Origin of the sequence: Mycolicibacterium moriokaense, assembly GCF_010726085.1 — a bacterium.
GTDB classification, from domain to species: Bacteria; Actinomycetota; Actinomycetes; order Mycobacteriales; family Mycobacteriaceae; genus Mycobacterium; species Mycobacterium moriokaense.
The window spans coordinates 1,703,091-1,818,433 of the sequence record NZ_AP022560.1 but is presented as its reverse complement, the minus strand read 5'-3'; the positions used below and the strand labels follow the sequence as shown (position 1 = coordinate 1,818,433).

At 65.3% G+C, this 115,343-nt stretch carries 112 protein-coding genes and 2 tRNA genes (1 of these 114 only partly in view); 51 read left to right on the top strand and 63 right to left on the bottom strand.

Annotated features, from left to right (window positions below; translation table 11 throughout):
- The 4 genes in view from G6N43_RS08910 to mca are tightly spaced (at most 10 nt apart) and all read right to left on the bottom strand, a layout consistent with a single transcriptional unit that may run on beyond the window.
- A protein-coding gene (locus G6N43_RS08910) for a nuclear transport factor 2 family protein (protein ID WP_083157454.1) crosses the window boundary here: on the bottom strand, positions 1-48 show its start. The gene continues 324 nt to the left of window position 1, outside the view; only the first 48 of its 372 coding nucleotides appear in the window; the start codon lies at positions 46-48; its stop codon lies off the left edge, out of view.
- A 10-nt stretch (positions 49-58) separates the two neighbouring features.
- Positions 59-2,071 (bottom strand): thioredoxin domain-containing protein, encoded by a 2,013-nt coding sequence (locus tag G6N43_RS08905; RefSeq protein ID WP_083157455.1) that lies wholly within the window; start codon positions 2,069-2,071, stop codon positions 59-61.
- Positions 2,055-2,285, bottom strand: a complete 231-nt coding sequence (locus tag G6N43_RS08900; protein ID WP_083157456.1) for a hypothetical protein — start codon at positions 2,283-2,285, stop codon at positions 2,055-2,057. Before G6N43_RS08900 ends, G6N43_RS08905 begins: the two co-directional genes overlap by 17 nt.
- Positions 2,282-3,154: a mycothiol conjugate amidase Mca gene (gene mca / locus G6N43_RS08895; protein WP_083157467.1), complete on the bottom strand. Its 873-nt coding sequence runs from the start codon at positions 3,152-3,154 to the stop codon at positions 2,282-2,284. Before mca ends, G6N43_RS08900 begins: the two co-directional genes overlap by 4 nt.
- Positions 3,155-3,278: 124 nt before the next feature.
- Between mca and G6N43_RS08890 the strand changes: the two genes are divergently transcribed.
- From G6N43_RS08890 to G6N43_RS08880, 3 genes are all read left to right on the top strand, one after another.
- Positions 3,279-3,698, top strand: a complete 420-nt coding sequence (locus G6N43_RS08890) for a DUF4307 domain-containing protein (RefSeq protein ID WP_083157457.1) — start codon at positions 3,279-3,281, stop codon at positions 3,696-3,698.
- 244 nt (positions 3,699-3,942) lie between these two features.
- Entirely contained in the window at positions 3,943-4,437 is a 495-nt protein-coding gene (gene greA / locus G6N43_RS08885) for a transcription elongation factor GreA (RefSeq protein ID WP_083157458.1), read from the top strand.
- 38 nt (positions 4,438-4,475) lie between these two features.
- On the top strand, positions 4,476-5,138 hold the full coding sequence (locus G6N43_RS08880; protein WP_083157459.1) for a GOLPH3/VPS74 family protein: 663 nt from the start codon (positions 4,476-4,478) through the stop codon (positions 5,136-5,138).
- Here the strand turns inward: G6N43_RS08880 and G6N43_RS08875 are convergent.
- The 6 genes from G6N43_RS08875 to G6N43_RS08850 all read right to left on the bottom strand — a co-directional run bounded on the left by G6N43_RS08875 (position 5,130) and on the right by G6N43_RS08850 (position 11,241).
- Positions 5,130-6,287, bottom strand: coding sequence for a cystathionine gamma-synthase (locus G6N43_RS08875; RefSeq protein ID WP_083157460.1), 1,158 nt, complete (start codon positions 6,285-6,287; stop codon positions 5,130-5,132). The genes G6N43_RS08880 and G6N43_RS08875 overlap by 9 nt on opposite strands.
- Before the next feature lie 49 nt (positions 6,288-6,336).
- The gene (locus G6N43_RS08870; RefSeq protein WP_083157461.1) at positions 6,337-6,870 is read right to left on the bottom strand and encodes an Rv1078 family RDD domain-containing protein; all 534 of its coding nucleotides are present in this window, start codon (positions 6,868-6,870) and stop codon (positions 6,337-6,339) included.
- A 118-nt stretch (positions 6,871-6,988) separates the two neighbouring features.
- Positions 6,989-7,945 (bottom strand): DUF2189 domain-containing protein, encoded by a 957-nt coding sequence (locus G6N43_RS08865; protein ID WP_083157462.1) that lies wholly within the window; start codon positions 7,943-7,945, stop codon positions 6,989-6,991.
- A 270-nt stretch (positions 7,946-8,215) separates the two neighbouring features.
- Complete coding sequence (locus G6N43_RS08860; protein ID WP_083157463.1) at positions 8,216-8,563, bottom strand: CD225/dispanin family protein; 348 nt, start codon at positions 8,561-8,563, stop codon at positions 8,216-8,218.
- Positions 8,564-8,741: 178 nt separating this feature from the next.
- Positions 8,742-10,136 carry a cystathionine beta-synthase gene (locus G6N43_RS08855; protein ID WP_163658051.1) on the bottom strand — a complete coding sequence of 465 codons (1,395 nt, stop codon included), beginning with the start codon at positions 10,134-10,136 and terminating at the stop codon, positions 8,742-8,744.
- A 43-nt stretch (positions 10,137-10,179) separates the two neighbouring features.
- A complete protein-coding gene (locus G6N43_RS08850; protein ID WP_083149184.1) occupies positions 10,180-11,241 on the bottom strand; it encodes an alpha/beta hydrolase in 1,062 nt (353 codons plus the stop codon).
- 194 nt (positions 11,242-11,435) lie between these two features.
- Between G6N43_RS08850 and G6N43_RS08845 the strand changes: the two genes are divergently transcribed.
- Positions 11,436-12,404 carry an SGNH/GDSL hydrolase family protein gene (locus G6N43_RS08845; protein WP_083148884.1) on the top strand — a complete coding sequence of 323 codons (969 nt, stop codon included), beginning with the start codon at positions 11,436-11,438 and terminating at the stop codon, positions 12,402-12,404.
- Positions 12,405-12,436: 32 nt separating this feature from the next.
- A complete protein-coding gene (locus G6N43_RS08840; protein WP_083148885.1) occupies positions 12,437-13,654 on the top strand; it encodes an acetyl-CoA C-acetyltransferase in 1,218 nt (405 codons plus the stop codon).
- Positions 13,655-13,719: 65 nt separating this feature from the next.
- Here G6N43_RS08840 and G6N43_RS08835 read toward each other — a convergent pair whose 3' ends face one another.
- Both G6N43_RS08835 and G6N43_RS08830 read right to left on the bottom strand, forming a co-directional pair.
- A complete protein-coding gene (locus tag G6N43_RS08835) occupies positions 13,720-14,559 on the bottom strand; it encodes an endonuclease domain-containing protein (RefSeq protein ID WP_083148886.1) in 840 nt (279 codons plus the stop codon).
- Between the two features lie 155 nt (positions 14,560-14,714).
- Complete coding sequence (locus G6N43_RS08830; RefSeq protein WP_083149185.1) at positions 14,715-15,560, bottom strand: Bax inhibitor-1/YccA family protein; 846 nt, start codon at positions 15,558-15,560, stop codon at positions 14,715-14,717.
- A gap of 157 nt (positions 15,561-15,717) precedes the next feature.
- On the opposite strand from G6N43_RS08830, the gene G6N43_RS08825 reads away from it, so the two are divergent.
- From G6N43_RS08825 to G6N43_RS08815, 3 genes are read left to right on the top strand one after another with little or no spacing between them, the layout of a single operon-like run.
- Positions 15,718-16,761, top strand: a complete 1,044-nt coding sequence (locus tag G6N43_RS08825; protein WP_083148887.1) for an enoyl-CoA hydratase/isomerase family protein — start codon at positions 15,718-15,720, stop codon at positions 16,759-16,761.
- On the top strand, positions 16,758-17,537 hold the full coding sequence (locus G6N43_RS08820) for an enoyl-CoA hydratase (protein ID WP_083148888.1): 780 nt from the start codon (positions 16,758-16,760) through the stop codon (positions 17,535-17,537). The genes G6N43_RS08825 and G6N43_RS08820 overlap by 4 nt, the downstream gene beginning before the upstream one ends.
- 9 nt (positions 17,538-17,546) lie before the next feature.
- The gene (locus G6N43_RS08815; RefSeq protein WP_083148889.1) at positions 17,547-19,244 is read left to right on the top strand and encodes an alpha/beta hydrolase; all 1,698 of its coding nucleotides are present in this window, start codon (positions 17,547-17,549) and stop codon (positions 19,242-19,244) included.
- Here the strand turns inward: G6N43_RS08815 and G6N43_RS08810 are convergent.
- Both G6N43_RS08810 and G6N43_RS08805 read right to left on the bottom strand, forming a co-directional pair.
- Positions 19,241-19,630, bottom strand: coding sequence for a rhodanese-like domain-containing protein (locus tag G6N43_RS08810; RefSeq protein WP_083148890.1), 390 nt, complete (start codon positions 19,628-19,630; stop codon positions 19,241-19,243). The two genes, G6N43_RS08815 and G6N43_RS08810, sit on opposite strands and share 4 nt — an antisense overlap.
- Positions 19,627-20,145 (bottom strand): cysteine dioxygenase, encoded by a 519-nt coding sequence (locus tag G6N43_RS08805; RefSeq protein ID WP_083148891.1) that lies wholly within the window; start codon positions 20,143-20,145, stop codon positions 19,627-19,629. Before G6N43_RS08805 ends, G6N43_RS08810 begins: the two co-directional genes overlap by 4 nt.
- 265 nt (positions 20,146-20,410) lie before the next feature.
- On the opposite strand from G6N43_RS08805, the gene lpqV reads away from it, so the two are divergent.
- Positions 20,411-20,869, top strand: a complete 459-nt coding sequence (lpqV, locus tag G6N43_RS08800) for a lipoprotein LpqV (RefSeq protein WP_083148892.1) — start codon at positions 20,411-20,413, stop codon at positions 20,867-20,869.
- Between the two features lie 15 nt (positions 20,870-20,884).
- Positions 20,885-21,814, top strand: coding sequence for a patatin-like phospholipase family protein (locus G6N43_RS08795; RefSeq protein WP_083148893.1), 930 nt, complete (start codon positions 20,885-20,887; stop codon positions 21,812-21,814).
- Position 21,815: 1 nt separating this feature from the next.
- Here the strand turns inward: G6N43_RS08795 and G6N43_RS08790 are convergent, their stop codons facing one another.
- A complete protein-coding gene (locus tag G6N43_RS08790) occupies positions 21,816-22,673 on the bottom strand; it encodes a patatin-like phospholipase family protein (RefSeq protein WP_083148894.1) in 858 nt (285 codons plus the stop codon).
- 69 nt (positions 22,674-22,742) lie between these two features.
- Between G6N43_RS08790 and G6N43_RS08785 the strand changes: the two genes are divergently transcribed.
- Genes G6N43_RS08785 through G6N43_RS08775 form a run of 3 tightly spaced genes read left to right on the top strand, consistent with a single transcriptional unit; the run spans position 22,743 to position 25,283 of the window.
- Entirely contained in the window at positions 22,743-23,489 is a 747-nt protein-coding gene (locus G6N43_RS08785; RefSeq protein ID WP_234809961.1) for an HAD family acid phosphatase, read from the top strand.
- A gap of 7 nt (positions 23,490-23,496) precedes the next feature.
- On the top strand, positions 23,497-24,540 hold the full coding sequence (locus G6N43_RS08780) for a zinc-binding dehydrogenase (RefSeq protein WP_083148895.1): 1,044 nt from the start codon (positions 23,497-23,499) through the stop codon (positions 24,538-24,540).
- A complete protein-coding gene (locus G6N43_RS08775; RefSeq protein WP_083148896.1) occupies positions 24,537-25,283 on the top strand; it encodes an SDR family NAD(P)-dependent oxidoreductase in 747 nt (248 codons plus the stop codon). The genes G6N43_RS08780 and G6N43_RS08775 overlap by 4 nt, the downstream gene beginning before the upstream one ends.
- A 146-nt stretch (positions 25,284-25,429) precedes the next feature.
- On the opposite strand, the gene G6N43_RS08770 is transcribed toward G6N43_RS08775, so the two are convergent.
- Complete coding sequence (locus G6N43_RS08770) at positions 25,430-26,479, bottom strand: NAD(P)H-dependent amine dehydrogenase family protein (RefSeq protein ID WP_083148897.1); 1,050 nt, start codon at positions 26,477-26,479, stop codon at positions 25,430-25,432.
- A 78-nt stretch (positions 26,480-26,557) separates the two neighbouring features.
- On the opposite strand from G6N43_RS08770, the gene G6N43_RS08765 reads away from it, so the two are divergent.
- The 5 genes from G6N43_RS08765 to G6N43_RS08745 all read left to right on the top strand — a co-directional run bounded on the left by G6N43_RS08765 (position 26,558) and on the right by G6N43_RS08745 (position 31,675).
- A complete protein-coding gene (locus tag G6N43_RS08765; protein WP_083148898.1) occupies positions 26,558-27,697 on the top strand; it encodes a BTAD domain-containing putative transcriptional regulator in 1,140 nt (379 codons plus the stop codon).
- A gap of 54 nt (positions 27,698-27,751) precedes the next feature.
- A complete protein-coding gene (locus G6N43_RS08760; RefSeq protein ID WP_083148899.1) occupies positions 27,752-29,503 on the top strand; it encodes a serine/threonine-protein kinase in 1,752 nt (583 codons plus the stop codon).
- Between the two features lie 158 nt (positions 29,504-29,661).
- The gene (locus G6N43_RS08755) at positions 29,662-30,003 is read left to right on the top strand and encodes a DUF732 domain-containing protein (RefSeq protein WP_083148900.1); all 342 of its coding nucleotides are present in this window, start codon (positions 29,662-29,664) and stop codon (positions 30,001-30,003) included.
- A 134-nt stretch (positions 30,004-30,137) separates the two neighbouring features.
- On the top strand, positions 30,138-31,340 hold the full coding sequence (locus tag G6N43_RS08750) for a lipid-transfer protein (RefSeq protein WP_083148901.1): 1,203 nt from the start codon (positions 30,138-30,140) through the stop codon (positions 31,338-31,340).
- A gap of 17 nt (positions 31,341-31,357) precedes the next feature.
- Entirely contained in the window at positions 31,358-31,675 is a 318-nt protein-coding gene (locus tag G6N43_RS08745) for a hypothetical protein (RefSeq protein WP_083149187.1), read from the top strand.
- 59 nt (positions 31,676-31,734) lie between these two features.
- Here the strand turns inward: G6N43_RS08745 and G6N43_RS08740 are convergent, their stop codons facing one another.
- The gene (locus G6N43_RS08740; RefSeq protein ID WP_083148902.1) at positions 31,735-32,031 is read right to left on the bottom strand and encodes a hypothetical protein; all 297 of its coding nucleotides are present in this window, start codon (positions 32,029-32,031) and stop codon (positions 31,735-31,737) included.
- 133 nt (positions 32,032-32,164) lie between these two features.
- Complete coding sequence (locus G6N43_RS08735) at positions 32,165-33,532, bottom strand: cation:dicarboxylate symporter family transporter (protein ID WP_083148903.1); 1,368 nt, start codon at positions 33,530-33,532, stop codon at positions 32,165-32,167.
- Between the two features lie 238 nt (positions 33,533-33,770).
- Between G6N43_RS08735 and G6N43_RS08730 the strand changes: the two genes are divergently transcribed.
- From G6N43_RS08730 to G6N43_RS08715, 4 genes are all read left to right on the top strand, one after another.
- Positions 33,771-34,007 (top strand): hypothetical protein, encoded by a 237-nt coding sequence (locus G6N43_RS08730; RefSeq protein ID WP_083148904.1) that lies wholly within the window; start codon positions 33,771-33,773, stop codon positions 34,005-34,007.
- Between the two features lie 63 nt (positions 34,008-34,070).
- Positions 34,071-34,415, top strand: a complete 345-nt coding sequence (locus G6N43_RS08725) for an alpha/beta fold hydrolase (protein ID WP_110810245.1) — start codon at positions 34,071-34,073, stop codon at positions 34,413-34,415.
- Entirely contained in the window at positions 34,412-35,953 is a 1,542-nt protein-coding gene (locus tag G6N43_RS08720; RefSeq protein WP_083148905.1) for a sensor histidine kinase, read from the top strand. The genes G6N43_RS08725 and G6N43_RS08720 overlap by 4 nt, the downstream gene beginning before the upstream one ends.
- Positions 35,950-36,636 (top strand): response regulator, encoded by a 687-nt coding sequence (locus tag G6N43_RS08715; RefSeq protein WP_083148906.1) that lies wholly within the window; start codon positions 35,950-35,952, stop codon positions 36,634-36,636. Before G6N43_RS08720 ends, G6N43_RS08715 begins: the two co-directional genes overlap by 4 nt.
- 107 nt (positions 36,637-36,743) lie before the next feature.
- Here the strand turns inward: G6N43_RS08715 and G6N43_RS08710 are convergent, their stop codons facing one another.
- The 5 genes from G6N43_RS08710 to G6N43_RS08690 all read right to left on the bottom strand — a co-directional run bounded on the left by G6N43_RS08710 (position 36,744) and on the right by G6N43_RS08690 (position 41,181).
- Complete coding sequence (locus G6N43_RS08710) at positions 36,744-37,769, bottom strand: MmpL3/TtfA transport complex stabilizer (protein ID WP_234809962.1); 1,026 nt, start codon at positions 37,767-37,769, stop codon at positions 36,744-36,746.
- Positions 37,770-38,277: 508 nt separating this feature from the next.
- Positions 38,278-38,730, bottom strand: a complete 453-nt coding sequence (locus tag G6N43_RS08705; RefSeq protein ID WP_083148908.1) for an ATP-binding protein — start codon at positions 38,728-38,730, stop codon at positions 38,278-38,280.
- A 32-nt stretch (positions 38,731-38,762) separates the two neighbouring features.
- Positions 38,763-39,110: an STAS domain-containing protein gene (locus G6N43_RS08700; RefSeq protein WP_083148909.1), complete on the bottom strand. Its 348-nt coding sequence runs from the start codon at positions 39,108-39,110 to the stop codon at positions 38,763-38,765.
- Between the two features lie 206 nt (positions 39,111-39,316).
- Positions 39,317-39,823 carry a nucleoside deaminase gene (locus tag G6N43_RS08695; RefSeq protein ID WP_083149188.1) on the bottom strand — a complete coding sequence of 169 codons (507 nt, stop codon included), beginning with the start codon at positions 39,821-39,823 and terminating at the stop codon, positions 39,317-39,319.
- A 32-nt stretch (positions 39,824-39,855) separates the two neighbouring features.
- Positions 39,856-41,181, bottom strand: a complete 1,326-nt coding sequence (locus tag G6N43_RS08690) for a H(+)/Cl(-) exchange transporter ClcA (protein ID WP_083149189.1) — start codon at positions 41,179-41,181, stop codon at positions 39,856-39,858.
- Between the two features lie 185 nt (positions 41,182-41,366).
- Here G6N43_RS08690 and G6N43_RS08685 point away from each other — a divergent pair, with 185 nt between their 5' ends.
- Positions 41,367-42,602 carry a serine hydrolase domain-containing protein gene (locus G6N43_RS08685; RefSeq protein WP_110810246.1) on the top strand — a complete coding sequence of 412 codons (1,236 nt, stop codon included), beginning with the start codon at positions 41,367-41,369 and terminating at the stop codon, positions 42,600-42,602.
- Between the two features lie 105 nt (positions 42,603-42,707).
- On the opposite strand, the gene G6N43_RS08680 is transcribed toward G6N43_RS08685, so the two are convergent.
- The 4 genes from G6N43_RS08680 to G6N43_RS08665 form a co-directional block, all read right to left on the bottom strand.
- On the bottom strand, positions 42,708-43,691 hold the full coding sequence (locus tag G6N43_RS08680; protein WP_165761838.1) for a hypothetical protein: 984 nt from the start codon (positions 43,689-43,691) through the stop codon (positions 42,708-42,710).
- Positions 43,684-44,673: a hypothetical protein gene (locus tag G6N43_RS08675; protein WP_110810263.1), complete on the bottom strand. Its 990-nt coding sequence runs from the start codon at positions 44,671-44,673 to the stop codon at positions 43,684-43,686. The genes G6N43_RS08680 and G6N43_RS08675 overlap by 8 nt, the downstream gene beginning before the upstream one ends.
- Positions 44,674-44,765: 92 nt before the next feature.
- The gene (locus G6N43_RS08670; protein ID WP_163658049.1) at positions 44,766-45,740 is read right to left on the bottom strand and encodes a 2OG-Fe(II) oxygenase; all 975 of its coding nucleotides are present in this window, start codon (positions 45,738-45,740) and stop codon (positions 44,766-44,768) included.
- A gap of 184 nt (positions 45,741-45,924) precedes the next feature.
- Positions 45,925-46,347: a nitroreductase family deazaflavin-dependent oxidoreductase gene (locus G6N43_RS08665; RefSeq protein ID WP_407664896.1), complete on the bottom strand. Its 423-nt coding sequence runs from the start codon at positions 46,345-46,347 to the stop codon at positions 45,925-45,927.
- Positions 46,348-46,471: 124 nt separating this feature from the next.
- Between G6N43_RS08665 and G6N43_RS08660 the strand changes: the two genes are divergently transcribed.
- Positions 46,472-46,798: a hypothetical protein gene (locus G6N43_RS08660; protein WP_083148914.1), complete on the top strand. Its 327-nt coding sequence runs from the start codon at positions 46,472-46,474 to the stop codon at positions 46,796-46,798.
- 28 nt (positions 46,799-46,826) lie between these two features.
- Here G6N43_RS08660 and G6N43_RS08655 read toward each other — a convergent pair whose 3' ends face one another.
- The 3 genes from G6N43_RS08655 to G6N43_RS30860 form a co-directional block, all read right to left on the bottom strand.
- Positions 46,827-47,663, bottom strand: coding sequence for a cutinase family protein (locus G6N43_RS08655; protein WP_407664895.1), 837 nt, complete (start codon positions 47,661-47,663; stop codon positions 46,827-46,829).
- Positions 47,664-48,149: 486 nt separating this feature from the next.
- A complete protein-coding gene (locus G6N43_RS08650) occupies positions 48,150-49,085 on the bottom strand; it encodes an alpha/beta fold hydrolase (RefSeq protein ID WP_083148916.1) in 936 nt (311 codons plus the stop codon).
- 141 nt (positions 49,086-49,226) lie between these two features.
- Entirely contained in the window at positions 49,227-49,352 is a 126-nt protein-coding gene (locus tag G6N43_RS30860) for a hypothetical protein (RefSeq protein ID WP_263991943.1), read from the bottom strand.
- 458 nt (positions 49,353-49,810) lie between these two features.
- Here G6N43_RS30860 and G6N43_RS08640 point away from each other — a divergent pair, with 458 nt between their 5' ends.
- Positions 49,811-50,482 (top strand): LuxR C-terminal-related transcriptional regulator, encoded by a 672-nt coding sequence (locus G6N43_RS08640; RefSeq protein ID WP_083148917.1) that lies wholly within the window; start codon positions 49,811-49,813, stop codon positions 50,480-50,482.
- Between the two features lie 261 nt (positions 50,483-50,743).
- Here the strand turns inward: G6N43_RS08640 and G6N43_RS08635 are convergent, their stop codons facing one another.
- Entirely contained in the window at positions 50,744-51,637 is an 894-nt protein-coding gene (locus tag G6N43_RS08635) for a hypothetical protein (RefSeq protein ID WP_220100600.1), read from the bottom strand.
- Between G6N43_RS08635 and G6N43_RS08630 the strand changes: the two genes are divergently transcribed.
- Both G6N43_RS08630 and G6N43_RS08625 read left to right on the top strand, forming a co-directional pair.
- Entirely contained in the window at positions 51,585-53,051 is a 1,467-nt protein-coding gene (locus G6N43_RS08630; RefSeq protein WP_220100599.1) for a C39 family peptidase, read from the top strand. The genes G6N43_RS08635 and G6N43_RS08630 overlap by 53 nt on opposite strands.
- 157 nt (positions 53,052-53,208) lie before the next feature.
- Positions 53,209-54,483, top strand: a complete 1,275-nt coding sequence (locus G6N43_RS08625) for a hypothetical protein (RefSeq protein WP_083148920.1) — start codon at positions 53,209-53,211, stop codon at positions 54,481-54,483.
- A 24-nt stretch (positions 54,484-54,507) separates the two neighbouring features.
- Here the strand turns inward: G6N43_RS08625 and G6N43_RS08620 are convergent, their stop codons facing one another.
- Complete coding sequence (locus G6N43_RS08620; protein ID WP_234809963.1) at positions 54,508-54,903, bottom strand: cupin domain-containing protein; 396 nt, start codon at positions 54,901-54,903, stop codon at positions 54,508-54,510.
- Positions 54,904-55,369: 466 nt separating this feature from the next.
- Between G6N43_RS08620 and G6N43_RS08615 the strand changes: the two genes are divergently transcribed.
- The 3 genes from G6N43_RS08615 (at position 55,370) to G6N43_RS08605 (ending at position 58,642) form a co-directional block, all read left to right on the top strand.
- A complete protein-coding gene (locus G6N43_RS08615) occupies positions 55,370-56,611 on the top strand; it encodes a hypothetical protein (RefSeq protein WP_234809964.1) in 1,242 nt (413 codons plus the stop codon).
- 971 nt (positions 56,612-57,582) lie between these two features.
- A complete protein-coding gene (locus G6N43_RS08610; protein ID WP_083148922.1) occupies positions 57,583-58,272 on the top strand; it encodes an envelope biogenesis lipoprotein LpqN in 690 nt (229 codons plus the stop codon).
- Between the two features lie 55 nt (positions 58,273-58,327).
- On the top strand, positions 58,328-58,642 hold the full coding sequence (locus G6N43_RS08605) for a hypothetical protein (RefSeq protein WP_133056517.1): 315 nt from the start codon (positions 58,328-58,330) through the stop codon (positions 58,640-58,642).
- A 124-nt stretch (positions 58,643-58,766) separates the two neighbouring features.
- Here G6N43_RS08605 and G6N43_RS08600 read toward each other — a convergent pair.
- Together G6N43_RS08600 and G6N43_RS08595 are read right to left on the bottom strand one after the other, a co-directional pair.
- A tRNA-Leu gene (locus G6N43_RS08600) sits at positions 58,767-58,840 on the bottom strand.
- Positions 58,841-58,860: 20 nt separating this feature from the next.
- The gene (locus G6N43_RS08595; RefSeq protein WP_083148924.1) at positions 58,861-60,069 is read right to left on the bottom strand and encodes a tyrosine-type recombinase/integrase; all 1,209 of its coding nucleotides are present in this window, start codon (positions 60,067-60,069) and stop codon (positions 58,861-58,863) included.
- 165 nt (positions 60,070-60,234) lie between these two features.
- Here G6N43_RS08595 and G6N43_RS31165 point away from each other — a divergent pair, with 165 nt between their 5' ends.
- From G6N43_RS31165 to G6N43_RS30855, 3 genes are all read left to right on the top strand, one after another.
- Entirely contained in the window at positions 60,235-60,399 is a 165-nt protein-coding gene (locus tag G6N43_RS31165; protein ID WP_420086829.1) for a zinc finger domain-containing protein, read from the top strand.
- A 794-nt stretch (positions 60,400-61,193) separates the two neighbouring features.
- The gene (locus G6N43_RS08590; RefSeq protein WP_083148926.1) at positions 61,194-61,913 is read left to right on the top strand and encodes a hypothetical protein; all 720 of its coding nucleotides are present in this window, start codon (positions 61,194-61,196) and stop codon (positions 61,911-61,913) included.
- A gap of 41 nt (positions 61,914-61,954) precedes the next feature.
- Positions 61,955-62,077 carry a hypothetical protein gene (locus G6N43_RS30855; protein ID WP_263991942.1) on the top strand — a complete coding sequence of 41 codons (123 nt, stop codon included), beginning with the start codon at positions 61,955-61,957 and terminating at the stop codon, positions 62,075-62,077.
- A 4-nt stretch (positions 62,078-62,081) separates the two neighbouring features.
- On the opposite strand, the gene G6N43_RS08585 is transcribed toward G6N43_RS30855, so the two are convergent.
- The 10 genes from G6N43_RS08585 to G6N43_RS08540 all read right to left on the bottom strand — a co-directional run bounded on the left by G6N43_RS08585 (position 62,082) and on the right by G6N43_RS08540 (position 76,655).
- A complete protein-coding gene (locus tag G6N43_RS08585; RefSeq protein WP_083148927.1) occupies positions 62,082-62,711 on the bottom strand; it encodes a hypothetical protein in 630 nt (209 codons plus the stop codon).
- Positions 62,712-62,781: 70 nt separating this feature from the next.
- Positions 62,782-64,074: a phage major capsid protein gene (locus tag G6N43_RS08580; RefSeq protein WP_234809965.1), complete on the bottom strand. Its 1,293-nt coding sequence runs from the start codon at positions 64,072-64,074 to the stop codon at positions 62,782-62,784.
- The gene (locus tag G6N43_RS08575) at positions 64,064-64,675 is read right to left on the bottom strand and encodes an HK97 family phage prohead protease (RefSeq protein ID WP_197745403.1); all 612 of its coding nucleotides are present in this window, start codon (positions 64,673-64,675) and stop codon (positions 64,064-64,066) included. The genes G6N43_RS08580 and G6N43_RS08575 overlap by 11 nt, the downstream gene beginning before the upstream one ends.
- Entirely contained in the window at positions 64,665-65,792 is a 1,128-nt protein-coding gene (locus G6N43_RS08570; RefSeq protein WP_083148929.1) for a phage portal protein, read from the bottom strand. Before G6N43_RS08570 ends, G6N43_RS08575 begins: the two co-directional genes overlap by 11 nt.
- A gap of 95 nt (positions 65,793-65,887) precedes the next feature.
- Entirely contained in the window at positions 65,888-67,363 is a 1,476-nt protein-coding gene (locus G6N43_RS08565; protein ID WP_083148930.1) for a terminase TerL endonuclease subunit, read from the bottom strand.
- A gap of 266 nt (positions 67,364-67,629) precedes the next feature.
- Positions 67,630-67,995, bottom strand: coding sequence for an HK97 gp10 family phage protein (locus tag G6N43_RS08560; protein ID WP_133056518.1), 366 nt, complete (start codon positions 67,993-67,995; stop codon positions 67,630-67,632).
- A 241-nt stretch (positions 67,996-68,236) separates the two neighbouring features.
- Positions 68,237-71,668 carry a phage tail tape measure protein gene (locus tag G6N43_RS08555; RefSeq protein ID WP_133056519.1) on the bottom strand — a complete coding sequence of 1,144 codons (3,432 nt, stop codon included), beginning with the start codon at positions 71,666-71,668 and terminating at the stop codon, positions 68,237-68,239.
- 1,648 nt (positions 71,669-73,316) lie between these two features.
- Entirely contained in the window at positions 73,317-74,270 is a 954-nt protein-coding gene (locus tag G6N43_RS08550; protein WP_163658045.1) for an AAA family ATPase, read from the bottom strand.
- A gap of 19 nt (positions 74,271-74,289) precedes the next feature.
- A complete protein-coding gene (locus G6N43_RS08545; protein ID WP_133056520.1) occupies positions 74,290-74,976 on the bottom strand; it encodes a hypothetical protein in 687 nt (228 codons plus the stop codon).
- A gap of 995 nt (positions 74,977-75,971) precedes the next feature.
- Positions 75,972-76,655, bottom strand: a complete 684-nt coding sequence (locus tag G6N43_RS08540; RefSeq protein WP_234809966.1) for a type III PLP-dependent enzyme domain-containing protein — start codon at positions 76,653-76,655, stop codon at positions 75,972-75,974.
- A gap of 175 nt (positions 76,656-76,830) precedes the next feature.
- Between G6N43_RS08540 and G6N43_RS08535 the strand changes: the two genes are divergently transcribed.
- The 8 genes from G6N43_RS08535 (at position 76,831) to G6N43_RS08500 (ending at position 86,726) form a co-directional block, all read left to right on the top strand.
- Positions 76,831-77,487 (top strand): hypothetical protein, encoded by a 657-nt coding sequence (locus G6N43_RS08535; protein WP_083149194.1) that lies wholly within the window; start codon positions 76,831-76,833, stop codon positions 77,485-77,487.
- Between the two features lie 150 nt (positions 77,488-77,637).
- On the top strand, positions 77,638-78,510 hold the full coding sequence (locus G6N43_RS08530) for a DMT family transporter (protein WP_234809968.1): 873 nt from the start codon (positions 77,638-77,640) through the stop codon (positions 78,508-78,510).
- 196 nt (positions 78,511-78,706) lie between these two features.
- Positions 78,707-78,808 (top strand): K(+)-transporting ATPase subunit F, encoded by a 102-nt coding sequence (gene kdpF / locus G6N43_RS30645; RefSeq protein ID WP_234809969.1) that lies wholly within the window; start codon positions 78,707-78,709, stop codon positions 78,806-78,808.
- Between the two features lie 9 nt (positions 78,809-78,817).
- Positions 78,818-80,488 carry a potassium-transporting ATPase subunit KdpA gene (gene kdpA / locus G6N43_RS08520; protein WP_083149196.1) on the top strand — a complete coding sequence of 557 codons (1,671 nt, stop codon included), beginning with the start codon at positions 78,818-78,820 and terminating at the stop codon, positions 80,486-80,488.
- Entirely contained in the window at positions 80,488-82,629 is a 2,142-nt protein-coding gene (gene kdpB, locus G6N43_RS08515; protein ID WP_083148936.1) for a potassium-transporting ATPase subunit KdpB, read from the top strand. Before kdpA ends, kdpB begins: the two co-directional genes overlap by 1 nt.
- Position 82,630: 1 nt before the next feature.
- Complete coding sequence (locus G6N43_RS08510; RefSeq protein WP_083148937.1) at positions 82,631-83,506, top strand: potassium-transporting ATPase subunit C; 876 nt, start codon at positions 82,631-82,633, stop codon at positions 83,504-83,506.
- A gap of 23 nt (positions 83,507-83,529) precedes the next feature.
- On the top strand, positions 83,530-86,040 hold the full coding sequence (locus G6N43_RS08505) for a DUF4118 domain-containing protein (RefSeq protein WP_407664894.1): 2,511 nt from the start codon (positions 83,530-83,532) through the stop codon (positions 86,038-86,040).
- Positions 86,037-86,726: a response regulator gene (locus tag G6N43_RS08500; protein WP_083148939.1), complete on the top strand. Its 690-nt coding sequence runs from the start codon at positions 86,037-86,039 to the stop codon at positions 86,724-86,726. The genes G6N43_RS08505 and G6N43_RS08500 overlap by 4 nt, the downstream gene beginning before the upstream one ends.
- A 58-nt stretch (positions 86,727-86,784) precedes the next feature.
- Here G6N43_RS08500 and G6N43_RS08495 read toward each other — a convergent pair whose 3' ends face one another.
- From G6N43_RS08495 to G6N43_RS08485, 3 genes are all read right to left on the bottom strand, one after another.
- Positions 86,785-87,270, bottom strand: coding sequence for a DUF309 domain-containing protein (locus tag G6N43_RS08495; protein WP_083148940.1), 486 nt, complete (start codon positions 87,268-87,270; stop codon positions 86,785-86,787).
- 6 nt (positions 87,271-87,276) lie between these two features.
- A complete protein-coding gene (locus tag G6N43_RS08490) occupies positions 87,277-87,747 on the bottom strand; it encodes an SRPBCC family protein (RefSeq protein ID WP_083148941.1) in 471 nt (156 codons plus the stop codon).
- 78 nt (positions 87,748-87,825) lie between these two features.
- A complete protein-coding gene (locus G6N43_RS08485) occupies positions 87,826-88,692 on the bottom strand; it encodes an alpha/beta fold hydrolase (RefSeq protein ID WP_083148942.1) in 867 nt (288 codons plus the stop codon).
- A 43-nt stretch (positions 88,693-88,735) separates the two neighbouring features.
- Between G6N43_RS08485 and G6N43_RS08480 the strand changes: the two genes are divergently transcribed.
- Positions 88,736-90,604 carry a propionyl-CoA synthetase gene (locus G6N43_RS08480; RefSeq protein WP_110810251.1) on the top strand — a complete coding sequence of 623 codons (1,869 nt, stop codon included), beginning with the start codon at positions 88,736-88,738 and terminating at the stop codon, positions 90,602-90,604.
- 39 nt (positions 90,605-90,643) lie between these two features.
- On the opposite strand, the gene G6N43_RS08475 is transcribed toward G6N43_RS08480, so the two are convergent.
- The 3 genes from G6N43_RS08475 to gnd are packed head-to-tail and all read right to left on the bottom strand — an operon-like array spanning position 90,644 to position 93,873.
- On the bottom strand, positions 90,644-91,465 hold the full coding sequence (locus G6N43_RS08475) for a PaaX family transcriptional regulator C-terminal domain-containing protein (RefSeq protein WP_083148943.1): 822 nt from the start codon (positions 91,463-91,465) through the stop codon (positions 90,644-90,646).
- Complete coding sequence (gene zwf / locus G6N43_RS08470) at positions 91,466-92,857, bottom strand: glucose-6-phosphate dehydrogenase (RefSeq protein WP_083148944.1); 1,392 nt, start codon at positions 92,855-92,857, stop codon at positions 91,466-91,468.
- Between the two features lie 5 nt (positions 92,858-92,862).
- On the bottom strand, positions 92,863-93,873 hold the full coding sequence (gene gnd, locus G6N43_RS08465; protein ID WP_179967984.1) for a phosphogluconate dehydrogenase (NAD(+)-dependent, decarboxylating): 1,011 nt from the start codon (positions 93,871-93,873) through the stop codon (positions 92,863-92,865).
- Between the two features lie 118 nt (positions 93,874-93,991).
- On the opposite strand from gnd, the gene G6N43_RS08460 reads away from it, so the two are divergent.
- Entirely contained in the window at positions 93,992-95,167 is a 1,176-nt protein-coding gene (locus G6N43_RS08460; RefSeq protein ID WP_083148946.1) for an aromatic ring-hydroxylating oxygenase subunit alpha, read from the top strand.
- Between the two features lie 68 nt (positions 95,168-95,235).
- Here the strand turns inward: G6N43_RS08460 and G6N43_RS08455 are convergent, their stop codons facing one another.
- The 10 genes from G6N43_RS08455 to G6N43_RS08410 form a co-directional block, all read right to left on the bottom strand.
- A complete protein-coding gene (locus tag G6N43_RS08455; protein WP_083148947.1) occupies positions 95,236-95,487 on the bottom strand; it encodes a three-helix bundle dimerization domain-containing protein in 252 nt (83 codons plus the stop codon).
- Positions 95,488-95,573: 86 nt separating this feature from the next.
- Positions 95,574-96,512, bottom strand: coding sequence for a Ppx/GppA phosphatase family protein (locus G6N43_RS08450; protein ID WP_083149198.1), 939 nt, complete (start codon positions 96,510-96,512; stop codon positions 95,574-95,576).
- Positions 96,509-97,003: a DUF501 domain-containing protein gene (locus G6N43_RS08445; RefSeq protein ID WP_083148948.1), complete on the bottom strand. Its 495-nt coding sequence runs from the start codon at positions 97,001-97,003 to the stop codon at positions 96,509-96,511. Before G6N43_RS08445 ends, G6N43_RS08450 begins: the two co-directional genes overlap by 4 nt.
- Positions 96,996-97,706: an FtsB family cell division protein gene (locus G6N43_RS08440; RefSeq protein WP_083148949.1), complete on the bottom strand. Its 711-nt coding sequence runs from the start codon at positions 97,704-97,706 to the stop codon at positions 96,996-96,998. Before G6N43_RS08440 ends, G6N43_RS08445 begins: the two co-directional genes overlap by 8 nt.
- Positions 97,707-97,709: 3 nt before the next feature.
- Positions 97,710-98,999: a phosphopyruvate hydratase gene (gene eno, locus G6N43_RS08435; protein WP_083148950.1), complete on the bottom strand. Its 1,290-nt coding sequence runs from the start codon at positions 98,997-98,999 to the stop codon at positions 97,710-97,712.
- Between the two features lie 65 nt (positions 99,000-99,064).
- Positions 99,065-99,793: a lytic transglycosylase domain-containing protein gene (locus G6N43_RS08430; protein ID WP_083148951.1), complete on the bottom strand. Its 729-nt coding sequence runs from the start codon at positions 99,791-99,793 to the stop codon at positions 99,065-99,067.
- 105 nt (positions 99,794-99,898) lie between these two features.
- Positions 99,899-100,990 (bottom strand): nucleoside triphosphate pyrophosphohydrolase, encoded by a 1,092-nt coding sequence (locus tag G6N43_RS08425; protein ID WP_083148952.1) that lies wholly within the window; start codon positions 100,988-100,990, stop codon positions 99,899-99,901.
- Between the two features lie 160 nt (positions 100,991-101,150).
- Positions 101,151-101,777 (bottom strand): hypothetical protein, encoded by a 627-nt coding sequence (locus tag G6N43_RS08420; protein WP_234809970.1) that lies wholly within the window; start codon positions 101,775-101,777, stop codon positions 101,151-101,153.
- Between the two features lie 201 nt (positions 101,778-101,978).
- On the bottom strand, positions 101,979-105,614 hold the full coding sequence (gene mfd / locus G6N43_RS08415) for a transcription-repair coupling factor (protein ID WP_083148954.1): 3,636 nt from the start codon (positions 105,612-105,614) through the stop codon (positions 101,979-101,981).
- Positions 105,615-105,701: 87 nt separating this feature from the next.
- Entirely contained in the window at positions 105,702-106,307 is a 606-nt protein-coding gene (locus G6N43_RS08410) for a TetR/AcrR family transcriptional regulator (protein ID WP_083148955.1), read from the bottom strand.
- Positions 106,308-106,411: 104 nt separating this feature from the next.
- Between G6N43_RS08410 and G6N43_RS08405 the strand changes: the two genes are divergently transcribed.
- The 5 genes from G6N43_RS08405 to G6N43_RS08385 all read left to right on the top strand — a co-directional run bounded on the left by G6N43_RS08405 (position 106,412) and on the right by G6N43_RS08385 (position 110,207).
- A tRNA-Gln gene (locus G6N43_RS08405) sits at positions 106,412-106,483 on the top strand.
- A gap of 202 nt (positions 106,484-106,685) precedes the next feature.
- Positions 106,686-108,155: a bifunctional UDP-N-acetylglucosamine diphosphorylase/glucosamine-1-phosphate N-acetyltransferase GlmU gene (gene glmU / locus G6N43_RS08400; RefSeq protein ID WP_083148956.1), complete on the top strand. Its 1,470-nt coding sequence runs from the start codon at positions 106,686-106,688 to the stop codon at positions 108,153-108,155.
- Between the two features lie 74 nt (positions 108,156-108,229).
- On the top strand, positions 108,230-109,210 hold the full coding sequence (locus G6N43_RS08395; RefSeq protein WP_083148957.1) for a ribose-phosphate diphosphokinase: 981 nt from the start codon (positions 108,230-108,232) through the stop codon (positions 109,208-109,210).
- Positions 109,210-109,554: an arsenate reductase (glutaredoxin) gene (gene arsC, locus G6N43_RS08390; RefSeq protein WP_234809971.1), complete on the top strand. Its 345-nt coding sequence runs from the start codon at positions 109,210-109,212 to the stop codon at positions 109,552-109,554. Before G6N43_RS08395 ends, arsC begins: the two co-directional genes overlap by 1 nt.
- Positions 109,551-110,207 (top strand): LpqN/LpqT family lipoprotein, encoded by a 657-nt coding sequence (locus tag G6N43_RS08385; RefSeq protein ID WP_083148959.1) that lies wholly within the window; start codon positions 109,551-109,553, stop codon positions 110,205-110,207. The genes arsC and G6N43_RS08385 overlap by 4 nt, the downstream gene beginning before the upstream one ends.
- Before the next feature lie 74 nt (positions 110,208-110,281).
- Here the strand turns inward: G6N43_RS08385 and G6N43_RS08380 are convergent, their stop codons facing one another.
- Positions 110,282-111,127 carry a hypothetical protein gene (locus G6N43_RS08380; protein WP_083148960.1) on the bottom strand — a complete coding sequence of 282 codons (846 nt, stop codon included), beginning with the start codon at positions 111,125-111,127 and terminating at the stop codon, positions 110,282-110,284.
- Between the two features lie 119 nt (positions 111,128-111,246).
- Here G6N43_RS08380 and G6N43_RS08375 point away from each other — a divergent pair, with 119 nt between their 5' ends.
- The 3 genes from G6N43_RS08375 to pth all read left to right on the top strand — a co-directional run bounded on the left by G6N43_RS08375 (position 111,247) and on the right by pth (position 113,519).
- Positions 111,247-112,116, top strand: coding sequence for an oxidoreductase (locus G6N43_RS08375; RefSeq protein ID WP_083148961.1), 870 nt, complete (start codon positions 111,247-111,249; stop codon positions 112,114-112,116).
- A 143-nt stretch (positions 112,117-112,259) separates the two neighbouring features.
- On the top strand, positions 112,260-112,934 hold the full coding sequence (locus G6N43_RS08370) for a 50S ribosomal protein L25/general stress protein Ctc (protein ID WP_083148962.1): 675 nt from the start codon (positions 112,260-112,262) through the stop codon (positions 112,932-112,934).
- Between the two features lie 6 nt (positions 112,935-112,940).
- Positions 112,941-113,519: an aminoacyl-tRNA hydrolase gene (gene pth / locus G6N43_RS08365; RefSeq protein WP_083148963.1), complete on the top strand. Its 579-nt coding sequence runs from the start codon at positions 112,941-112,943 to the stop codon at positions 113,517-113,519.
- On the opposite strand, the gene G6N43_RS08360 is transcribed toward pth, so the two are convergent.
- Both G6N43_RS08360 and G6N43_RS08355 read right to left on the bottom strand, forming a co-directional pair.
- Positions 113,516-114,217, bottom strand: coding sequence for a cutinase family protein (locus tag G6N43_RS08360; RefSeq protein ID WP_110810264.1), 702 nt, complete (start codon positions 114,215-114,217; stop codon positions 113,516-113,518). The genes pth and G6N43_RS08360 overlap by 4 nt on opposite strands.
- Before the next feature lie 62 nt (positions 114,218-114,279).
- A complete protein-coding gene (locus G6N43_RS08355) occupies positions 114,280-115,314 on the bottom strand; it encodes an epoxyqueuosine reductase (protein ID WP_083148965.1) in 1,035 nt (344 codons plus the stop codon).
- Positions 115,315-115,343 lie beyond the last annotated feature (29 nt).

The window sequence follows — 115,343 nt, the reverse complement described above, 5'->3', positions numbered from 1 at the left end:
CTCCAGGTAGCGGTTGACGGTCTTGGCGTTGTCTTCGGGCGTGGCCATGCGCCGAAGGCTACACGGGCACACCCAGCGCGACCGCGAGTTCGGACGCAGTCGTCACCGGCAGGTCACACGTCCGCCCGCGACACACGTAGGCGGCGTCGGCCCCGGCCACCCGGTCACGGTCGGCCAGCAACTCCGACGAGTTCACCGGACCGCCGACGACGATCGCGCCGCCGGGCGCCAGCCGACGCGCGGCGGCCAGCAGTTCGGAGTCGACGGGATCGCAGGCCACGGCGATCTGAATCGGCCCGCGCACAGCGGCTTCGGCGACCGCGAGCCAGTGCCCGCCCGATCGCGGCAGGCGCGCCAGAATCGGCGCCGCGCTCGCCAGCGTGGCCTCTGCCGCCGACGCGTAGACATCGGCGCGGTGTGCCGGAGCCAGATGTGCCGCCAGTTGCAGCGCCTCCGCGATCAGCGACGCCCCCGACGGCGTCGCACCGTCCAGCGGGTCGGCAGGCCGCACCATCAGCGCCTCAGCGTCATCAGCCGTATCGAACCAGCGGCCGGGGTTCCCGGGATCCGTGAAATGCTCGAGCGCGATGTCGAGCAACGACGTCGCAGCACTCAGCCACGACGCCTCACCCGTCAGTTGATACAGCGTCAGCAGGCCCGTGGCCAGCGCGGCATGGTCTTCGAGGATGGCCGCGCTGTCGCCCACCCGGCCGCCCAGGCTGGTCCGCCGCAGCCGGCCGTCAACGCTATGCAGATCGATGAGATTCTGGGCGCACTGCGTTGCGGCATAGAGCAATTCGGGTTCGTCGAGCGTCACCGAGGCTTCCGCGAGCGCGGTGATCGCCAAGCCGTTCCACGCGGTGACCACCTTATCGTCGCGGCCGGGCTGGGGCCGGTTGAACCGGGCCGCCAACAGTGCGGTCCGCACTCGTTCGAAGCGATCCGGATCGTCGGGATCGTTCGGCAGTTGCAGCACCGAGGCGCCGTGCTCGAACGTTCCGCTGTCGGTGACACGGAAAAGCTCTGCGGCCCAACGGGCGTCGTCCACATCGAGAACCTCACGCAGCTGCGCGGGCGTCCACACGTAGGTCAGACCTTCACGACCGTCGGCGTCGGCGTCCAGCGACGAGGTGAACATTCCGTCGGCGCCGAGATCGTCGACCACGAACCGCGCGGTTTCAGCGACCACCCTGCGCGCCAACGGGTTCGACGTGCGACGGGCCCAGTGCGCGTAAGCGCGCAGCAGCAGCGCGTTGTCGTAGAGCATCTTCTCGAAGTGCGGCACCACCCATTGGGCGTCGACGCTGTAGCGCGCGAACCCACCGGCCAGCTGATCGTAGATCCCGCCGCGGGCCATCGCCGTGCACGTCCGTTCGACCGCCTCTACCGGCATCAGATCACCCGTGCGTTCGTGGCTGCGCAACAACGCCTCCAACAGCGCCGACGGCGGGAATTTCGGCGCCCCAACCTGATTGGTGAGGAACCCGCCGTGCACGGGATCCTCGTCCTGCAGCACCGCAGCGACGGCATGGTTGCACAGGGCGGGCTGAATCGGCGGTCCACCAGCTGGCAGACCCGATGCCATCGACCGCAGTTCGCCCGCGATGTGGTCGGACGTCTCCTCGACCTCCGCACGACGGGTGCGCCACGTTTCGGTGACGGCGGCGAGCAGCTGCAGGAAATTGGCCTTCGGGTAGTACGTCCCGCAGAAGAACGGCCGACCGTCCGGGGTCAGAAAGCACGTCATCGGCCAGCCGCCCTGACCCGTCAACGCGACGGTGGCGTTCATGTAGACCGCGTCGATATCGGGCCGTTCCTCGCGATCAACCTTGATGTTCACGAAGCCCTCGTTCATCGCGGCCGCGACCGTCTCGTCCTCGAACGACTCGTGCGCCATCACGTGACACCAATGACAGGCCGCATAGCCGACCGACAACAGAATCGGCACGTCACGTTCGACGGCCTCGGCGAGCGCTGCGCGCGACCACTCCTGCCAGTGCACCGGGTTGTCGGCGTGCTGGCGCAGGTACGGACTGGTGGCCCGCGAGAGGACGTTAACCGCTGGGCTCACTCTTGTTCTCGTCGTCCTGGTCGTCGGGCTCGTCGAAGGATTTCGGCAGCTTGCGCAGATGCCGGTTCATCGACCAGACCAGCAGGAACGTGCCGATCAACAACAACACGATGATCAAAAGGCCGAACGGACTGGCCTTTCCGAATTCCGGGCCTGTCTCACGGGGCCCGTCCTGTGCCAGCAGGTCGACGACGACCAGCGCTAGGTCGGTCACTCGTCAACCTCGATCCCTGCGAACAGATCGGTCTCGGGTAGAAATACCGGTACGCGGGAGCGGGCCAGCTCGAATTCCTCTGTCGGCCAGAGCCGTTGCTGCCACTCGATGGGCGCGCGGAAGAAGTCGCCGTTCGGGTCGATCTGGGTGGCGTGGGCGCGCAGCGCGTCGTCCCGCTGGGCGAAGTACTTCGAGCATTCGATGCGGGTGGTCACCCGCTTCTCGAAGACGTCGTGGTCGGCTTCCCAATGCTTGAGCCACTTCTCGAACGGACCCACCTCACCGTGTTTGGCGAACTCGTCCTGCAGCAGCTGCATGCGCTTACGCAGAAAACCGTGGTTGTAGTACAGCTTCAGCACGTTCCACGGTTCACCTGCATCGGGGAAGAGCCGATAGTCACCCGCCGCTTCGTACGCAGCGACCGACACCTGATGGCATCGGATGTGGTCGGGATGCGGGTAGCCGCCGTTCTCGTCGTAGGTGGTCATCACGTGGGGCCGGAACTTGCGGACGACGCGCACCAGCTCCTCGACGGGCTCCTCGATGGGCACCAGCGCAAAGCAACCGTCGGGCAGTGGGGGTGGCGGGTCGCCCTCGGGGAGGCCGGAGTCGACGAAGCCGAGCCAGTGGTGTTCGACGCCGAGGATCTCGGCGGCCTTCGCCATCTCGTCGCGGCGGATTTCTTGTATCCGGCCGTGCACGTCGGGCAGGTCCATGGCCGGGTTGAGGATGTCGCCCCGCTCGCCTCCGGTGAGGGTGACCACCATGACGCGCACGCCCTCGTCCGCGTAGCGTGCCGTGGTCGCCGCACCCTTGCTGGACTCGTCGTCCGGGTGGGCGTGCACCGCCATCAGCCGCAGTTCACTCAACCTTTTCTGCCTCATCTGTGTCTCGACCATGCCTGAGTCGACATTCTCGAGAGATTTCAACCGTTACGAGTAGCCCTATAGTTCCAGTCCGGTAGATCCATCCGACCGACGGGCATGAAAGTAGATGATCGAGCGTCCCACCGCCCGCTACGGGCGCCGGCGGCTGACGCGGCGCCAGCGCCGCCTGATCGCGGGCGCGCTGACCGCGCTGGTCCTGGTGGCAGGGGTGACGGTCGCCATCGTCGCCTTCGGGCGATTCGGCAGTCCGGTGGAGGGTGAACTGAGCAGCTACCGCCTGGTCGACGACGAGACCGTCGAGGTCACGGTGAGCGTCACCCGGGAGAACCCCGCTGAGCCGGTGGTGTGCATCGTGCGGGCCCGTTCGATCGACGGCGGCGAAACCGGCCGCCGCGAGGTGCTGGTGGCGCCGTCCACCCAGCACACCGTCCAGGTGACGACCCTGGTCAAATCCAGCCGGCCGCCGGTGGTCGGCGACGTGTACGGCTGCGGCACCGATGTGCCGCCCTACCTCGTCGCACCTTGAGGACCCTTAAAACGCGGCGCGAGCTAAATACAACAAACGCCGAACTGCGAATATGGGAAAACCTGGTGTCCTTCCGGTGCTAGACTGGTCAGATACACGGTTCCGCTGGGACCGTGTATTGCTGCATTTAGTGCGCTGGTTAGGCGTTGACGATCGCGGCAATACACGAGGAGCTCCCGGCGCCGAAACATGAGACTACTTACGCAAACAAGCGCGAGAGCAACGACGACAGGAGCGCGACATCATGACCGACACGCAGGTCACGTGGCTGACGGAGGAAGCACACGACCGGCTGAAGGCAGAGCTGGATCAGCTGATCGCCAACCGACCCGTCATCGCCGCCGAGATCAACGATCGCCGCGAAGAGGGCGACCTGCGCGAGAACGGCGGCTACCACGCCGCACGTGAACAGCAGGGTCAGGAAGAAGCACGCATCCGGCAGCTCCAGGAGCTGCTGAACAACGCCAAGGTCGGCGAGGCGCCCAAGCAATCCGGTGTGGCGCTGCCCGGCTCGGTGGTGAAGGTGCAGTACGGCGACGACAAGAACGACACCGAGACCTTCCTGATCGCCACCCGGCAGGAGGGCATCAGCGACGGCAAGCTCGAGGTGTACTCGCCGAAGTCGCCGCTGGGCGAAGCGCTGATCGACGCGAAGGTCGGCGAAGTCCGGACCTACACGATCCCCAACGGCAACACCGTCAAGGTGACTCTCCTCAGCGCTGAGCCCTACCACTCCTGAGGCGGGGTCCTCGCGGCCTTCGCACTACAGTCCGCACTATGGCGAAGATCGCCGAGGACCTCCTTTTGCTGCTGCTCGACAACGCGTCGGCCCAGCCGGCGCTGGAACGCCAGCGGCTCGAGCGGGTGTTGGCGGCCGCCGTGCTGTTGGACCTCGCCCACGCGTGCCGGATCCGGCCCGCGATGGCAGAGGACGCGATCGACCCCGGTCGGCTGATCGCACTTGCGGTGCCCGGCCCGGTGGATCCTGTTGCCCAACCGGCGTTTGCGCTTCTCGAACGGCGGCCGCTGCGCCCGGCGGTCGCCGTCAAGAAGCTGGCCAAACGCACCGAGGACGACGTCACCCACCATCTCGAGCGGATCGGCGAGATCCGGCGTATTCGGTTGCAGTCCAAACGATTCAAGCATCCGTACGCGTGGCCGCTGACGAACCGCAACCGGGTGGGGCAAGCCCGTTCGGCGCTCCTGGCCGCGCTGTTCGACCGGCGGCCGCCGACCCCGTCGACCGCGGCGATCATCACGCTGCTGCACGCCGTCGACGGGTTGGGCGCACTGCTGTCCCTCAACGACCGGGGCTGGCGGTGGGTACACGCCCGGGCGGGTGAAATCGCCAGCGGCAGTTGGGTTGACGAGTACCCGACGGGCCTGCCGGAAGTGAATCTGGCAGTAACCGCGTCGGCGCTGCGGCCGGCGTTAGGCTAGCGCCTGCTCCAGATCGGCGAGCAGGTCGGCCGAGTCCTCGATGCCCACCGACAGGCGGACGAGGTCGTCCGGCACCTCCAACTGGGAACCCGCGGTCGACGCATGCGTCATCGCGCCGGGGTGCTCGATCAGCGATTCCACCCCGCCCAGCGACTCGGCGAGGATGAAGACCTCGGTGCTCGCGCACAACTTGCGGGCCGCGTCGGCACCGCCGCGCATCCGCACCGAGACCATGCCGCCGAATGCGCTCATCTGCTTGGCGGCGACGTCGTGGCCGGGGTGGCTGGGAAGTCCCGGATACAGCACCGTCTCGATCGCCGGGTGGTTGGCGAGGAATTCGGCGACCAGGGCGGCGTTTTCGGAGTGCTGCCGCATCCGCAGGACCAGGGTCTTGAGCCCGCGCATCGTCAGGTACGCGTCGAATGGTCCCGGGACCGCACCTGCACCGTTCTGCAGGAAGGCGAATGCGGTGTCGAGTTCCTCATCGCTGGTCAGCAACGCACCGCCGACGACATCGGAATGGCCCCCGATGTACTTGGTCGTCGAGTGCAGCACGATGTCCGCGCCGAGCGTCAGGGGCTGCTGGAGCGCGGGTGAGGCAAACGTATTGTCCACCAAGACTTTCGGATTGTTCGACGTCTTTGCGATCTCGGCGATCCCCGCGATGTCGGCAATGGAGAGCAGCGGATTCGTCGGTGTCTCCACCCAGATCAACCGGGTCTGCGGCGTGATCGCGGCCCGGACCGCGTCGAGATCGGCCAGTGAGACCGCGGTGTAGTCGATGCCCCACTGGGTGAACACCTTGTCGATGAGCCGGAACGTCCCGCCGTAGGCGTCGTCGGGGATGACGACGTGATCGCCGGGCCGCAGCACGGCACGCAGCGCACAGTCGGTGGCGGCCATGCCCGAGGAGAACGCCCGCCCGTACGCGGCCTCCTCGACGGCGGCCAGCGACGCCTCCAACGCGGCGCGGGTCGGATTGCCGGTGCGGGCGTACTCGTATCCACCGCGCAGCCCGCCGACACCGTCCTGGGCGAAGGTGGAACTGGCATAGATCGGTGCATTGACGGCGCCGGTCGCCGGATCGGGGCGAAAACCTGCGTGAATGGCCTTGGTGGCGAGCCCTCGCCATCGGTGCTGATCAGTCATCACCGATCAGGGTAGCGACGGGTTGATGCCGCGGCCGAACTGCACCGCCCTACAGCGGCACGCAGACGGTCTTGAGGAGCTTGTCGGCGATGGTCTGACGCTTGGCATCCCACAGCGGGAACAGGAATCCGATGTAGCAGATGACGGCGTCCACACCGTGCGCGATCTGCCGGAGGAACGACTTGCCGACTCCGATCGGCTGCTGCGACGGCTCGTCGACCACCTGGAACTTCATCATCTGCTTGCCGATGCTCGAGCCGGTCTTACCTTGCCGCACTACGAAATTCCACAGCGAGAACACCACGGCGATGAGTACGCACACCGAGAAGATGATCCACGCCGTCGTGGACGGACCGTTTTTGCCGGTGGCGCAGACGTCGTAGATGCAGACCGTCTCCACCTTCTGGAACGTGGCCAGGACGATGCCGCCGATCGCTGCGAGAAGGTAGACCGGGATGCTGTCGATCACGTATGCGACCACCCGGGTGAACCACGGTGTGTAGTTGCTCGGATCCGCGCCCGGTCCCGGCGTAGGGCCCTGGGCGAAGTCGCCGGAAGGCGGTGGCACCTGCTGACTCGTCACGTTTGCCCCTACTGTCGATACATCGCGACTGCTCGCAGCTTACGGCGGTGATCGCGACGGCGTGGGAACTTGCTGTGACCCGACCCGCGCACACTGGCGCAGGCCGGGCCATCAGCGACTACTGCGTCTGCGCCACCGGCGCGATGTGACCGTTGGTGAGATACCGGTACGCGTACACCAGGAACAGTGCGGACACCGGGATGGCGACGAGCAGGCCGACGAGGCAGACCAGCGCGCCGACGACCGCGATCACTCCGGCCACCAGCCAGATGAGTAGCACCTGGACGAAGTTGTTCTTGGTGATGTCGATGCTCTGCTTGATCGCATCGATCGGCGACGCGTTGCGGTCGACGATGATCACCGTGGTGAAGATCGTGAAGATGCCGATCACCAGACCGATGATCGCGCAGAACGATCCGATCGCGGATGCGATGCCGATGATCAGGGTCGCGATGATCACGCTGACTGTGTTGCGCGGCTTGAAGAACGAGCCGATGCTCACCGGCTGTCCGTTGGCGATATCCAAAAGACCACTGAGATAAGCGGATTGGATAGCCGCGGCCACCACGATCAGGACGAGGTAGCCGAGGAACAGTACGAGGAAGCTCATGAAGCCGAAGCTCGCCTCGTAGCTGACGCTGTAACCGTATGACTCGTAGGTGGTTTCCGGCGCGAGCGCGAACGCCAGTCCGTAGGTGGCGCCGGCGATGATCCCGACGATCAGGCCGTACACAAGCGCAGGAACGATGAGCGCCGCAGCGTTCTGTGTGAATTTGTTCCACGCCCAGGAGAACGCCTCGCTGACGTTAAAGGACTGCGCGGCAGGGAAACCCGGACCTGCGGGTGGATAGCCGCCGGCGGGCGGGTAGCCCCCTTGCTGGGGCGGCGGATAGCTACCCGGTGGCGGCGGAGGTGGAGGTGGGTAGTTGCCACCCGGCGAGGGCGGTGGCGGCGGATAGCTACCACCCGGCTGCGGCGGTGGGTAGTTGCCGCCGGGCGGAGGTGGAGGCGGAGGCGGAGGCGGCGGGTAGTTACCACCCGGCGGAGGCGGAGGAGGCGGTGGTTGATCACTCATGGTGTGTCATTCCTTTCGATGACTGTGTCTCACGATTGATTCGATGACTGTTCGATGACTTCGGGTTGCATTCACCATCGGTACATCGTGAACGACGAACCAAATCCCTACTGCCACCGCGGAAATGGCGGCAGGCTACCGATGGTGTTGTCAAGTCACCCCCTGCGGTTGTCCGCCTGACTCCATCGTTGAGTAGGCCCCGACGAACGCGGCGGAACCGAGGGCGCATGCGCCACTCGGTTCCGCGTCAGTCGCATTCGTCTGTAAGCGTTAGGAGTAACTCGATGTCGCGCTGAAGCCGACGACCAGATTGAAGATGACGGCGATGACGATGACGATGACGCCCGCGATCGCGCCCCAAATGGCCCACTTCTTCGCATCGTCGGCCGCCTGCTGCGCTTCGGCAGCGCGCCCCTGCGCCCACAGACCGCTGACCTGAGAGGATTTCACGATCGACACGATTCCAAGCGGAAGGCAGCACAACACCGTCACCAGGATGCCCCAGACCAGGTTGTTGTTCGGCGGCCCCGCGGGAACTCCGCCGGGAGGTGGCGGTGGAGTACCGCCGCTCGGCGGTGGCGGAGGCGGGTAATTTCCAGGTGGCGGTTGGTCGGTCATGTGCGCCTTTCCAGTCAACGTCTTAGCTGGCAACGAGCGTGCTTACGATACCTGAGAAGTGGCTTTGTGCAGCGGTTTCTGTGCGGAAGTTGACCACGTGACGAAATACCGAAATGGGCTGGTAACCGTGCATTGACGGGTCGCCCAGCAGATTGTTTGCCAGGCTTCGTAAATCCGTTTACCGACGGTTGTTTCCGTCGGACAGGAATCCGAGTAGGTCGTGGCGGGTGAGGACGCCGACCGGCTTGCCCTCCTCGACGACCATCACGGCATCGCATTCACGCAGTGCCTTGGCGGCGGTGCTGACGAGCTCTCCCGCCCCGATCAACGGCAGCGGCGGACTCATGTGCTGCGACACCGCGTCGGCCAGCTTGGCTCTGCCTTCGAACACGGCGGACAGCAGTTCACGCTCCGAGACGCTGCCTGCGACTTCGCCCGCCATCACCGGCGGCTCGGCGCCCACCACCGGCATCTGGGACACGCCGTACTCCCGCAGGATGCCGATCGCGTCGCGCACCGTTTCCGACGGATGGGTGTGCACCAGGTCGGGCAACGCGCCGGACTTGCCCCGCAGCACCTCGCCGACGGTGTTCTCCTCCACCGAACCGTCGAGCCGGGTCCGCAGGAATCCATACGACGACATCCAGGCGTCGTTGAAAACCTTTGACAGATAACCTCTTCCGCCATCTGGCAGGAGGACGACGACCAATGCGTCGGGACCGGCTTTCTCTGCCACCTTGATGGCGGCGACGACGGCCATACCGCACGATCCGCCGACGAGAAGCGCTTCCTCACGCGCAAGCCGACGCGTCATCTCGAAGGAATCGGCGTCGGAGACCGCGATGATCTCGTCCGGGACGGTGGGGTCATAGGCGGACGGCCAGAAGTCCTCCCCCACACCTTCGACCAGGTACGGGCGCCCGGTGCCGCCGGAGTAGACCGATCCCTCGGGGTCGACGCCCACGATCCGGACCTTTCCGCCGGACACCTCCTTGAGGTAGCGCCCGGCGCCGGTGATCGTGCCGCCGGTGCCGACGCCTGCGACGAAATGCGTGACCTTGCCGTCGGTGTCCGCCCAGATCTCGGGCCCGGTGGTCTCGTAGTGGCTCGCCGGCCCCATCGGGTTGGAGTACTGGTCGGGCTTCCACGCGCCGTCGATCTCCTCGACCAGGCGGTTCGAGACGCTGTAGTAGCTGTCCGGGTGGTCGGGCGGTACGGCCGTTGGGCAGACGACGACGTCGGCGCCGTACGCGCGCAACACGTTCTGCTTGTCCTCGCTGACCTTGTCGGGGCAGACGAAAATGCACTTGTAGCCCCGCTGTTGGGCCACCAAAGCCAGTCCCACCCCGGTGTTTCCCGATGTCGGCTCGACGATGGTGCCGCCGGGTTTGAGTTCGCCGCTGGCCTCGGCGGCGTCGATCATCTTGATGGCGATGCGGTCCTTGGAGCTGCCGCCGGGATTGAGGTACTCGATCTTGGCGGCGACGGTGCCTGCGCCTTCGGGGACGACGGAGTTCAGCTGTACCAGAGGGGTATTGCCGATGAGCTCACTGACGTGCCTGGCGATGCGCATGACTCCATCGTGTCAGGCGCCGGAACGGGGTACCAGGTGAGGGTTACCAGGTGGCTTCGCGGATGTAGTCGCCGATCTGGCGCAGCGACCGCGTCGCCTCGGAAACCAACGGCGCCGCGAGCTGGAAGACGTGCATCTGGCCCGGCCAGACGTGCACCTCGACGGGCACACCTGCGGCGGCGAGCCGACGAGCGGCCTTGCGCGCGTCGCTGACCAGCACTTCGGAGCCCGACACGTGGATCAGCGTGCGTGGCAGGCCAGGTTCGATGTGGTCGAGCGGCTCGTAGACCTCTTCGGGTTTCCCGTCGACCATGTGCCGCCCTGCCGCCTCGCGGACCAGGTCCACGAGCGCATAGAACGCACGCGGCGGGAACATCGCGTCGCTGTGGATGTTCGGATGATTGGCCCGGGTCTCGTTGTCGACCTCGAACAGCGGCGACATCGTCACCAATGCGGCCGGGATCTCGCCTTCCAAGCCTTCGCGCTGAAGCTTTTCGGCGAGCGCCAAGGCCAGGTAGCCGCCTGCGGAGTCGCCGGCCAGCACGATTTGATTGGGTTCGTAGCCCTTCAGCCGCAACCACTTGTAGGCGTCGTAGCAGTCATCGAGCGCCTGACCGACGGAGTGCTTGGGGATCATCCGGTAGTTGACCACCAGCACCGGGCAGTCGGCGTTCCCGGACAGCGCCGTGACGAGGCGACCGTGGGAGTTCACGCCACACGTCAGGAAGGCCCCGCCGTGCATGTAGAGGATCACGCCGCGCTTACCGTCGGCGGGCAGCACTCCGGCGGCCCGAACCAACTGCGCGGTGCATTTTGGCAAAGAAATCGTGGCGCGGACTGTGCCGGGAGCGGGGCGCATGACGCGGGAGACCACGTCGACCAAACCCCAGGGCCAAGGCAGTCGCGGAGCGTAGCTACCGATAGCTAGCGTCGGCCGAATAGTTAGCAGAGCGGCGAGAGAAGTCAGCCGTCCCGCCAGGCTTGGGCCGTCCTCGACCACCTCGACAGGCGCCCCGTCGCTGACCGGAAACTTGCGCGGTTTATGGGCTTTAGCAGGTATTACGCCAAGACTTGACGCCTTGGCCACCTTGCTGGGTGCCGTCATCGCCACCCCTTTCACGCCTTTGTAGAGCCCGGGCTCGCCGTTTGCTTAAGCGGTACCGATACCTTAGCTTGACACGCTCTACCTGTTCCAACAATCAACGATTCGATTTCGATACCGGACTTGATACCGCACTGTGATCCGTTGACACCTGTCGCCACACTGATATCCCAGAAAATCCCTTCTAAACTATTCGCGTGGGCATTCGTGCACCGCGTCGGACGACGAAAATCGCCCTGGCGGCCGCGGCCACGCTCGCATCGTCGGGCTCCGCGTATGTCGGGGCCCGTAATTTGTTGACCGGGCAGGCTGACAAAGCCCGTCGCGTCATTCCGAAGGCCTGGGACATCCCCCCGCGCGCCGACGGCGTCTATCACCCCGGCGGCGGACCCGTGGAGCGGTGGCATCGCGACGTGCCGTTCGACCTGCATTTGATGGTTTTCGGCGACTCGACCGCCACGGGATACGGCTGTCGCAACGCCGACGAGGTGCCGGGCGTACTCCTCGCCCGCGGACTCGCCGAGGTGTCGGGGGAGCGAATCAGACTGAGTACAAAGGCGATCGTGGGCGCGACGTCGAAAGGCCTGTCCGGGCAGATCGACGCCATGTTCGTCGCCGGTCCCCCGCCGGACGCGGCGGTCATCATGATCGGGGCGAACGACATCACCCGTCCCAACGGCATCGGGCCGTCGGCGCGGCGTCTGGGCAGAGCCGTTGAGCGGTTGCGGGCCAGCGGCACCGTCGTCGTCGTGGGTACCTGCCCGGATTTCGGCGTGATCACCGCCATCCCGCAGCCGTTGCGCTGGGTGGCGCGCAGTCGCGGGCTGCGACTTGCGAGGGCGCAAGCGTCGGCCGTGCGCGCCGCGGGCGGGGTTCCCGTTCCGTTCGCCGATCTCCTTGCGCCCGAGTTCCGCAAGGCTCCCCATGAGCTCTTCAGCGACGACATGTTCCATCCGTCGTCCGCTGGTTATGCGTTGGCGGCCAAGCAATTACTGCCCGCGCTGTGTAATGCGTTGGGCGAGTACATCGATGGAGCCCAGCCAGAAGATGCGCTCGAACCGCGCAACGCGGAAGGTAGCTCGTTGCTGACTCGGGTCGGCAACGTCAGCAGGCTGTGGCGCCGTTCGACCGGGGTCCCCGCGCCCGTGGTCGTGCCTGCGAGCTAGGTTGCTCCTAGCCGTCAATTCAAGGAGTTCACATGGCTGAAGCCGTCATCGTCGCCACTGCCCGCTCGCCGATCGGCCGCGCCGTCAAAGGATCGCTCGCCACGATGCGCCCCGACGACCTGGCGGCGCAGATGGTTCGCGCGGTATTGGACAAGGTCCCGGCACTTGATCCCAGGGACATCGACGACCTCATGATGGGTTGCGCGCAGCCTGCAGGCGAGGCCGGATACAACATCGGGCGGGCGGTGGCTGTCGAACTCGGCTACGACTTCCTGCCCGGCACCACGGTCAACCGCTACTGCTCGTCGTCGCTGCAGACCACCCGGATGGCGTTTCACGCGATCAAGGCCGGTGAGGGCGACGTGTTCATCTCCGCGGGCGTCGAGACGGTGTCGCGGTTCGGCATCGGCGCCGCCGACGGTGCGCCGAATTCGAAGAACCCGTTGTTCGACGAGGCCCAGGCGCGAACGGCCAAGCAGGCAGAGGGTGCCGACGAGTGGCACGATCCGCGCGAGGACGGCCTGCTGCCCGATGTGTACATCGCGATGGGACAGACCGCCGAGAACGTCGCCAACTACACCGGGATCAGCCGCGAGGAGCAGGACCACTGGGGCGTGCGGTCGCAGAACCGCGCCGAGGACGCCATCAAGAGTGGCTTCTTCGAGCGGGAGATCGTGCCCGTAAAGCTGCCCGACGGCACGATCGTCACGACCGACGACGGCCCGCGCGCGGGCACCACGTATGAGGCCGTGTCGCAGCTGAAGCCCGTGTTCCGGCCGAACGGCACGATCACCGCGGGGAACGCATGCCCGCTGAACGACGGCGCGGCCGCGGTCCTGATCATGAGCGATACCAAGGCCAAGGAGTTGGGTCTGACGCCGTTGGCGCGCATCGTGTCGACGGGCGTGAGCGGGTTGTCGCCGGAGATCATGGGTCTGGGTCCGATCGAGGCGATCCGCAAGGCATTGGACAAGGCGGGCAAGACGATTTCGGATATCGACCTGGTCGAGATCAACGAGGCTTTCGCGGTGCAGGTGCTGGGGTCCGCGCGGGAACTCGGCATCGACGAGGACAAGCTCAACGTATCGGGTGGTGCGATCGCGCTGGGGCATCCGTTCGGTATGACGGGCGCGCGCATTACGGCGACGCTGTTGAATAACCTTGCGACATATGACAAGACGTTCGGCATCGAGTCGATGTGTGTCGGCGGCGGCCAGGGTATGGCGATGGTGGTGGAGCGCCTCTCCTAGCCTTCTGGCGTTGGCTCTGCGTCCATGGCGCAAAATCTCGGTAAAACAGCGCCCTCAGCGCAGAGTCAACGTGCTGGCCGCTCCCATGCGCGCCGCAGCCGGTCCAGCACCTCGGGTGCTCGGTGTTCTTTCATGACGCGGACCACTTTCCACCCGATGTCGTTGAGAAACTCAGTACGTCGGATGTCGTAGGCGATTCGCTTCGGGTCATCCCAGTGCTGCCCGCCGTCGTACTCGAGCGCGAGCATCAGGTCCTTCCACCCCATGTCGAGGTAGTAATTCCGTCCATCGGGACGGGGCACCGCAATCTGCGTCTGCGGTCGCGGGTATCCAGCGCGAATAACCAACAGCCGCAACCAGGTTTCCTTTGGCGACTCAGCACCATCGTCCATCAGATCGAGCGCCGCCTCGAGCTGACGCAGCCCTCGAGTGTGAGGGTGTTCGGCGGCAAGATCGTTCACATCACACGGCTTGAACCGCGTTGCGGCTGCGAGCGCATCGAGCCGGGCGATCGCGGTATCAACAGGACCGCGCCGGCCGAGATCGAACGCCGTCCGCGCCGCTGTAGTGACACGCAGATCCTCGATGCGTCCGACCTCGTCGGGAAGTAACAGAGCGTCTCGGGTCACCACGCCCTTCGGGGATCGCGCATTCCGCCAAATCAACTCGACAACCGAATCGTCATCGATCCACTTCGCACCGTGTATCGCCGAGGCCGCCAGGCCGGAGACGACAGCTTGGCGTCCCGACCACAAATACGCGGCGGCTATCCGCTGTCGAAACGACGTCTCGATCCGCCTGTCTAGGTACACGTTTGGCATGACTGCGCGGTAGTAGCGGCGCAACTGATACCGAGTCACGGCACCGGACGCCAGTGCACTGGTTCCAAGGAATGGCTCGTCCATACGCCGCAGACTGGATGCTGCTGCCGACGCGTTCACCGTTCACTCTGCGGCCACGGCGCGATTCTGTGGATGAACTAGTGCTTGTGCGCAGAGTCAACGCAAACCGCAAAGCAAAAGGCCCGGCACATTTCGTGCCGGGCCTTTCGCAGGGGCTGCTAGTCGCTGTTGAACATACTGAGCAGCCAGAGGATCTCGGTGTACAGCCACACCAGCGTGACGGTCAGGCCGAGGGCGATGCCCCAGGCGGCCTTCTCCGGCGCACCGGCCCGAATCGCCTGGTCGGCCTGGTCGAAGTCCAGCAGGAAGCTGAACGCCGCGATGCCGATGCAGAGGATCGAGAACAGGTACGCGAACGGGCCACCGTCACGCAGCGGGCCCAAACCGTCCATGAAGAACGACGCCACCAGGTTGCCCAGCGCCAGGACCACCACGCCGAACAGCGCGGCCACCAGGAAGCGGGTGAACTTCGGCGTCACGCGAATGGCGCCGGTCTTATAGACCACCAGCATGCCGAAGAACACGCCGAACGTACCGAGGATGGCCTGGCTGATCAGCGAGCCGGCGCTGACGCCCTGCACCATCCAATTGGCCACGATGTAGGAGAACGCGCCGAGGAACAGGCCCTCGAACACCGCGTAGGCCAACACGATTCCGGGGTTGTCCTGCTTGCGACCGAACGTCGCGACCAACACCATCGCCAGGCCACCGAGCATGCCGACCAACCACAGCGGCATGGCCAGCGCCAGGTTCTGCGCGACGACGAAGTAGGTGCCCGCGGCGACGGCCGCCAGCACGGCCAGCGTGATGCCGGTCTTGGTGACGACGTCATCGATGGTCAGCGGCCGGGCGACGCCTGCCTGCCGCTGCTCGGGGTACTGGGTGATGTAAGGATCGGCCTGTACCGCCTGCGCGCCGTAGCCGGCGGCTCCGGTACCGAATTGCGCATAGCCGCCCTGACCCTTGGGCAGGGAACGAAATACCGGGTTGCTGGACTCCCGCACCGTCGGTTCCTCTCTGATGCTTTGGTTCGACTCGTTGACGAACATTCGCTCAACGACTGGCGACGCTGATGGGTTCCCGAACAGAACCTCCCAGGGTCTTCACAGGAAACCCTACCCGGCGAAGCCCAAAGCGAGTTGACGATCTAGATTGCATTCCGTGGACGAAAACGAGGATGTCCTAGTAAACGCACAGCAAGGCGTCGGCCTGATCACCCTCAATCGGCCCAAGGCCATCAACTCGCTGACGCATCCGATGGTCAACGCAATAGCTCCCGTGCTGACCGACTGGGCGGCCGACGACGACATTCGGGCCGTCCTGGTCGACGGCGCCGGTGAACGCGGACTTTGCGCCGGTGGCGACATCGTCGCGCTGTATCACAGCTGCCGCGGCCCCAACCAGGGCAAAGAGGCGCGGGAATTCTGGTACGACGAATACCGGCTCAACGCCCAGATCGGCCGCTTCACGAAGCCCTACGTGGTCCTGATGGACGGCATCGTGATGGGCGGCGGCGTCGGCATCGGCGTGCACGGCAACGTCCGCATCGTCACCGATACGACGAAGATGGCGATGCCCGAGGTCGGCATCGGCTTCATCCCCGACGTCGGCGGCACGCTCTACCTATCACGGACGCCGGGCCTGCTCGGCCTGCACGCCGCGCTTACGGGCGCACCGTTCGGCGGCGGCGACGCGATCGCGATGGGCTTCGCCGACCACTACGTGCCCCACGACGCGCTCGAGGACTTCAAGCGCATCGTCATCGCCGACGGCGTCGACGCCGCCGTCGCGGCGTATGCCACCGAACCCCCGCCGAGTCAGTTGCTGGCCCAGCGGGACTGGATCGACCAGTGCTACTCCGGCGACACCGTCGCCGACATCCTCGCGGCGCTGCGCGACCACGGCGAGGGCCCGGCCAAGGACGCCGCCGATCTGATCGCCACCCGGTCGCCGATCGCGCTGTCCGTCACGCTGGAGGCGGTCAGACGCGCCGCGAAGCTCGCGACCCTGGAAGACGTTCTGCGCCAGGAGTATCGGACGTCGAGCGGAGCGGCGCGCAGCCACGACTTCGTCGAGGGCATCCGTGCCCAGGTCGTCGACAAGGACCGCAACCCGAAATGGTCGCCGGACTCGCTGGCGGCCGTGACCACTGCCGACGTCGAGGCATACTTCGCGCCGGCCGACCGCGAATTGGAGTTCTCATGACGAGCTACGAAACCATCCTCGTCACGCGCGACGACCGTGTCGGCACCATCACGCTGAACCGGCCGAAGGCGCTCAACGCCCTCAACAGCCAGGTGATGAACGAAGTCGTCGCGGCCGCAGCCGAATTCGACAACGATCCCGGCATCGGCGCGATCATCGTCACCGGCAGCGGTGAGAAGGCGTTCGCGGCGGGTGCGGACATCAAGGAGATGGCCCAGCTCTCGTTCGCCGATGTCTTTTCCTCCGACTTCTTCGCGGCCTGGGGGAAATTCGCCGCCACCCGCACGCCGACCATCGCGGCGGTCAACGGCTACGCGCTCGGCGGCGGCTGTGAACTGGCCATGATGTGCGACATCCTGATCGCCGCCGACACCGCGAAGTTCGGTCAGCCCGAGATCAAACTCGGCGTGCTCCCGGGTATGGGCGGCTCGCAGCGGTTGACGCGCGCCATCGGCAAGGCCAAGGCGATGGACCTGATTCTCACCGGACGCAACATGGACGCCGAGGAGGCCGAGCGCGCCGGCCTGGTCTCTCGCGTCGTGCCCGCCGACGCCCTCCTCGACGAGGCGAACAAGGTCGCCACGACCATCGCCGGGATGTCGCTCTCGGCGGCGCGGATGGCCAAGGAGGCCGTCAACCGGGCGTTCGAAACGACGCTCGCCGAAGGACTGCTCTATGAGCGCAGGCTCTTCCACTCCGCTTTCGCCACCGAGGACCAGACCGAGGGCATGAACGCGTTCACCGAGAAGCGCACACCGAACTTCCGCCACCGTTAATCTGCGTGGGTGACAGACACCGCTGAGGCCGTCGAGGACGCACCGCCGCAGGAGGAAGCGCCACCCAAGCGTCCGTGGTGGGTGCGTCACTACACCTTCACCGGAACGGCACTGGGCCTGGTCTTCATCTGGCTGTCCCTGACGCCGTCGCTGCTGCCGCGCGGGCCGTTGTTCCAGGGCATCGTCAGCGGTGCCGCGGGCGCGATCGGCTACGGCCTCGGCGTGTTCGCGGTATGGCTGTGGCGCTACATGCGATCGAAGGACACCAGTCCGCCGGCACCGCGCCGGGCCTGGCTTGGGCTCTTGGTCGTCGGGGCCGTCGGCATGCTCCTGATGATCTTCTACTTCCACCGCTGGCAGGACGAGGTGCGCGACCTCAACGGCGTAGCGCGCCTGGAGTTCTGGGACTACCCGTGGTGTGCGTTCCTGTCGATCGTGGTGCTGTTTATCTTCGTCGAGATCGGTCAGCTCATCGGCAGACTCGTACGTTTTCTGGTGCGCCAGCTCAATCGCGTTGCACCGCCCCGTATCTCGGCAGTTATCGTCGTTGCCCTGCTCCTCGCCCTGAGCATCGCGCTGCTCAACGGTGTCGTGGTGCGTTTCGGCATGAGCGCTCTGAACAAGACGTTCGCGGCGGCCAACGACGAGACCGATCCGGAGTTCGGACCGCCGACGTCGCCGTTGCGTTCGGGCGGGCCGGGCTCGGCGGTCACGTGGGAATCGTTGGGTCATCAGGGGCGGGTGTTCGTCTCGGCGGGCCCCACGGTCGAGGAGCTCACCGAGTTCAACGGCAAACCCGCCATGGAGCCGATCCGGACCTATGCGGGACTGCACTCCGCCGACGGCATCAAAGCGACCGCCGCACTGGCGGCCCAGGAGTTGCAGCGCAAGGGCGGTCTCGATCGTGAGGTGGTCGCCGTCGCCACCACGACCGGCACCGGCTGGATCAACGAGGCCGAGGCGTCGGCGCTGGAGTACATGTACAACGGCAACACGGCGATCGTGTCCATGCAGTACTCGTTCCTGCCGAGCTGGCTGTCGTTCCTCGTCGACAAGGAGAACGCGCGACAGGCCGGTCAGGCGCTGTTCGAGGCTGTCGACGGGCTGATTCGCGAGATGCCCGAGGCGGAGCGGCCACGACTGGTGGTGTTCGGTGAGAGCCTGGGCTCGTTCGGCGGCGAGGCGCCGTTCCTGGCTCTCAACAACCTCATCGCCCGCACCGACGGCGCGCTGTTCTCCGGCCCGACCTTCAACAACACGATCTGGACCCAACTGACCCGCAACCGCGACGCGGGCTCGCCGGAGTGGCTACCCATCTTCGACAAGGGTGAGAACGTCCGCTTCGCCGCGAGGTCGGAGAACCTCAACCGGCCCGACGATCCGTGGGGCCATCCGCGGGTGGTGTACCTGCAGCATGCGTCCGACCCCATCGCCTGGTGGAACCCGGATCTGCTGTTCGCCGAACCGGATTGGCTCAAGGAACCACGCGGATACGACGTGTCGGGGCGCATGCAGTGGATCCCGATCGTGACGTTCCTTCAGGTGTCCGCGGACATGGCGGTGGCGGTTGACGTGCCCGACGGCCACGGCCACGTCTACGTCAAGGACGTCGCCAACGCCTGGGCGGACATCCTCCAGCCGCCGGGCTGGACGCCGGAGAAGACGGAGAAATTGCGGCCGCTGCTCAGCAACGACGAAAACGCTTAGACCAGAACGCCTTCGGCCTTCAGCGCGTGATAGCCGCCGATGATGTCAGTGGCGCGGTGCAGACCCAGATCGAGCAGAGACGCCGCGGCCAGGCTCGAGGTGTAGCCCTCAGAGCACAGCACGACCCATTCGACGTCGTCGTCCACGGCCTGCGGCAGTCGGGCGTCGCTCGTCGGGTCGCAGCGCCACTCGAGCACGTTGCGTTCGATCACCAGTGCCGCCGAGACCTCACCCTCACGCTCGCGCTGGGCGTGCGGCCGGATGTCGACCAGGATCGCGCCGCGGGCCAACGCAGTGGGCACTTCCTGTGCGGTCAGTCTGCGCAGCCGGGCACGGGCGTCGTCCAGGATGCGGTCGATGCGGCTAGCCTCCGAGACTGACGTCATCCTTCCGGCTCATCGGTGAGTTCAGTACGGTTGCGGCGCAGCGTTTTTCGCGGTGTCACCTCGTAGTAGGACATCGCGGTCAACGGCGGCGAGTAGGCGTGCACGCTCAGAGTCGGGACGATCGGCGCCGAGGTGTCCCGGTCGGGCGCCCACACCACGTCGTGCACCCAGCCGAGCGGAAACGCCGCCTGATCCCCGGCGGTGAGGCGTCGATGCCTGAGCGTCTGGCCGTCCCAACGGGTTTCCTGCAGCGCACCGGACACCACGGTCAATGCGCCGAGGGAGCCACCGTGGTCGTGCAGCTCGGTCGAACGATCCGGGACCCAGCTGATGAGCCAGACGTCGAGCTCGTCTTCGCCGTGCAGCCGGGTGAACCAGCGTTCGGTCGTCGGTAGCCCACCCGCGGGCAGCAGGCGGTCGTAGCGGCCGGAAAGCACGTCATCGGCGTAGCGGTCGGTGGCATGCAGCAGATCGGGCGGGCGCAGTCGGGTCGGCAGCGAGATGGCGGTAACCATGCGAACTCCAGGAGTGACGGACGGACAGGGGCAGGCGCGTCAGGCGCAACAGTCCCTGCGGCAGATGCGCACGTCTCCGGTCGTCACGGCCGCAAGTCTGGCACGAAGACAGGTGGCTGAAGTCCGACGACGCACGAACCCATACCAGCGCGGATGGAAGCCGCTGTTCAGGGAGTGGTTTGTCGGGCCCGCAGCTAGATTCACGGTGAGCCGAAGTGCACGGGTGCGACGATCCGCGTGCGAGGCATTGCCTAGATTGACTGGCATGGGCAGGCACTCTCGACACGCCGTCGACGCGGCGGCGGTCATGATCGTCGCCTTGGCCGTGGGCACCGGGTGCTCGTCCGGAATCGGGAGCGAGCCAGCCACGCCGTCGCCGGCCGAGACGACCACGACGGCATCGAAGACCACGGAAACCCAAGACACCCCCACCGCGGCCCCCGGCGAGGTCGCCGTATCCCCGGACGGTGTCACCACGGCCGTCGGAGCTCCCGCGGACTCCACGGAGGACGAGTACTTCAAGGCGTGCACGGCCGCGCGCGACTGGATGCAACAGCAGGGCGGTGACCTCAAGGCGCAACTCGAGCCGTATCTGAAGAATGTGCAGACCTCCGACGCACCAGGCCCGGGCACGTTTGACATCCCGTGGTCCCAGCTGCCTCCGCAGCGCCAGGCCGCAGTGATCGTGGCAGCTCAGGCTGCTGCCGACGCACTCTGCGGTTAGGCGCAGAATGGCCTTATGGCTGGCAAGCGAGTCGCCCTTGCCCTCGGCAGCGGAGGGGCTCGCGGGTACGCCCACATCGGCGTCATCGACGAACTGCAGGACCGCGGTTACGAGATCGTCGGCATCGCGGGATCGTCGATGGGTGCGCTCGTCGGAGGCCTGCAAGCGGCGGGCAAGCTCGACGATTTCGCCGACTGGGCGAGGTCGCTGACCCAGCGCTCCATACTTCGACTTCTCGATCCGAAGATCACGGCCGCCGGGGCGTTGCGCGCCGAGAAGATCCTCGACGCGGTCCGCGACATCCTCGGCGAAGTGAAGATCGAGGAGCTTCCGATCCCCTATACGGCGGTCAGCACCGACCTGCTCTCGGGGAAGTCGGTGTGGCTGCAGCGCGGGCCCGTCGACCACGCGATCCGGGCGTCGATCGCGATCCCGGGAGTGATCGCACCGCATGTGCTCGACGGCCGGCTCCTGGCCGACGGCGGCATCCTCGACCCGCTGCCCATGGCGCCGATAGCCGCCGCCAACGCCGATCTCACGATCGCGGTGAGCCTGGCCGGCAGCGAGGCGGGTGGCGAGGAGCCCGAGGACTCCGAACCCAGGCCCACCGCGGAATGGCTGGGACGTGTGTGGCGCAGTACGACCGCGCTGTTCGACGCGGCCCAGTCCGATGAGGCCGAGGACAAACTCATCGAACCCCAGAAGGAGGTGCCACGGCTCGGCAGCTTCGAGGTGATGAACCGGACGATCGACATCGCGCAGGCGGCGCTGGCCCGTCACACCTTGGCGGCATATCCCCCCGATGTGTTGATCGAGGTGCCGCGGACCGCGTGCCGCAGCCTCGAGTTCTACCGCGCAAGCGAAGTCATCGACATCGGCCGCGAACTTACGGCGACGGTGCTCGACGGGTTGGAGAAGCCCGAGACCGCCTCTGCCAAAACGTGATTCAGCGACCGATGAAGTCGGCGACCTCTGCCGCCACCCGCCTGCCCTGCTGACGCCCCGCCAAGGCGGACGGCACTCGGCATGCGGGATCGAGCGGGTTCGGACCGAAGGCCGCCAGCGCCTCGTCGTCGGCGAACACCGCATACGTCGCGCCGGCGAACGCCTCGATCTCGGCGGCAGTTCCGTCGCCGAACGGTGACGGCGATGACTTGCCTTGCGGCACAAGGACGACGGCTGCATCGCAGTCGGCAGCCAGGGACATGTTGACGGTGCTGCCGACTCCGCCGTCCATGTAGCGCCGGTCGCCGATCGTAACCGGCGGCCAGGCACCGGGTACGGCACAGCTGGCGGCCACCGCGTCGACGAGGCTGACCCCCGACGATGCGTCGAAGGACACGAGTTCGCCTGTCGCGGTGTCGATCGCGGAGATACGCACGTCGCGCTCCGGCCAATCGTGGCTCGGCAGCCGGTTGGCGATCACATCGCGCCGGACGGACTCGGGGACGGTCTCGGCCGACAGCGCGATCGCACCGATCTTCTGCAGCTTCTGAGTGGTCGTCGCGCCCGGCTGCAGCATGGCGGCGACGAACAACTCGGTGATCTCGTCGACACCGATCCTCGGGCTGAGCTCGGTCGACGTCGCCGCGGTCTGCCGTTCGAACAACTCGTCAAGACCGAGCCCACTGACGAGCTGGGCGGCGACCGTCGACCCCGCCGACGTTCCCACGAGGACCTCGGTGTTCAGCAGCGCTTCCGCCGTCGCTGGTGATTCGTCGGCGATGCCACGCAGAATGCCTGTCTCCCACGCAATACCGGCCAGCCCACCACCGGCGAGCACCAGCGCCCGTTTCGTCGTCACGGCTGCGAGTGTGCCAAACGCCGCGGTACCGGCCGGTTCGCGGGTCCGCGCGGGCGTTAAGGTCGAGCCATGATGCCCGGTAGGGGTTTCGTCACCGCCGTCGTCACCGCCATCGGCGCCGCCGCGGTGATCCTCGCGAGCTGTCCGGCCGTGCTCGCCCAGCCTCCCGCACCACCTGCGCCGATCATCCCGTCGCCCGTCCAGCCGGCCAACGTCGGCGACCTCAAGCGCGAGGCCGTCGCGTACTACGACAGCGGTGCCTACCTGACGAACCTGCAGCAGGCCGCCGCGCCCGCGATCGCGTGGATCAACGAGCAGGCCCCGCGCGTCGCCCGCCCGGCGGTGGTGTTCGACGTCGACGAAACCGCGTTGTCGAACTGGGAAGCCATCAAGGCCAACGACTTCGGCCGTTTCGGCACCGGGCCGTGCGACCAGCTGCCCGAGGGACCCTGCGGCTGGCTGGCATGGGACCTGAGCGGGCGGTCGACGATGATTCCACCGACGATGGACGTCTTCAACACTGCGAAAGAGCGCGGCGCGACGATCTTCTTCATCACCGGCCGCGATGAATCTCAGCGCGCCTCCACCGAACGTAATCTGCTGAACACCGGCTACGCCGGATATGAGCGTCTGATCATGGAACCGACTGGCGCCCACTATGTTTCCGCCGCTGACTTCAAGGCGCCGCAGCGGGCCGCGATCGAGGCGGAAGGTTACACGATCATCGCCAACATCGGGGATCAGCCATCCGACCTCGCCGGTGGTTTCGCCCAACAGACCTACCTGCTTCCGAATCCCTTCTACCGCATCCCCTAGGAGTGACATGGTCGACACAATGCGGGCGCAGCGCTTCTATGCCGACTCGAAGACCATTGCGGTGGAGGATGTTCCGATACCGGAGCCCGGGCCCGGCGAGGTCTTGGTCAAGGTCGCGTTCTGCGGCATCTGCCACTCCGACCTCAGCCTTATCAACGGCACCTTCCCGGCAATGCTGCCCGTGGTGACCCAGGGTCATGAGGCGTCGGGCACGATCGCCAAGCTCGGACCCGACGTCACCGGCTGGAAGGAGGGCGACCGCGTGGTCGTCGCGGCTGGCCGCCCGTGCATGGGATGTGTGAACTGCCGCCGCGGCGACGTGACCAACTGCCTGGCCATCCAGTTGATGGCGTTCGCCTACGACGGCGGATGGGCGGAATACACCGTCGCGCAGGCGTTCGGCCTGACCCGGGTTCCCGACAACGTCCCGTTGGAGCAGGCGGCCATCCTGGCCGATGCGGTGTCGACGCCGTTCGGCGCGGTGGTGCGCACCGGCAAGGTCGGCATCGGGGAATCGGTCGGTGTGTGGGGCGTCGGCGGCGTCGGTACCCACATCGTGCAACTCGCGCGGCTGGTCGGCGCCGTGCCGGTGATCGCCGTCGACATCAAACCCGAAGTGCTCGAACGCGCGCTCGCCCTGGGCGCCGACCACGCGTTCGACGCGCGCGACGATCGACTTGGCGAAAAGATCGCCGACGTGACAGGGGGCCGCAAGCTCGACGTCGCCTTCGACGCGGTCGGCCTGAAGTCGACGTTCGAACAGGCTCTCGACAGCCTGACGGTGGGCGGCCGGCTGGTCGCCGTCGGAATGAGCGCCGAATCTCCGACCGTCGGACCGACCAGCATGTTCGGGCTGACGCAGAAACACGTGCTGGGCCACCTCGGCTACCAGAACGTCGATATCGCCACCTTGGCGACATTGGTTTCGACTGGGCGCCTGGACATCTCGCGTTCGATCAGCGACATCGTCGCACTCGATGACGTCAGCGTCGGCATCGAGCGGCTGGAACGGCAGGAGGGCAACCCGATCCGCATCCTGGTTCAGCCGTGACGGGGGCGCTGGCCGGCCGCGTCGCGCTGCTGACCGGCGCGTCCGGCGGCATCGGTAAGGCGATTGCGCGCCGGCTCGCCGACGAGGGTGCCGATCTGTGCCTGTCCTACGGGCGCAACGCCGACGACGCCGAGGTGGCCGCGGCCTACGCCCGCGAACTGGGCCGCCGGGTGACCGTCGTCGCGGCTGACCTGTCCGATCCCTCGGCGGCCGCTGACCTCGTCGCGCACGCCAACGCGGAGCTGGGCCCCGTCGACCTGCTCGTGGCCAATGCGGGTACGGCCGACGTAAAGGGTTGGCGCAAAATCGATCTGGCGTCCTGGAATGCGACGCTGGCGGTCAACCTGACCTCCCCGTGGTTGTTGGCGCAGCAGGTGCTGCCCGCGATGGTCGAGCGCAAGTACGGGCGCATCCTGTTCATCTCGTCGGTCGCCGCCCTGACCGGCGGTGTGGTCGGCGCCCACTATGCGGCGAGCAAGGCGGGACTGCATGGCCTCATGCACCACCTGGCACCGCGCGTCGCGGCCGACGGCGTCACGGTCAACAGCCTGGCGCCAGCCCTGGTGGGCGAGACGAAGATGTTTCCGGCCGACCTGGAGACCGGCACTCCCCCGGTCCCGATCCCCGTCGGCCGCATCGGTCGTCCCGACGAGGTTGCCGACATGGCAATCGCCATGCTGCGCAGCGGTTATCTGACCAACAAGGTCATCACCCTCGACGGCGGCATCCTGCCGCGCGATTAGCTCAGTGCAAACGGGGGCGACCATGTCCGATTTGCAGTCCTATGACCGAGATTGCACTCATGGCTGTTGATCGGCGAGACGACCCTGTGTTCAATCTCGGCCGTAGGACCCCAATAGGCAACGTCCGGTCCGGCCCTCGATACGAGCTAGCTCAGCGCGGGCGCGGCCTTACCGCTGATCAACGGTAGGTCCAGGTACGTGGCGATCCCGGGCGCTGCGGCGCAGACGGCAGGCACCGAGTTCACGCAATGCGCTGCGGTGCCGACGATGCCGTATTCCGGCCCCTCGCCACCGACGGCGGACTGGAAGCCTTTCACCGTGATCGAGATGTCGGGATTTCCCTGGATCTCCATCTCGTACCGCTGCCCTTCGGGGCCGAATGTCCATGCGGGATCGAGCTTTTCCTCGCCCATCAGCCAGTTCACGGTGACGCGGACGACGACCTTGTCGCCGACGAGCGCCTCCCAGTGGAACTTGCGGCCTGCGACCTGGCCGGGCTCGATCACGCCGATCGGCGATTCGATCGGACCCGTGGCGACCGCGATCTCCTGTGACGAGCGCACTTTCGGATCGGCGTTGAAGCCGACCTTGTCGACGATCATCTTCACGGCCTGGATGAAGCCCCCGTCGAGCAGCTTCTGCATCGGTCCGCTGAGAGCCTTGTCGGGAACCTCGCCGAAACCCATGACATGGCGCACGACGTCGGGCGCTTCATACGTGCGCAGGTCGGAGAACTCCTCGGCACGAACGAATGTCACACCGGTCGAGAACGCCGAGAACAGCAGCGGAAACTTCTCGCTGATGCCGCCGGGCGCCATTCCGGTGCCGTGCAGCGTCGCATTACCCTCGAGCGCCGCATCGCGAAGGGCCGCCGACTGCCGCTCGCTGGGATAAACCCACCCGACCGGGGTCACCACGTTCTTCCCGGAACGCAGCAGGGCGGCGACCTCGTCGGGGTTGGGCAGCAGCGGCGAGTAGATGACCGCGTCGGCGTCCAGCGCGAGGATTTCGTCGACGCTGTTGGTCGCCGTGACGCCGATCGGCTCGCCACCGATGAGCTCGCCGACGTCCTTGCCCGCCTTGTCCGCCGAGTGCACCCAGCAGCCCACGATTTCGAGGTCAGGATGCTCGAACACGCCCTTGATGGCGGCGACTCCGACACCACCCGTCGCCCACTGCACGACCTTCAGAGCCATACCGCCTCCTTAAAAACTAGAACACGTTCTATTCCGGTCTACACCACTTCTCGCCCCGTGGGGGTGACAATTGGCGCGATGGCTTCGATCAAGATCGGATTCGGCGTGCTGGGGCCCCTGCAGATGACGGCCGACGGCGCGCCGATCACGCTGGGCACCCCCAAACTGCGGGCCGTGCTGGCGATGCTGGTGATGAATCGAAACCGGCCGGTGTCGATCGATGCCCTGATCACCGCGGCGTGGGAGGAGGGGCCGCCGCCGGAGGCCAGGGCCAGCCTGCACTCCTACATCTCCAATCTGCGCAAGCTGATCAGCGCAGCGGGCGCGGATCCGAAGACGATGTTGGTCAACGCCCCACCCGGATACCGGCTCAACGTTCCCGACTCCGACTGCGATATCGGCCGATTCGTGGCCGAGAAGGCCGCCGGGGTGCACGCCGCCGCGGCGGGCCGCTTCGAGGAGGCCAGCCGCCACCTGACCAACGCACTGGCCGAGTGGCGCGGCCCCGTCCTCGACGACCTGCGTACCTTCCAGTTCGTCAATGTGTTCGCCACGGCGCTCACGGAAGACAAGGTGGTGGCGCACACCGCCCGTGCCGAAGCCGAAATCGCTTGCGGGCGTGCGTATGCCGTGATCGGCGAGCTCGAGAGCCTGACGGTGGAGTACCCGTACCGCGAGCCGTTGTGGGCGCAGCTGATCACCGCCTACTACGCGGCCGAACGCCAGTCCGAGGCGCTGGACGCCTACCAACGGCTGAAGTCGACGCTGGCCGAAGACCTGGGCATCGACCCGGGGCCGACCGTCCGTGCGCTGCACGAAAAGATCCTGCGGCAGGAGTCGTTGGACCTCAAAGGCGCCGCGAAGACCACGGCGGTACACCAGATCAGCGACATCGACATGCGGACCTCGGTCCAATCGACGGCGGCGCTGGCGACGCTGCGGTCGGCGGCCGGACCCGCCTATCCGTTGACGGCGACGGCCACCAGGATCGGGCGGCTCTCCGATAACGACATCGTGCTCGACGACAGCAATGTCAGCCGTCATCACGCTGTGATCATCGATACCGGAACCAGCTTCGTCATCACCGATCTGCGCTCGGCCAACGGCATTGACGTGCGGGGAGAGCGGATTCGGGGCACCGCGACGCTGGGCGACGGCGACAAGATCCGCATTTGCGATCACGAGTTCACGTTCGAGATCGAGCCGCGCTCGGCGTAGTGCGGCATTAGGGTGTGTTTGCCCGGCAAGACACCCCCTGAGGAGAGGCCCCCGGTGAGCGACGCCGAAAAGGAGTCACGCGTTGGTACGCAGATCGGCCCGTACCGACTGCGTCGGCTGCTGGGCAAGGGCGGCATGGGAGAGGTCTACGAGGCCGAGGACACTGTCAAGGACCGCATCGTCGCGCTGAAGCTGTTGCCCGAGTCGGCGTCCAACGATCCGGTCTTCCGTAAGCGGCTGCAGCGCGAAGCGCATTCGGCCGGACGGCTGCAGGAACCCCATGTCGTCCCGATCCACGACTACGGCGAGATCGACGGGCTGCTCTACGTCGACATGCGCATGATCGAGGGCCAAGACCTTCGCAAGATGCTCAAGGCGTACGGGCCGTTGACGCCCGCGCGGGCCGTGGCGATCGTGCGGCAGATCGCGTCGGCGCTCGACGCGGCGCACGAAAGCGGAGTGATGCACCGCGACGTCAAGCCCGAGAACATCATCATCACCCGCGACGACTTCGCGTACCTGGTCGACTTCGGCATCGCCAACGCCGCCACCGACGAGAAGCTCACCGAACTCGGCACGGCGGTCGGCACATACGCCTATATGGCTCCCGAGCGGTTCACCCGCGATGAGGTCACCTACCGCGCTGACATCTATGCGTTGGCGTGCGTGCTGCACGAATGCCTCACTGGTGGTCAGCCGTATCCCGGTGACAGCGTCAGCGTCATCATCACCGCGCACCTGATGCACCCCATCCCCAAGCCCAGCGTGGAACGGCCGGGAATTCCGGGCAGATTCGACGAGGTGATCGCCCGCGGCATGGCGAAGAAGCCGGAGGATCGCTACGCCAGTGCGGGTGATCTGGCGGCGGCCGCAACCGCTGCGCTGACCCATCAGGAGCAGGATCAGGCGGCGACCATCCTGCAGCGCAGCGAGGCCGCGACCAGGCCCGTGCCGCCGACGCCGTTGCCCACCCCGCCGCCTTACTCGGTGTCTCACACGCCGCCGCCGGGGTCACCGCCGACGCCGGGGTCTTACCCCGTCGCACAGCCACCCCCGCCGCCGTCGGGCCCTCGACCCGCGGCGTTCCACACCGGTCCCCCGCCGAGTGGGCCGATCGGGCCGCCGAGCGGGCCCATGTGGTCGGCCACACCGCCGCCCCCCGGTCCGCCGTCGTCGGGTGGGTCGAAGGTTCCGTGGATTCCGCTGGCGGCCGTCGCCGCGGTGTTCGTGCTGGTCCTCGGTGGCCTCGGGATCTGGTGGATCGTCGGCGGGAACGACTCGTCGACGTCGGGCATGGGTACGTCGGACACCAGCACGACGACAATGACCAGCGAACGGACCACCAGGCGCACGCCACGCACGACGACGCCGACACAGAATCCGGACTCGTTCGAAGCGAAGCTGATGGCGGCGCTGCCGCGCGGCTACGACGCCGGTGTGTGCGAGCCGGCGAGCCCGCCCGCGACGGGCGCCCTTGCGACCGTCGACTGCGGTCCGGCGTCACCCGAGGGCGGCCCCGAGAATGCCCGGTATTCGCTGTTCGCCGACCAGGCCGCCCTGGACCGGGCCTTCGACGACTCCGTCGCCGCGAACTCGGACCTGGTGCCGTGCCCCAACAGCAACGCCGATTCGCCGACGACGTGGCACTACACCGAGACGCCGGACAAGGTCGAGGGCCGGATCGCCTGCGGCGTTTTCAACGGCCGCCAGGACGTGACATGGACCTACAACGAGAAGCTGTTGATCGGCGATGCGCAGGGCCCGGACCTCGCCGGCCTGCACGAGTGGTGGCTGAAGTTCGCCTGAAATAGCGGTTTCGGCGTGCTGGGTCTCGCTCAGCGTGACTGAGCACGCCGAAACCGCCAAGAAGCCGCCAAGAATCTGACAAGGATCCATCAAGGCCGCTATCCGACTCTGATGTCGACCCGGAAAACCACCGGACGGAATCGACATCAGGAGTCCACATGTTCGCTCGCAACGGAGTCACCAAGTTCGCCGGCACCGCCATCGTCGCGGGTGCGCTCGGACTGGCCGCTTTCACCGCCGCAGGCACCGCCAGCGCGATGAGCTCGGCTGACGACAACTTCCTCGCCGATCTCAGCGCCGAGGGCATCGGCTACGACAGCCCGCAGAGCGCGATCTACGCCGCCCACGACGTCTGCACCGCCATCGACGGCGGCGCCGACCCCGTCGACCTCGGCCTGGAGATCAAGGGCGAGACGGACCTGACCACCGACCAGGTCGCGACGTTCGTCGTCTCCGCGGTCCACAACTACTGCCCCGAGTACCGGACGATCTTCGGATAACTCCCCTCCCGCCACGCGGGGGCCTCGCTGCGGCGGCGGGGCCCCCGCGTCCTCACTTCGGCCGATAGGCGGTCTAGACAGTTCCCTCGCCATGTGTTTCTGTCGTTTCGCAGACACAGCGAAGGGACTTGGGCATGGCAACCGCAGGAAAAGGCCGCGTATTCGTCGTCGGCGTCGGAATGACGAAATTCGAGAAACCAGGCCGCCGCGAAGGCTGGGACTACCCCGACATGGCTCGCGAGTCGGGCACCAAGGCGCTCGAGGACGCCGGTATCGACTTCTCCGACGTGGAGCAGGGCTTCGTCGGGTACTGCTCGGGCGATTCGACGTCGGGCAACCGGGCCCTCTACGAACTGGGCATGACGGGCATCCCGATCGTCAACGTGAACAACAACTGCTCGACGGGCTCGACGGCGTTGTTCCTTGCCGCGCAGACGATTCGGGGTGGACTGGCAGACTGCACCATCGCGCTCGGCTTCGAGAAGATGCAACCCGGTTCGCTGCAGGCCGGCGCCCAGGATCGCGAGTCGCCGCTCGGACGTCACATCAAGGCACTGGCCGAGATGGAGGAGTTCGCATTCCCGGTCGCGCCGTGGATGTTCGCCGCGGCAGGCCGCGAACACATGCGCCAACACGGTTCCACCGCAGAGCATTTCGCGAAGATCGGCTACAAGAACCACAAGCACTCGGTCAACAATCCGTACGCGCAGTTCCAGGAGGAGTACACCCTCGACGACATCCTGGCGGCGAAGATGATCTCCGACCCGGTGACCAAGCTGCAGTGTTCGCCGACCTCCGACGGCTCGGGCGCGGCGATTCTCGCCAGCGAGGCGTTCGTCGACAAGCACGGATTGGCGGGACAGGCCGTCGAGATCGTCGGCCAGGCGATGACCACCGATTTCGAGTCGACGTTCGACGGCAGCGCCAAGAACATCATCGGCTACGACATGAATGTGCAAGCCGCGCACAAGGTTTACGACCAGTCAGGGCTGGGGCCGTCCGACTTCCAGGTGATCGAGCTGCACGACTGCTTCTCGGCCAACGAACTGCTGCTGTACGAGGCGCTGGGACTCTGCGGCGAGGGCGAGGCGCCCAAGCTCATCGACAACAACGACACCACCTATGGCGGTCGCTGGGTGGTCAACCCGTCGGGCGGGCTGATCTCCAAGGGTCATCCGCTGGGTGCCACCGGCCTGGCGCAATGCGCCGAGCTGACGTGGCAGCTGCGCGGTACCGCCGACAAGCGGCAGGTCGACAACGTCAACGCCGCCCTGCAGCACAACATCGGGCTGGGCGGTGCGGCAGTTGTGACCGCTTATCAGCGCGCCGAGCGCTGATGGGCGACAATGGGCCGATGCGGACCACATTGATAGTCGCGACCGGAGCTCTCGCTGTCTGCGCGCTGACGGCCTCGGCCGGCCCCGCGTCGGCCGACGACGGCAAATCTGCGCAGGACACGATCCAGGAGCTGCAGAAGGAGGGGTACACGGTGACGATCGACAAGATCGGCACCGCCCCGCTGTCGGAATGCGTGGTCACCAGCGTCCGGAACCCGCACCAGTTCACCCAGTTGGTACCGCTTCTCGGGGGCGGCCCTGACGGCGGAGTGCTGTTCCCACAGGTGACGAGCCAGCCCGTCTCGGTGTCGCTGGATTGCTCACGCCGCAACTGATTTCGAACCGTTGAAGAAGCCCGGCCGGATTCGTCCGGCCGGGCTTCTTTTCAAGAGGGTCAGCGCCGCGAGCAATCGGCGGTGACGGTGATGTTGCGTTGGGCGACCACCTCGATCAGATCATCGCCGCGACGCACCAATTCGGTTCGGTTCCTGACGTTTCCGATATCGGTGACGACGCACTGGTTCAGCGGCAGGCTGCCGATGCGGTTGACCTTCACGTCGAAGCCCTGTGCTTCGAGCGTTGAGATGGTCAGCTGTGCGGACTCCTGGGCCGACGCAATGGCGGCGGGCAGCGTGATCAGTCCGCACGCCGCAGCGGCGAGTCCCGTCAGGATCAAAAGCGTTGCGCGCATTGTCGCGCTCCCTTCGTCTTTCGTGTTGGCCCCTGTGGCCTTCACGCCGTACGACGGGACACCCCTCAACGGGGTTCAACGCAATTTCGAAAAACTTTTCCCGACGCCGAAATCCCCAGCTGCGCGAAGGGGACTAGGCCGGGGCGGGAACCCGCTCCTCGCGAGTGGCGTGGTCGTCGTCGACCATCGTCAGCTCATCGAACGGAGCATCACCGCGCAGCACGGTGTTCACCCGGTCGCGGTCGATGGTCTTCGTCCACGAGCCGACGAGGATGGTCGCGACGGCGTTACCGGAGAAGTTGGTCAACGCGCGAGCCTCGGACATGAACCGGTCGATGCCGACGATCAGTCCGACGCCGTCGAGCATGTCGGGACGGTGGCTCTGCAGGCCGCCCGCCAGCGTGGCCAGCCCGGCGCCGGTCACCCCGGCGGCGCCCTTGGACGCGACGATCATGAACACCAGCAGGCCGATCTGCTCCGGCACCGACAGCGGATCGCCGAGCGCACCCGCGATGAACAGCGAGGCCATGGTCAGGTAGATCGCAGTGCCGTCCAGGTTGAACGAGTAGCCGGTCGGCACGACCACGCCAACTGTGCCCCGCTCGACGCCGAGGTGCTCCATCTTGGCGATCAGCCGCGGCAGCGCGGACTCCGACGACGAGGTCGACACGATCAGCAGGTACTCCCGCGCCAGATAACGCACCAGCTTGAATATCGACACCCCGGAGACCACACGCAGGATCGTGCCCAGCACACCGAAGACGAACACGATGCACGTCACGTAGAAGCCGAGCATCAGGCCGAGCAGTTGTGTCACGGCGGTCCACCCGGTCTGGCCGACGACGTTGGCGATCGCACCGAACGCGCCGATCGGGGCCAGCCACAGGATCATCACGAGAATCTTGAAGACGAGCTTCTGCAGGTACTCGATGCCGCGCAGGATCGGTTCGCCCGTGCTGCCCATCGCCTGCAACGCAAAGCCGACGAGCAGCGCGACGAACAACGCCTGCAGCACGCTGCCCGCGGTCAGCGACGCGAACAGCGTGTCCGGAATGATGCCCCGCACGAAATCCATGAGACCGCCTGCCTCGTGGGCGGTTTCGGCCAGCTCGGCACCCTTGCCCGCCGCGCTCTCGGTGAGCTTCATCCCGGTGCCGGGATGCAGGATGTTGCCGACCACAAGTCCGATCGCGAGCGCGAAGGTGGACATGACGAGGAAGTACACGAACGCCAACCCGCCGACCTTGCCGACGGTCGCGGCCTTACGTACCGATCCGATGCCCAACACGATCGTGCAGAAGATCACCGGCGCGATCATCATCTTGATCAGGTCGACGAACATCGTCCCGAGGACGCCGACGCTCTTGCCGACGTCGGGCGCCAGGATTCCGACCGCGACTCCGGCGAACACCGCGACGATCACCGCGATGTAGAGCCAGTGGGTGCGGTCCCGCTTGCGGGGTGGATCCGCCGCGGGTTGCGTGTGGTCGAGGACGGTCATGACTACCTCCGGGTCGGCAATGGACTGTAGATAGCGTCGAGGAGAACGTGAGCCAGGTCACGCTTTAGTTCATTTAGTTCCGACGAGCACCGATGAGCACAATGCGCAAAAGCCGCTGGATTGCGCATACTGCGGCTTGTGCGCACAAGCGCGCCACTCCGGCAGCCAGTCCCTACCTTCGGTTTCGGGCACTTCACCGAAATGCCGACAACACGACAACACCGAAGGAGAAATTGACATGAAGAAGAACATCGCCCGTTTCATCGTGGCTCCAATTGCCGCCGCAGGAATCGCGGCGGGCGCCCTGGGAATGGCCGCGGTCGCCAGCGCGAATGACTCCGTGCAGGCCGTGCCAAACCTCATGTCGTCGCACACCGGACCTGCGCATCAGCACAGAGGACTGAGCCAAGGCAAGGGTGAGGTTCACGCGACGAATGCGGGCGGTCTGATGCGGATCGTGGCTACGGGCGGCTGACCGAGCCGGATCCCGCCGGCCGATTCGGCCGCTCGGCCGGCGGCGGACTGCTTTCATTACGCCATGCCCGACTCCGCGCAGACGGTGACGACGCCTGACGGCCGCACGCTCGCGTATCTGGAGGTCGGGGTGCAGGAGGGCCCGCTGGTCATTCACAATCACGGTGGCCCGAGCAGCAGACTCGAGGCGCGCCTCGTCGCTGACGCCGCCACCAGTAACGGCTTGCGGCTGATCTGTGTGGACCGCCCGGGCATGGGACGGTCCAGCCACCAGAAGACCCGCACCTATTCGGGCTGGGCCGACGACCTCGTCACCATCGCCGACGCCCTGGGAGCCCAAGAATTCGGTGTGACCGGCTGGTCGGAAGGCGGCCCGTGGGCGCTCGCCGCAAAGGATTTGCGCGCTTGACCCACGTGTGGCCGCGATCGCTGGCCGGTCAGGCAATCACCCTGCAGATCATCGTCATCGCGGTGGTGGTACTGGCGGGCAGCGCGCTGGCAGTGTTCGACGCCCGGCGCGACGGCGACGAGGCGGCGCGCGAGCAGGTCATCGGCATTGCCACCGCCCTGGCCGACTCGCCGTCGACGGCGCAGGCGATCGAATCCGGCAGGGCCACCGAGATTCTGCAGCCGGTCACCGAAGCCGTCCGTAGGCACGCCGACATCGCCTTCATCACGATCATGGCGCCCGACCGCACCAGGTTCACCCACACCGACCCGTCGCAGATCGGCGGCAAGTACATCGGCACCATCGAACCCGCACTAAAGGGCGAAACGTTCACCGAGGTCAACACGGGAACATTGGGTCCGTCGATTCGCGCCGTCGCACCGGTCCGCAACAAAGACGACACGATCGTCGGCCTGGTGTCGGCTGGCATTCTGCAGACCAGCCTGGCCGAGCGGTGGCGCTCACAATGGCCGCTCATCGCTGCGGTAAGCGCTGCGGCACTTGCCGTTTCGCTGGCTGGCGTCTGGTTGATCCGCCGACGCCTGTTACGCCAGACGCATGGGCTGCGCCCCGACGAGCTGCGGGTCATGTACGAGCATCACGACGCGATCCTGCATTCGGTGTCCGAGGGCCTGATTGTGTTGGACCGCAACGGCGTAGCGCTGGTCAACGACGAGGCCCGCCGGTTGCTCGCCCTGCCGCCAGGGCCGGTCGACAGCGACGACCTGCCCGGGTTCCTGCGCACGTACGACCCGGGTGCCCGCGATGAGGTGCACGTCACCGATGACCGCGTGCTGGTGGTGAACAGGTCCCGTGTCGCCGACGAGCACCCCTCGGAGGTCGTCACGATCCGCGACCGCACCGAATTACAGGGCGCGCTGGGCGAACTCGGCTCGCTGAAGGTGCTCACCGACAGCCTGCGCGCGCAGGCGCACGAGGCCGCCAACAAGCTGCACACCATCGTCACGATGGTCGAGATGGGCCGGCCCGACGATGCGGTCCGATTCGCCACCGAGGAACTCGCGCTGTCCCAGCAGCTCGTCGACCGGCTGTCCAGCGCCGTCGGCGAGCCCGCGCTGGTCGCACTGCTGCTCGGCAAGACCGCTCAGGCCGACGAACGCGGCATCCAGCTGACCATCACCGAGGACACCCACCTGCCGTCGAACTCCGAAGAGCTGCCGCTGACCGGCCAAGAGATGGTCACGGTGGTCGGCAATCTCATCGACAACGCCATGGACGCATGCGATCGCGACGATCCATGGGTCGAGGTCACCGTGCAGATGGTCGACGGCACGCTGACGTTGCGCGTCGCCGACAGCGGGCCGGGCATGGATGCCGATACCTTCGAAAAGGCCATGCAGCGTGGCTATTCCACGAAGGGCGACGCGGACCACCACGGCCTCGGACTGGCGTTGGTCAGCCAGGTCGTCAAGCGCCACAACGGCACGCTGAGCACCGACGTCACCTACGGGTCCGTCGTGACGGTGACGGTCTCATGATCAACGTGCTCATCGTCGAGGACGAACCACTGATCGCGGAGGCTCACCGAGCGTATCTCGGTCGGCTGGAGGGCTTCTCGGTGGCAGGTATCGCCCACACCGCACGCGACGCCATGCGCATCGCCGCGGAAGTCAGCACCACCGAGTCGCCGATCGACCTGGTGCTGTTGGATATCGGGCTTCCCGACGCCAGCGGGATCGCCCTGGCGTCAGGGCTGTCCGGGTTACGACCGAACCCCGACATCATCGCGATCACCTCGGAACGCGATCTCGAGATGGTGCGCGCAGCGGTCGGACAGGGAGCGCTGGCATATCTGTTGAAGCCGTTCACGTTCGCGGCGTTCCGCGACCGGCTGGATCGCTACCGTCGCTATCGCGAAGCCCTGCCCGCAGGCATCGATGCCGCCAGCCAGGCCGAGGTCGACCGGGCGCTGGCCGAACTGCGGGTGACCGACCGGGCCACAGCGCCCAAGGGTGCCGCGCCGGGTACCAACGACGAAATCGCCCGTGCGGTACGGGATTCCGTCGACGGCATCACGGCCGATGAAGTCGCCAAGCAGATTGGCGTGTCACGGGTGACGGCGTGGCGATACCTCGAACGGCTCGCCGACGAAGGGACGGTCGACCGTCACACGGAATACGGCAAGGCCGGCCGACCCAAGATCCGCTACCAGTGGCGCTGAATTCCTGGCGAGCTGGACCCCCGCGAAAGCTGCGCGAACAGACGCAAAACGCCGCCGACACGCCGTAAAACAGGGACTTTTGGCGTCTGCTCGCGGAATTAGGTGACTCAGACGGTGACCGGCTCGCGCTCGTCGACCTCCGCCACGTGAATCGGATCGGTCTTCTCGACGAACTGCGAGTACAGCAGCGGCATCGCCGACGCGACGGACAGCGCCGTCACCCCGCCTGCATAGTCGGCCACATACAGCCGACCCGCCTCGGAGTCGACCGCGACACAAGACGGCCGTGCGTCGACCTTGATCTTGTTGACGATCTTCAGCGTCAGCATGCACAGCACCGTGACGTTGTCGTAGTCGACGATGTGGGCGCGCGTCTGGTCGGCGCTGACCACCATCTGCACGGGAGCACCGACACCGAGCTCGGCGGTGCCGGTGATGGCGCCGGACGAAAGGTCGATGACCTCGACGGCGCCTCCGCGCGAGCGGTCCGAAACCAGGACGTAGGCGACACCGTCGCCGATCGCGATGTCGCGGATGGGCGATCCGACCGCGACCGCGCGCACCACCCTGGCCTTGTCGACGTCGACCACGACGAGCGCGCTGCCATCCATATCGGTCGTGCCGACGTACAACCGCTTACCGGCGGCATCCATCTGGACGGCATCGATACCGATACCCGCGCCGGTGGCGATCTCGATGGTGCTCACGCGCTCGGCCGTCGTATCGATGACGACGACGTCCGCAGAGCCGTCGCCTGTGCGCGCCGCGAAGACACGCTTCCCGTCCGGGCTGGCGGCGAGCGCGGTCACGCTAAAGGCCAGCGAGTAGGTGGCGACCACCGTCTGCGTGACGGTGTCGACGACCACGATCGCATCGGAGTTCTCCGATGTGGTGCTGACGTAGGCGCGGCCGTCCGCGACAACGACGGCGAAGGGCTCACCAGGGACGGCCACGACGCCGGCCACGGCGAGCGTGCCGGGGTACAGCAGCGACACCGTGTCATCCCCGTGATTGGTGACGACGATGGCGCCGTCAGCCGCGGCGATGTCCCCGATCGGGCCACGCCCCACCTCGGCGGCACCGACCCGGGCGATGTCAGCGTCCGGATATGCCTCGTCGATCACTTCTGCCACAGGAGACTTCTTGGGCATCAAAAAGTTAGCCATTTCACCGGTACCTCCGCCGGTTTGGCGTTCACCGGCTCTAGATTCCACGTCTGCGTGCGCCCTCGGGGACGCAATCCGTACCGAGTGTAGCGACGAAAATCAGTGCTCCGACGCGTCGCGAACATGGGTCTATCACAACGCACGGGAACCTCTCAGACACCGCTTAGGAAAGAATTCGTTATGCAGTCGTTACCTAAGCTGAGCGACCCCTTTCAGGGCCCTGAGCTGCGTCGACGGGCCTGTGGCAACCTATCGCCCCAGGCGCAGTTAGTTCGCCTCGGTAACAGTCTCTTAACTTGTGGACCGAAATTGAGCCGTAAATCACAGGAAGACACGCCAGCAAACTTCTCAGGGGTCACACCGGCAACGGAATCCGCGCCAAGCGGGCACCAAACGTCCACACCGGGTCGGGCGACTTGCGGGTTCGCTGTTCGCTGGAAAGCCGGCCGCGTCTACCGCGACGATTTCGGCTGCCTCACACGGAGGCGAAGGCCTTGTTGCGCACCAGGGCGCAATCGCCGAAGCGCATCTGCACATGAGTGCCGTTCGGCGATGGGGAAATGGTGGTCTCGTCCGCCAGGGCCCGCATCAACGGGATACCGCGGCCTCGCGTGTTCGGCTGGGCGCCGGAATCCACATGACGCCAGGTCCCATGGTCGAACACATCGACGACCAGTGACCGATCGGTGTCGTCGTAGTGGACGTCGACGCCCATCGTTCCCGGCTGTCCTCGATAGGCGAATTCGGCGGCATTGGTCAGTGCCTCGTTCACCGCGAGCAGGATGTCGTTGAGCTTGTCGTCGTCGAGCGTGACATGCGTACGCAGCCACTGCGAGAGTTCGTGCCGTAACCGGGCCACGGAATGCGCATCCGCCGCGTCGATACGGGCGAAGGCATCTACGTCGTTGGACAAAGGCTGGTCGGTCATGGTGTCCGTTGAATACCCCTCAGGGCCACGGCTCATGCAGTGAGGTTCTCCACAGCCTCGTCCAGCGACGAAAACAGGTCGATCAGGTCTGCGATCCCGGTGATCTTCAGCGGTCGGCTGGTCGCCGAGCCCTCGGCCACCACGGCGAAACGGGTCTCGGTGCCGCCGGTCTGGTTATGCGCCTCCATCAGCACCTGCATACCGGCCGACCCCAGGAATTCGACGTCGGTGAGGTCGACGATCAAGCCGGCGGGGTTCTGGCTCAGCGCCGATTGAACGGCGTCCCTCAGCTGGGGTGCCGTGAGCATGTCGAGTTCTCCGGACGCGGAAACGATCGCGACGCGGTCGACCCACTTCTCACTACAAAGCTGCTCGTCCAAGCCTCACCTCTTGTTAAGCGACCGCGCAGCGGTCATGGCTAATGTCGCAAGGCTGCAGTCTGAACCCGCGCAACAGGCTAGCGAGTTCATCACACCCTTGCATGGGGCGATACTGCTTGTCCTGATCAGGGCATCAGGATATAGGACAGGCCGCACAAGTCCCGCACTCGCCTACCCGTAGCCACGTTGAGCAGGCGGGTTCCCGCCTAATTGTCAGCGCGCGGCGCGCCCGACACCCGGCGCTCGCCACCGTTGCGCTCCTGCCACAGCCGATACACATCGACGGCGTCCTCCCGCGGCTCGTAGCGCATTGGAAGGCGGCGCTGCTGCCACGGCTTCGCGAACTCCTCGTAGAAGGTGTCGAGTTCGAAGTACTTGCGGTCGTCCACGTAATGGGGCTCGTAGGCATCGCGGGTCGTCAGGAACACCACTTCGTCCGGCGAGCAGTAGTACAGCGAACCGAGGCACATCGGGCACGGGTGCGCCAACACATAGATGGTGGCGCCGACCAGGTGCTCGGTACCGAGGCGCTGGCATGCCTCACGGATGGCCAGGATCTCGGCGTGGGCAGTCGGGTCGTGGGTCTGTGCGACCAGATTCGGGCTCTCCGCGAGGATTTCGCCGTCCCGCACGATGACAGTGGCGAAGGGCCGACCGCCGTCGAGCACATTGTTTCGGGCGAGATCAATCGTGCGCTGAACGAAATCGGCCACGGTCACCGAATATAGCCTCGGCAAGCCAGAAATCAGCGCCGCACGTCGGGCGACATCCGCTCACGCAACGAGTCGTAGATGGGCGGTGACCCGGTGAGGTTCGCGACGAGCACCGCGGCGGCGGTGGCGGCGAGCATGGGGATGGCGGCCGAGGTGGTGGCCGTCATCTCGATGACGATCACGATGCCTGTCACGGGCGCCCGCACCGTCGCCCCGAAGAACGCCGCCATGCCGACGAGGGCCATCGGGATGGCCAGGGATTGCACGTACCCGGGCCAGATGGCGTCGATGCTTCCAACGAACAGCAGCCCCCAGAGTGCGCCGACCGCCAGCAGCGGTGCGAACAGGCCTCCCGGCACCGCGGCCGAATATGACAGCGGGCCGGCGACGAAGCGCACCAACAGAACGCCGAGCACGACCGGGAGAACGAAGTCCTGGCCGGCGAGAATCATTTGCGTCAGGGCGTCGCCACCACCGACCGCGTGCGGATAGACGAACATCGCCAGGCCGATGACGGCGCCGATCATCGCCGCCTTCGCGACCGGTGGAATGCGCCGGATCCCCCCGACACGGTCGATGAACCACAGCAACAGCCGGTTGTACAAAGCGCCCAGACATCCGGTGAGCACACCGAAGACCACGAACAGCGGCAGCCACACGAGTGCGGGCGCCCCGATACGGTCGACGTGAAAGTCCGACTCGTTTCCGAGGAGAACGCGCATACATCCGACGGCAGCGGCCGCCGCGAACAAGGTCGCCAGCACCGTCTGCATGCGGAACGACTTCGTCACCTCTTCGAGTGAGAAGAGCGTGCCCCCGATCGGCGCGTTGAACGCGACCGCGAGACCGGCCCCACCCACGGCGGTCTGCATCATCCTGACGTCGGACTCGCTGAGTTTGACCCGCTTGGCCGACTCGGCTCCGATCGCTGCGCCCATGTGAACGGTCGGACCCTCGCGACCGAGTACGAGCCCGGACCCGATCGACAACACACCGCCGATGAACTTCGCGGGCAGCACCGGCAGCAGCGGAGGTTCGGCGTTGCCCCGGTAGACGGCTTCCACGTGCTGTATGCCGCTGCCGGCCGCCAATGGCACCCATCGCACGATCAGCGCCGCCAGCGTCGCACCCAGCGCCGCAACGGCGATTGGCACCAGCCACCCCGGGCCGGGCAATCGGTGCGCCCAGTCGACGAGGTCGATGCGCAACCCGTCCGCGGTCTCCAGACACCAGCGGAAGGCGCCGCCGATGAAGCCGATCGCGACGCCCGCCACGACGGCGGTCACGCAGACGAGCAGCCAGCCGCGCGCGGATTCGTCGGGCTGGTCCGGTTCCGGGTCCGGTGCTGGGTCGCTCACGGCACCGGACACGGTGAAGGTGCGTGGCCGTCGGTGGTGCGAATGTGCACGACCGGCATCCTCCTTCGGGGGTGGACCGCAGCGACAGGTGCTCAGTCTCCCAGATTGCGATGCGCATCGTTGGTACGCCGCGGACGTTTGTCGCGCCCTATGGTGATGCTCGTACTTCGACGACGGGATGAGCGATGGCGACAAGGGCGTTGAGACGATGCGGGCTTCTCATGGTGGCATCGGCACTCGTGTTGGCCTCCGGGTGCGGACAGGATTCGACGTCGCGGAGCACGTCGACGAGTACGACGGCGGACAAGGAATTCGACGCCGGAGTCGTCCAGCGACTCGACGATGCCATCAACAAGACGATGGATGAGACGTCGATCCCCGGTGCGATCGTGGGCATCTGGGGTCCCGACGGGAATTACGTGCAGACGTACGGAGTCGCCGACCAAGCAGGTGGTGAACCGATGCAGACGGACTTCTACCACCGGATCGGTAGTCAGACAAAGACGTTCACCGTCACGGCCGTGCTGCAGTTGGCAGATCAGGGCAAGCTCGGGCTCGACGACCCCATCTCGAAATTCGTCGACGGTGTCCCCGAGGGTGACGCGATCACACTGAGGCAGCTCGCGCGCATGCAGAGCGGGTTGCCGAACTACTCCGCGACGAGCGCCTTCCAACAGGCGTTCTTCGAGGACCCCTTCCAGAACTTCACACCACAACAACTGCTCGACTACGCGTTCGCCGAGCCGATGGAGTTCCCGCCCGGAGAGGGATTCCTGTACTGCAACACCAACACCGTTCTGCTCGGCCTGGTCGTGGAGAAGGTCAGCGGTCAGTCGCTGCCGGACTACATCCACGAGCACATCACGCAGCCGTTGGGTATGAGCCACACCAGCTTTCCGACGACCAACGCGTTCCCGAAGCCGCACGCGCAGGGGTACACCACGCAGGACGCCGACAACGCGATAACGACGGCCACCGACTGGAACCCGTCCTGGGGGTGGGCCGCCGGTGCGATGATCTCCTCCCTCGAGGACATGCACATCTGGGTGCCCGCATTGGCGACCGGGAAGCTGCTGACACCGGAGATGCAGAAGCAGCGGCTGCAGACCGTCTCTCCCCCGGGCACGCCGCCCGGCGACGGGTACGGCGTGGGAATCTTCAACATCGGCGGCTGGATCGGACACAACGGCAGCCTGCCCGGCTACCAGACCGTCGGTGTCTACCTCCCCGAAAAGCAAACGACCCTGGTGATTTTCACCAACACCGACATCGACTATCAGGGCCAGGAACCGAGCACTCTGCTGGCCAAGGCGATCACCGAGGTCATCACCCCGGACCACATCTACACGTTGGGCGAGGCAGTCGAACCGCCCGATGTGACGCCACCGCCGTCCCCGCCGACGACCACCAAACCGCGGTGATCGTCGGGGCTGATTAAGGCTCCAAGAAATTTCCAAGAGCCGAGCATCACTGTGCAATCAGCAGGTGCGGGGACCTTACCCGACGAGGCCCCCGCACTTGCTTCCTCACTCCTCGACCGACCTCGCCGCTTCGGCCGGCTCATCGGCGCCCGGTGGGCCGTCCGGTGTGCTGGCGACCAGCAGCCAGACCAGCGTCGCCAGCCCGGTGAAGATGCCCTGGACGGTCAGCAGGAACGCGATGTACTCGTGCCAACGGGACAGCACATCACCACATCCCTGGCCGTCCCATGGAAGGGTAGACAGCGTCGCGACCAACGCGGCGGCCAGCACCGTCACCGTGGCCGCGGTCGCCGCGCGCTGGCCGGCGTCGATCAGCGTGCGCCGGAAGTAGTTGAACTCGACGCCGAGCGCCAGCAGCAGCACCGGTATCACTTCCGCCACCAGTTGGAAGAACGTCGGGCTGATTGCACCCGAGCAGAGTTCTGCGATCACCGCAATCTGCTCTGACTCCGAAAGTTCCGCGATTTCAGACTCGAGCGCCGGGTCGAGTGTCCGTATGGTGTCGATGTCGAACAGATCGATGTAGGCCGTCGCCGCCAGATAACAGAGCCAGGTTCCGATCACCAGCGGGACGATGGCCCGCACCCGGGACCAATCGACTGGCAACATCAGCCGACGCTCGGTGTTGATCAGCGTGAGGGGGTCGGCGTTCAACGATGCGGCCATGGTGAAACCCATTGCGGCGGCATAGACAGTCGCGGTCGCCACGTCCAGGCGGATCGACTCCAGTGATATGAGGCGGAACGCGTCGATACCGATCAGGATGGCCACGCCGGTCCACCACCAACCCCACAGCCGCGGCGCGTCCCCGTCGGCCCGCGTGATCGACCGCTTCATCAAGCCGACGAATATGAGCACCACAGCGTCGACGACGATCACCGCGATCCGCCATGCCAACTCACGACCGGAATTGGTGGACGGGAACAGCTGTGAGACGACCGGCTCGCTGTAGGAGAAGGCGAACACCATGAGGAAGACGACGCCGAAGACCGCGCGATCTGCCCGCGGAGCTGCGATGGCTTCAGACACTGTCGACTCCCGAGGTGTTACGTCGGTCCGGGTCGCTCACCACGAGCACCCACACGAGCGTCGCCAGCCCGGCGGCGACGCCCTGCACGGAAATCACGAACGTCAGGTATTCGTGCCAATAGCCCAGCACCTCGCCGCAGCCGCTGCCGCCCCACGGCAGAGTCGAGATCGCCAGCGACAACCCGATCGACATCACGCCTACGGTGGCGGCAGCTGCGGCCCGTTGGACGGGCTCGGCCAGCGTGCGTCGGAAGTAGTTGAACTCCACCCCGAGTGTGAGCAGCAGCAGCGGGATCACCTTTACGACCTGCTGGAAGAACGCTGGGCTCACCGCGTCCTCGCAGAGCGTCGCGTTGGCGTGGAGCTGCTCTTCCAGCGGCAGGGCCGCGACTTCGGCCGCCACCTGCGGTTCGAGGATGCGCACGGTGTCGAGGTCGAAGAAGTCATCGAACGCGGTGGAGGCGAGGTAGAGCACGAAGGTTCCGATGACGAGCGGAACCACCGCACGAACGCGCTCCCAATCGTCCGGCGCCACCGCGCGTCGCTCCTTGCTGAACAACACCAGCGGGGAGGCGTTGAGCGACAACGCCATCAGCACTCCCATGAGGCAGGCCATCACGCTCGACATCGCGATGTCGAGCCACAGCGGGTGCTCCTCTGGAAGGCGAATCAGCAGCACGTCGAGGATGACCACAGTGGCGAACGCGATCCACCATGGGCGCCATAGCCGTTGGCCCTCACCGTCGGCCTGCGCTATCTCACGTTTGAGCAGACCCACCACTGCAAGCACAGCCGCGTCGAGTCCGACGAGCCCGACGATCCATCCGAGCACGTGGTCGTTGCCGGTCGCGTCGAGCACCGCGAACACGATGTCTTCGCTGTAGGAGAAGACGAAGAGCAGAAGGAAGACCACGGCCAGCACGGCGCGGTCGCGGTTGTACCGGGTCAGCAGCACGCGGAAGACGGCGTCGCGTTTGACCACCACCGCGCCCTCCTCGCACTCGCGCCCTTTTTGGCACGATCAGGCTAGACCGCGGGGGCGGCGCACGTGAGTTAACGCAGTCCGGTCTGGTGCTAGTTCTCTTGATTCACCGATTCCGCGCGTTCGCGCTTGGCCTTCCGGACGTAGGCCAGGTAGGCCTTCACCGACGGGACGCCCATATTGGGGTTCACGATGTGCGCGACGATGCTGATGTTGCGGCTGACGGCCATCATCGCCTTGAAGATCATCAGGCGTGCTATGCGGCCAAAGCCGTGATGGTCCCCGTGCCGGCGGTAGTAGGTCGTCTCGTCCCCGCTGAAATCCTTGGCCGGAGCGGCCGTGTAATAGAAGAGCGCGACAGATCGCCGCCAACAGCCGTCGGCGATGGGATCGGTGTAGCCGTGCACCGACTGGTCATCGGTGCGGAAGATGACCGCCCTACCCCACTCCGGCACGACCGTGTCGACGGCGTGACCCTCTTTGTCGTAGAACGAGAGACAGCCGCCGTCCTGCAGCGTCCAGCCCTCGTTCAGGTACACGATGACATTGATGCGGCGGTACAGATTCAGGAACCGATAGAAGTGGAAGTCGGTGTGCGGCGTGAGGATTCCACCCGAACCGCTGAGGTGTATGCCACCGCCGTACAGATAAGGATCCGGCAGCAATTGCTTGATACCGGTGATCTGTTCCAGCACCCGCAGGAACGGTGGTTCGTTGAGTTCTCTGATGAGGCCTTTGAACGGTTCCGGAATGCGGTCGATTTCGAAGCAGAACCGCTTGTTTCGGATGTAGCCGTCGTCGACCTCGTTCCACAAAGGCCATGAGCTATCCGGAAAGGCGTCGGCTGCCGTCGGATCGAGCCGTATCAGGTCATCGACCACCAGGTGCGGGAAGGGTTGTGCCGCATGGAATTGGCGGTGCAGCTCGGGTGCGTTCCGCTCGAGTTCGGCGATGTTCAGAATTCGTTGGGACGGCCCGCCGGTCGATTCGGTGGCGCTCGAGGGCGTCCAACGGTTTCCAACAGCCACACTGACCCCCGCATCGGCGGGGTGGTGGTTGGTACTCATAGCTCCTCTACCCAAAAGTAAGCACTTACTTTTGTAGTATTGGAGCACAAGCGCCGCGCAGGCGTCAACCATGCCGTCGCAGGACGTCATGACGCGATAGTGTCTGAATTCTTGACCGCGGTTAGAGCCGCGATGAGGCGCTACATCGAAACCGGCACGCGGACAAGCGCATCCGCCGCGCCTGCTACTCGACGACGAATACCGGAATCTGGCGTGACGTCTTGGTCTGGTATTCGGCGTAGGGCGGGTACGCCTCCACCGCGAGCTTCCACCAGTGCTCGCGCTCCGCGCCCTCGAGCTCGCGTGCGGTCATGGTGGCGACCTTGTCGCCGTCTTGAACCGTGACCTCGGGGTTCGCCTTGACGTTGTAGTACCAGAACGGGTGCTCCGGAGCGCCGCCCTTCGACGCCACCATGGCGTACCGGCCGTCCTCCTCGACCCGCATCAGCGGCACATAGCGCTTCGCGCCGGTCTTGGCGCCCGTCGTGGTGAACAGGACGATCGGACGGTCGAGCACCTGCACACCGTCGGTCGTGCCCTGCTCCAGGATGCGTTCAGTCTGCTCACGGACCCACTCGGTGGGGCTCAACTTCGGTTGCTCGGTCACGAAACCATTTAACGCCCCAGTCGGAGGGCGCATTCCCTGGGACGGCGGATACCGCAGGCCACGCGGCGTTCGCGGTATGGTCGCGGCAGGCCAATTGACACCACTGTTGAGAGCGGGGAGCACGATGCAGACCCTTCTTCATTCCACGCGACGACTGGCCATCGCAGGCGCGTTCGCGGCGGCACCGCTGGTTGCGGCGGTCGTCCTCGCCCACCCCGGTGAGCCCGCGTCCGTTGCCCAGTGCGCAGCGGGCGAAGAAAGCGACGTCTATACCGGGCAATGCGTTCCGTACCTTGTCCCGAACTCACCCGCCGGCGGCTGCCCTGCGGGTGTCAGCGGCGCGGAATGCAATGTCCAGAGCCAACCCGTCTCCAACCCGCCGGACGTCCGCGGAGACCAACCGGCGGAACCCGATCAGTCTCTTATCGGAGTGTCGACGCCTGACTACTGAGCGGCGGCGCGCACGGGTGAAGCGATTCTCAGGGCGCGAAGGGCGCCGGGTCGGATGGCACCGGAACGGGACCCGGCGGCGGCCCTAGTGGCCGGGGGGTTGAGCCGCTGGCATCCGGTTGACCTGCGATGGCAGACAGCAATGCGGGCGCAGAGGGCTCAGGCGACTCCGGAGTTTCGGTCGCGGGTGTTTCGGCCGCAGCCTCCGCCTCCCAGATCGCCTGGAGCTTGTTGGCGGCCAACGTCGCTCCTTCGTTCGCCATCCCGACCTCGGGGTAGCGACTGTGCACGCCGAAGCTCCTGCCGTCGGGGTCGCACACCAGGTCGTCTTCGACGCAGAGGTCGATGGTCTTGTCCACATAGCGGGGTCCGATCACGATCTGCGGATCATTGATCGCGCGCATGAAGCGTGCCGACGGCTTGCCGAACAACGCGACCGCAGCGACGTGGTCGGCGACCTCGAGCGGCATCGGCGCGGGCACCGCCATGTCCGCTACTCCGTCGGGTACGACATTCGCGGTGACGAAGCCCATGACTGCTGCGCCTTGGGAGAACCCCCCGAGCACTATTTTGGTTTCAGGGCAAGCGGCAGCCGTGGCGAGAATATGAGCGCGCGCATCGTTGATACCGTCGACGGCGGTGCGAAAGTCAGTCGTGGCAGGGTAATTCACCGCATACACCCCGAGCGCCTTCGTCCCCACTTGAGACTGCAACGACCTGACGAACGCCTCCCCCGTCGGGCCGACACCGGGTAACTCGGTAGTGCCGCGGGCGAAGATCACCTCGGCGTCAGGACACGGTGCTGCATGCGCGGCGGGCATGGGAACGCTGTGCAGCAACGCAGTCGCGGCTGTTGCGGCGCCCACTACCCCAATTGTTCGAAATGCCCCCATGCACTAATGCTGACACGGAGCGGCGCACGGCGCGCTTTGAGCGAACGAATGCTCAGAGAACCGCCAAACTTCGGCCGACCGCCCTGCGCTTCTAAATCGTGGCGCCGCTGTGCATATCACGACGTTTCGCAACCGATTTCGTCGCCATATTCACGGTCGAGGACCGGCGTGCTCGAGCGCCTACCACGGGTAAGAGGTTCGTAAGACTCAATTATCGCTGGTGTCAATTCAATTGGGGTGCGCTTGCATGGTCATCAGCGACGTCGCCGTAGTGCGAGCGAGACGCTGACACCGACCGACAGCGCGCAGAGCGCGACTATCAGGTGACGCAGCCCGCGGTCAGCCGCTATGAACGCGGCGAACTGAAGTGCTCCTGCGGTGAACGCAATCAACACGAAAAGCCAGGCGAGCGTTCGAAGTACCCGGGTCGACACGTATCAGCATAAGACGCCGAGTCGCCTACGAGACCGTCGCAAGTGAGCCCTGCGCACTATCCGTTACCGACAGCGCGAGGTTGATCGCGCTGCTGACGTGCTGTGGCGCCTCCTGCGGAAGCATGTGCCCCGCCGAAGGAACGTGAAGGTGCACTGCATCGGCGATCGCGTCGGCCAGGTCGTCGGAATGCGACACCGGGGTCGCGAAGTCCATTCCACCGCTGACCACCACCGCCGTGGCGGTGATCGACTCGAGCGCGTCGTATTGGTCATAGCGCTTGAGCCCCAGCAGGAAGCCGGCGGCGGTCGTCAGAGTGTTCTTCGGCAGCGCAGCCAATCCGGTCCGCGCGCCCGGGTCGAGGCCAGGGATCGCCAACAGAGCGTCGCTGAGTGGCTTCACGACGGACTTGATCGCCCGATCTGTGACGAATCTCGGTGCGCGCTCGACGATTTCGCACAACATTTCGGTGGCGGGTGTGGAGATCAGGCGCCCGATCCCCCGCTCGGCGAGCTTGCCCGCCGCGGTCGCGACCAGAACCAGCCCTCTCGGCTCCACCGGGCGGTGGACGGCGGGACGTCCGATGTACTCCAGCGCCGTCATGCCTCCCATCGAATGCCCGACGAGCGTCAACGCACCGGTCACGTTCAGTGCGGAGAGCACGTTGGCCAGGTCGGCGGCGAGCCGACCGATCCGATAGGTACGCATGGGAGCCGACGACGAGGCACCGTGGCCGCGGTGGTCGTAGGTGATGATCCGGATCGAATTGCCCCAGCGTTGCACGAGATCGCGGACCTGGGCCGCCCAGCTGTCCTGAGTCAGGCATAACCCATGCAGCAGGACGATGGTGTGCTCGGCGTCGACGCGGCCGAAGTCGCGAACCGCGAGCCGGACACCGTCACTCGTGGTCACTCTGCGGTCGAGATAGCCCACGGTCGGCACTGCCTTGTCAGTCGCGAACATTGTTGTCTCCCTGCCGGTCCCATACGTTCTACTGCTTTAGAAGGTATGGACGGCTGCAAACGATGTCGCGCTTGTGCGCACAAGCCACGCAACGCGCAATGTCGCAAGTTCTGCGCATTGTGCTCAGACACGGTTGAGTGCTTACTTGCGTAGGTTGCGGTAGGCGTTGCCGATGCGCTCGACGACGTCGGGATGCCAGATGACCTCGCGGTACGCCAGCGTTTCGTAGGTGAGTGCGGCAATCGGGTCCATGGCGGGAGAGCGCACGCCATCTCCTTGTTGATCATGGCCGACGCGGTGGTGGTCTCCGCTATCGATTTCGCGAGTTCGGTCGCGGCGGTGACGGCCTGCCCGGCGGGGACGAGATGGGAGCATTCTTGGTGCTGCTGCTCACATTGCGGTTATACGTAAATTCACTTACTAGCACGCCCTCGTCGCCGATCGATCGCCCCGGCGCCGACTCGGCTTACGCGCTTCCGGATGCGAGGTGTCCTCGAGGCTCAAGGACTGGTTGGCACAAACGCCACTTGCCGAATCACCGTGTACCAATCCCAGTCCGCCATGTTTCGTCGCGGACGGCACGGGGCATCCAAGCGCGAGGATGCATAGGCTTGCTAAAAATTCGGCGGGCTCAGTTCTTCGTCGACGCCGAAGTCGCGGGGCGCCGCAGCGGTGCCTTCTCGACCAGGTCACTGCAGGGCCGGCGATGTGAGGGGGTTGACGGCGTGGCACCGCCCAATGACGGCGAGCGGTCGACATCGGTCGTCGTCGTGGGCAGTCACCGAGTGGTGTACATCGGCATCGAGGAGTGGTTGCACGGCAGCCACCCACGCATCAAGATGATCGGCCATTTCGCCAGTGCCGCGGAGTTCGCGGCGACGCGCCGCGCGTCGGCCCGTGACCTAGTGGTGCTGTTCGACCTGCCTTGTGAGGGCGGCGGGCAAGACCTCGAGGCGCTTCGGAAGATCTGCGAAGCTGGCCACCGCGTCATCGTCTACACCTGCCTGGTCGATGACGACGTCGTATCGGCGGCCCGGGATGCCGGCGCCGTCGGATGTGTTGCGAGGTCTGAACCCGAAGAGGTGCTGTGGGCGGCGATCTATGCCGCGCAAAGCGACCGCCCGCACGTCAGCCCCCGAATGGCACAGACGCTGGACAAAGAGCGACGGAAGCGGCCCCGCCTGAGCCACCGCGAACAACAGGTGCTCATCGCCTGGTTTCAGACCGAGAACAAGAATGCGGTCGCCGAGCGGTTGTACATCGAGCCCTCGACCGTGGCGACTCACTTGCAACGAGTACGGGCAAAGTATGCAGCGGTCGGCAGACCGGCCCCCACCAAGGCGGCCCTGGTCGCCCGGGCGATTCAAGACGACATCCTCAGCGTGGACGACCTCTAACTGAGCACGGTTGCGGCAGGCTGCGGTTCGACCTCTGAGGCGCATGGCCGGAGGCACTGAACAGTTTCAACTATTTGTCATCTAAACGGATGAATTCGTCCCTCTTCGGGCAACCCAGCAACATAACGACTGCGTTAATTAGCCCCGGCCCCACTTCGCCTCCGGCCATTCGCCGGGGCGAAGCGCGGACTTCGGACCAATTCGAGAGGCGAATGAAGCATGAAAAGAATGATCGCGGCCGGCGCACTTGCCGCGGGCGGGTTACTGACGCTCGGGCTGGGCGTGGCCAACGCAGACGAGGTTCAGGTCGAGGGCAGCTACTCGACGCTTGAGGCGTGCCAGATCGACGGCCCACAGGTCGAGATCGCGGAGGGCAATGACAACTACACGCATTGGGACTGCCGTCAGGGTGACGACGGCCTTTGGTACGTCTGGTTGACCAACTGATGCACTCACCGACGAAAAGCGCCACGGCCACTCGCGCTGCGCTGCATACAGATCCGTCGCAAACATTGGAGCTGGTGTGAGTTCGGCACAGCATGCGCTGCGGGTAGGAGCCGTTGCCTTTTCGCTCGGCGTAGTGGGGTTGGTCGGCACCGGAGGCATGGGCGCGGCGTCGGCCGCGCCGAACGATTCAGACTCGTCCTCGAGTTCGTCTGAGTCGTCGAGTTCATCCTCCGGGTCGACCGGCTCATCGACTGAGTCGACGAGCTCATCGACTGAATCGACGAGCACGTCGTCGACCACAGGCACGAATTCGGACTCGTCGGGCAATAGTTCCAGTTCGACTACCTCCGGTACCAAGCCCGTATCCACTGTCGGCTCAGATCCGTCAGCGACCCGGCCGGGACAGGCGACCTCGGTCACAGGACAGACGTCGACGTCGTCGGCCACTGAGCGCGATACGGATTCAGAATCCGAGTCGACGAGCAAAAAAGTCGACGAGTCTGACACATCCTCCTCGGTTACTCCGGTAGCCAGCAGTGAAACCAATCCGACTGTCCCGGTGGATGATTCGGCGAACGCCTCGCCGGTCGTGGTCGAGGTCGACACAAAGCAGTCAAAGAGCAATGGTTCGGACCTGCAGGACCACGCCCCTTCGGTGACCGCAAAGCCGAGCGACGGCGCCGCTGTCGTGGTCGACGCGACGAGCATCGTCCAGTCCGGCGGTAACGATGGCTCCCCCGCGTCCGGCTCCGGTACGACAGGCATCGACGAGTCGAACGGTGACATCGGCTTTGTATCCGTCACGCTGGACGCGCTATCGGGCGACGCCGACAACCAAGGCGATGTCGTCGAATATGTGGACACCGTCCCATCGCTCTCGGCGATAGCGCTCGAGTCCGACCCGTCGGGCCTTGACTCGCCATTGTCTGCAAACGGTGACCCCCTGGCACCGCCCGCGAGCGCAATGCTGGTGGGCGCACTCGAATTGGTGCGCCGCGATCTGGACCAGGCGTCCGAAGTCGAATTGACCAGCGATACCCCGGACGTCACGGAAACCCCGCTGATCATCGACCCTGCGTCGAATGACTCGAACAACGCTGCCCTGACGGCAGCGGCGCCGCCGACGGTGGTCTCGGAGCCGTATCACTTGACGGTGGAGCCCACTTCAGCCGAACGGACCGCAGCGTTCCAAAAGGACCAAGTCAAGCGGATCGAGGCGTTCACTGAGGCGCAGGCCACCCGGAAGGCAGCCCTGGAAGGACAGCTGGCGTCGCAGTACGCGGAGTCTCCGCTGGGGGCGCTCGTCGCAAGCGCGGCGTATGTGGTCTCGGAACTCGCGAACACCGCGGCGTTCGTAGTGACGGAATTCGTCAACTACATCTCGTTCGCCATCACCGAATTCGTCCATGGCTTGCAGGACTGGTTCACCGCCCCGGCCGAATTCACCGGCCTGTACGGCGAACCGACATTGAGTGAGCAGTACTTTCGGGCGCAGTCAGCTCAGAACTGCGTGTTGATGGCGACGGCGATGGTCATCGGTCAACTAACGGGAACCTCGCCAACCGAGCAAGAGATCGCCGAGGAGGCAGGCAACACCCCAAGCGTCGTCAACGAGGGCAGGCCGATGTACTCCGGCCTGCAGACGCAGGACGGTGTCGACGTCAAGGACGCCATCAAACTGCTTGATATGCACGGCATTTCAGCGACCCTCACCTCGTATGGCAAGAACGAGGGCAACCTGGCGCTGAGAGCCGTGGCGATCGCACTTCAGCAGAACAAGGCCGTGTCGGTCGGGCTCCACGGAGGAACCATCTGGAACGCCGTCGAGAACAAGCCGCTGCCCGAGGGGGTCTCCGCTTCGGATCACCAGGTGGTCGTCACCGGCATCGACTTCGATAAGGGGATCGTCCACCTCAACGACAGCGGATTCGGCGAAAACGAACAGGGCGTGAACGGCGGGATAAACATGAAAGTTCCGCTGGATGCCTTCATGAAGGCGTGGCAGACCGACGACTTCGAGACCATTGTTGCGCAGCTGAAGCCGGCAAATACGGGGACTTCGGGACCGGCATCGACCCGTATCTCCGGTTCGGACAACCTATTCCTCGTCGACGTCGCGTAGTGATACCGCTGTTCACCGGTCCCCCGCGTCCTGGCTGGCGGGGGAACCGGTGAATCGGCGGTATCACGTGCTGTCCCAATGCCATTCCCTGCAGCCGGGTTGTCCTCCCGGTCACCAATCGGCGTTCGACTAGCGCTGTACTCGACAGAAGGATCACATGAACGAAACGCGGATCGCCGTCTACCGCCGCAGTGCCCTCGCCTTGTCGTCGATCGCAGTGACGACGGCGGTGTGGTTCGGCGCCGTCCCGCCCGCGCTGGCTGACCCATACGACGACGGGGACTCGTCGGAGACAACCGACAACTCGGGGTCCGCCAACCAACCAGATGCGCCCACCGCGCCGGACCTGGGCGAGCCGGCCGGACCCGACGCGGCAGAGCCCGCCCAGGGTGGGGAGGAACCTGCACCCGAAGCGCCCGCAGAACCTCCGCCCGCCGACGAGGCCCCCGGCTCTGATGGTGCCGGTGAGTCGGGCTCCGCCGCAGGGCCGGGTGACGAGGACAACGCAAGTGACGCCGATTCGAGCGTCACCGACCCCGCTGTCGATGCCGATGCACTGCAGCCTGACGTCGCCGAGGTGCCGCAGCAGGACTTCGACGAGGCGCACGGCACCGATGCGCTCGACGTGGACTCGACGACCGCGTCGGACACCGAGGTCAACGAGCTCACGGAGTCGCTGGAGTCGGTGGTCAGCAGCACGACCACCACCACCTCCTCGACCTGGAGTAGCGGTGTCTTGCAATGGAATTCGGCGTGGATCGGCTATGACAACTGGTACCGCCCCGTCTTCACGAATCCGTACAGCACGCCGCTGCAGTTGATCTACCCCTACGACGACGGAACCCTCATCTTCGAGGTCCCGCCGATGCAGCGGGCGGTACTGACCGCCCCTGATGCCGGTGCCTACAACTTCACGGCGGTGAATCGGGACCCCTCCGGCAAGCCGGTGACGGTATCTATTGGAAGCTTCTCCGGCGGCGGGTATCAGCCGACCCCCGGTCAGCCGCCGCCCGCAAAGCCTGTGCCGCCCACCACCTTCAAGAATGTGCTCGTGCAGCTCAAGTACGACGACAAGCTGTCGAAGCCGTTCCGCGTCAAGACGCTGGCCGACCTCGGCGACGATCCGTCGGTCGGCGGTCACCGCGCGTTGCTCGACGACGAGACCCCCGTTTGGGGGACGTGGACCAAGACCGCAGGGGGCGAGCGCCTGTTCGAGGTCACCAGTACCAACCAACTACCTGGAATCACCAAGCCGTCCCAGGGGCCGGTGCCGGGTTATCGGGTGCAGCTGACGAGCAACGAGGCGTCGTCGACCCCGGCCGAGAAGACGTGGGTGAAACCGTTGGTCATCGCCGCGGCCGTCGGTGCAGTGCTGGCGGTCGGTGTCGTGGCCTTTGTCCTGGCAGGCAGGCGACGGAAGAGGACACCGTAGCAGCGGTCCGCTCTGGTTAGCGGGTCACTCGCCGTCGTCGGGATTCGGGTCCGCCCATCCAGGTTCGACGACGGTGATGGTCGGGGCGTCGGCCGGAAGAGTGAAGGTGTCGGTGAGACGGACGTCCTCCGGGCCGAGATTGACGGCGGCCATGAGGGTGTTCGGCGCCATGTAGTAGCACGTTCCGGCCGGGTAGGGAGTCGGCTGCTGGCCTTCGACGTAGGGGGTCATGGTGCCGCTGAGCACGCAGGTGACCCCGCCGTATTCGTGGACGTGGATCGGGGCGCGGGTCCCGGCCTTGCGCACTCCCTGTATGACGACCACTCGCTGACCACCGGCCTCGATGGTGTCGAGCATGGTTGAGACCTCTTGCAGCGGTGCAAGGACACCGGGCAGCGGTTGACCGTTGATCGTGGTCACCGGTTCAGTTTCGTGGCCTGGATGGGCGTGTGCCGTGCCGGACGCCAACCCAGCCATCACAACGACGCTTGCTGCAACACAAATAACCCCCCGCATGCCCGCAAATGTAGCAACCGTAATTGACGGTCGCGCATGCAGCTGGGCCGAATCAAGACGCTGCGGAGACTCCACACGCCGGGCTACCAAGGTTGACGTCCCACCGAAGGCTGTGCTCCAATTGCGTGCAAGTAAGTGATTACTTACAGACAAGCAGGGGTAATCGATGAGGATTCTTCAAAAGGATGCTCACCAGGCCGGCCATCGCTCAGCGCAGCCGTCTTTGCGATCGGGCGCCGAGAACTTGAACTGTGACGAGTGGCGCGCTTTTCAGGCCACGGATAAACGGGAGGTGGTCGAGGCCGTTCCGCAATGGACGTGGCTTCAGAGACTGGGTTTCCGGCTGCTTTTCACCATCGCTGGTGGGTCGGTGATCGTCACTGGTGGTGTGATGCTACTGGTTACGGTGTATGCCGGTGTGGTGCACGCGGGTGGCGGCCGATACCCATTCGAGCCGGCGATCTGGGTGCTGGCGCAGATCGGCAGCTACCTGACTCGCGGTCGCGGCGTTGACATCACCAGGTCGCCCGCCGGAGACGTGCTGTGGACATGGTGCTTCCAGCTCGGATGGACTGTGGTGGCGCTGTTGATCACTGCCGTGTGGACGGCTATGGATCGGCGGCGTCCCAACTACCGGAGCCTGGCCGCCTCTCTGCTTGTGTTCGCACGCTTCTCCTTGGCGCTGGTGATGATCTACTACGGGGTGGGCAAGGTGATTCCCGTCCAGATGGGATACATGGCGCTGCCACATCACCAGCTGCAGTTGGTCGGCGACACAGGCTTGTTCGCCACGCTGTGGGACTTTGTAGGCGCTTCTGAGCCTTACTCGGTTGCGATAGGGCTGGTTGAACTGTTGTCGGGTGTGTTCCTGTTGTGGAACCGAACTTGGCTGCTGGGTGCGCTATTCGCGGTGATAGCGACAACGCAGATCTTCTTGCTGAACTTGACCTACGACGTACCGGTCAAGCTGGTGTCCGGCCAGTTGTTCTTGGTGGCAATCGGTATCACGTCGCCATACTGGTCCAACCTTGCGCGCGTGGTGTTCAATCGCGGTGAGACTCGCCCGGTTCAACTCTGGCCGCCACTCGGGTCAGGGGCGCCCTTGCTGCGGCGGACCGGGGTGGTCGCCAAGTTCGGCGCTGCCGCGATGTTGCTCGCGATCGCCGGACCCGGGGGTGTCATGGCGTACGCCGCTTATCACACTCCTAGCTCAACGCTCGACGGAGTCTGGTGCGCAACGTCATTCACTGTCGATGGACGCGAATCAAACCTGAATGACACGAGTCCGCAGCCGTGGACCAACGTGGCGATCACCGACCGCAAATCGGTGCCGGGCCATGGCGTAGTCATGTTTGTCAGCCAAGTGCCGTCGGGTTACACCACCAGATGGCACCTCAAGATCGACGGTGATCGACTCGAGTTGCGCAAACGCCTGGCAGATTCGACCCAGATGGTCCTATTCGCGACCCAGCCCGACAAGAACCGACTGATCCTGGTCGGCGAGGTGGACGGGAGAAGGGTCGAGGGGACGTTCGAGCGCCGGTTCATGGAGCGCAGCAAGTCGAGTTTCCGACTCATCAGCCCGCCGATACCCATGGAATCCGTCTGGTAGTTCTCGAAGAGCTTCTGCAGGGGCTCAGCCCTCGTGCCTGCGCACCGATCCAGGGCAGACAACATAGTCAGGGCGCACCACGGCACGGCCGAACCTGGCATGCGGCGGGCGCTGGGTGACCGGCGCGGATGCCGGTTGGGGTCGCGTCGGCTTCGCCGAAAACTGCAAGTACTTCGGTTACCGGCTGATGGAGCGTGATTGCGAGATGGATCCCGCCGCTCGTAGATAGCCGGACGGACCGGTACCGAACCGTCGCCTGCACGAACAGGTGAGCACACTCTGATCAGCATCGCTGAGTTCGTGCGTGACGTGCGAGAGCGTCATGTCAGTGTCGCGGAGATAGCAGTGCACTTCATCCACCAGCGCCTCGAATGTACGTTTCGCCAGAAGCCTGCGCTGCAGAGCTTTTCGGGTGAAGATTGAACTGGGTGGCGATGAGTTGAAGCGTGACGGTGTTAGTTGGCAGCCGTTGGCGGACCATCCCGCGCACAGCCTGAGCGATACTCGCATCGCGCTCGGTGATATAGCCAGGTACTGCACGACGGACTGGTGCGCAGCTGATCGTCGGTGAGTGGCGGGGCAAGATCTGCAGTGCGCAGCTCGAATCGGCATTCCGATGCGAAAAGCACGGGGAGCAACTGAAATACGCCCGGTAATCGTCGGCATAGTCAGCGGCGCGTGCGGCACGTACACACGTCTACCGGCGCATAACCGGCACCCATCAATAGCCGCAGAAACCTCAGTGTGAACCCCAAGCTCAGCTCAACGGATAGCGAGATCTCTTGGACCCCTTTCACGGCGAGAGCCGAGGGCGAACGAACCGCGAAGTACACGCCGCCGTTTGGGCGGCGAGTTGTGCTCGACGCGTCGAAAATTGACGAAGTAGCCAATTTCCAGTTGCTTCGCCGCTAAGCTGCCTTTCAAGATCAATCCTCTGTGGTTGGACCTGGACCGTAGGAGACAGTGCGCCGATGAAGAACCTCCCTGTAGCGACGACGGCGGGTCTGTTCGCGATCGCTCTGAGCCTGGGGCTCGTTGGCTGTGATTCGAGTAGTGACACAGCGGCCACGACGACAACCTCGACGACGAGTGAGACCAGTACGACGGCCTCACCAAGTCCGCTGCCCGGCAACGATGACGACACGATCAACGATTACGTCACCGAGAGCGATATCGCGGAGACGCCAATCAAACCCGGCGAGCCCGGAACCCCAACATTCGACTTCCCAATCCCCCCCGGATGGCGCGACGCCGGCGACGCGACGCCGGAATGGGCCTACGGCGCCATCGTCTACGACAGCCCGATCGATCCGAATGACCCGCCGGACATGTACGCGATCGCCTCGAAGCTCACCGGCAACGTAGATCAGGCGAAAATTTTCGAATACGCCCCGGAGGAGTTGGATGAGATGGCCGAATTCAAGCCATCGGCAGAACCGACGAGGGGCAAATTCGGTGGCTTCGACGCCCTTTCGTACGCAGGCACGTTCATAAACGACGGCCAGAAGCGATTCGTCGCACAGAAGACGGTCGTCGTGCCGGCGACGGACGGTTTGTTCGTCCTGCAACTGAACGCGGACAGTTCCGAGGCCGAACAGGACGCGGTACTCGACGCCATCAAGGTGATCGATGAGCAGACGACCATCACCCCGCCGTCATGACCGCCCGCACCATCCGAAACCCAAAGGACCCGCTTACCGACGGAGACGTATCGATATGAGAATCCGGAACACGGCTCCAGCGCTCTTACTGGCTTCGGTGTGCAGCGCCGCGCTGATGTCGTCCTCACTGCTGACCGCGCCGCCGGCGAATGCGCAGTGCAAGGCCGGACAGGTGTGGGACCAGCGCACCGGGGTGTGCTGGTCCCAGGCTGAGTCCACACTCGGCGTTCCGGGCACGGGCGGTTGGTGTAAGCCCGGCAGGATCGGACTGTGCATAGCAAACTGGCAGAATTCACCGGTCCCAGGCGCGAACATCAACCCCGCGCCGCCGGGGGGACCGGCGCCGCGCACGACCTGGCCCAACCGCTGACACCCGCCGGAGGGTACTGACAGGAGCAGCCGCACGATACGACGCACCGACGGCCTGGTGGAGCGTTGTTGACGGAGAGTTGCAGCCTAGCGGCCTTTTGCTGCCGGTCTTCGAGGCATCCCTGTGCCCCCAGTCGGACTCGAACCGACACTTGGCGGATTTTAAGTCCGCTGCCTCTGCCAATTGGGCTATGGGGGCGTCGCAGGTCAGAGCATGTTTTAGCCGGTTTCGGCTAAGGACGATGCCTCCAAATACCGCAGTGATACCGCAGTGCTCTCGATGGCCTTGCCCAAAACGTCGGCCACACCACTCAGGTCGTCACTGAGCAGGTGGCCGTAGCGGTCCAGCGTCATGGCCGCTGTCGCGTGCCCCAGTAGTCGCTGCACGACCTTGACATTAGCCCCCGCTGAGATGGCCAACGACGCCGTGGTGTGGCGCAGCCCGTGCGGTACCAGGCCGTCGATGCCGACCGCCTTACATGCGTTGTCGAATGCCCAGCGGTATTCGCCCAACGGGAGAAACCCGCCCTTGCGGCTCGGGAAGACCAACGCATTGGGATCGTCCGGTAGCTCAGCCTTCAGCCGCTTCCACACCGGCAGCGGTACCGGCACTATCCGGCTGCGGTTGCTCTTAGTCGTGGACTCGACGATCCCCCGCTTGGCGACCGCCGTCGCCGAGGAGTAGATCGCCAACTCGTGATTGCCGACGTGCCGTCGACGCAGTGCCACGGCTTCGCCGAACCGCAGTCCGCAGTAGCCGAGAACGAGGGTCAGCGTCTCGAAACGTCCGGTCGCCTTCGCGAGCTTGAGAAGCTCTGCGTGAGTGAGGTATCGGCGCTCCTTCTCGACCGGCGTCGGCAGATCCTCTCCCCTCCGTAGCTCCAGGGCCACGTTTTTGCCTACCCTCCCCGTCCGTACGGCGTATTTCAGAACCGCCCCGGCCAGCTGGTGCGCCTGGGTGATTCTCGACGCCGAGAGGGCCGTTCCGCGCTGTGACCCGTTCACCGACAGCGACCCCAGCCACTCGGTGTAGTCCTCGTAGGTGATCTTGTTCAGCGGGACATCCCCCCACCGGGGTAAGACGATGGTGTCGAGGATCGACCGATACCCGGTGAGGGTCTTGGGCTTTCGGTGCCCCTTGGTCTTGTACCACTTCTCGGCGACGGCGCCGAAGGTCTCGCCGCCGGCTCGGGGGCTGATGTAGTCGCCGCGCTCGATGTCGGCGGTCACCTTGTTCAGGTACCGCTGAGCGTCGGCCTTGATCTTGAAGCTCTTGGAGTGCTCGCGGCCCTCGGCGTCAACCCAGCGGGCACGCCATCGGGTCACCTTTCCCTTGAGGGGGGAGTCAACGGTGATTGTCTTGCCGGTCTTTGGATCTTTGGCCCGCCGTGTCCAGCGGTCATCTATCCCGGCGCGCTGGTTCCTCATGGCGGCAATGTACCGCAGGAAATCCGTCGAGCTGTCATCACTTTCTGACGGGCTCGATCAGAAATTGACGCTCGTAGTCAAAAATTGCCAACTCGACAATCTTCCCTGTTCAGACTGATTGCGGTAGGTTGCCGTAGCGTAAGCGCACCACAAGGGAGTCGCACCATGAAGACACTCGTATGCACTATCTCCTGCCCGTTCTGCGGAGCCAGCCCTGGCCAACCGTGCGTGGAGTTGAGGGCGGGCGCGGTGGGCCGCATGGATACATATCACTTCACCCGCGTTGGGTGGCCGCGCGGTGGACCCGAGTACGGACCCAATACGAACTGATGCCCGCATGAAGGACCGCACACTCCTCGCGCTTATCTCCGGCGGCTGCGTCGTGGCCTTAGCGGTCGGCGTCGCCATCGACAGGTTCACCGGGTTGGGTGATGAACCTGAGGCGTGGACGCCTTACCCCGATACCTGGGAGTGCGTCGATCCAACTCCCAAGCGGGACGGTGCCTGTCGCGTAGCCAACGGCGGTCTACTCGACACGGGCCTAACGCCAGGTTGGATTCGCAGCGCGGGACCGCGAATGGACACGAGAACCACCTGCGAGTGGATGCGCCTTTCCGGCCCATCGGTGAAATTGGAACACGTTATCGACATGGGCAGCGAGCGGTCTGGTCCCGTTGAAGTCCACATCGAATCGAGTGACTTCGCGTTCTGGTCCGAAGGGTGCCAGCCGTGGCAGCGGGTGTCGCGGGATTAGGTTGCGCATTATTACCCACTAATCGCGAAAATCGCGTTAACCGCGCGCGTTCGGCGTGTCGCGCACGCAATATGTCGGAGGCGTGTGCCAGCGTTATTGGGTGACGGCGCAAACCATGCGCCGCTGACGCAAGGGAACAGAATGTACGGACGCAATGACATACACAGGGCTGAACCAACGCCCCCTCGCCCAAGGCGCCTGCTCCCCCTAAAGCCCGAAGATCAGCCAGCCACTAAGGGTGACATCGCAGAAGCTGTCGAGGTGCTTAAGGAAATTCGCAGCCTCCTTGAGCGCGTTGCTGCGGCGGTGGAGAAGACGCCCTAGCGGGGCTTGCCGAATCGAAGTGATGAAGTTGGCATCCCCAAACTGCATGAAGCAGCGCATCTTTCTACAGCGGCACAACACGGATGAATACGTCTATCTGGCATGGTTTGAGCTAAGGCCCACGCACGATCTGTATTGGGGATTGTCAATGGGCACGATTGACCACGAATCCACGTTCGCCAATGCTGATGAACCGGGTGGACGAACCGTTACGCTCAAACCCCCTGATGACTGGGACAAGCTGCCCCTGGTGAACGTCAAGCACTCGTACCACAGGATGGGTAGACGGCACGCGAGTGCTGGCGGCTCCGGTCGCGCCACCATTCGCGACAGTCGGCACACCCCTCTCAGTGAGATTACTGAGCCGACGCTCATCTGCGCCCTCATCACGGGGGTGGCGGCAAAGCAAGAAAAATACCTTCAGAGCCTCAACCGCAATAACTGTCGTGCGGTGATCCTGGAGTTGAACGACGATCAATGGTTTAACAGTCGGCTCTACATCGAGTTCTTGATCACGCCATCAGGACGGCAACGCTTCCCGCAGATGTGGATTGATGTCAGTCCCCGCTTTTACGAAAAGCAACCGGCCGTAAGCAGCTTCAGCCAGGAGTTGGACCGGTTATTAGCGGTTCGGCATGTTGTGATGCCGCTACCGCCAGGTCGCAAGCCAAAACGGAGACATCCTGGATTCCTACTGATTCCCAATATCGAGGTCACCGCGACAGCTCAGCGAATGGCGCAAAAGGCCGAGGATAAACCTGCGTAGGTACTTCCATGCGCCGGCCAGTAAGTATACACTTACAGGCCATGAGAAAGACGAAGATAACGCTGGCTTCGCTGCTCGCCGCATTCACACTGACCCTGACCGGCTGCATCCCCCCGGTCGTTGTTGGAAACATCTGCGGAAATGGCATCGGCGGTCCCTGCTAGCCGGTTACGCCGCTGCCCATAGTCGCCTATATGGGGCCACTGAAGCCGCCACATCGGGGTCGAGATCTTGGTTCGCTGCTGCGGACCAATCCATCCGAATATCGTCAATCTGCTTGGTCCTCAGCGCCCCGGCGACATTTTCGCGCCGATCATAAAGCCTTGCCGCCTGAACGAGAGTGGCGTACTTGATGGCGCTGGGCACATTCGTCCAGCCCCACTTCGCCGTCACGGCCACTCCGTGCCGCAAACCGTTGGGTTTCACTGCCGATGACGGCAACACCTCGATGCGGGTCCAGGGGCGCCCGTTGGGGGCGGCGTTGACCGGCGTGAGCCGGTAGGCGGTGATCTGTGCCTCTGGCGTCCCATCAAGGTCGTTGTCCACCTCGACGGTGAGACCGTCAGTCGTCATGAGATCGTCGATGGAGATCAGCCACCGGTCTCGGTAGAACTCTGCCGTGCACCAACGGATCTCGGTTGTTTCGGCCAGGCCGAACTGTCGGTGAGTGGCCTTATCGATGGCGCGGGAGGCGGCCTCGACCGCGAGGTTGAGTTGGTCTAAGTCGGGCTCGGCGTCGTCAAGGTGCAGCCAGTTGGCGAGGTCTTGCCCGCTGGCGTATTGGGGGTACAGGGCCATTTTGTTTCCCTATCGTCGTTGCGAAAACCGGGGGGCCATAAGCCCCCCGGTCTCACAGATCGGGTAAGGATTAAGCGAACGCCGGTGTGGCCAACGCAGTTCCGCCCAGCTCCACAACGCTCTGGGGGTAGCGCGCCGCCGTGAAAGCCACGTAGCCATAGACCTGTAGCCGAGTGGTCAGGGTGCCGGAACCCACCTCGGGCAGAACGCGGGTGCGAAGTGCGCTCTCCCACAAGAGGAGGTCCGAGGCCCGCAACACGTGGATAACGTCCTCATTGGTGCTCGCGCCCAGCGTGGTCGGCATGTTCGGGTCGGTCACGACCGGCAGGCCGTGCATCTGACCCACCACCTGCTCGGCGAGAACCCCACTGAGCGTGGCGATTTGGTTCTGACCCGGCCCGTTGGGGACGACCAGCGGACGGCCGACGTCGTCGCGAGCCGCCAGGAAGAAGGCCCACCGACGCGGATGCATGATGATCACGGTCGGTGCCATGAAGCGCTGGGTGTGCACCCGCTGGACGGCATCGGCGATCTTGGCGAACAGCAGACCGACGTTATCCGAGCCGGAGGTCGCGGCGATCGTCGTGATACCCGACGTGTTACGCACGCCCAGTACTTGACCCGACGCGCCGGAACCGGAGATGACTTGAAGGTCAACCTTGGTAGCGTAGTCGGCGATCAGGTCGCGGAAGATGACCTCATCGAACGAGATCGGCGACTGGTCCAACAGCTGGATGGCTACGTCCTGCTGGCCTGCGATGGTCCTGACGCTGGCCTGCACGCTGGTGTCCGTCAGGTCCGTCTCCGCTACGTTGGTGTTGTCGGCCGTCTGGATGGCGGTCGCGGTGCCGGTCAACACCTTGGGGATGTTGATTGAGTCGGTGCCGGGCGGCAGCGTCAGGTTGGTGACGGTGTTGGCGTAAGCCCTACCGGCGCGGGCCAACTCGACATATTGCGAGACCAGCCAAATCGGCGGGACCGCATATCCACCCGTGCCGTCCCCTCGGTCGAGGTCGCGGTATTCGGGGTTGGTCTTGACGTCGATTGCGTGACGGCGCAGGCGCTCTGCGGCATCGCCGTCGGGGTCCATGCCTCGGTGAACGCGCATAAAGTCGCGGAAGTACGACGTCCGCAAATCGTCCCTGCGGTAGGTGGCCGGTTCGGTCACCTTCACCGGGGCGACGGGGGAACTGTTGGGGGCCTTGTATGCAGCGGTGCGCTGTTGCAACTCGGCGGTCTTTTGCGCCGCCTTGAGCTCCGTTTCCAGAGATTCATACTCAGCGACTTCGTCGTCGGTCAGCGACCGAGTCTCGCCGAGGTCTGAGATGGCTTGGAGCTTCTCCAAGATTTCATCAATTGACAATCGAATTACCTTTCGAAAGGGTCTTGATCCGAACGCGGATCAGCTGTGTCCGACCGTCGATCTCGGCCGGGGGGTTGAGTGATCGGATGGTGGCGGAGGTTGAAGAATTGGCACCGAAATTGACCACCGAAACGTCGCCCTTATGGAGGTCAACCTGTTGGATAAGTCGCAGCGACTCGGGATCATCGAATCCTGGTGCGGCACTCCATGTCTGAGCCTTCACGCGGAAGGCGAAGGACATTTCGGTGAGGTCTCCCCGGCGCATCTTGGGCTCTAGCCGCTGGACATCGGGATCGGACCTATCCAGCGTCGCTACGACCTTCAGCCCGTGGTCGTCCACCGACAGGACGAGCGTCCCTGACCTGGTGCGAGCCAGGGGGAGGCCCTCATGGTTGACCAACAGGTGGAGGTCTGGGTTTTCGCGTAGTGTCTCGTCGAAGGCATGGCGGTCCACTCGTTCGATCCACCCACCGGCAGATGGTCCGCCATACATTTGGTAGTCATCGAATGTGCTGGCGTACCCGGTGAGGGTGAGAGTCTCTGAGTCTGAGCGTTGTTCGATGCGGGACCGGTATTCCCAGACCGATAGATCAGCTTTCATCATTGGGTTCCTGTGGCTCTTGCGCTTGCGGCCGTTCGGATTCGGGCAGGGGGCGCCGGTTGAGGATCTGCCGCGCCTCCGCGTGGGACAGAAGTCCCGCCTGCACCTGTTTGATTAGCAACTCGATCTCCGTTTGAGGATCGGGTGCCAGCAGGTCTCGATAGTCGAACTCTGCCTTGCGATTGGGTGGGAGCAGGAGCGAGAGCCGCTGCTCAATACGCGTAGTCCACGGCATGAACGTCCATCGGGCCATGGCCTGATGCATCTCGCGGATGCCGGTGCCCCACGAGGATTGCTTATCGCTGAGCCCGATCAGGGTCGCCGGCACACCGTAAATCCGTGCAATTTCTTCGATTTGGAATTCGCGCGCCTGTATCCACTGGAGGTCCTCATTGCTGATCGTCCAGGGATGGATGTTGACCTTCCGGTTAATGAAGGCGATCTTGCCCGCGTTGGGTTCGCCCGCGATCCTGCGGTCCAGTCCCTCTTTTATGGCCTTCGCGCTTTCCTCATCCATCTCCTCATCAACGGTGGCGATGGCGGACATCAACGCACCACCGTTGAACAGCCGGGACGCAGAACGGTCGGCCGCCAGGGCGATGCCGAAGGCACCGCTTCTGGCCAGCGTCAAAGGCGAAAGCCCCACGTAACCATCCGAACTGAGCCACTTGATGTGAGTCATGCTCAGATCCGTAAAGGCTCGCGTAGTGCCGTCCTCAAGGCTGACGCGGTAGGTCTTTGCGCTGGTGCTGTAGTCGATCTCGACGCATACCGCAGAGGGGTGGATGGGCGATACGCCGCTCAACGCACCGGCGTTGTTGTAGATGTGCGCGAGATAGGCATTACCCCAAAGCAGTAGGTGCAGCAGGGTCGTCTCAACGAGTTCGTAGCGAGTTAACCCGCCTGCAGGCTTGTCCAACCAAGAGGGCACACGCTCGGTGACGCCATCGCTTTCCTGAACGACGCGCAGCGGGAGGGTGGCTATGCCGCCTGCAATCAGCGACACGGCTCGGTAGACGGCGGACAGGCCCAGAACACTGCACTCATCGACGGGGGCACCCGTCAGGGGCGAGCCGATAAAGTCAACCATGCGGGTTACCGCGTTGGTGGTGAGCACTCGCCGCTCTTGTGGTTGCTCCCGCTGCTCGACGGGTTCAGGCGGGGGGTTGGGGGCGCCAAAGATGCGCGTTAGAAGGCTCAAGTTGGGATCTCCTAGATGACAAAGGCTGGTGCACGCTTAGGTGCCGGGTGCTGTGCGCGGTCGTGACACAGCGCCAGCGCGATAGCGGCGTCGATGTGTCCACGGCTCTTGGACTTGGTGAGGCGAAAACCCTTATCGGTGTAGACAGGCATGGCGTTGAGGATGTGTCGCTCGTAATCGGCTGCGCCGTCGTGGGATAGCTCTCCGCGCATAATCGCCTCGTACAGCCCGCCAACGGCTGGCACCATCCGCTCTGGCGACTGGGGTATGACCACCATTGGTAGGCCTTCGTCGGCGAGTTCTGTTGCCTGCACGTCGAAATAGGCTGGGTCGTAGGCCACCGCCACCACGCTGTAAGTGCGGTGCAACTCCCGTAGGTGGGCCATGACACCGGTAACGTCGATGGCCCGGTCCGGTGAGGGCTTCCAGATTTTGGCCGCGGTGTGTAGAACCCCATCGGGGCGGCGTTGGCCGATGACTACGGCGCTACAGTCGCGCTTAAGGCCAACGTCCACACCGACCCACGTGTCGGCACCGTCGACCATTTGGTAGTCGCTGACCAGTGCGCGCCAGACTCGGCGGCCGTCCACACCTAGCCAGCAGTCGGTGCCCTCAACCCACTGGCCCAGGCGGAACAATCGAAACTCTGACTCGGGCGACATTTTGACATCGGTGCGCAGGGCGTCAAGGGACAGGTAACCCTCGGCTATCGCGGGGTTCGCGAGTAGCCACATGGATTCGTCGCGGTAGTCGCAGTCGTCAGGTGCGGATAGTTCGGTGTAGGAAAACCCTTCGGGGGCCTCACCGCCCGCCCATATCTCCCGCAGGTGCCACAGTGCGGATTTCTCCCGGTCCACACCGGGGGTACCGATACCGACCACAAGAGACTGGGAGCGCTTACCGGAGGCCAACACCATCGCCTGCCACGAGGCCAGCGGTTGGAAGCCGATTTCATCGACAATCGCACACGTGGGGTCTAGCCCCTGAAGGCCGTCCACGTCGTTAGCGATGGGGAAGCATTCACCGCCGTTGTAGCCCACCACGATCTTGGCGTTGCTGATCGCGGTATAGACCAAGGCACGCTTTGACATTTCCGGCTCAGCGGCCACCATCTTGCAGGCCACGTCGTAGACCGAACGGGCAGCCTGACCAACGGTCGTTGCCATGATCGGGACGATGGGCTGACCAGTGGGGTTCTTATCGAAGACCGCCCATAGCGCGATAGCGGCCAACAGAGTTGATTTACCTTGCCCGCGCGGAGCCGATAACACTGCCTGCCGGATGCCGGGTTGCAGGATCTCCCTAATCCACGCCCTTTGAAACTCGGCCAGCTTTAGGAGCCGACCAAAGCCGTGCCCCTTGGGCGACCGGCAGTAGCGTTCGATAAACCTGATGCAGCGTTCGGCGGGGTCTTTCTCGCGCCAGCGGTACCAGGGGGGCTGCGACAGATCCTCGAAGTGGGCTCTTGCATTGCCAACGACGGCCATTTACCCCCCCTTCCGAGGCGTTTCGTTACACTTGCGACCTGCGGTTTTGCGGCTTAAATCGGTGCTAAAATCGGCTTAAAAACAGCCATCTACCTGCGGTTTTGGCCCGAAAAGTGGCCATTCTTTATAAGCGAAAGCGGCGGCGCGGGAGTCGCCGATGATGAAAGGTTGCGAACTTTTTTCGCGAAATCGCTTGTGCGCGTGTGGTTTTCGCTTAAGTCGGCCTTAACGCGCGCTTAACTGCGGTGCCCACCCATAACCGTTAGCTACCTGTGCCTAAAGGCAGCACGGGCGAACGGCGCATATTCGGGCGTGTCCTCGCTGCCGAACTCGATTGCGGCCACCTTGGCCGCGTCGTCGTCGCTGAAGACCTCGCCGACCAGGGCGCCATCACCGTCGAGGCCTTCCAGCCCACTGTGCCTGCGCACCCTGATGCTGCGCCTAAACCGGCCCGTACGCGCGGGGGCGAGCTCACGAACCGTATCGGCGACCTGATCGACAACACGATCAAGCTCACGCCGTAACTCACTGTTGCCCTTTGCTTCTTGGGCGATGACCCCCTCAAGTTCGCGCGGATCTAGCTGAATTTCCATCTTGGCCGACCGCCCTTCATCGAATTGCAGTAAATGCAACTTGGAGCAATGTTGGTCGGGCTATGGTTCGTGGCCCGCCCGTCGATGTGATCCCGACTCGTCGCCCGGCCCGTACACCTCGGCGAGATACGGAGAGTGCACACACCACGCGGCTTGGGTAGGGCACGGTAAGCGGGGTGTTCGTATCGTGCTGCACGCCAAGCACGCTCGCATTCTCGGCAGCGTGACCGCCCCGGCCTGGCGAGGCGGGGGCAGTCTAGGCAGGGTCTGCGGGGTGGGGTCATGTCCGACCCCCGGGGAGCATGTTGGCATTTGTCTGGTGCACCGCAGCATCGCTGCGTATGTCGGGCACCTTCGAGTTGTCAACGTTGACTTGGACTTGCATGTTCTGCTGCGCCTGCTGCGCCGCGAAGGCAGCAATACCACGCTCGGCGGCAACCTGTTCGGGGGTGAGTGGCTGGTCACCGTTGTTCATCTGTTGCGTAAGAGCGCCAGCGATATTGGGCGCGACGTTGGCCGAGACGCCAGCGATGCTGCCGAGAATCCTTCCGGCCCAACCGCGAGCGGGGTCTGCCAACTCGCTTTCGACCGGTGAGAAGGTTTCCATCAGGCCCTCGACCGCGATGCCGGTCAGCTCCGCACCCGCCGAGATCGCGCGGTTGATTTCGTCGATGCCGATCTGGGCGGCCTGCCCGATGAACGGACCACCCGCACCCGCACCAGGGAGCAAGCCACCAACAGCACCCGGCCCAGACATGGCCATGCCAAGAAGGCCACCACCGCTCAGGCCGAAACCTGCTTGTGCTGGTCGGCCCTCACCGTACGCACGGCCCATCATCGGAGTGCTGTAAGCACCCGTGCCCATTGCGGAACCAAAGGGCGTCATACCGGGGATAGCGGCTGGAGGAGGTGCCATGCCGGGAAATAGCGCACCAGTACCAGGACCACCGGCCGAGACACCGCCCGGTGTGTAACTCGTCGTGGGTGTCGCACCAGGGAGCGCTCCAGGGACCGGGAGTGCCCAGTGCTCGGTGAACTGAGGATCAAGCGCCCCAGCAGCGGCGCCGCCGTAGGTAATCCCGCCGTTGGAGCCGCCAGCCTCGAAATTAATACCAGAGGGCAGGGTGGCCGCCATGTGGCCACCACCAGGACCGCCGTGCGAAATGCCGATGTTCAACGCCCCTGGCATGTAGCCTGGTACGGCTCCGAGTGATTGCAGGACCGCGCCCGCACTGCTCGTGTCGAACAGCCGACCGGGGCTGGTGGTGCCGGTCGTCAGAACCTCCACAAGATCGCTGATAGCGCCGGAGCAATCTGCCAGCCCGCGCACCAGATCAGATGCGCCCCAACCGTAGTCGCCGCCGTGCGCGGACCGGGCCAGGGCTTCGAGAGCGGCTGCGGGACCGGAGAGTTGCCATTGTCCTGTCCCCATCCATTGGCCAGCCTGCTGCTGCGTCGCCTGCATCGCCTGGTCGATTGGGATGCCGACGCCGTACGGGCCAGCCGTCATGCCTTCGCTGTATTGGCCGAAGATGTTTGGGAACTCGCCAAATATGGACTTGCGTGGGGAAAGCAGACCAAGCAAGCCTGAGCCACTGCCGGCGGTGCCGTAGACGCTTGTCACGCCACTCAGTGCGCCGATTACCGGTGCCATCGCGGCGTTGGCAATGAGCTTGAACAGATTCGACAAGATGCCCGGCAGGCCCTGGCTAAAGCCGAAGTCCTTGTCGATCTCGGCGCCGATCTGCTGCAGCTCGCCAGTCAGGCCCTTGACCTGCTCAGCGGCGCCCTGCATTGTGCCCGTTAGCTTTTCGGTCGCACTCTGCTTCGCCTCGTTAAGCCGAAGCTCGGCCTCGAAACTTTCGCGCTGGGCAAGTGCTAGCTCGTTGCGGGCCTGCTGGATCGCGGTTGCCTCCACCGTGTTGTCGCGCACAAGCGCGTTCAATTTGGCCTCCGCCTGGGCCTGCTGATGCCGGGCGTCGAGCACTGACGATGCCGCCGAATACAGCGAGCTATCAACAGGAAAGCCCTGTAGCAGCGACATCGGATCGCCCGTGTAAGGCACAGTCGGAAAGTCCGCCTGCGAGCCAGATCCCGACCCCGACCCATCGGGGTCCCACGGCCGGAGAGCGCCCGTAAACCAGTCTGTCGCAGCGACATTCGGTATCGCAGGCCGACCAAACGCGCGCCCGCCCACGCCGGCGGGGGCACCTGGCGCCGGAGGCGGGATCGCCCCCGGCGCGGCGAGTAGCTCCTCTATTGAACCGCCCACGCGCGCGCCACCGCCCTGGCCCGCCAACACGTCTAGCGGATTCGCAATGGGCTTCGGCGGATTGACCTCGACGATGCGCCCATGATCGTCGTAAGAGGTCGGGCCCGGCGGCGTGCGGTCGAGGCCAAGCCAGCCGGGCAGGTCCTCTAGCGGGTTTCCCTTGATCAGGTTGTTCAGCTCGGAGAGGGGGCGAATTAGAAAGTTTGTGATGGTGGTCGAGATGCCGCCGAATACGGCCGTGGCAACGGGTTCTAGCTCGGTCTTGAGGGTGTTGATCACCTTCTCTAATTCCTGCTGCCAGTCCGCCGTCTGGTTTCGAGCATCCTCAACACTTAGCCCCGTGCTGGCGAGAGCCTTGTTCAGCGATTCGACAGTGAGCGTGCCATCACGAATCGCACGAAAGATCGACTCAAAGTTGCGCGTGCCAAAGGCATCAACGGCCACCGCACGCGCGGCAGATTCGGGCAGCGTCGCAATGTCGGTGATGATCCGCTCAAGCTCCGCGCGGACATTGCCACCCTCGCGGCCGACCTCGGCGGCCATCCTTTGCAGCGCAGGGCGCAATACCTCAGAGCCGATACCGGCCTGTTCAAATTCGCCTAGCAGAGCAGCGGTTTGGGACAGATTCAGGCCCAAGTCCCTCGCCACGGGACCGGCCGACCGGAGGGTGGCGATCAGTTCGCCGATGGGCTGGCCAGTTCTTTGGGAGGCCTTGTATAGATCATCAACGACGGCGACGCCGTTTCGCTCAACGTCAACGCCAAAGGTATGAAACGCTTTTGACAGCTCGCGAACGTCGATCGCTTCGCCCGTCATCTGCTGGAGATCCGATAGCTGGGCAGTCAGTCGCTCAAGCGGCGCACCAGTCAGGCCGAGGGTTTGCGCGAGCCTCGTCGCGGTGTCGCCAATGGATTCGATTGGGGCGGCCGTGGTTTGCGCCACGCGCTTGACCGAACCGGTGATGGACTCCAACTCGGCACCGACCTTGCCGGTGCGCACCACGATATTGTCGAAGGTGTCATCAAAGGCCGCGCCAAGGTCATAAAGCTGCTTCCCCACAGCCACAGCCGCCAGGCCCACACCAGCGATACCCGTTGCGGCTATGCCCGCCTTGCCGGAAATCCGGCCGAGCACGGCATCAGCTTGCGAACCAAACGCGCCAAATTGCTGGGTGGCATTGGAAATCGCCCCCCGCATGGCATCACCAACCGCCCGCGAAAAATCCCGCCCAGCAGCCGCCCCGGCACCGCTGAAGCCCCGTGCCGCCCGCGCGGCGGCAGCGGAGGTGTCGATGTGCGACAGGGGCCGTTCCAGTGCGCGCTGGAAGTTGTCGCCTGCACGCCTTCCGGCCCGGTCAAAGTCGTCGGTCAACTGTCGGGCGGCATCGACCGCTGCGCGGCGGTCAAGGAGCGCCTTTACACGTACTGATACTTCGGCCAATTGGATTTCCTTCTAAGGTGATTCGACGAAAGTGAGCAACGCCGCGCACGACTCGGACAACTGCGCGAGCGCGCCCGGCCCCCCCGAGTTCCGCGAGGAGGGGTCAGGTGCAGCGATCTAGCAGCAGTGGCACTTTCCGAGCCGTGGTGACATACGCGGCGTTGCAGAACTTGGGAAGAAAAGGGGCGACGCCGTGCTTGCACCGCGAGCGCGACCAGGCTAGTCCACGAGAACCGGGTCGCAGCGATTCGAGCGGTGGCGGCTGCGGCGCACGGCGTCGCCGAACCGGGCTGCCTCGACGAGGAGAGGCAAACCCGGTGTAGCCAGTTGGTTTGAAACAGATCGTCGTCCGAGCCCGATCTGTACCCCCCACCAACTGGCAAGGTGGAGTGAGGGCCAGGAGGAAGGTTCAAGGCCTGACCCTCAAGCGCACTAATCGTGCCTTGGCTGGTGACACGGCAACAGGTGAAGTACGTACGGCGGTGAGGTAAAACCGCCAGCCTTGGACGGTGGCCGTCTAGCCGGTGGCATCTTCGCTAAGCGGGACGGTGAACGTGTCGTCGTCGGCGGCAAGGGTGATGTGCGTTGGTGTCAAGACTTGTTCTCCACTGTTGAACGCAGCCCCTCAGAGGGCGTCTGACGGCAGGTGGGGGCTGGGGCGGCAGAGAGGGTCAGGGCGAGCGGTATGGCCGTTACTCCGCCCTCTGAAGGGCTTCCCGGCACATCTCGTAACGCGGCCTCCAGCTTCTCGTACCGGCTAACCGCTCTGTAGCTTTGAGACGATGGTGACTTTGACGGGCTTACCCGACAGGTCACTGTGAATCCGTGGACCGCCGATGATTCGGTAATTCCTACCTCCGTGACGGATTACGCCATCGGCCGTGGCATTCAGCGCCGCCGCGACGGGCGGCACCGTGGATTGCCAAAGCTCCGTAGCTGTGTTGGTGTCGTGCTCGGCCGTCTCGCTGAAGGTCAGTGGACGGTGGCGGCAGCCGGGCACATCGGCCGTCGTTTCGGTCGGTGTGTAAGTGCCCAACGGCCCACGGGGCCTGGGGGCTGAACGTGAGCGTTTGGTTGCCAAACTTCATCACTGCTCCTAGGTGTGCGTACCGCCTTCGGCCAGGGTCGGGGTCAGGGTCGGAACCAGGCCGACTTTTTTGTCGGTGCGTACCAGGGGGGGCGAGAGTCGAGGCGTCCGCTAGCCGGTGGGCGCTGGCCGATTACGGCGTCGCCGCTCGGCATGCCGTCGAATCGACGGGCGTACCAGGAGGGAGACTGCTGCGGAAGCCCGAAGGGCGCGAGCAGCAGACTCCCGACGTTTAAGTCTGTAGCTCCTCAATTGGAGAGTAAATCTCCCGATGGGAGCCTCTCATCACAGAGTTCTAAAGAGCCTGCTCTAGTGGCTTTTTCAAGGACCTATTTTGTTTCCCTGGTGGGGATCTAAAAAGAAAGATCCATTTAGACACGTAGGTCACGTGCGCCCCTTCGGGGCGCGTACCCCGTCTGGTCCGCACGACGGAAGACAGAAGGTGGGGGTAATAAGAAGGCGAGGTACGAGTCTTCTTATATAGGGGGGTCCACAGTCCACACTCTGACCTGCGCAAACGCGCCGGAAAGTGTGGACATGCGTCCACGCCGTGACCTGCGGTTATGCCTCAGCCTTGAACCGCCACCCCGAACCATCTTTTCGGATATTGGCCCGCTTGATCCGCCCCTGGGCGGCCTCGGTGGAGATGCCCAACTCAGCGCCGAGCTTGGCCGATGCTGGGCGCACGGCCATCCCGTGGCAGTTCGTGCTGAGCCAAGCCAACAGGTCAGCCCCGTTGTCTAGCCTCGCCTTGGTGCGCTGACGCTTCACCTCGTCGGGCCTTTCCGCCCTGCGGTCAATCACCTCAAACCTCGCACCAGCGCCGTGCAGCAGTGTCAGCTCGTAGGGCTCGGCGTGGTTGCCGGTGAATCTCAGCGTCATGTTCCCCCTGCGCGACCGCCTGGCGAAGATCCGCCAACGCACCGCTTGGGAGATGTAGGACGCTCCGAGCGGCAACTCTGACTTACCACCATTGGCGTTGAACTTGTCCGAGGAGTGTGCAACCACCACGACGGGGATGCCTGCGCGGACGAACCGCCGTACGCCGTCGAAGAACTCGCGGGCCACGTCGTCGTGGTTGATGGGACCGTTGATCGCCTGCGAGTAGTTGTCGATGACCACGAAGTTGCGCCCATCGTCCAAGACCTGCTCGTAGAGCGACTGCCACATCTGCGGCGACCGCATGATCGGCAGCCGGTAGAACACGACGTCTGGTGATTCATCGGGCATCACCGTCAGTATGCGGTCGCGGTACTCGACGGCACCCATATCGTCGGTCCAGCAGAGTGCAAACCTGAAGGCTCGATCCTGTGGCACTGGTACGCCCAAGAAGTCATCTCCGGTTGTCAGCGCCGCAATGAGCGCCGAAACGAGGAAGCTCTTGCCGCACTTCGTTTCGCCGTAAAGCAGAGTCGTTGTGGCACTAATAACCTTCTCGATAACCCAGTTCTCAACCTCTCCTAAGCGCATCGAGTCGGGGAAGGTCATGCTTTCGAACTCGTACCTGTCGTTCACCTTCTTTTGGTTCGCCCCGCTAGCCCCACCGCCCCGTGGTCGGCACCGCCCCGGCGACGGTCAGCAGAGACCGCAGTTGATCCGAATCGGCCTGCTCGACAAAGGCTTCGACTAACGCCGGGTTTGCCTTGTTTAAGGCTTCCAGCAGGGTCACCACGCGGTGCGTGGTGTCTTTGGTGATGACGATCCCACGGCTCTCAAGACCCCTGAGTAACGCCATCGCCGTACGCTGGCGATCCCGGTACCTGGCCCCGCGCGCATGCCCACAGTGGCGGCACTCGCCGTCAGCAGTGCGGTCCTTCGGACCACGAATGGCGTGACCGTTTCGGCATTCCTGTTTCATCAGTTCGCCTTCCCAAATTTCCAAGTCCTCTAGCAGCGGCAACGTCACCCAGCGCGGGGCCTCTCGCAGCTGCGATTCGGAGCGGCGTTTGAACAGACTTCCCCTCCCCGACGGCGGTTCGTCGTAGCCGTCATCGGCGGCATACAGCGCGAATCGCTGTCTGGCTGGCCAATTCTCGGGCCTGGTGCGGCGAATGGCGTTGCCGTCGTCGCGCATCAGGATCTCGGCGTGGGCGTCCATGTGCCGCTGAATCTCGGCCGGGTGCGGCGGTGCGTACTTGAGATTTGCGCGCGAGCAGTCGCGGGTGTCGCCGTTCAAATGGACCACGCGGTACGACGGCCCACCTCCGGTGATCCCGCCCACGTACCTCGCGCCCACCTTCGGCCTTGTGCCGCACCACAAACAGTCGGCGCGCGGGGGCGGGCCTAGCCACTCTTGGGCGAGAATTTGAGCGCGGGTGTAGCGGGCGAAAAGCCTGTGACCGTCACCTACTTCATGCCGATGCCGGTCACGGATTCGCCCATCCTCGGTCCATTGATAGCCGTAGGAGCACGGATTTGAGGTAAAAAAATTCCAAAGTCTTGGCCTACCGGCCACTTTCGTTCCCTCTAACTACTATTTTATCGTTTGCTCGACGAAAACTGCGCGAAATTCCTGGCCCTCACCTTCGAGGTTCACCGCACCAACTCCCACGATGCGGAGGTCTCCCGAAGGGTTGTGGTCCCGGCACCTGTAGTTCGGCCGTCAGACGGGCTCTGAGGGGCTCGGAGAGGGGCTATTGGCATCCTCCTCAGCTAAAAGCTGAAGATCCCAACCCCCTGCAACAGGATTGGCGCGGTAATTCCTCGCAGTTTCCCGCTGGTTCCTGCTTCAACGACCTCTGATGAGGTCTCCACAGGCTGTAACCGCATGCCCTGCGGCCGAGTCTCAACTTCCAGTTTAGGGTTGCGCTCTCCCAGCCCAAATAGGAGCGATTTGTGACCTCCGACACGCCCATTTTGCTGGGTGGCATTTCCCAGCTAAATAGACAACCAATACGTACCGCAGGAAATACCGCAGGAGATCCCCCAGAGCCCAGCAAACCCCACCAATGTCCACCACCAAAAGTCGAGGTCAGATGGCATAACCCACCAGTCTCCACCAACACTCATTGCCACTCAAAACCCCATGAACACGGATTTTAAGTCCGCTGCCTCTGCCAATTGGGCTATGGGGGCCAGGCCCGTCGCAGGCCGCCCTGAGTTTACGGGCGGCAGCATGCATGGCCCGCGCCCGCTCGCTGGCAGGTGGCGCCAAATGCCGCCCAGCCAACGGCGCCCGCTGCCCCACCGGGACAGCGGGCGCCTCCGCGTCGGTCTCTAGTGCCCCAGTAGGAGCGCGCCGCGCGACGGTGCCAGGGTCAGCGCCGGCCGGGGAAACCGGTGCCGCGCGCAGGCCTCGTCGATCACCTCGGAGATCGCGTCCGACACCCGGCGAAGGAGCCACCGCTCGCACCGTTCACCGACATCGAGGTTCGCGAGACTGATCTGAGTGAGCAGGACGCCGTACCGGCGCCTAATCCAGGACATCTCGCCGATCGCACGGCTCAGCATCAACGCGCCGACGACGTCACCGTCATTCAATCGGCAATGCAACCCGACGAGATCGAGTTCGCTGTGCGCCAACACCTCCGAGGCCAGCGCCCCCACTCCATCGGCGGCCGCATCGACGAGCACCTGTCGATGCTCCCGGGTGTGCGCGGCAAGTCTGCCGACGTGACGGCTCGAGCTCACAACGAATCGCCCCACGTCGGCGGTGACGGCCCGGGGCGTCGGCAACCCGGCCCCGTCGCGCGGATGGACGACGATGCGCTCTGGCTCGGTTCCCGCCACCACGGCCTGGGCCAGCTCGCCGGCGGTCGTGACGTCGACCGCCAACCGCTGGCGCTGTATCCACTCCCGCACGGCCGTGAATCGCAGCAATACCGCGGGGACCCTGACGGCCGTTCCCTTGAAACCGTCGCGATACTGCGCACAGCGGTGCAGGACGGCAGTTTCATCCACCAACGAAGACGGTTTCGCTTTCGGGCCCGCCGCGTGCGCCGGCCGAGTTAGATGGTCGATCGAGAGTGTCATCCCGCCAAGGATCGGTGGCGAACCTGTGAAGAGCCCGTGCCCTAGCAGCATGTTGACTGGAAACGGGGCGATTCCTGACGCCGCGATCGAGCGTCGGTCCGCTATGTTCCCCTATGTGGAGCCACCCCACAGTTTCGTGAGGGGCCTCTCCGCTTCGGTGGTTCACCACGTGGACTATCTCGAACGTCGCGAGAATCAGGCACTTTGCGGAGCAGCGGTCGAAGATGCGACCGAGCTGACCGGAGTGAGCAGTGCGGACACCGTCTGTCCGGACTGTGAAACAAAGCTGGTCCTCTACCACCTGCAATGGTGGCGCGAGCAGGCGCTGGCGGCCACTGCGGAGCTCGAAGCGTTGCGGGCCAAGTACGGCGAGCCCGCTGCCCCCGCGCAAGTAGAGCCGCAGAGCGTCCCGGTCCTCGAGCCCGCCGAATCAGAGCCCACGACCCCGCTCGAGCGCGCGCGACGAGAACTGATTGACCTTTGTAGACAGTTCGACGATGCCGTCCCCTACATTCGCCTGAAGAACACCATGCAGGCGTTCAGCGACCGGCTCGAATCCGACGAGCGGGCGCTCCTGGCACAGGAGATCGGCAACGACGGCACGCTAATACGTTGGTCGACAATGGAAGTCGAGGTCCTCGGTTTGCATGTCTCCAACAGCCCCGTCCAAGGTGACTCCGAAGCGACATGGGACGCGTGGGTTCAGGATCCCTACCCGGCAGCTAGGAAGTCCAAGCGGCGATTCGGGCGCTCCCGCTAACCCACGCCGGTCTGCATCTTTTGCCCCATAACCGCCCCCGCGGACGCATGTTTTGCCCGATGATCGGCACCTGACCGCCGCCATACCGTAGCGATTCGACCGACAATTCACCCGCTACGGAGGCGCGAGATGTCCGCAGGTTCAGCTCACATGCCTGAGAAACTGGTTCTCGGCGCGGTACTGAGCTCGCTGTCCTTCTTCTGCACCGCGGTGGTGAGCGCCCTGGCGAAGGCGGCCGAAGTGCTCACGTCGGCGGCGGTCGTCCTGCTGTTTCAGAACCTCATCTGCTTTCTGATCATCCTGCCGTTCGTGCTCCGCGGCGGTCTTTCGTCTCTGAAGACCGAGAAGCCGGGGCTGCATGTTTTGCGGGCGGTGAGCGGTACGGCCTGCTGGTACGCCCTCTTCGTCGCCATCACCATGATGCCGTTGACGAATGCCATCCTGTTGACGTTCAGCGCTCCGCTGTGGATGCCGCTGATCGCGCGAGTGTTGTTCCGCGAGAAAGTATCCATGGCGACGTGGGTCGGCGCCGCCATCGGCTTCGTCGGGGTGATCATGGTCCTGCAGCCCCACCATCAGAAGTTCAACATCGGCGCACTCATCGCACTGGCCGGCGCGTTGTGCCTCGCCATCGCCTTGATGTCGGTCCGCTGGCTGGGGGCCACGGAGCCCACACCGCGAATTCTCTTCTACTACTTCGGAATCTCCACGGTGCTGTGTACGCCGTTTGCCATCGCCGACTGGCGGCCCTTTGGGGTGGGTGGATCCATCTACCTGATCGGCATCGCGCTGGCGCTGCTGATGAGTCAAGGATTCATCGTCCTCGCCTATCGCTATGCCTCAGCTGTCAAAGTAGGGCCGTTCGTCTACACCGTCATCGTTTTCACAGCCCTCATCGACTGGGTGCTCTGGAACCACGTACCGACGCTGCTCGGTGTCGTCGGCATCGCGTTGGTCATGGGCGGCGGGGTCATCGCGGTTCTGAGGAAGGCCAGTGGGTGTCAACCGGTCGCCGTCGCATGAATCGGGCGAAGTCGTAAAGGAACGGCGCGCCGCCGTCAAGAAACCGTAAAGATCACTGATACCGCTCTGAACAGGTCGTTTTATAGTGCGGGCCGCCGAAATCCGGCTGCCCGTAAACGACCCGGAGTGTCATGTCCGTCCTGGTGTATATCGCGCTGACGGTGGCGGTCTTCGCCGTCTTCGGCCTGGTTCAGAAGTGGGTCGAGGGCCTGTGATCGACAACGTCGTGGGCCTCGTCCTCGCGGTCCTCATCGCAGTCTTCCTCTTCGCCGCCCTGCTGTTTCCGGAGAGGTTCTGAGTGAGTACTTTGTCTTCCGACGCCGCGGGGATCCTCTTCCTCATCTCCCTCATCATCGGCCTTGCGGTCGTCCACGTGCCCTTGGGCGACTACATGTACCGCGTCTACTCGTCCGAACGCGATCTGCGCGGTGAGCGAATCCTCTACCGGCTGATCGGCGCCGATCCCAAGGCCGAGCAGACCTGGGGCGCCTACGCCCGCAGCGTGCTGGCGTTCTCAGCGGTCAGCGTGCTGTTCCTGTTCATCTTCCAACTCGTGCAGGGCACGCTGCCGCTACACCTCAACCATCCAGCCACGGCCATGACCCCGGCGCTGGCCTGGAACACCGCCGTCAGCTTCGTCACCAACACCAACTGGCAGGCGTATTCGGGTGAGTCAACCCAGGGCCACCTGGTGCAGATGGCCGGCCTGGCCGTGCAGAACTTCGTCTCCGCAGCAGTCGGCATGGCGGTGGCGATGGCGTTCGTGCGCGCCCTGGCCCGGCGCAACACGTCAGAACTCGGCAACTTCTGGGTCGACCTCGCCCGCGGCAGCATCCGAATCCTGTTGCCGCTCTCGGTGATCGGTGCCCTGATACTCGTCGTCGGCGGCACCATCCAAAACTGGGATCTGCACACGCAGGTCGCCACCACCCTGGCAGGAGGACAGCAGACCATCCCCGGCGGTCCGGTCGCCAGCCAGGAAGCCATCAAGCTGCTCGGCACCAACGGCGGCGGATTCTTCAACGTCAACTCCGCGCATCCCTTCGAGAACCCGACCGCATGGACGAACTGGGTCGAGATCTTCCTGCTGTCCTGCATCGCGTTCTCCCTGCCGCGCACCTTCGGCCGCATGGTCGACAGTCGCAGGCAGGGATACGCGATCGCGGCGGTCATGTCGGTGATCGCACTGATCAGCATGGCGCTGATCGTGACCTTCCAAGTGCAGGCACACGGAACGGTCCCGACTGCAGTGGGATCGGCGATGGAAGGCGTCGAACAGCGCTTCGGTGTACCGGATTCCGCGGTATTCGCCGACCTCACGACGTTGACGTCCACCGGTGCGGTCGACTCGTTCCATGACTCCTACACCAGCCTCGGCGGCATGATCACGCTGTTCAACATGCAGCTCGGCGAGGTCGCACCGGGCGGCGTGGGCTCGGGCCTCTACGGCATGCTGGTGCTGGCGATCATCACGGTGTTCATCGCGGGTTTGATGGTCGGCCGCACGCCGGAGTACCTGGGAAAGAAGATGACCCCGCGTGAGATCAAGCTTGCGGCAACCTATTTCCTCATTACGCCGTTGATCGTGTTGACGGGAACCGCCGCCGCAATGGCCATGCCGGGACAAAGAGCGAGCATGCTCAACGGCGGGCCGCACGGCCTCTCGGAAGTGCTGTACGCCTTCACCTCCGCCGCCAACAACAACGGGTCGGCGTTCGCCGGCATCTCTGTCAACACCGACTGGTACAACACCGCACTCGGGCTGGCCATGTTGCTGGGCCGCTTCCTGCCGATCATCTTCGTGCTGGCCCTCGCCGGTGCCCTGGCCAAGCAGGGCAAGACGCCCGTCTCCGTCGGCACGCTACCGACACACCGGCCGCAGTTCGTCGGCATGGTCTCCGGCGTGACGTTGATCCTGGTCGCCCTGACCTTCCTTCCCATGCTCGCGCTGGGACCCCTCGCCGAAGGAATCCACTGATGTCTCTGACGCTCGAAACCGCGTCGACTGCGCGGTCGCAACCCAATACGCCCAGGCGTGTTCAGGGTGGCCTGCTCGACCCGAAGATGCTCTGGAAGTCGCTGCCGGACGCGCTACGCAAGCTCAACCCCCGCACGCTGTGGCGCAACCCCGTCATGTTCATCGTCGAGATCGGCGCCGTGTGGAGCACGATTCTCGCCGTCCTCGATCCATCGTGGTTCGCCTGGCTGATCGTCGGATGGCTTTGGCTCACAGTGGTGTTCGCCAACCTCGCCGAGGCAGTGGCCGAGGGCCGGGGCAAGGCGCAGGCCGAGTCGCTACGCAAGACCAAGACGGCCACCATGGCGCGACGCCTCATCGGCTGGGCGCCGGGCGCACCCGGCCGGGAAGAGGAAGTCGCCGCACCACTGCTGCAACAGGGCGACATCGTCGTCGTCGAGGCAGGCCAGTCCATCCCTGGCGACGGTGACGTCGTGGAAGGCATTGCGTCGGTGGACGAATCGGCGATCACCGGCGAGTCAGCACCCGTCATCCGCGAATCCGGCGGCGACCGCTCGGCAGTCACCGGCGGTACCACGGTGCTGTCCGACCGCATCGTCGTCAGGATCACCCAGAAGCAGGGCGAGAGCTTCATCGACCGGATGATCGCGCTCGTCGAAGGCGCCAACCGGCAGAAGACGCCGAACGAGATCGCGCTGAACATCCTGCTGGCCTCGTTGACGATCATCTTCGTGTTCGCCGTCGCCACCCTGCAGCCGCTGGCCATCTACTCCAAGGTCAACAATCCGGGTGTACCGGACTCCCTGGCACTCAACGCAAACGGCGTCAGCGGGATCGTCATGGTGGCGCTGCTGGTGTGCCTCATCCCGACCACGATCGGCGCGCTGTTGTCGGCCATCGGGATCGCCGGCATGGACCGCCTGGTACAGCGCAACGTGCTCGCCATGTCGGGGCGTGCGGTGGAGGCCGCCGGTGACGTCAACACCCTCCTACTCGACAAGACCGGGACCATCACCCTGGGTAACCGGCAGGCCGCGGCGTTCGTTCCGCTCGCCGGGGTGACGGCCGAGGCGCTCGCCGACGCCGCGCAGTTGTCCAGCCTCGCCGACGAGACACCGGAAGGTCGGTCAATCGTCGTGTACGCCAAACGGGAATACGGACTGCGGACACGCACCCACGGCGAGCTCGTCAACGCCACCTGGATCGAATTCAGCGCGACCACAAGGATGTCCGGCGTCGACCTGGGCGGTCACAAGCTGCGCAAAGGCGCGGCAAGCACGGTGGCCGAGTGGGTGCGCTCCGAGGGCGGGACCGTGCCGACGCAACTCGGTGACATCGTCGACGACATCTCCGCCGCCGGCGGCACGCCGCTGGTTGTGGGCCAGGTGGTCGACGGCACGGCCGAGGTGCTGGGCGTCATCCACCTCAAGGACGTCGTTAAACAGGGCATGCGGGAACGGTTCGACGAGATGCGGCGGATGGGCATCCGCACCGTGATGATCACTGGCGACAACCCGTTGACCGCCAAAGCTATTGCCGACGAAGCCGGCGTCGACGACTTCCTCGCCGAGGCCACTCCCGAAGACAAGATGGCCCTGATCAAGAAGGAACAGGCCGGCGGCAAGCTCGTCGCGATGACGGGTGACGGCACCAACGACGCGCCCGCGCTCGCGCAGGCCGACGTCGGCGTCGCAATGAACACCGGCACCTCCGCGGCCAAAGAGGCCGGCAACATGGTCGATCTCGACTCCGACCCGACCAAACTCATCGAAATCGTCGAAATCGGGAAACAGCTGCTCATCACGCGGGGTGCGTTGACGACGTTCTCGATCGCCAACGACATCGCGAAGTACTTCGCGATCATCCCCGCACTGTTCGTCGCCATGTTCCCCGGCCTGGACCTGCTGAACGTCATGCGGCTGCACAGCCCGCAGTCGGCGATCCTGTCGGCGGTGATCTTCAACGCGTTGGTCATCATTGCGCTGATCCCGCTCTCGCTTCGGGGAGTGCGTTACACGCCGGCCAGCGCGTCGAAGTTGTTGAGCCGCAACCTCTACATCTACGGCCTCGGCGGAATCGTCGCCCCATTCATCGGCATCAAGCTGATCGATTTGATCGTCCAACTGTTCCCAGGAATGTGACATGAACTCTCCCAACCTCGTTCGTCAGCACTGGGCGGCGCTGCGCGCGCTGCTGGTGCTCACCGTGATCCTCGGTATCGCCTACCCGGTGTTCATCTGGCTGGTGGCGCAGATCCCGGGCCTCAACGACAAAGCCAACGGTTCGCTCATCGAGGTCGACGGAAGACTGGTGGGCAGCAGCCTGATCGGCCAGTCGTTCACCGACGCCGACGGCAACCCGATAACTCGGTACTTCCAGAGCCGACCGTCCGCGGCCGGCGACGGATATAACCCGCTGGCCACCAGCGCGAGCAACCTGGGGCCGGAGAGCATCGTCGATGAACCGGACAAGCCCAGCCTGCTGACCCTGGTGTGCGAGCGCAGCGCGGCAGTCGGTGAGACCGACGGTGTCGACGGCACACGGCCGTTCTGCACGGGTGGCGGTGTCGGCGCGGTGCTGTCGGTGATCGGGCCGCGCGATGCGCGCGGCAACGTCGTCCACCCGACACGAGTGGTCAGCGTCAACGAACCGTGCGCGACCACCCAGACACCGTTTCTCGACTTCTACGAAGGGGTCCGCGTCGAGTGCGCGACTCCGGGTGAGGACTACAGCATCGGTCAGATCGTCCCGATCCGCGGCAATGCCTCCGCCGATCCCGCGGTGCCCGCCGACGCGGTGACCGCAAGCGGAAGCGGACTCGATCCGGACATCTCGCTCGCGTACGCAGACATTCAGGTGGACCGGGTGGCCACCGCACGCGGCATCAGTCCCGACCAGGTCCGTGACGTCGTAGCGGCCCACACCGACGGCAGGTACCTCGGATTCTTCGGCGAGCCTACGGTCAACGTGCTGCAGCTCAACCTGGACCTCGACCAGAAGTATCCGGCAAAAAGCTGACACGACCGGTGGATGATGGGTTTGTGACCGTCCGGACCGGCGCTCAGAAGAAGCGCGGTGAGCTGCGCATCTATCTGGGCGCCGCACCCGGTGTCGGCAAGACCTACGCGATGCTCGGCGAGGCGCACCGGCGGTTGGAGCGCGGCACCGACGTGGTCGCCGCAGTGGTGGAGACACACGGCCGCACGAAGACCGCCGAGCTTCTCGAGGGCGTCGAAAACGTGCCGCCGAAGCTGATCGAGTACCGCGGCAAGCAGTTCCCGGAACTCGACGTCGAGGCGGTGCTGCGGCGTGCACCGCAGGTCGTCCTCGTCGACGAACTGGCCCATACCAACACCCCGGGCAGCAAAAACCCCAAGCGGTGGCAGGACGTCGAGGAACTGCTCGACGCCGGGATCACCGTCATCTCGACGGTCAACGTCCAGCACCTCGAGAGCCTCAACGACGTCGTCACCCAGATCACCGGCATCGAGCAACAGGAGAAGGTGCCCGACGAGATTGTGCGAGCCGCGGACCAGATCGAGCTGGTCGACATCACGCCGGAAGCATTGCGGCGCAGACTTGCCCACGGCAACGTGTATGCCCCGGAACGCATCGACGCGGCAATGTCCAACTACTTCCGCAGGGGCAATCTGACCGCGCTTCGCGAGCTCGCGTTGCTGTGGCTGGCCGACCAGGTCGACTCCGCATTGGAGCGCTACCGCGAAGAGAATCAGATCACCGCAACCTGGGAGGCCCGCGAACGCGTCGTTGTCGCGGTGACCGGTGGCGCGGAGTCAGAAACGTTGGTGCGCAGGGCGTCTCGGATCGCGTCGAAGTCCAGTGCCGAGCTGATGGTGGTGCACGTCGTCCGTGGCGACGGCTTGTCCGGCGTCTCGGCGCTGCAGATGGGCAAGATTCGAGAGTTGGCGGCGAGCCTCGGTGCCACCGTGCATACCGTCGTCGGCGACGATGTACCAAGCGCCTTAATGGATTTCGCGCGCGACGAGAATGCCACCCAGCTGGTGATCGGAACATCGCGGCGGTCCCGGTGGGCGCGGATGTTCGACGAGGGCATCGGTGCGGCCGTGGTCCAGCAGTCCGGCTCGATCGACGTGCACATGGTCACCCATCCCGAGGCGCGCAAGGCGTCGTCGTGGTCGTGGGCCGCTTTGCGTCAGCACCATCTGGCGTCGTGGCTGGCGGCCGTCGTGATGCCTTCGGCCGTCTGTGCGCTGCTGGTCTTCGTGCTCGATCCGGTGCTCGACGTCGGCGGGGAGAGCGCGCTGTTCTTCGTGGGGGTGCTGGTCGTCGCGCTGCTCGGAGGCGTTGCGCCGGCAGTGTTGTCGGCCGTGTTGTCCGGCTTGCTGCTCAACTACTTCCTAATCGAACCGCGCTACACACTCGATATCGCCCGGCCGGACAACGCGATCACCAGCGTCGTGCTGCTCGCGGTCGCCGTGGCCGTCGCGGCGCTGGTCGACAGTGCGGCCAAACGCACCCGCGAGGCGAGGCAGGCGTCGCAGGAGGCCGAACTGCTGGCGCTGTTCGCGGGCTCGGTGTTGCGTGGTGCCGACCTGGACACCCTGCTGGAGCGCGTGCGGGAGACGTATTCACAACGGGCCGTGAGCCTGTTGCGCGTCGGCGCGGGGATCGTCGCGTGTGTCGGTGACGACCCGTGCGTCGACGTCGGTGCTGCGGACACCGCCATCGAGGTGGGCGACGACGAGTTCTGGATGCTGCTGGCGGGACGCAAGCTGCCCGCGCGTGACCGTCGGGTCCTCACGGCCGTCGCAAAGCAGGCGGCAGGTTTGGTCGAGCAGCGCGAGCTTGCCGAGGAAGCCGGTAAGGCCGAAGCGATCTCGCAGGCCGATGAATTGCGGCGTTCGCTGTTGTCGGCGGTCAGCCACGACCTGCGGACTCCCATGGCGGCGGCAAAGGCGGCGGTGTCGAGCCTGCGCAGCGACGACGTCGACTTCTCCGCCGAGGACACCTCGGAGTTGTTGGCGACCATCGAAGAATCCGTCGACCAGTTGACCGCGCTGGTCGGTAATCTGCTCGATTCGTCGCGACTGGCCGCCGGGGTGTTGAAGCCCGAGCTACGCACCGTCTATCTCGAGGAGACGGTGCAGCGGACCCTGCTCGGAATCAGCAAGGGTACGACCGGTTTTCGGCGACATGGGTTGGACCGTGTCAAGGTCGATGTGGCCGATGCCGCAGTACTGGCCGACGGCGGACTGCTGGAGCGGGTACTGGCCAACCTGATCGACAACGCGCTGAGGTACGCACCGGACAGCCCGGTGCGCGTGACCGCGGGTCGGGTCGGCGACCGGGTGCTGATCGCCGTCATCGACGAGGGGCCGGGCATCCCGCGCGGCACCGAATCGCAGTTGTTCGCCCCGTTCCAGCGTCTCGGCGATCAGGACAACAGCATCGGTGTCGGCCTTGGACTTTCGGTTGCGCGCGGGTTCGTCGAAGCCATGGGCGGCACGATCACGGCAACCGACACCCCCGGGGGCGGGCTCACCGTCGAGATCGACCTGGCGGTGCCATGACCACGAAGACCCGGGTACTTGTCATCGACGACGAACCGCAGATCCTGCGGGCATTGCGCATCAATCTGTCGGTGCGCGGCTACGAGGTGTTCACCGCGGCCAGCGGCGTAGAGGCGCTTCGCAAGGCGGCCGACCATCGGCCTGACGTCATCGTGCTGGACCTCGGCCTGCCCGACATGTCCGGTATCGACGTGCTCGGCGGCTTGCGGGGCTGGCTGACCGCACCGGTGATCGTGCTCTCGGCTCGTACAGACTCCTCCGACAAGGTCGAGGCGCTGGACGCCGGCGCGGACGACTACGTCACCAAACCCTTTGGCATGGACGAGTTTCTGGCTCGCCTGCGCGCCGCGGTGCGTCGGGCCGCGGCGGCGTCGGACACCGACGAGCCCGTGATCGAGACGTCGTCGTTCACCGTCGACCTGGCCGCCAAGAAGGTGACCAAGAACGGTGCCGAGGTGCACCTGACGCCGACCGAATGGGGCATGCTCGAGATGCTGGTGCGTAACCGCGGAAAGCTCGTCGGCCGCGAGGAACTCCTCAAAGAGGTATGGGGCCCGGCCTACGCCAAGGAGACGCACTACCTGCGGGTGTACTTGGCGCAGCTGCGGCGCAAGCTCGAAGACGACCCGTCGCACCCGGTGCATCTGCTCACCGAGGCGGGGATGGGTTACCGCTTCCAGCAGTAGTCCGTTCTCCGGCGAGCAGACGTAGACTTCCCCCGACACGCCGAGGTTTTGGAGCAGTTTACGTCTGCTCGCGGTAAACGAGGCGGGGCCGCAGACGCGCATCGTCGACGTCGTTGCCCAAAGCGAGGTCGTCGATTAGGGCACGAGCGTGCGTTACCAGCCCGTCGACATCGACGCCGTGACGCGCCGGACGGCCCACCGCGCCGAGGCGATCCGCGGCGCGCGTCAACACGCCCGTCGCCCCGGCGGTGTTTCCTCGCTGAATGTGGGTGATGCCGACGGCGAGCTGGGCCAGTCCCTGCCACATTTCGCGCTCATCGTCGGGTGCGCTCTTCCACGCCGCCTCGAGCACCTCGTGCGCGTTGAACGCCAACCCTTGGTCCAGCAGGTCCTGCGCGTAGGCCAGCGAGTCGGCCGGCGTCAGGTCCAGATCGTCGGGTATCCGCACGACACCTTGGCTGCCGTGCGGTAGCGGACGTCCGAGCGCGTCGCGCGGTCGACTGCTACGCGCCTTGCCGAACTCGTCGCGATCGCGGTCCGCCACAAGGGATCAGTCTACTTTTGTACGACGCTCCGCCAGCGCGGCCAACCGCCATGTGCATTCCCGGTTACGGGGAAACGCCGCCGCCAACGCGAGGCGACGCGGAATCAGATTCAGCGGGCCGCCGACGGGCACCTCCGCCATCTCGATCCGGCATCCATCGGCAGTGTCGTAGAGCCGCAACGTGATCCGCGCCTGGCCGAACGGCCGGGTGCGTGCCAGCAGCACCAGTTCCTCCATCGGCGTGCACGATTCGACCTCGGTCTCGTCGTTGATGACGACCGGCCAGATCCCGATGGTGTGGTGGATCTTGCTGCCGACCGCGGGCCAGGTCGGCTCGACGGCCCGCATCCGGCTGTTGCCCACCACCCATTGCGAGTAGGTCCAGCCGTCGGCGATCACGTCCCATACCTGCTTGCGCGTGGCGGTGGTGTCGCGTTTGACGGTCAACGAGCTGTCAGCAGCCGCAGGCGCGCCCATCACCGGCCGCCGACCAGGGCAAAGGAGACAAATTCTTCAGCCATGGTGGAGGGCTACCCGCAGGGGCGGCGGCCAAACTCAGGCCCGCGCGGTCTCCTCGGCCAGCGCGATCAGCTTCTTGCGGACCAGGTCCGGCCGCTCGTCGACGACGAAGTGCGTGGCATCGACCGTCTCCAGCGTGTAGTCGTCGGCGTTCGCCGTCTCCGGCGACACCATGGATACGGAGACGGCGCGGTCCCGGGTTCCGAACAGCACGCGGATCGGGACCGTCGCCCGTCGGGTCTCGGGATTCCTTCCCGCGCTGGGCAATTCGCGTGTCAGAAACGTGCGGTAGGTGTCCCTGCCTGCGCGTGCGCACACCGGATCGCGGAAGCGTTCGGCGAACAGGCGCGCGTCTTCGGGCGGCAGGTCGGACCCGATACCGAACATCAGCCTTTCGATGAACTTCGTGCGTTGTTGGACGAAGACCCCGAACGCCGCCAGCGGCACCTGGTAGGCGAGCTTCCACAGATGCGGCAGCACGTCGGCCGGCCGCTGCCACGGATGGTTGATATTCATCGCGAGGTAGCCGTCGAAGCGCTCCGGAGCCCGCAGGATCATGCGGTACCCCACGTACGCCCCCCAGTCGTGGGCCACCAGCAGGACGCGGTCGAGGCCCAGCACATCGAGCAGCGCAAGGACGTCCGTGGCGACGTCCTCCTTGGCCCAGCGATGCGGGGCAGGGCCTGACCATCCGTATCCGGGCAGGTCAGGGGCGATGATCCGCAGTCCGGCCGGCGGGTCGACCAGCAGGTCGCGCCACTCGTAGTGGTGCTGCGGCCACCCGTGCAGCGCGACGACTGGGCGGCCGTCGGGCGGACCGGACTCGGTCACGTGGAACCGCACGCCGTTGGCTTCGACGAACGACCGGCGCACACCTTCTATCTGGGGTGGTTCGACAGTCATCAATCGGACTATAGAGACCGCGCTGCGCGCTACGGTGCGGGGTATGGCCGGGTATCGCGACCTCTTCGACGCCAGCATCTCCGATCCGACGGCCTTCTGGGCGGACGCCGCCAGAGACGTCACGTGGACCCGCGAACCACAGCAGGTCCTCGACGACTCGCACCCGCCGTTCTACCGATGGTTCCCCGACGGCGAGCTCAACACCTGCGCCAACGCGCTGGACCGCCACGTCGAAGCCGGTCGCGGCGATCAGCCCGCGCTGATCTACGACTCCCCCGTGACCGCGATGAAGCGCACGTATACCTACCGGGAGCTACTGGACCTCACTGCTCGCTTCGCCGGGGCGCTGCGCGGACTCGGTGTGACCAAAGGCGACCGCGTGGTCATCTACATGCCGATGATCCCCGAAGCGGTGATCGCGATGCTGGCGTGCGCCCGGCTGGGAGCGGTGCACTCCGTGGTGTTCGGCGGGTTCGCCGCGCATGAGCTTGCGACGCGCATCGACGACGCGCAGCCCGCCGTCATCGTGTCGGCGTCCTGCGGTATCGAGCCGTCGCGGACCGTGGCCTACAAGCCGATGCTCGACGCCGCCATTGAGATGGCCGAACACCCGCCCCGTCACTGCGTCATCGTGCAGCGCGACCACCTCGGCTGCGAGCTGGCGCCGGAGCGGGACGTCGACTGGAGCGACCTCGCCGACGCCGATCCCGTCGACCCGGTGCCGGTGGCCGCCACCGACCCGTTGTACGTGCTTTACACGTCCGGCACGACCGGCAAGCCCAAGGGCATCGTCCGCGATAACGGCGGCCACGCGGTGGCGTTGCTGTGGAGCATGCGCAACATCTACGACATCGCACCGGGCGAGGTGTTCTGGGCGGCGTCCGACGTCGGCTGGGTGGTCGGCCACTCCTACATCGTGTACGCACCGCTGATGCTCGGCGCGACGACGATCCTCTACGAGGGCAAGCCGATCGGCACCCCCGACGCCGGCGCGTTCTGGCGAGTCGTGTCGGAACACGGTGTGAAAGCGCTGTTTTCGGCGCCGACGGCGCTTCGGGCCATCCGCAAGGAAGACCCCGACGGCAGCCACATCGGACGCTACGACCTGTCGAGCATGAAGTACCTGTTCCAGGCCGGTGAGCGGCTGGACCCCGACACCTACGAATGGGCGTCGGCGAAGCTGGGCATCCCGGTTGTCGACCACTGGTGGCAGACCGAGACCGGATGGGCGATCGCCGCCAATCCGATGGGCGTGGAACCGATGCCGATCAAGGCGGGTTCGCCGACGGTGCCGATGCCGGGCTACAACGTGCGCATCCTGCACACCGACGGCTCGCACTGCGAACCCTGCGAGGAGGGCGCGATCTGCATCGCCCTGCCGCTGCCGCCGGGCACCCTGCCGACGCTCTGGGGCGACGACGCCCGCTACGAGGCGTCCTATCTCTGCGAGCATCCCGGCTACTACCTGACCGGCGACGGCGGCTACCTCGACGAGGACGGCTATCTGTTCGTGATGGGGCGTATCGACGACGTCATCAACGTTGCGGGACACCGTCTTTCGACGGGATCCATCGAGGCGGCTCTGGCGACGCATCCGTCGGTCGCGGAGTGTGCGGTGATCGGCGTCGCCGACGAGATCAAGGGCCAGGTGCCGCGCGGACTCGTCGTCCTCAAGGCAGGTGCATCCGGCGAGGGCCTTCCCGAGGAGCTGGTGCAGCTCGTCCGCGACGAGATCGGAGCGGTCGCATGCCTGAGGCAGGTCGACGTGGTCACGGCGCTGCCCAAGACGCGGTCGGGGAAGATCCTGCGCAAGACGTTGCGCGGCATCGCGCACGGTAAGGACGAGCCGGTGCCGTCGACCATCGAGGACCCGGCGGTGCTCGATGCGCTGAAGCCGATTCTCCGCGGTTGACTTACCTCTGTTGCCGAGCAGACGCGAAACCCCCCAAATTCAACGGAAATTAGGGGAGTTCACGTCTGCTCGGCGCGTCGCCAGTTGGCGTTTGAACGCCTCGTCGAACTGGCGGTAGGTGCTGCGCAGATCGTGGCCCGGCCAGTCGTCGGGTTCGAGTTCGACGGGTAGCAGCGGGTCGAGCTGAAGACGCCGCACGACGGTAATCGAAAGCCCGAACAGATATTTGAAGTCGTCGGTGTCGACCGCATGGACGTGTAATTCGTCGAGCATGGCGTCGGTGAGCCGTCGAGCATCGGCTGCCCAATCGGCAAGGTTGAAAAGCGATCTCACCACCTCGACGGGCACGTCGGTGGCCGCGCCGTGGAAGTGCACACACTGGCGGTCCAACACCGCTCGCAGCGTCGGCAGGCGGTCGGGGTCCAGGTTGTCCGGACGTATCCAGACACCTTCGCGCAGCTCCGCAAGATGCAGTCCCGTCGCGGCCTTGCGCAGCGCGAGCCGTTCGGCCGCGGACCGGCGCTCCAGCGAGACGACCGCCAATTCCCATGTGCCGTCCCATGGCAACGCCGTGTCGTCGAACCGGGCGGCCTCGTCGACGCGTTCCCGCCGTTCCAGCAGCGGCCCGGCCAGTGCATAGACGCCGTCGTCGCCGGTCAGCTCACCGTTGGACACCATGCGCCACAGGCACGTGCGGGTGGCCCCGTCGCTGATTCCGAACAGTGAAGCGACTGCGACGAGTTCACCCACCGTGAGGTGCGGCTCGTCGGCACCCAGCAAGGCCGTCGCGAGGACCGAGCGTGCGCTCAGGGTGCGATCGCCGATCAGGTCGGCGACGCGGGCGCGGGACGCTGTCGGCACCTACCCCCCTAACCAGGGCTCACGCCAACCTGGCTGTCCGGCACAGAGTTTGGCTGCATCCGCCGGGCCCCACGATCCCACCGCATACGGCTGGACCGGTGGCGGGTTGTCGAGCAGCGGCTGCACGATGCGCCACGTCTCTTCGACGCCGTCCTCACGCGCGAACTGGGTGGAGTCGCCGCGCATCGCGTCGCTCAACAGCCGCTCGTAGGGTTCGGGCGCCTCCCCCAGTTCCTTGGCGAAGATCAGCGACAAGTCAACAGAGCGTGTGCGATTGGCGCCCGGTTCCTTGGCTTGAATGATCATGTCGGTGCCCGGCCTGGGGTCGATGCCCAGCACGAGTTCGTTGGGATCGTGGGTCTGCGAGGTGATGGCCAGCTTCGGTGGGCGCTTGAAGATGACCCGGATCTCGGTGGCCCGCACCGGAAGTGCCTTGCCGGCGCGGATGAAGAAGGGCACACCGGCCCAACGCCAGTTGTCGATCTCGAGCCGCAACGCGGCGAACGTCTCGGTCTGCGAGTCGGGCGCCACACCCTTGACGGAGCGATATCCGTCGTACTGCCCACGCACGTAGTGCGCGGGATCGATCGACGGAATCGCGCGAAACACCTCAACGCGTTTGTCGCGCAACCCGTCGGCGTCGGCGACGCTCGGGGGCTCGGCGGCGAACAGCCCGATCAGCTGCAACAGGTGGTTCTGCACGACATCGCGCAGCGCGCCCACCGGGTCGTAGAAACTGCCGCGGTCCTCCACGCCGAAGTTCTCGGCCATCGTGAGCTGTACGCACTGGATCCGGTCGCGGTTCCACAGCGGCTCGAACACCGAGTTGGCGAACCGCAGGAACATGATGTCCATCGCCGGTTCCTTACCGAGGAAGTGGTCGATGCGGAAGATCTGCCACTCCTCCAGTACGGCGCTCAACTGCGCATTGAGCGCTCGCGCCGACTCCAGGTCATGGCCGAAGGGCTTCTCCACCACGACCCGGGCGCGCGAGGTGAGGTTGGCGTTCGCCAGCCCCTCGACGACGCGGCCGAACAGCGACGGCGGTATCTCGAGATAGAAGACGGGGGTGTGCTTGCCCTCGATCGCCTTGGCCACGCGCTCATAGGTTTTCGCGTCAGCGAAGTCGCCGGACACCATCGACAGGCGCTTTGCGAACCGCGCGAACACGTCCTCGTCGAGGGTCTCGCCGCCGGCCTCGATCGCCTCGCGGGCACGGTCACGCAGGGTTGCCACCGACCAGTCGTCGAGCGCGACGCCGACGATCGGGCAGTCCAGTTGCTTGCGGCGTTCGAGCCGGTACAGCGAACGGAACGTCATCTTCCTGGCGAGATCTCCGGTGATGCCGAAGATCACCAGCACATCCGCGGGTGTGGTCGCCGGTGTCGTCATGGCGCCTACTTCTTCTCGGCGTGGCCGCCGAATTCGCTGCGCATGGCGGACAGGACCTTGGCGGTGAACTCACCCAGCTCTCGGGATTCGAACCGCTCGAACAATGACGTCGTGATCACCGGCGCGGGAACGCCCTCGTCCACGGCCGCCAACACCGTCCAGCGTCCCTCCCCGGAGTCCGACACCCGACCGCTGAAGTCGTCGAGCTCCGGCGAGCGCGCCAGCGCGTCGGCGATGAGGTCGACCAGCCACGACGACACCACCGATCCGCGGCGCCAGACTTCGGCGACCTCGGCCACGTCGATGGTGTACTCGTAGGCCCACGGATCGCGCAGCGGGGTGGTCTCGGCGTCGACGGTGCGGGTCACCTTGCCGGCGTCGGCGTGTTTGATGATGCTGAGGCCCTCGGCGATGGCGGCCATCATCCCGTACTCCACGCCGTTGTGCACCATCTTCACGAAATGCCCTGCGCCGCTTGGCCCGCAGTGCAGATAGCCGTCCTGGGCCGTGCCGTCGGTGCGCGTCCGGTTGGGTGTGGGTTCGGCACAACCGCTTCCCGGGGCGATCGTCTTGAAGATCGGGTCGAGGCGCTGCACGATCTCCGTCTCGCCGCCGATCATCAGGCTGTAACCGCGCTCGAGTCCCCATACGCCACCGCTGGTGCCGCAGTCCACGTAATGGATGTTCTTCGTCAGCAGACTCTTGGCGCGGGTGATGTCGTCGCGGTAGTACGAGTTTCCGCCGTCGATCACCGTGTCGCCCGGTTCCAACAGATCGATCAGCTGTTCCAGCGTCGAGTCGACCACCGCGGCGGGCAGCATCAACCACACGGCGCGGGGCTTCTCGAGCTTCTGCACGAAATCCCTCAACGAGTCCGCCCCGGTCGCGCCCTCGCCCGCGAGAGCGGACACCGCGTCGGAGTTCATGTCGTAGACGACGCAGCGATGCCCGTCGCGCATGAGGCGCCGCACCAGGTTGGCGCCCATACGGCCGAGGCCGACCATTCCCAGTTGCATTGGCGAATCCGTTGCCATGTCTCTCCTCGTCGTGCCGATGATGGACGCCCCAGAGTTCCATGATGCTATCTCACGATTTCGTTGACACGTAGCGTTTCAAGTGTGATACTTCCGAAGCATGGTCACTCCGACAGAGGCGTCGGTAGCTCATGAGCTGGCGGATGATCGAGATATCGCCCGCCGCATTCTGGCGCACATCGACGCCGGCACGACCGACGTCGGCGCCGCGTGGCGGGAGCCGGTCGAAAACTATTTCAATCCAACGCGATTCGCTGATGAGCTCGAGTTGCTGCGCTCCTATCCGAGCGTCTACCTCCCGTCGGCGGCACTGCCCAAGGCGGGCGACCACGTCGAACGGGTCAGTTTCGGGGTGCCGCTGTTCGCGGTGCGCGGCCGCGACGGCAAGGCGCGGGTGTTCCGCAACGCCTGCCGGCACCGCGGAATGGCGCTCGTCGAAGGCCCGGGCTGTGCGCAGGCGTTGGTGTGTCGCTATCACGGCTGGACCTATCGCCTCGACGGTGTGCTGTCACACGTTCCGCACGCTGACGCGTTCCCCGACCTGGACATGGCGACGCGCGGACTGGTTGAGGTGCAGAGCCGAGAAGTCGACGGGTTGATCGTCATCGACCCGCTGGGATCGCCGGGCCCAGGTGCGGACGCCGCGATGTCAGCGCTGACCGACGGCAGTCCATGGCGGGACAAGTTGATGCCGGCGACGCAGCTGTTCGCGGCGCGGCCCGCCTTGCGGGCGATGAACTGGAAGGTGCTCGTCGAGCAGTTCCTGGAGGGCTACCACATCCGCACGACGCACAAGGACACGTTCTATCCGCTGCAGTACGACGACCTCAACGTCGTCGAGAGATTCGGCCCCAACAGCCGGATCACGTTCCCGTACCAGAACATCGAACGCCTGCGTGACCGGCCGGAATCGTCATGGTCGGTGGATCACCGGGTGACCTACGTATATCACCTGTTCCCGAATGTCATGGTCGCGACGTTCCCGAACCAGGTCCTGACGATCACAATCGATCCGATCGACATCGAGCACACCACCGTCACGATCTATGCGATGGTCAAGCGCGAGGTGGCCGAAAGGCTCGCTGCGGATCGCGAATCGGCTGGGGGCGCACGCAATCTGCTCAACGAGGGCGGGGCGGAGGACAACGAGATGTCGGAGGGCGTGCAGCGCGGACTGCACGCCGGGGCCAATGAGTTCGTCGAGTTCGGCACGCACGAGAGCGCGATTGGGCACTTCCACGCCACCCTCGACGCGCGGTTGGCGGCGATGCGATGACCGATCTTTTGCGATTTGGGCGTGCTTAGTCACGCTCAGCGTCACTAAGCACGCCCAAATCGCTGGGGTTAGGCGGTCGCTGCCCGGGTTTCCGCCGTCGCCGACAACCGCTCGAGCTCGGCGAAAGCGTGACGTTCGACGAACAGCGGGATGTACTCGCGCACCGGCCGACCGTCATAGCGGGCGTGGATCTCCCCGACGACCCACCGCACCGTCACCGGGTCGAGCCCCGGAAACCGATCGACGAGTCGGTCTACCAGCTGCTCGATGAGCCGCCGTTCGGTCGCGCCGACGCCGCGACCCGTCGTTGAGTCGTTCACACCTCGTTCAACGCACGACGTTCCCTCTCGATTTCGGCGTGCTGGGTACCGCTCAGCGTGACCAGACACGCCGAAATCGCAACAAACTAGGCGATCGACAGGGCGATACCGTCGAGGATGTCGTGCTCGCTGACCACCAACTCGTCGATGCCGGCCCGCTGCCCCAGCGCATACGCCAACTCCTCGACGATGATCGCGCCCCCACCGATCACGTCCACCCGACCCTCGTGCATCGGCCCCAGCACCGCGCGCTGCGCACGCGTCATCGCGATCAGCTCATCGCAGACAGGCAGCAGGTCGCCGAAGGGCACCCGGGACAAATGGATCGCCTCGGAGTCGTAGGTCGTCATCTTGTGCGCCAGCGCCGAGACCGTCGTCATGGTGCCGGCGACGCCGACCCAGGTGCGCGCACGTTCGACGGGTACGACGCGAAACGCCTCGCCGAGCCCGTCGCGGACAACCTCGCGCGCCGCAGCGATCTCGACGGCGGTCGGCGGGTCGGAATGCAGGCAGCGTTCCGTCAGCCGCACGCACCCGATATCGGCGGAGTAGCTGGCCTCCACGTCGCGTACACCGAGCACCACCTCCGTCGACCCGCCGCCCAGGTCGACAACAACGAAAGGACCTGTCGCGGCGTCCAATTCGTTGACCGCCCCGCGGAACGACAGTTCGGCTTCCTCGGTGCCGGTGATCACCTCGGCCACCGCGCCGGGCACGACGGCCCCGAGCACCTCAGCGGTCATCGCGAAGAACACGTCGCGATTGGATGCGTCGCGCGTCGCGGAGGTGGCGACCATCCGCACCTTCGACACCTCGTGTCTGCGCATCAACTCGACATAGTCGGCCAGCGCCGCCTTGGTCCGAGCCAGCGCGTCGGAAGCGAACTGCCCCGTCGCGTCGACCCCCTGCCCCAACCGGACGATGCGCATCTCGCGATGCACGTCGGATATCTTGCCGTCATCGATGTCGGCGATCAGCAACCGAATCGAGTTGGTACCGCAGTCAATCGCGCCGACCCTGCTCATGCGCTCCACGTCTCCCGGTCCAGAATGTCCGCCATCGCCGGCTCAGCGGCCAGCACTGCCAGCGCCTCGTCACCCAACGGGTTGACGCCAGGCCCCTTGGCGAGCGAATGCGCGATCAGCACATGCAGGCACTTCACCCGGTCCGGCATACCACCACCGGAAAACGTTGTCCCCAAGGGCTCTATCGCGTCACGCTCGGCGAGGTAGGACTCATGCGCCCGACGATAGGCGGCGGCCAGATCCGGATCGTGCTGAAGACGCTCGGTCATGTCCCGCATCATGCCCGACGACTCCAAGCGACTCGCCGCCGCGGTCAGCGTGGGGTGAGTCAGGTAGTACAGCGTCGGAAACGGTGTGCCGTCAGGCAGTTTCGGTGCCGTCTTCACCACCCCGGGCTCACCGTTGGGGCATCGGTAGGCGATCTCGAGCACACCACGCGGCTCACGACCGAGCTGCTCCGCGACCGCCGCCAGGTCCGCCGGGTCAACCACCGGGCGCGGGCGGACTACTCGGGGGCGGAGCGGGTGCCGGCACGGGCGCGACCGGATCACCCGGCGCAACACCGTACGGCGCGTCGGCGATGGTGCCCCACAACGCCGTATACCAGGGTTGGTCAGGATCGACGGTCGCCACCTCGGCGTCGCCGGGCGTCACGGGCGCCGCACTGCCCGGGGGAAGCTGCACCTGATATGGAATCTCCCCGGGCATCACGAATCCGAGACGTTCCCGTGCCTGCGCGGCGATGAACACGGGGTCGTGCAGCTTGACCTTCTGCTGCTCCAATTCGGCGATCTGGGCGCGCAATTGCTCCTCGGTGGCCTTCAGTTGCTTCATCTCGGTGCGCTGACCGAAGTAGGTCCGCACCGGCCCCGCGATCGTCAGCGTCAACACGCACACCACCGCAGCCAGGATCGCGGCGCGCCGCGCCGCAGATCCGAACCGTTGCTCGGACTGCTGTTCGGCCGACACCGCAATGGATTTGCGGATCGAGTCGGCGGTGTCCTTGGGTTCGTCGGGTGCCTGCGCCTCGGCCTGAGGTTTTGTTTTGGCAACAGGCCGCGTCTCGGTCGTGCGCGGCTCCTTGCGCGCGGGCGACGCGCCACGCGGGCGGCCCCGTGCGCCCTCGGACTTACCCGACTTCGGTCGAGAAGTCGGGGATCGCCGTTTGGGATCGGGCCGCTTCGCTTCGGGCACGGGCTATTTGGTCTCCACCGAATAACGTGGGAACGCAAGGTCACCGGCATACCGGGCGGCGTCGCCGAGGGTTTCTTCGATGCGCAGCAGCTGGTTGTACTTCGCGACACGCTCACTGCGGGCGGGGGCGCCCGTCTTGATCTGACCGCTGCCCACCGCGACCGCGAGGTCGGCGATCGTGGTGTCTTCGGTCTCACCGCTGCGGTGGCTCATCATCGTGCGATAGCCACTGTTATGGGCCAGCGCAACGGCGTCGAGCGTCTCGGTGAGCGTGCCGATCTGGTTGACCTTCACCAGAAGTGCGTTGGCCGCGCCACGTTCGATGCCGTCCTCCAGACGCTCGGGGTTGGTGACGAACAGATCGTCGCCGACGAGCTGGACGCGGTCACCGATGGCCGCGGTCAGGGCCACCCAGCCCTCCCAGTCATCCTCGGACAGCGGATCTTCGATCGAGACCAGCGGATACGAATCCATCAGCCCCGCGTAGAACTCGATCATCTGCGTATCGGTACGGGTCTCTTTCTCGAACTTGTAACCCGTTCCCTCCGTGAAGAATTCGGTGGCCGCGACGTCGAGCGCCAGCGCAACGTCGGATCCGGGCTTGTACCCCGCCGCTTCGATCGCCGAGAGGATCAGATCGAGTGCGGCTTTGGTGCCTGCGACGTCCGGCGCGAAGCCACCCTCGTCTCCGAGGCCGGTGGCCAGACCTTGCTTCTTGAGCACCGACTTCAGCGAGTGGTACACCTCGGCGCCCCAGCGCAGCGCCTCCTTGAAGCTGGGGGCGCCGATCGGGGCGACCATGAACTCCTGGACGTCGACGCCGGTGTCGGCGTGTGCGCCGCCGTTGAGGATGTTCATCATCGGCACCGGAAGGATATGGGCGTTGGGTCCGCCGATGTAGCGGAACAGCGGCAGCGCCGCGGACTCGGCAGCGGCCTTCGCGACCGCCAGCGACACGCCGAGGATGGCGTTGGCCCCGAGCCGGGACTTGTCCGGGGTGCCGTCGAGGTCCAGCAGCGCCTGGTCGACCAGCCGCTGGTCGTCGGCGCTCAGCCCGATGACGGCGGGCGCGATCTCGTCGAGCACGGCCTCCACGGCCTTCTCGACGCCCTTGCCGCCGTAGCGGGGGCCGCCGTCGCGCAGCTCGACCGCCTCGTGTTCCCCGGTGGACGCACCCGAGGGCACCGCGGCCCTGGCGAAGGTGCCGTCCAGCAGGGCCACCTCGACCTCGACCGTCGGGTTGCCGCGGGAGTCGAGGATCTCGCGGGCTCCGACCTGCTCGATGATGGGCACTGGCTTCTCCTTGGTCGTGGGTGGGACGAGGTTGAGCCTAAAGGTTGGGCTGAGGTGCGGCGTGTTTAGAGGGGGTGTCCGTCGGCGTAGGCGGTCGCCCAGTCGCGCACGGTACGCGCGTACTGGTCGGACAGGTTGTACGCCCGCAGCGCCTCCATCCAGCCCTGCGGGGTGGACAGGTCCTTGCCTCGCCAGCACAGATACCCCGCGGCCGACAGCGCCGCGTCGTCGAAGTTGTCCGGGCTGATGACGCCGTCGTTGTTGGCGTCGACGCCGTACAACCGCCAGGTCTCCGGGATGAACTGCATCGGGCCCATCGCCCTGGCGTGGGTCGGGTCGCCGTCCATCTCGTCGGTGTTGTCGATGATCTCGAGGTTGCCGTTGGTGCCGTCCAGCCGAACCCCGCGGATCGGCGGCGTGACGTCGCCGTTCTCGGCGATCTGTGCGCCCCGATACGTACCGTGGTGGCTCTCCACCGCGCCGATGCCCGCCAGAGTGGTCCATTCCAGGTGACAGTCGGGGTTCTCCACCTCGGCGACCCGGGCCGCGTACGCGTAGGCCTCCAGGGCGTTGACGGGAATGCCCAGCGCGGGGGCGCGTTCAGCCGCCCATTCGTGCAGCTGATCGGCGGGACGACCCGCGGCGTGGGTGTCGATTTTGGGCACGGGGTCGCCAGCAGGAGGTGGCACCCCCTCCGGAATCGGGGTGCCCACCCGCCATGAACAGCTAGAAGCCATGAGCAGCGCCGTCGCTCCCACCACCGCGACCGCCCGCAGCCAACGCACGCGCGACACCAAACTCCCTCGAACCAACCTCGGTCACAGCCATCGTCCCATGCATCCAGGACACTGTGGGCCGACGTGCCGACGCCTCCTACGCCGATTCCCGGTCACCTGGGATCATCGTGATTCGGCGACCACCCCTTCATCGTGCGGTTCATCCCCATCCCCAGGTCCTGAGTCACCGCCGTCCTCAGCGCCTGCGTCCGTGCCGGGCTCCGGACCATCCTCGTCCGGCGTGTCGGCAGCCGGTGTGTCGACCACCGTGTCGGATTCGGCAGGCCAGTGCGCCCGCCACTCGTCGGCCGAGATCTCCCCGAGCGACGACACATCGAGCTCCTCCGGCACATCGGTCCCGCGTCGGGCCGCGGCGATGGCGAGCTCCGTGCTCCGGACGGCGTCCATGAACTCCAGCACCGCCGAGCGCAGCGCGTTCTCGGAGTCGACGTGGGGAGCCACGCTGACCGACGTGATCGACGCGGGTATCAGGTCGGCGGGCAGCCCTGCTGCCGTCGCGCGCTCAATCACCTTCTGCGCCAACGCCAAGGCGGGCTGTCCGGTCGGCACATCGTCCATCGCCGATCGGACGCCCTTGCTCGACCTTTCCTGGGCCTTGCGCTCTTCCCATTGTGCGAGTTGATCTTCCAGCGAGATCTCTTCGCCGGCGAGCACCGCGGGGACCCGGTTGACGAGCTTGCGGATGAGCGAATCGGCAACATCGTCGATAGAGAACGGATGCTCGGGAGCATCTTCGGCGATACGTGCGTGAAAAAGCACCTGCAGCAACACATCTCCAAGTTCCTCACGCAACTCGTCGGCGTTGCCGCTGCGGACCGCGTCGAAGACCTCGTAGGTCTCCTCCAATAGATACCGGCGCAGCGAGTCGTGTGTCTGCTGGCTTTCCCATGGGCCTGACGTGCGCAGCTTGTCCATCATGGCCACGGCGTCCACCAAACGCTCACCCGCCGCGCCTCGCGACGCCTCGATCAGCCGGTCCCCGGAGGCCAGGCGCGCCCTGACCGCGGGGTGCTCCGGATCGGAGGACAGCAGCACGGGCGCGTCGTCGCCGTCGTAGGCCGGCCGCGCGCGGGGCAGTGACCACGGCACCTTGATCGGCATCTCCTCGGTGTATTGGAGGTCGCCGGAAAGGAGCTCGATCGCGTCGATCGGGATCAAGGTCGGGCGCCGGGGGTCGACCAGGACGACAGTCATCGGGCCACACCCCCTCACGCGCTTCGTCGAAATCGCTGCCTCGGTTATACCAACACCTTGTCAGACCCTGACTCGGCTGGCAGAACCGGCAACGCTGCCCTATCCGGCGATGGCCGCCCTGCCGGGAAGGCAAGGCGGCCATCGTGTCCTATGTCGTGGCTCAGGACTCCAGCTCGATCGAAGCATCCGGGATCACCCAGTGACCCGGCGCCTGATCGAAGAACGGGTTGACGATCCCGTTAACCGACGGCAGCTTCTTCAACTGGCCAGGCGGGATTCCGAAGAACGGATTCGGGACGCCGTTGATCACCGGCGTGTGCTTCAGCTGACCCGGTGCGATGTGCCCGTTCGGCAGGTTGAAGTGGGCGTCCACCTCAGGGAACTGCACCTCCGGCACGTTCGCATCGGGAACGTTGACGCCGGGCACGTTGACGTCCGGCACATTCACACTCGGAACATTCACATCAGGCACATTCACACTCGGAACATTCACATCAGGCACATTCACACTCGGAACATTCACATCAGGCACGTTCACACTCGGAACATTCACGTCCGGCACATTCACACTCGGAACATTCACATCAGGCACGTTCACACTCGGAACGTTGATATCCGGCACATTCACATCCGGAACGGACGGAACGGGAACGGGAGGCGGCTCTGGCACTGCGTGGGCGAAACCCGCCCCCAGGCCGAGCGCGCCGAGCCCGAGTGCACCGGTCATCGTCGTTGTCACTGCCAATTTCTTGAACTGCATAATTACTCCTTCGCCTTGCGTCACCACGACATACACCAACGGTTTCGGTGCAATCGCGTGATTTCGGTTTAGGAAATTGCGCGACCGCCTATGACCAGCGATCTCGCCGCCCCCGGTTTGGACGACAACGCAATACCTTGATCCCCCGCTATGTATGTCGGATCGCCGTGTCGATGCGTTAACAGTGCCGACCGATTCAAGCCGCCCGGTCAGCCTAAAAACGCCAGGTCAGGCAGGAGATTCAGGAATCGAAATTAGGTCGACACTGCCCTGCGGTTTCCCGTCGAGCGCCACCAGGAGGTCCGCGACCATCTGCACCAGTTCAAGATCACGGATGCGCGGCGCAGCAAGGCCGTCGCCTGCGCGCGGAATCGGCACCTGCACCGTCGACGTCGTCGCACGGTACGTCGCGCTCGGATACAACCGCTTTAGTCGCACCTGCTGCGAATCCAGCAGCTGCAACGGCGAAACCTTCAGCGTCGCCTCCGAGACCGTGCTCAGCTCGGTGACACCGTAGTGACGGCACAACAGCCGCAGCCGCGCCACCGCCACCAAACGACGCGCAGGTTCGGGCAGCGGGCCATAGCGGTCGACGAGTTCGTCGACGACGGCAGCCACCGCGGTGTCGTCACCCGCCGCCGCCAGCCGCCGATAGGCCTCCAACCGCAGCCGGTCGCTGCCGATGTAGTCCGGCGGCAGATGTGCGTCGACCGGCAGATCGATCCGCACATCCTTCGGTTCTTCAGGTGCCGCAACGGTTTTCCCGTCTGCGGCGGCCCGATAGGCCTCCACGGCCTCGCCGACCAGTCGCACGTAGAGATCAAAGCCGACGCCGGCGACGTGGCCGGACTGCTCGGCGCCGAGCACGTTGCCCGCGCCGCGAATCTCGAGGTCTTTCAACGCAACTGCCATGCCTGCGCCGAGTTCGTTGTTCTGCGCGATCGTCGCCAGCCGGTCATAGGCCGTCTCCGTCAGCGGAACCTCGGGCGGATAAAGGAAATACGCGTAGCCCCGCTCCCGGCTGCGTCCCACCCTGCCGCGCAGCTGATGCAGCTGCGACAGCCCGAAAGTGTCTGCCCGCTCGACGATCAACGTGTTGGCGTTGGAGATGTCCAGACCCGTCTCGACGATCGTGGTGCACACCAGGATGTCGAATTCACGGTTCCAGAAACCCTCGACCGTGCGTTCCAGTTGTTCCTCGGGCATCTGGCCGTGCGCGACGGCGACGCGGGCCTCCGGCACCAGGGCCCTCACCTTGGCGGCGGCCTGGTCGATCGACCGTACGCGGTTGTGGATGTAGAAGGCCTGCCCGTCGCGCAGCATCTCGCGCCGCAGCGCCGCCGCTACCTGCTTGTCGTCATGCGGTCCGACGTACGTCAGCACCGGGTAGCGCTCCTCGGGCGGGGTGAGGATCGTCGACATCTCACGGATGCCGGCGAGGCTCATCTCGAGCGTGCGCGGAATCGGGGTGGCACTCATGGTCAGCACGTCGACGTGGGTGCGCATCGACTTGATGTGCTCCTTGTGCTCGACACCGAAACGCTGTTCCTCGTCGACGACCACCAAGCCGAGGTCTTTCCACGTCACGCCGGTCTGCAGCAGCCGGTGCGTGCCGATCACGATGTCGACCGAGCCGTCCTTCATGCCTTCGAGAACCGCCCGCGATTCGGCGGGATCGGTGAAGCGGGACAACCCCTTTACCGTCACCGGGAATCCGGCCATCCGCTCGGTGAACGTCTGCAGGTGCTGATCGGCGAGCAGCGTCGTCGGCACCAGCACCGCGACCTGCTTACCGTCCTGCACCGCCTTGAATGCCGCCCGCACCGCGATCTCCGTCTTGCCGTAGCCGACGTCGCCGCAGATCACCCGGTCCATCGGGACCGGCTTTTCCATATCGCTCTTGACCTCGGTGATGGCCGTGAGCTGGTCGACGGTCTCGGTGAACCCGAACGCGTCCTCCATCTCGGCCTGCCACGGGGTGTCGGGCGCAAACGCGTGCCCCGGGGAGGCCTGACGCTTGGCGTACAACGAGACCAGCTCGGCGGCGATCTCACGAACCGCCCTGCGCGCCTTGGTCTTGGTGTTCGCCCAGTCGCTGCCGCCCAGCCGGCTCAGCGTCGGCGCTTCCCCGCCGACGTAGCGGGACAGCTGATCAAGCGAGTCCATCGGCACATAGAGCTTGTCGGTGCCGCCGCCGCGCTTGCTCGATGCGTATTCGAGCACCAGGTATTCGCGACGCGCTCCGCCGACGACCCGTTCGGTCATCTCGACGAAGCGGCCGATGCCGTGTTGATCGTGCACCACCAGGTCGCCCGCCGTCAGCGCCAACGGGTCAACCACGTTGCGGCGCTTAGCCGCTAGCCGCTTGCCCTCGGCGGCTGCGACCCGGTTACCGGTCAGATCCGTCTCGGTGATGATGACCAGATTCGTCCCCGACACCACGACACCGTCGTGCAGCGGACCCTTCAGCACCCCGACGACGCCCTCCTTGGGAACGTCACCCGACTCCAAAAGGGCTGCGGGAGTGTCGGATTCAGCAAGTTGCTCGATGACGCGGTGCGCGGTGCCCGTGCCAGGGGTGACGACGGCCGCGTATCCGCCCGTCGCAACGTGGGCGCGCAGCATCGCGAAGATTTCGTCGATGTTGGACTGCTGACCCCGCGCCGACGGCGCCGGGCGGATGTCGATCGCCAGCGCGTCCTCGTCGGACAGCTGGCTCAGCGTCCACCACGGATGGCCGCCCTCGCGCGCCGCGGCACGGGCGTCGTCGAGCTCGATGAACCCCGAGGCGCCCATCGCCTCGAGGTCGATCGGCACGTCGCCGCCCACCGCCGCCGTCGACCACGACGCCTCGAGGAACTCGCGGCCCGTCTTGATCAGGTCGGCCGCGCGGGTGCGGACCTTCTCCGGGTCGCAGATCAGCACGGGGGTGTTCTCGGGAAGATGCGCGGTCAGCGTCGACAGGTCGGTGGGACGCAACAGCGGCAGCAGCGCCTCCATGCCGTCGACGGGAATGCCCTCCGACAGCTTGGCGAGCATGTCGGGCACGCTGCCGGCAATGGTGTTGTCCCCCACCGGATGTTCGGCCGCCAACTTGGCGGCGCGGTCGCGGACGTCGTCGGTCAGCAGCACCTCCCGGCACGGGACGGCGATGAGTGTGTCGACCTCGATTTCCGGGATCGAGCGCTGATCGGCGACGGCGAACATCCGCATCTCGGAGACCTCGTCGCCCCAGAACTCGATGCGCATCGGATGCTCGGCGGTCGGGGGGAAGACGTCGAGGATGCCGCCGCGCACCGCGAACTCGCCGCGCTTGCCGACCATGTCGACGCGGGTGTAGGCGAGGTCGACGAGCCGGGCGATGACGGCGTCGAAGTCGGCCTCGGCGCCGACGGTCAGCGTCACGGGCTCGATGTCGGCGAGGTCGGGAGCCATCGGCTGCAATAGCGACCTGGTGGTCGTCACGACGACGCGCAGCGGTGGGCCGAGACGTTCGTCGTCGGGGTGGGCCAGCCGGCGCAGCAGCATCAGGCGCGCGCCGACGGTGTCGACGCCGGGCGACAGTCGCTCGTGCGGGAGCGTCTCCCAGGAGGGGAACAGAGCGACGGCGTCGCCGAAGACACCGCGCAGTTCGGCGGTCAGGTCGTCGGCTTCGCGTCCGGTCGCGGTGACGACGAGCAGCGGGCCCGTCGCGGCGAGCGCGCTGGCGACGAACACCCGGGCGCTGGCCGGTCCGACGAGGCTGAGATCGACCGGCCTGTCAGCGGCGCGGGCGGTGACCTCCTGGAGGGAGGGGTCCCGTAGCGCCAGGTCGACGAGCCCGGCGATCGGGGTCTGGGCACGGTTGATCCCCGATAAGGTCATGATGCGCCCATCCTATGCGCGCGCTGATTCTGCGATTTCGGCGTGCTCGGTCACGCTGAGCGGTACCCAGCACGCCGAAATCGCCGGTTATTCGTCGAGCAGCGGCGGGTCGTGCTCCAGATGCATCAGCCCGTTCCAGCACAGGTTGACCAGATGCGCGGCGACGACCTCTTTCTTGGGTTCCCGCACATCGAGCCACCACTGCGCCGTCATCGAGACCGAGCCGACCAGCGCCTGCGCGTACAGCGGTGCCATTTCGGGGTCCAGGCCGCGGCGCGAGAAGTCCCCGGCGAGGATCGAGGACACCTGGTTGACGGCCTCGTTGAGCAGGGTCGAGTAGGTGCTGCCCGACGTGATCGCCGCAGGCGAGTCGCGGATGAGGATGCGGAACCCGTCGGTGCGTTCATCGACGTAGGTCAGCAGCGCGAGCGCCACCCGCTCGATGCGCAGCCGGGACCGGTTGTTGGTCATCCTGGTCAGCGACGACGTGATGCGGTCCAGCAGCGCCGACATCTCGCGGTCGACCACGACCGCGTACAGCCCCTCTTTGCCGCCGAAATGCTCGTAGACGACCGGCTTGGAGACGTTGGCGCGCTGCGCGATCTCCTCGATCGAGGTGCCTTCGTAGCCACGCTCGGCGAACAACGACCGGGCGATGTCGATCAGCTGGTGTCGCCGCTCCGCGCCGGTCATCCTGGCGCGGGGCGTACGCACACCACTTTCCGGGCTATCGGACTTCGAGGGCACTGCCACGGGTTTCAGGGTAGGCCCTTCGACTAACATCGCGGGTTGATCGATCCGTCGTGGTGTAATCGGCAGCACCTCTGATTTTGGTTCAGATAGTTCAGGTTCGAGTCCTGGCGACGGAGCTCCTTTTCGCACGACGACCGACCGATGAACGGCCAGCGTAATTGTGTCTGCAGCTCGGTCATGGGCAGAATGCCGCGAACGAGGCCTGACAATTCGACGGCTAATGTGCCTAGTTATGCACAGGCCGACGTGAATCCGACGACGAAAGCCGCCGTCAAATGTCGAGGGATTCGCAGTCGCGCCTAGGAGAATGGACTCGCAATGACCGATCCTGATTCCGCGGTCGTGGTCTTGGCCGCCGGTGCCGGCACGCGCATGCGCTCCGACACCCCGAAGGTGCTGCATCCCCTCGCCGGCCGCAGCATGCTGTCGCACGCCCTGCACGCGGTCGCCAAGGCGGCCCCGCAGCACCTGGTCGTGGTGGTCGGCAAGGACCGCGACCAGGTGGTGCCTGCGATCGACGAACTGGCCGCTGACCTGGGCCGGAGCATCGACGTCGCGGTTCAGGACCAGCAGTTGGGCACCGGCCACGCCGTCGCATGCGGGCTGACGGCGCTGCCCGCGGAATTCACCGGCACGGTCGTCGTCACCTCGGGCGACGTCCCGCTGCTGGACGCCGACACCCTCGCCGATCTGATCACCACGCACAGCGGCGAGTCCGCCGCCGCGACGGTCCTCACGACGACGCTCCAAGATCCGACGGGCTACGGCCGCATCCTGCGCACCCAGGACCGCGAGGTCATCGGCATCGTCGAACAGGCCGATGCCAGTCCGCAGCAGCTGGCCATCACCGAGGTCAACGCCGGGGTGTACGCGTTCGACATCACCGCGCTGCGGTCGGCGCTGAGCCGGCTGCGCTCGGACAACGCCCAGCAGGAGCAGTACCTGACCGACGTCATCGCCATCGTCCGGTCCGACGGCCACGTGGTGCGCGCCAAACACGTCGACGACGCCATGCTGGTCGCAGGCGTCAACGACCGGGTGCAGCTGGCCGAACTCGGCACCGAGCTCAACCGCCGCATCGTCGCCGCACACCAGCGCGCCGGGGTGACGATCACCGACCCGGCGACAACCTGGATCGACGTCGACGTGACCATCGGCCGCGACACCGTCATCTATCCCGGCACCCAGCTTCTGGGCGCCACCCGCATCGGCAGCCACGCCCAGATCGGCCCCGACACCACGCTGACCGACGTCACCGTCGGCGACGAGGCGATGGTCGTCCGCACCCACGGCAGCCAATCCACGATCGGCAACGGCGCCGCCGTAGGCCCCTTCGCGTACCTGCGGCCCGGCACCGTGCTGGGCGCCGAGGGCAAGCTCGGCGCCTTCGTCGAGACCAAGAACTCCACGATCGGGACGGGCACCAAGGTGCCGCACCTGACCTACGTCGGCGACGCGGACATCGGCGAGCACAGCAATATCGGTGCGTCCAGCGTGTTCGTCAACTACGACGGCGAGAACAAGAGCCGCACCACGATCGGCTCCCATGTGCGCACCGGGTCCGACACGATGTTCGTCGCGCCGGTGACCGTCGGCGACGGCGCCTACACCGGCGCGGGCACCGTCGTGCGAGAGGACGTGCCGCCCGGCGCGCTGGCGGTGTCGGCCGGCCCGCAGCGCAACATCGAGGGCTGGGTGGCGCGCAAACGTCCCGGATCCGCGGCTGCGGCCGCCGCGGCCGCAGCCTCCGTCGAAAACAACGGTGAACAGGACCCCGAAAAGCCGTGAGCCGGTTGCCAGGTGTTGGTGAACTGGCAACCCGTACGATTGAGCCGATATCGATCCCGAGCAATGAGGGCACCGTGGGCACCGAGTGGACCGACAACCGTAAAAATCTGATGTTGTTCTCGGGTCGTGCGCACCCCGAACTCGCTGAACAGGTCGCCAAAGAGCTCGACGTCCACGTCACCGCGCAGACGGCTCGCGACTTCGCCAACGGCGAGATCTTCGTCCGGTTCGACGAGTCCGTGCGCGGCTGCGACGCGTTCGTGCTGCAGTCCCATCCGGCGCCGCTGAACCAGTGGCTGATGGAACAGCTGCTGATGATCGACGCGCTCAAGCGCGGCAGCGCCAAGCGGATCACCGCGATCCTGCCGTTCTATCCCTACGCCCGTCAGGACAAGAAGCACCGCGGCCGCGAGCCGATCTCGGCCCGCCTGGTCGCCGACCTGCTCAAGGCCGCGGGCGCGAACCGGATCGTCAGCGTCGATCTGCACACCGACCAGATCCAGGGCTTCTTCGACGGCCCTGTGGACCACATGCGGGCGCAGAAGCTGCTGACCGGCTACATCGCCGACAACTACGCCGACCACGACATGGTTGTGGTCTCTCCCGACTCAGGCCGCGTGCGCGTCGCCGAGAAGTGGGCCGACGCGCTCGGCGGTGTTCCGCTGGCCTTCATCCACAAGACCCGCGACCCGCTGGTGCCCAACCAGGTCAAGTCGAACCGCGTCGTCGGCGATGTGAAGGGCAAGACCTGCGTCCTGACCGACGACATGATCGACACCGGCGGCACGATCGCGGGTGCGGTGAATCTGCTGCGCGAAGACGGTGCCCGCGACGTCATCATCGCCGCCACGCACGGTGTGCTGTCGGATCCGGCGCCGCAGCGGCTCGCGGAATGCGGGGCGCGTGAGGTCATCGTCACCAACACGCTGCCGATCGACGAGGAGAAGCGGTTCCCGCAGTTGACTGTGCTCTCGATCGCACCGCTGCTGGCGAACACCATTCGCGCGGTGTTCGACAACGGTTCTGTCACAAGCCTTTTCGACGGATCCGCGTAGTGGCCGGCGCGACCATATTCCACAACCCCAAATGCTCCACCTCGCGCAAGACGCTGGAGCTGTTGCGGGACAACGGCATCGAGCCGACGGTCGTGCAGTACCTCAAGACGCCGCCGACGCGCGCCGAGCTCGTGAAGATGATCAAGGACGCGGGCATCGACGTACGCACGGCCGTACGCAAGAAGGAAGCGCTGTACAAGGAGTTGGGCCTGGCCGATGCCAGTGACGACGAGCTGCTCGACGCGATGGCCGAACATCCCATCCTCATCGAGCGCCCATTCGTCGTGACCGCGAAGGGCACTCGGCTGGCCCGGCCGATCGACGCGGTACGAGAGATTCTGTGAGAGTTCGCCACAGCGTGGTGGCGGCCGCGCTCGCGGTCCTCGCGGTATCGGGCTGCGCGCCGGAAGCGCCTGACTATCAATCGATCTGGTCGACGTCCTCGACGACGACCACCACCACTTCGGCCAGCGATGAACCGGCAGTGCCGATCGCGACCTACCTGGAGCAGAAGGGTGTGGCCGGGGAACCCATTCCTGCGGACAAGCTCACCGATCTGACGGTGACGTTCCCGACGCCGCCGGGCTGGAAGCCCTTCTTCAACTCCAACCTGTCACCGGGAACCCGGGTGATCGCCAAGGGCACCACATATCCGACGGCCATGGTGATCGTGTTCAAGCTCAACGGCGACTTCGACGTCAACGAGGCCATCAAGCACGGCTACGTCGACGCAGAGATGTCGGATAACTTCAAGCGCCTCAATGCGTCGATGGACAACTTCAAGGGTTTCCCGTCGGCGATGATCGAGGGCAGCTACGACCTCAACGGCACCCGCATGCACACCTACAACCGCATCGTCATCGCGACGGGAGGACCGCCGGCCAACCAGCGCTACCTCATCCAGTTCACGGTGACGGGCTACGCGGACAAGGCCGTCGAGGATGCGCCCGATATCGAGGCGATCATCAAGGGCTTCAACGTCGCGGTGCCGAAATAACGTTGTCGCGAAATGGAATTCCAGCAGCGAAAGCACGAGTAGCGGCCTGCTGGAATGCAATTTCGCGATCGGAATCAAGGCCGCCAGCCACGGGAAGCCATCGCGTTCCAGGCCCGTCGGACAATGTCTTTGGGGTGGTCCTCCTTGATGACGCGAAGGACGATCCAGCCGAGACTCTCTATCAACGGTATGACGCGTTGGTCCTTCACGTATTGCACGCGCGATGTCTGATGCTGCTCACCGTCGTACTCGGCGACGACCATGAACTCCTCCCAACCCATATCGACGGTGCGAAGCACTTTCCCGTTGCGATCGAGGATCGGTATCTGCGTGGACGGCCGCGGGAGATGTGCATCGATATAGAGGAGTCGCAGCCATGTCTCCCGCGGGGAAGCGGCACCCCCGTCCACGAGCGTCAGCGCCTCCTTGAGTAGCTTCACGCCCCGCGCGCCGCGATACCGCTTGGCCAAAAGTAGGACCTCTTCCTCAGAAAACGGCCTCGCACGCATCAAGGCATCCATGCGAGCGATGGCCTCGCCGCGGTCCAAGAAGCGGCCTAGATCGAACGCGGTGCGCGCAGGAGTCGCGATGGGAATCCCCGACCAGGTGAACTCGTCGTCCGAGATCCGCTCATTGCGCGTCACGATGCCCGCCGGCGGCCGCGCGCTGTTGTAGAGCAGTTCGATAGCAACATCCGCGTCGACCCACCCCGCGCCGTGCAATGCCGACGCGGCCACGCCGGTGATTATCGCGGCCCGCTTTGACCACAGCCACGCTCCAGTAGCCCGATCGGTGAGTGACAGGTCGTGCCACCTGGGCGCATACACGTTCGGATACAACGGCCGGTGCCACCGCGCGAGCTCATGTCGAGTCACCGTGCCGCGCGCGACGGCTTCGGTGCCGATAAATACCTCCCCCATGGCGAGATGTTGCAGACTCGCACCGACATCGCCCGCGAAATTGCATTCCAGCAGGCCGTCACTCGAACTTTTGCTGCTGGAATGCCATTTCGGCGAGTGGTGTCCGTAGGGTGGTCCGCATGACTGAGTGGACCGCCGCCGATCTACCCTCCTTCGCCGGCCGTACCGTCATCGTGACCGGGGCCAACAGCGGACTGGGCCTCGTCACCGCGCGTGAGTTGGCCCGCGTCGGCGCGAAGACGATCCTGGCCGTGCGCAACAAGACCAAGGGCGACGAGGCCGCCGCATCCATGACAGGTGATGTCGAGGTTCGCAAACTCGACCTGCAGGACCTGGCGTCGGTGCGCGCGTTCGCCGAAGGCGTCGACAACGTCGACGTGCTGGTGAACAACGCCGGCATCATGGCCGTGCCGTACGCGCTGACCGTCGACGGGTTCGAGAGCCAAATCGGCACCAACCATCTGGGCCACTTCGCTCTGACAAACCTGCTGCTGCCGAAGATCACCGACCGCGTGGTAACCGTGTCCTCGGGGCTGCATCTGCTCGGCCGGATCAACCTCAAGGACCTGAACTGGAAGGCAAGGCCCTATTCCCCGTGGCGCGCATACGCCCAGTCCAAGCTGGCCAACCTGCTGTTCACCAGCGAGTTGCAGCGTCGGCTGAACGCGGCGGGGTCGCCGGTGAAGGCGCATGCCGCCCATCCCGGCTATTCGGCGACCAACCTGCAGGGCCAAACCGGCCGCAAGCTCGGCGACGCCTTCGCGACGTTCGGCAACAAGTTCGCCACCGACGCCGACTTCGGCGCCCGCCAGACGCTGTACGCGGTGGCCAAGGATCTTCCCGGTGACTCGTTCATCGGGCCGAAGTACACGATGTGGGGCCCGACCGGCCCGACCCCGTTTCGCAGTCCGGCGGCGCGCGACTCAGCGACGGCCGCCGGGTTGTGGGAGTTGTCCGAGCAGCTCACGGGCACCACGTTCCCCCTCTGATTTGGGCTTGAGCAGCAGCTCCGGCTACCCTGGCTACTAATCACGGCGAGGGTGACCGAGCATCAGGTCACCGTTATCGACGCGAACCTTCTTCGAGGGATGTCGCCCTGGCCGTGCTCAGAACACGACAGGAGCAGAACCCAATGGCCAAGAACGCACCGAACAACCTCGCCGCCGCGGTCCGCAAGCAAACCGGCAAGGGCGCCTCGCGGCGCGCACGACGCGACGGCAAGGTGGTCGCGGTCCTTTATGGCCACGGCAGCGATCCGCAGCATCTCGAGCTCAACGCCCACGACTTCGCCGCGGTGCTGCGTCACTCCGGCACCAACGCGGTGCTCACCCTCGACATCGAGGGCAAGGAGCAGCTGGCGCTGACCAAGTCGCTCGACATCCACCCGATCCGCCGCACCATCACCCACGCCGACCTGCTGGTCGTGCGCCGCGGCGAGAAGGTGACCGTGGAGGTCAACGTCATCGTGGAGGGCGAGGCGATCTCGGGCAGCCTGGTCACCCAGGACGCGAACACCATCACCGTCGAGGCCGACGTGCAGTCCATCCCCGAGCACCTCACCGTGTCGGTCGAGGGCGCCGAGATCGGCACCCAGTTCACCGCGGGTTCGATCGAGCTGCCCCAGGGTGTCTCGCTGGTCTCCGATCCCGAGACACTGGTCGTCAACGTTGTGGCCGCCCCGACCGCCGAGGATCTCGAGGCCGAGGGTGCCGGCGCCGAGGGCGAGGCCGAGGGCGAAGCTCCCGAGGGCGAGGCGGCCGCAGAAGCGGGCGAAGGCGAAGAGGCACCCGCCGCGGAATCGGAGTAGTTCGACATGGCCGAGCCTCAACTCGTGGTCGGCCTCGGCAATCCCGGTCCGCAATACGCCACGACGCGGCACAACCTCGGTTTCCTCGTCGCCGACATCCTGGCCGATCGCATCGGCTCGGGCTTCAAGGTGCACAAGAAGTCGGGGGCCGAGGTGGTCACCGGTCGGCTCGGCGGCCGTTCGGTGGTGCTCGCGAAACCGCGCTGCTACATGAACGAGTCCGGACGCCAGGTGGCGCCGTTGGCGAAGTTCTATTCGATCGCGCCCGCGGACATCATCGTCGTGCACGACGAGCTCGACATCGAGTTCGGGCGGATCCGGCTGAAGTTCGGCGGCGGCGTGGCAGGCCACAACGGCCTGCGGTCGGTGGGATCTGCGTTGGGCACCAACGACTTTCAACGGGTGCGCATCGGAATCGGCCGTCCGCCGGGCCGGATGGAGGGCGCGGCGTTCGTGCTCGGCACCTTCACCTCCGCCGAGTGGAAAGAGGTGCCGACGATTTGCGAGCAGGCCGCCGACGCGACCGAGCTACTGCTGTCGCAGGGGTTGGAACCGGCGCAGAACACGGTGCACGCCTGGGGCTAGTACCTGTGCGTCGGGGCCGCGAGCGTGCTGATCGGCGCCTCGGTGGCCAGTCGGCTGGCCACGAATTGCGCTGCCTGCGTTGTTAATCCGGCCTCGACGTAGTGACTGTGCGCGGGTCGGTCGTCGCCGCTGGAGCACACCGGATCGCCGCCGTTGCACAGGTCGATGGTCTTGTAGCCGTACTGCGGGCTGAGCGTGGTCAACGGTCCGCCGAGCAGTTTGATCGACGGATTGCCGAACACCGCGACAGCCGCGACGTGATCGGCGACAGCGGGCGGCATCGGGTTGACGAAGGACAGCGTCGGCGTCGCAGCCACCGTGATGATGTCGACCACCGCGGCGCCCTGCGAGTAACCCCCGAGCACGATCTTGGTGTCGGGGCAGTTCACGGCGGTGTTCTGGACGAACGCGCTTGCGTCGTTGGCGCCGTCCGCCGCCCTCATGAAGTCCAGCGTGGCCGGATAGTTGACGGCGTACACCGACACCGTTTTACCCGGCACCAGTGGCCGCAACGCTTCGACGAACGCATCGCCCACCCGCCCCGCTCCGGCCGGCTCGCCGGTACCCCGCGCGAACACGACCTGCACATCGGGACAATCAGGACCCTGGGCCACGGCCACACCCGTCGCACCTGCGACCAGCGTCACACCCGAAAATGCCACCACAGCAATGCCGATCGCCAAGCGGCGAATGAACATGGCGCGCAACGCCGCCACCTCGACGATCTTCATGCTCTCGCAAACGTCGGGGTGCGACGGATTTATTTCACGCCGGCGATTCCGCTGTCGACGACCTTGACCTGTTTGTGCGGGAATCGACGTTCGGCGTGCTCCATGGCCGCCGAGTTCGGCAGCACGTAGAGCGTCTCCTTCTTCTCCTGCAGCGGCTTGAGGACAAGGTCCATGAAGCTCTTGCGGTTGTCGAGGTAGGGCTCGATGACGTCCTCACCCGCCGGACACACCGCCAGGCAGTACGCCGCTTTGTAGTTGGCCTTGAACGACAGGCTCTGCCACATCGAGGCGTTCTCGGAATCGCTTACCCGCGAACGGAAGTCGGCGGCGTCCTCACTGTCGGCGATTGTCTGCACCCAGTCGGTGAAACCGCCCATGAACTCGCGATAGTTGTGCACCGAGCACGCGAGGAAGTCGAACTCCCCGTCCTTCTTGATCGCCCCAACCGGGCAGGCCGCCACGCAGAGCTTGCATTCCAGACACGGCGAGTAGTCCAGCGGTTCACCGTATTCACTGATCGGCGCCGCGACCAGAACCGTGCCGAGAAGAATGAAGTTGCCGAACTTCGGGTGGATCACGTTGCGGTGGATCCCCATCACGCCCAACCCGGCCGCGACGGCGACGGGTTTGTGCGCCACCACCCAGATGCGGCCCGGGAACCTGTCCATTTCCATCGGGAACGACATCGACGGGTTGATGGCCCGGTAGCCGGCGTCCTCCAGCGCACGGGTGATCCGGTGTGCGGCCTCGTTCATGATCTCGCCGCTGCGGTGGAACTCCTGATTGGCCACGCTGCGCGCCGTCGACCGGACGTTGTCGCGGTTCATCTTCACCACCAGCGAGATGTAGCTCGCAGCACCGGGCAGTGCGCCTTCGACGTGTTCACGCTCGGAGGCCAGCTCGGGATTGTCGACGCTCGCGAACGCGACGTCGTCGACACCCGCATCCAGGCATACCTGCCGCAGCCATTCGGCGTCGATCACCCCGGGCTTCACCGTCTTGCGGGCTCGCACCTTGCGCACCGTCGGATGGTCGGCCAGTCGCGCGGGGATGCTCTGGGTCATGCTAGGTATAGTACACAATACTCAGCATG

Excerpts from the sequence above, each read along its gene's own strand:
- G6N43_RS08890 (WP_083157457.1), top strand. The coding sequence starts at position 3,279 with ATGATCGAGCGTCCCACCGCCCGCTACGGGCGCCGGCGGCTGACGCGG.
- greA (WP_083157458.1), top strand. The coding sequence starts at position 3,943 with ATGACCGACACGCAGGTCACGTGGCTGACGGAGGAAGCACACGACCGG.
- G6N43_RS08880 (WP_083157459.1), top strand. The coding sequence starts at position 4,476 with ATGGCGAAGATCGCCGAGGACCTCCTTTTGCTGCTGCTCGACAACGCG.
- G6N43_RS08875 (WP_083157460.1), bottom strand. The coding sequence starts at position 6,287 with ATGACTGATCAGCACCGATGGCGAGGGCTCGCCACCAAGGCCATTCAC.
- G6N43_RS08865 (WP_083157462.1), bottom strand. The coding sequence starts at position 7,945 with ATGAGTGATCAACCACCGCCTCCTCCGCCTCCGCCGGGTGGTAACTAC.
- G6N43_RS08860 (WP_083157463.1), bottom strand. The coding sequence starts at position 8,563 with ATGACCGACCAACCGCCACCTGGAAATTACCCGCCTCCGCCACCGCCG.
- G6N43_RS08855 (WP_163658051.1), bottom strand. The coding sequence starts at position 10,136 with ATGCGCATCGCCAGGCACGTCAGTGAGCTCATCGGCAATACCCCTCTG.
- G6N43_RS08850 (WP_083149184.1), bottom strand. The coding sequence starts at position 11,241 with ATGACGGCACCCAGCAAGGTGGCCAAGGCGTCAAGTCTTGGCGTAATA.
- G6N43_RS08840 (WP_083148885.1), top strand. The coding sequence starts at position 12,437 with ATGGCTGAAGCCGTCATCGTCGCCACTGCCCGCTCGCCGATCGGCCGC.
- G6N43_RS08835 (WP_083148886.1), bottom strand. The coding sequence starts at position 14,559 with ATGGACGAGCCATTCCTTGGAACCAGTGCACTGGCGTCCGGTGCCGTG.
- G6N43_RS08820 (WP_083148888.1), top strand. The coding sequence starts at position 16,758 with ATGACGAGCTACGAAACCATCCTCGTCACGCGCGACGACCGTGTCGGC.
- G6N43_RS08810 (WP_083148890.1), bottom strand. The coding sequence starts at position 19,630 with ATGACGTCAGTCTCGGAGGCTAGCCGCATCGACCGCATCCTGGACGAC.
- G6N43_RS08805 (WP_083148891.1), bottom strand. The coding sequence starts at position 20,145 with ATGGTTACCGCCATCTCGCTGCCGACCCGACTGCGCCCGCCCGATCTG.
- lpqV (WP_083148892.1), top strand. The coding sequence starts at position 20,411 with ATGGGCAGGCACTCTCGACACGCCGTCGACGCGGCGGCGGTCATGATC.
- G6N43_RS08795 (WP_083148893.1), top strand. The coding sequence starts at position 20,885 with ATGGCTGGCAAGCGAGTCGCCCTTGCCCTCGGCAGCGGAGGGGCTCGC.
- G6N43_RS08785 (WP_234809961.1), top strand. The coding sequence starts at position 22,743 with ATGATGCCCGGTAGGGGTTTCGTCACCGCCGTCGTCACCGCCATCGGC.
- G6N43_RS08780 (WP_083148895.1), top strand. The coding sequence starts at position 23,497 with ATGGTCGACACAATGCGGGCGCAGCGCTTCTATGCCGACTCGAAGACC.
- G6N43_RS08770 (WP_083148897.1), bottom strand. The coding sequence starts at position 26,479 with ATGGCTCTGAAGGTCGTGCAGTGGGCGACGGGTGGTGTCGGAGTCGCC.
- G6N43_RS08765 (WP_083148898.1), top strand. The coding sequence starts at position 26,558 with ATGGCTTCGATCAAGATCGGATTCGGCGTGCTGGGGCCCCTGCAGATG.
- G6N43_RS08755 (WP_083148900.1), top strand. The coding sequence starts at position 29,662 with ATGTTCGCTCGCAACGGAGTCACCAAGTTCGCCGGCACCGCCATCGTC.
- G6N43_RS08750 (WP_083148901.1), top strand. The coding sequence starts at position 30,138 with ATGGCAACCGCAGGAAAAGGCCGCGTATTCGTCGTCGGCGTCGGAATG.
- G6N43_RS08745 (WP_083149187.1), top strand. The coding sequence starts at position 31,358 with ATGCGGACCACATTGATAGTCGCGACCGGAGCTCTCGCTGTCTGCGCG.
- G6N43_RS08740 (WP_083148902.1), bottom strand. The coding sequence starts at position 32,031 with ATGCGCGCAACGCTTTTGATCCTGACGGGACTCGCCGCTGCGGCGTGC.
- G6N43_RS08735 (WP_083148903.1), bottom strand. The coding sequence starts at position 33,532 with ATGACCGTCCTCGACCACACGCAACCCGCGGCGGATCCACCCCGCAAG.
- G6N43_RS08730 (WP_083148904.1), top strand. The coding sequence starts at position 33,771 with ATGAAGAAGAACATCGCCCGTTTCATCGTGGCTCCAATTGCCGCCGCA.
- G6N43_RS08725 (WP_110810245.1), top strand. The coding sequence starts at position 34,071 with ATGCCCGACTCCGCGCAGACGGTGACGACGCCTGACGGCCGCACGCTC.
- G6N43_RS08715 (WP_083148906.1), top strand. The coding sequence starts at position 35,950 with ATGATCAACGTGCTCATCGTCGAGGACGAACCACTGATCGCGGAGGCT.
- G6N43_RS08705 (WP_083148908.1), bottom strand. The coding sequence starts at position 38,730 with ATGACCGACCAGCCTTTGTCCAACGACGTAGATGCCTTCGCCCGTATC.
- G6N43_RS08685 (WP_110810246.1), top strand. The coding sequence starts at position 41,367 with ATGGCGACAAGGGCGTTGAGACGATGCGGGCTTCTCATGGTGGCATCG.
- G6N43_RS08670 (WP_163658049.1), bottom strand. The coding sequence starts at position 45,740 with ATGAGTACCAACCACCACCCCGCCGATGCGGGGGTCAGTGTGGCTGTT.
- G6N43_RS08660 (WP_083148914.1), top strand. The coding sequence starts at position 46,472 with ATGCAGACCCTTCTTCATTCCACGCGACGACTGGCCATCGCAGGCGCG.
- G6N43_RS08650 (WP_083148916.1), bottom strand. The coding sequence starts at position 49,085 with ATGTTCGCGACTGACAAGGCAGTGCCGACCGTGGGCTATCTCGACCGC.
- G6N43_RS08635 (WP_220100600.1), bottom strand. The coding sequence starts at position 51,637 with ATGCTCGTCGCGTCGACCACGACAGCGGCGCCGTCGCTCGGCTTTGCG.
- G6N43_RS08625 (WP_083148920.1), top strand. The coding sequence starts at position 53,209 with ATGAACGAAACGCGGATCGCCGTCTACCGCCGCAGTGCCCTCGCCTTG.
- G6N43_RS08610 (WP_083148922.1), top strand. The coding sequence starts at position 57,583 with ATGAAGAACCTCCCTGTAGCGACGACGGCGGGTCTGTTCGCGATCGCT.
- G6N43_RS08605 (WP_133056517.1), top strand. The coding sequence starts at position 58,328 with ATGAGAATCCGGAACACGGCTCCAGCGCTCTTACTGGCTTCGGTGTGC.
- G6N43_RS08595 (WP_083148924.1), bottom strand. The coding sequence starts at position 60,069 with ATGAGGAACCAGCGCGCCGGGATAGATGACCGCTGGACACGGCGGGCC.
- G6N43_RS31165 (WP_420086829.1), top strand. The coding sequence starts at position 60,235 with ATGAAGACACTCGTATGCACTATCTCCTGCCCGTTCTGCGGAGCCAGC.
- G6N43_RS08590 (WP_083148926.1), top strand. The coding sequence starts at position 61,194 with ATGAAGCAGCGCATCTTTCTACAGCGGCACAACACGGATGAATACGTC.
- G6N43_RS30855 (WP_263991942.1), top strand. The coding sequence starts at position 61,955 with ATGAGAAAGACGAAGATAACGCTGGCTTCGCTGCTCGCCGCATTCACA.
- G6N43_RS08585 (WP_083148927.1), bottom strand. The coding sequence starts at position 62,711 with ATGGCCCTGTACCCCCAATACGCCAGCGGGCAAGACCTCGCCAACTGG.
- G6N43_RS08575 (WP_197745403.1), bottom strand. The coding sequence starts at position 64,675 with ATGAAAGCTGATCTATCGGTCTGGGAATACCGGTCCCGCATCGAACAA.
- G6N43_RS08565 (WP_083148930.1), bottom strand. The coding sequence starts at position 67,363 with ATGGCCGTCGTTGGCAATGCAAGAGCCCACTTCGAGGATCTGTCGCAG.
- G6N43_RS08535 (WP_083149194.1), top strand. The coding sequence starts at position 76,831 with ATGTTCCCCTATGTGGAGCCACCCCACAGTTTCGTGAGGGGCCTCTCC.
- G6N43_RS08530 (WP_234809968.1), top strand. The coding sequence starts at position 77,638 with ATGCCTGAGAAACTGGTTCTCGGCGCGGTACTGAGCTCGCTGTCCTTC.
- kdpB (WP_083148936.1), top strand. The coding sequence starts at position 80,488 with ATGTCTCTGACGCTCGAAACCGCGTCGACTGCGCGGTCGCAACCCAAT.
- G6N43_RS08510 (WP_083148937.1), top strand. The coding sequence starts at position 82,631 with ATGAACTCTCCCAACCTCGTTCGTCAGCACTGGGCGGCGCTGCGCGCG.
- G6N43_RS08500 (WP_083148939.1), top strand. The coding sequence starts at position 86,037 with ATGACCACGAAGACCCGGGTACTTGTCATCGACGACGAACCGCAGATC.
- G6N43_RS08490 (WP_083148941.1), bottom strand. The coding sequence starts at position 87,747 with ATGGGCGCGCCTGCGGCTGCTGACAGCTCGTTGACCGTCAAACGCGAC.
- G6N43_RS08485 (WP_083148942.1), bottom strand. The coding sequence starts at position 88,692 with ATGACTGTCGAACCACCCCAGATAGAAGGTGTGCGCCGGTCGTTCGTC.
- G6N43_RS08480 (WP_110810251.1), top strand. The coding sequence starts at position 88,736 with ATGGCCGGGTATCGCGACCTCTTCGACGCCAGCATCTCCGATCCGACG.
- zwf (WP_083148944.1), bottom strand. The coding sequence starts at position 92,857 with ATGACGACACCGGCGACCACACCCGCGGATGTGCTGGTGATCTTCGGC.
- gnd (WP_179967984.1), bottom strand. The coding sequence starts at position 93,873 with ATGCAACTGGGAATGGTCGGCCTCGGCCGTATGGGCGCCAACCTGGTG.
- G6N43_RS08460 (WP_083148946.1), top strand. The coding sequence starts at position 93,992 with ATGGTCACTCCGACAGAGGCGTCGGTAGCTCATGAGCTGGCGGATGAT.
- G6N43_RS08450 (WP_083149198.1), bottom strand. The coding sequence starts at position 96,512 with ATGAGCAGGGTCGGCGCGATTGACTGCGGTACCAACTCGATTCGGTTG.
- G6N43_RS08425 (WP_083148952.1), bottom strand. The coding sequence starts at position 100,990 with ATGACTGTCGTCCTGGTCGACCCCCGGCGCCCGACCTTGATCCCGATC.
- mfd (WP_083148954.1), bottom strand. The coding sequence starts at position 105,614 with ATGACCTTATCGGGGATCAACCGTGCCCAGACCCCGATCGCCGGGCTC.
- G6N43_RS08410 (WP_083148955.1), bottom strand. The coding sequence starts at position 106,307 with ATGACCGGCGCGGAGCGGCGACACCAGCTGATCGACATCGCCCGGTCG.
- glmU (WP_083148956.1), top strand. The coding sequence starts at position 106,686 with ATGACCGATCCTGATTCCGCGGTCGTGGTCTTGGCCGCCGGTGCCGGC.
- G6N43_RS08380 (WP_083148960.1), bottom strand. The coding sequence starts at position 111,127 with ATGGGGGAGGTATTTATCGGCACCGAAGCCGTCGCGCGCGGCACGGTG.
- G6N43_RS08375 (WP_083148961.1), top strand. The coding sequence starts at position 111,247 with ATGACTGAGTGGACCGCCGCCGATCTACCCTCCTTCGCCGGCCGTACC.
- G6N43_RS08370 (WP_083148962.1), top strand. The coding sequence starts at position 112,260 with ATGGCCAAGAACGCACCGAACAACCTCGCCGCCGCGGTCCGCAAGCAA.
- pth (WP_083148963.1), top strand. The coding sequence starts at position 112,941 with ATGGCCGAGCCTCAACTCGTGGTCGGCCTCGGCAATCCCGGTCCGCAA.
- G6N43_RS08360 (WP_110810264.1), bottom strand. The coding sequence starts at position 114,217 with ATGTTCATTCGCCGCTTGGCGATCGGCATTGCTGTGGTGGCATTTTCG.
- G6N43_RS08355 (WP_083148965.1), bottom strand. The coding sequence starts at position 115,314 with ATGACCCAGAGCATCCCCGCGCGACTGGCCGACCATCCGACGGTGCGC.